At 71.2% G+C, this 113,506-nt stretch carries 99 protein-coding genes and 1 pseudogene (2 of these 100 cut by a window edge); 42 read left to right on the top strand and 58 right to left on the bottom strand.

Annotated features, from left to right (window positions below; genetic code table 11):
- The 10 genes from OHA58_RS29380 to tkt all read right to left on the bottom strand — a co-directional run.
- A protein-coding gene (locus OHA58_RS29380; RefSeq protein WP_405482522.1) for an ABC transporter substrate-binding protein crosses the window boundary here: on the bottom strand, positions 1-876 show its 5' portion. The gene continues 819 nt to the left of window position 1, outside the view; the window shows 876 of its 1,695 coding nt (coding positions 1-876); its start codon is at positions 874-876; its stop codon lies off the left edge, out of view.
- Between the two features lie 31 nt (positions 877-907).
- Complete coding sequence (locus OHA58_RS29375; protein ID WP_405482520.1) at positions 908-1,768, bottom strand: ROK family protein; 861 nt, start codon at positions 1,766-1,768, stop codon at positions 908-910.
- Positions 1,769-1,962: 194 nt separating this feature from the next.
- Positions 1,963-3,654 (bottom strand): carbohydrate binding domain-containing protein, encoded by a 1,692-nt coding sequence (locus OHA58_RS29370; RefSeq protein ID WP_405482519.1) that lies wholly within the window; start codon positions 3,652-3,654, stop codon positions 1,963-1,965.
- A gap of 112 nt (positions 3,655-3,766) precedes the next feature.
- Complete coding sequence (locus tag OHA58_RS29365) at positions 3,767-4,366, bottom strand: histidine phosphatase family protein (RefSeq protein ID WP_405482518.1); 600 nt, start codon at positions 4,364-4,366, stop codon at positions 3,767-3,769.
- A 20-nt stretch (positions 4,367-4,386) separates the two neighbouring features.
- Positions 4,387-5,262 carry a phosphogluconate dehydrogenase (NAD(+)-dependent, decarboxylating) gene (gene gnd, locus OHA58_RS29360; protein WP_405485245.1) on the bottom strand — a complete coding sequence of 292 codons (876 nt, stop codon included), beginning with the start codon at positions 5,260-5,262 and terminating at the stop codon, positions 4,387-4,389.
- 17 nt (positions 5,263-5,279) lie between these two features.
- Entirely contained in the window at positions 5,280-6,926 is a 1,647-nt protein-coding gene (gene pgi, locus OHA58_RS29355; RefSeq protein ID WP_405482517.1) for a glucose-6-phosphate isomerase, read from the bottom strand.
- Positions 6,919-7,854, bottom strand: coding sequence for a glucose-6-phosphate dehydrogenase assembly protein OpcA (gene opcA / locus OHA58_RS29350; RefSeq protein ID WP_405482516.1), 936 nt, complete (start codon positions 7,852-7,854; stop codon positions 6,919-6,921). Before opcA ends, pgi begins: the two co-directional genes overlap by 8 nt.
- On the bottom strand, positions 7,851-9,383 hold the full coding sequence (gene zwf / locus OHA58_RS29345; RefSeq protein WP_405482514.1) for a glucose-6-phosphate dehydrogenase: 1,533 nt from the start codon (positions 9,381-9,383) through the stop codon (positions 7,851-7,853). The genes opcA and zwf overlap by 4 nt, the downstream gene beginning before the upstream one ends.
- On the bottom strand, positions 9,380-10,516 hold the full coding sequence (tal, locus tag OHA58_RS29340) for a transaldolase (RefSeq protein WP_405482513.1): 1,137 nt from the start codon (positions 10,514-10,516) through the stop codon (positions 9,380-9,382). The genes zwf and tal overlap by 4 nt, the downstream gene beginning before the upstream one ends.
- Positions 10,517-10,554: 38 nt before the next feature.
- A complete protein-coding gene (tkt, locus tag OHA58_RS29335; protein ID WP_405482511.1) occupies positions 10,555-12,639 on the bottom strand; it encodes a transketolase in 2,085 nt (694 codons plus the stop codon).
- Positions 12,640-12,832: 193 nt separating this feature from the next.
- Between tkt and OHA58_RS29330 the strand changes: the two genes are divergently transcribed.
- Entirely contained in the window at positions 12,833-13,747 is a 915-nt protein-coding gene (locus OHA58_RS29330; RefSeq protein ID WP_405482509.1) for a helix-turn-helix domain-containing protein, read from the top strand.
- A 247-nt stretch (positions 13,748-13,994) separates the two neighbouring features.
- Positions 13,995-14,387 (top strand): YchJ family protein, encoded by a 393-nt coding sequence (locus tag OHA58_RS29325; protein ID WP_405482507.1) that lies wholly within the window; start codon positions 13,995-13,997, stop codon positions 14,385-14,387.
- Positions 14,388-14,402: 15 nt separating this feature from the next.
- Here the strand turns inward: OHA58_RS29325 and OHA58_RS29320 are convergent, their stop codons facing one another.
- Positions 14,403-15,104, bottom strand: coding sequence for a FadR/GntR family transcriptional regulator (locus OHA58_RS29320; protein WP_405482505.1), 702 nt, complete (start codon positions 15,102-15,104; stop codon positions 14,403-14,405).
- Between the two features lie 139 nt (positions 15,105-15,243).
- On the opposite strand from OHA58_RS29320, the gene OHA58_RS29315 reads away from it, so the two are divergent.
- The 4 genes from OHA58_RS29315 (at position 15,244) to OHA58_RS29300 (ending at position 19,190) form a co-directional block, all read left to right on the top strand.
- Complete coding sequence (locus tag OHA58_RS29315; RefSeq protein ID WP_405482504.1) at positions 15,244-15,795, top strand: gluconokinase; 552 nt, start codon at positions 15,244-15,246, stop codon at positions 15,793-15,795.
- Between the two features lie 34 nt (positions 15,796-15,829).
- Positions 15,830-17,227: a gluconate:H+ symporter gene (locus OHA58_RS29310; RefSeq protein WP_405482502.1), complete on the top strand. Its 1,398-nt coding sequence runs from the start codon at positions 15,830-15,832 to the stop codon at positions 17,225-17,227.
- Between the two features lie 63 nt (positions 17,228-17,290).
- Positions 17,291-18,064, top strand: a complete 774-nt coding sequence (locus OHA58_RS29305) for an SDR family oxidoreductase (RefSeq protein WP_405482500.1) — start codon at positions 17,291-17,293, stop codon at positions 18,062-18,064.
- Positions 18,065-18,158: 94 nt separating this feature from the next.
- A complete protein-coding gene (locus tag OHA58_RS29300; RefSeq protein ID WP_405485243.1) occupies positions 18,159-19,190 on the top strand; it encodes an L-idonate 5-dehydrogenase in 1,032 nt (343 codons plus the stop codon).
- Between the two features lie 10 nt (positions 19,191-19,200).
- On the opposite strand, the gene OHA58_RS29295 is transcribed toward OHA58_RS29300, so the two are convergent.
- The 5 genes from OHA58_RS29295 to OHA58_RS29275 form a co-directional block, all read right to left on the bottom strand.
- Positions 19,201-19,806: a cytochrome b/b6 domain-containing protein gene (locus OHA58_RS29295; RefSeq protein WP_405482499.1), complete on the bottom strand. Its 606-nt coding sequence runs from the start codon at positions 19,804-19,806 to the stop codon at positions 19,201-19,203.
- The gene (locus tag OHA58_RS29290; protein WP_405485241.1) at positions 19,790-20,455 is read right to left on the bottom strand and encodes a molybdopterin-dependent oxidoreductase; all 666 of its coding nucleotides are present in this window, start codon (positions 20,453-20,455) and stop codon (positions 19,790-19,792) included. The genes OHA58_RS29295 and OHA58_RS29290 overlap by 17 nt, the downstream gene beginning before the upstream one ends.
- 141 nt (positions 20,456-20,596) lie before the next feature.
- Positions 20,597-22,159 carry an APC family permease gene (locus OHA58_RS29285; protein ID WP_405482497.1) on the bottom strand — a complete coding sequence of 521 codons (1,563 nt, stop codon included), beginning with the start codon at positions 22,157-22,159 and terminating at the stop codon, positions 20,597-20,599.
- A 90-nt stretch (positions 22,160-22,249) separates the two neighbouring features.
- Entirely contained in the window at positions 22,250-23,209 is a 960-nt protein-coding gene (locus OHA58_RS29280) for a hypothetical protein (RefSeq protein WP_405482496.1), read from the bottom strand.
- Positions 23,210-23,444: 235 nt separating this feature from the next.
- Complete coding sequence (locus OHA58_RS29275) at positions 23,445-25,112, bottom strand: FAD-binding dehydrogenase (RefSeq protein ID WP_405482495.1); 1,668 nt, start codon at positions 25,110-25,112, stop codon at positions 23,445-23,447.
- A gap of 186 nt (positions 25,113-25,298) precedes the next feature.
- Here OHA58_RS29275 and OHA58_RS29270 point away from each other — a divergent pair, with 186 nt between their 5' ends.
- The 4 genes from OHA58_RS29270 (at position 25,299) to OHA58_RS29255 (ending at position 27,629) form a co-directional block, all read left to right on the top strand.
- Complete coding sequence (locus tag OHA58_RS29270; RefSeq protein ID WP_405485239.1) at positions 25,299-26,189, top strand: DMT family transporter; 891 nt, start codon at positions 25,299-25,301, stop codon at positions 26,187-26,189.
- Positions 26,190-26,226: 37 nt separating this feature from the next.
- On the top strand, positions 26,227-26,805 hold the full coding sequence (locus OHA58_RS29265; protein ID WP_405482494.1) for an NUDIX hydrolase: 579 nt from the start codon (positions 26,227-26,229) through the stop codon (positions 26,803-26,805).
- 78 nt (positions 26,806-26,883) lie between these two features.
- Complete coding sequence (locus OHA58_RS29260; RefSeq protein WP_405482493.1) at positions 26,884-27,276, top strand: YidH family protein; 393 nt, start codon at positions 26,884-26,886, stop codon at positions 27,274-27,276.
- The gene (locus OHA58_RS29255) at positions 27,273-27,629 is read left to right on the top strand and encodes a DUF202 domain-containing protein (RefSeq protein WP_405482492.1); all 357 of its coding nucleotides are present in this window, start codon (positions 27,273-27,275) and stop codon (positions 27,627-27,629) included. Before OHA58_RS29260 ends, OHA58_RS29255 begins: the two co-directional genes overlap by 4 nt.
- A 55-nt stretch (positions 27,630-27,684) precedes the next feature.
- On the opposite strand, the gene OHA58_RS29250 is transcribed toward OHA58_RS29255, so the two are convergent.
- Positions 27,685-28,620, bottom strand: coding sequence for an NADP-dependent oxidoreductase (locus tag OHA58_RS29250; protein WP_405482491.1), 936 nt, complete (start codon positions 28,618-28,620; stop codon positions 27,685-27,687).
- 86 nt (positions 28,621-28,706) lie between these two features.
- Here OHA58_RS29250 and OHA58_RS29245 point away from each other — a divergent pair, with 86 nt between their 5' ends.
- Positions 28,707-29,003 (top strand): hypothetical protein, encoded by a 297-nt coding sequence (locus tag OHA58_RS29245; RefSeq protein ID WP_405482489.1) that lies wholly within the window; start codon positions 28,707-28,709, stop codon positions 29,001-29,003.
- A 101-nt stretch (positions 29,004-29,104) separates the two neighbouring features.
- Here OHA58_RS29245 and OHA58_RS29240 read toward each other — a convergent pair whose 3' ends face one another.
- Genes OHA58_RS29240 through OHA58_RS29230 form a run of 3 tightly spaced genes read right to left on the bottom strand, consistent with a single transcriptional unit; the run spans position 29,105 to position 32,156 of the window.
- Positions 29,105-29,698 carry a TetR/AcrR family transcriptional regulator gene (locus OHA58_RS29240; protein WP_405485237.1) on the bottom strand — a complete coding sequence of 198 codons (594 nt, stop codon included), beginning with the start codon at positions 29,696-29,698 and terminating at the stop codon, positions 29,105-29,107.
- Between the two features lie 26 nt (positions 29,699-29,724).
- Complete coding sequence (locus OHA58_RS29235; RefSeq protein ID WP_405482488.1) at positions 29,725-31,392, bottom strand: class I adenylate-forming enzyme family protein; 1,668 nt, start codon at positions 31,390-31,392, stop codon at positions 29,725-29,727.
- Positions 31,389-32,156, bottom strand: coding sequence for an SDR family oxidoreductase (locus tag OHA58_RS29230; RefSeq protein ID WP_405482487.1), 768 nt, complete (start codon positions 32,154-32,156; stop codon positions 31,389-31,391). The genes OHA58_RS29235 and OHA58_RS29230 overlap by 4 nt, the downstream gene beginning before the upstream one ends.
- Positions 32,157-32,305: 149 nt before the next feature.
- Between OHA58_RS29230 and OHA58_RS29225 the strand changes: the two genes are divergently transcribed.
- Both OHA58_RS29225 and OHA58_RS29220 read left to right on the top strand, forming a co-directional pair.
- Positions 32,306-33,556: an exo-beta-N-acetylmuramidase NamZ domain-containing protein gene (locus OHA58_RS29225; RefSeq protein ID WP_405482486.1), complete on the top strand. Its 1,251-nt coding sequence runs from the start codon at positions 32,306-32,308 to the stop codon at positions 33,554-33,556.
- Positions 33,557-33,712: 156 nt separating this feature from the next.
- Complete coding sequence (locus OHA58_RS29220) at positions 33,713-34,966, top strand: MFS transporter (RefSeq protein WP_405485235.1); 1,254 nt, start codon at positions 33,713-33,715, stop codon at positions 34,964-34,966.
- Positions 34,967-35,010: 44 nt separating this feature from the next.
- Here OHA58_RS29220 and OHA58_RS29215 read toward each other — a convergent pair whose 3' ends face one another.
- Complete coding sequence (locus OHA58_RS29215) at positions 35,011-37,866, bottom strand: penicillin acylase family protein (protein ID WP_405482484.1); 2,856 nt, start codon at positions 37,864-37,866, stop codon at positions 35,011-35,013.
- A 257-nt stretch (positions 37,867-38,123) separates the two neighbouring features.
- Here OHA58_RS29215 and OHA58_RS29210 point away from each other — a divergent pair, with 257 nt between their 5' ends.
- On the top strand, positions 38,124-38,726 hold the full coding sequence (locus tag OHA58_RS29210) for a hypothetical protein (protein WP_405482483.1): 603 nt from the start codon (positions 38,124-38,126) through the stop codon (positions 38,724-38,726).
- Positions 38,727-38,820: 94 nt separating this feature from the next.
- Here the strand turns inward: OHA58_RS29210 and OHA58_RS29205 are convergent, their stop codons facing one another.
- From OHA58_RS29205 to OHA58_RS29195, 3 genes are all read right to left on the bottom strand, one after another.
- Positions 38,821-39,333, bottom strand: a complete 513-nt coding sequence (locus OHA58_RS29205) for a hypothetical protein (RefSeq protein WP_405482482.1) — start codon at positions 39,331-39,333, stop codon at positions 38,821-38,823.
- A 111-nt stretch (positions 39,334-39,444) separates the two neighbouring features.
- On the bottom strand, positions 39,445-40,299 hold the full coding sequence (locus OHA58_RS29200; protein WP_405482480.1) for an ABC transporter permease: 855 nt from the start codon (positions 40,297-40,299) through the stop codon (positions 39,445-39,447).
- The gene (locus tag OHA58_RS29195) at positions 40,296-41,234 is read right to left on the bottom strand and encodes an ABC transporter ATP-binding protein (protein WP_405482478.1); all 939 of its coding nucleotides are present in this window, start codon (positions 41,232-41,234) and stop codon (positions 40,296-40,298) included. Before OHA58_RS29195 ends, OHA58_RS29200 begins: the two co-directional genes overlap by 4 nt.
- Before the next feature lie 133 nt (positions 41,235-41,367).
- On the opposite strand from OHA58_RS29195, the gene OHA58_RS29190 reads away from it, so the two are divergent.
- Positions 41,368-42,579, top strand: a complete 1,212-nt coding sequence (locus OHA58_RS29190) for a sensor histidine kinase (RefSeq protein WP_405482477.1) — start codon at positions 41,368-41,370, stop codon at positions 42,577-42,579.
- Complete coding sequence (locus OHA58_RS29185; protein ID WP_405482475.1) at positions 42,576-43,238, top strand: response regulator; 663 nt, start codon at positions 42,576-42,578, stop codon at positions 43,236-43,238. The genes OHA58_RS29190 and OHA58_RS29185 overlap by 4 nt, the downstream gene beginning before the upstream one ends.
- Positions 43,239-43,249: 11 nt before the next feature.
- On the opposite strand, the gene soxR is transcribed toward OHA58_RS29185, so the two are convergent.
- A complete protein-coding gene (soxR, locus tag OHA58_RS29180) occupies positions 43,250-43,717 on the bottom strand; it encodes a redox-sensitive transcriptional activator SoxR (RefSeq protein WP_405482473.1) in 468 nt (155 codons plus the stop codon).
- Between the two features lie 125 nt (positions 43,718-43,842).
- On the opposite strand from soxR, the gene OHA58_RS29175 reads away from it, so the two are divergent.
- Positions 43,843-44,304, top strand: coding sequence for a MaoC family dehydratase (locus OHA58_RS29175; RefSeq protein ID WP_405482472.1), 462 nt, complete (start codon positions 43,843-43,845; stop codon positions 44,302-44,304).
- A gap of 12 nt (positions 44,305-44,316) precedes the next feature.
- On the opposite strand, the gene OHA58_RS29170 is transcribed toward OHA58_RS29175, so the two are convergent.
- From OHA58_RS29170 to OHA58_RS29160, 3 genes are all read right to left on the bottom strand, one after another.
- A complete protein-coding gene (locus OHA58_RS29170; RefSeq protein WP_405482470.1) occupies positions 44,317-44,955 on the bottom strand; it encodes a TetR/AcrR family transcriptional regulator in 639 nt (212 codons plus the stop codon).
- Positions 44,956-45,029: 74 nt separating this feature from the next.
- Positions 45,030-45,320 (bottom strand): YiaA/YiaB family inner membrane protein, encoded by a 291-nt coding sequence (locus OHA58_RS29165; RefSeq protein WP_266668801.1) that lies wholly within the window; start codon positions 45,318-45,320, stop codon positions 45,030-45,032.
- Positions 45,321-45,447: 127 nt separating this feature from the next.
- Positions 45,448-46,599, bottom strand: a complete 1,152-nt coding sequence (locus tag OHA58_RS29160) for an acyl-CoA dehydrogenase family protein (protein ID WP_405482469.1) — start codon at positions 46,597-46,599, stop codon at positions 45,448-45,450.
- Between the two features lie 79 nt (positions 46,600-46,678).
- On the opposite strand from OHA58_RS29160, the gene OHA58_RS29155 reads away from it, so the two are divergent.
- The 3 genes from OHA58_RS29155 to OHA58_RS29145 all read left to right on the top strand — a co-directional run bounded on the left by OHA58_RS29155 (position 46,679) and on the right by OHA58_RS29145 (position 49,277).
- Entirely contained in the window at positions 46,679-47,326 is a 648-nt protein-coding gene (locus tag OHA58_RS29155; RefSeq protein ID WP_405482468.1) for a TetR/AcrR family transcriptional regulator, read from the top strand.
- Positions 47,327-47,369: 43 nt separating this feature from the next.
- Positions 47,370-48,080, top strand: a complete 711-nt coding sequence (locus tag OHA58_RS29150; protein ID WP_405482467.1) for an ArsR/SmtB family transcription factor — start codon at positions 47,370-47,372, stop codon at positions 48,078-48,080.
- 141 nt (positions 48,081-48,221) lie between these two features.
- Positions 48,222-49,277 (top strand): urea transporter, encoded by a 1,056-nt coding sequence (locus OHA58_RS29145; RefSeq protein WP_405482466.1) that lies wholly within the window; start codon positions 48,222-48,224, stop codon positions 49,275-49,277.
- Here OHA58_RS29145 and OHA58_RS29140 read toward each other — a convergent pair.
- The 3 genes from OHA58_RS29140 to OHA58_RS29130 form a co-directional block, all read right to left on the bottom strand.
- A complete protein-coding gene (locus OHA58_RS29140) occupies positions 49,243-50,571 on the bottom strand; it encodes an MFS transporter (protein ID WP_405482464.1) in 1,329 nt (442 codons plus the stop codon). The genes OHA58_RS29145 and OHA58_RS29140 overlap by 35 nt on opposite strands.
- 196 nt (positions 50,572-50,767) lie before the next feature.
- Positions 50,768-51,850 carry a Zn-dependent alcohol dehydrogenase gene (locus OHA58_RS29135; protein ID WP_405482462.1) on the bottom strand — a complete coding sequence of 361 codons (1,083 nt, stop codon included), beginning with the start codon at positions 51,848-51,850 and terminating at the stop codon, positions 50,768-50,770.
- A 32-nt stretch (positions 51,851-51,882) separates the two neighbouring features.
- Positions 51,883-53,271 carry an aldehyde dehydrogenase family protein gene (locus OHA58_RS29130; protein WP_405482461.1) on the bottom strand — a complete coding sequence of 463 codons (1,389 nt, stop codon included), beginning with the start codon at positions 53,269-53,271 and terminating at the stop codon, positions 51,883-51,885.
- Positions 53,272-53,554: 283 nt separating this feature from the next.
- Between OHA58_RS29130 and OHA58_RS29125 the strand changes: the two genes are divergently transcribed.
- From OHA58_RS29125 to OHA58_RS29115, 3 genes are all read left to right on the top strand, one after another.
- Positions 53,555-56,089, top strand: coding sequence for a S8 family serine peptidase (locus OHA58_RS29125; protein ID WP_405482459.1), 2,535 nt, complete (start codon positions 53,555-53,557; stop codon positions 56,087-56,089).
- On the top strand, positions 56,089-59,019 hold the full coding sequence (locus tag OHA58_RS29120) for an FG-GAP-like repeat-containing protein (protein WP_405482458.1): 2,931 nt from the start codon (positions 56,089-56,091) through the stop codon (positions 59,017-59,019). The genes OHA58_RS29125 and OHA58_RS29120 overlap by 1 nt, the downstream gene beginning before the upstream one ends.
- Positions 59,020-59,308: 289 nt before the next feature.
- Positions 59,309-62,578, top strand: a complete 3,270-nt coding sequence (locus tag OHA58_RS29115) for an ATP-binding protein (RefSeq protein WP_405482457.1) — start codon at positions 59,309-59,311, stop codon at positions 62,576-62,578.
- 6 nt (positions 62,579-62,584) lie between these two features.
- On the opposite strand, the gene OHA58_RS29110 is transcribed toward OHA58_RS29115, so the two are convergent.
- The 3 genes from OHA58_RS29110 to OHA58_RS29100 form a co-directional block, all read right to left on the bottom strand.
- The gene (locus tag OHA58_RS29110; RefSeq protein ID WP_405482456.1) at positions 62,585-63,853 is read right to left on the bottom strand and encodes an MFS transporter; all 1,269 of its coding nucleotides are present in this window, start codon (positions 63,851-63,853) and stop codon (positions 62,585-62,587) included.
- A 5-nt stretch (positions 63,854-63,858) separates the two neighbouring features.
- Positions 63,859-65,316: a CitMHS family transporter gene (locus OHA58_RS29105; RefSeq protein WP_405482454.1), complete on the bottom strand. Its 1,458-nt coding sequence runs from the start codon at positions 65,314-65,316 to the stop codon at positions 63,859-63,861.
- A gap of 198 nt (positions 65,317-65,514) precedes the next feature.
- Positions 65,515-66,129, bottom strand: coding sequence for a TetR family transcriptional regulator (locus OHA58_RS29100; protein WP_405482452.1), 615 nt, complete (start codon positions 66,127-66,129; stop codon positions 65,515-65,517).
- 204 nt (positions 66,130-66,333) lie between these two features.
- Here OHA58_RS29100 and hmgA point away from each other — a divergent pair, with 204 nt between their 5' ends.
- From hmgA to OHA58_RS29085, 3 genes are read left to right on the top strand one after another with little or no spacing between them, the layout of a single operon-like run.
- Positions 66,334-67,650: a homogentisate 1,2-dioxygenase gene (gene hmgA, locus OHA58_RS29095; protein WP_405482451.1), complete on the top strand. Its 1,317-nt coding sequence runs from the start codon at positions 66,334-66,336 to the stop codon at positions 67,648-67,650.
- A 40-nt stretch (positions 67,651-67,690) separates the two neighbouring features.
- Positions 67,691-68,440, top strand: a complete 750-nt coding sequence (locus tag OHA58_RS29090; protein ID WP_405482449.1) for a GntR family transcriptional regulator — start codon at positions 67,691-67,693, stop codon at positions 68,438-68,440.
- A 12-nt stretch (positions 68,441-68,452) separates the two neighbouring features.
- The gene (locus OHA58_RS29085; protein WP_405482448.1) at positions 68,453-69,673 is read left to right on the top strand and encodes a type ISP restriction/modification enzyme; all 1,221 of its coding nucleotides are present in this window, start codon (positions 68,453-68,455) and stop codon (positions 69,671-69,673) included.
- A 21-nt stretch (positions 69,674-69,694) separates the two neighbouring features.
- On the opposite strand, the gene OHA58_RS29080 is transcribed toward OHA58_RS29085, so the two are convergent.
- On the bottom strand, positions 69,695-70,405 hold the full coding sequence (locus tag OHA58_RS29080) for a TetR/AcrR family transcriptional regulator (protein WP_405482446.1): 711 nt from the start codon (positions 70,403-70,405) through the stop codon (positions 69,695-69,697).
- 63 nt (positions 70,406-70,468) lie between these two features.
- Between OHA58_RS29080 and OHA58_RS29075 the strand changes: the two genes are divergently transcribed.
- Complete coding sequence (locus tag OHA58_RS29075; protein ID WP_405482444.1) at positions 70,469-71,419, top strand: ATP-binding cassette domain-containing protein; 951 nt, start codon at positions 70,469-70,471, stop codon at positions 71,417-71,419.
- A gap of 43 nt (positions 71,420-71,462) precedes the next feature.
- Positions 71,463-72,248 (top strand): ABC transporter permease, encoded by a 786-nt coding sequence (locus OHA58_RS29070; protein ID WP_405482443.1) that lies wholly within the window; start codon positions 71,463-71,465, stop codon positions 72,246-72,248.
- A 17-nt stretch (positions 72,249-72,265) separates the two neighbouring features.
- Here the strand turns inward: OHA58_RS29070 and OHA58_RS29065 are convergent, their stop codons facing one another.
- Positions 72,266-73,993 (bottom strand): amidohydrolase, encoded by a 1,728-nt coding sequence (locus tag OHA58_RS29065; RefSeq protein ID WP_405482442.1) that lies wholly within the window; start codon positions 73,991-73,993, stop codon positions 72,266-72,268.
- A gap of 515 nt (positions 73,994-74,508) precedes the next feature.
- Entirely contained in the window at positions 74,509-74,781 is a 273-nt protein-coding gene (locus tag OHA58_RS29060) for a hypothetical protein (RefSeq protein WP_405482440.1), read from the bottom strand.
- Positions 74,782-75,122: 341 nt separating this feature from the next.
- On the opposite strand from OHA58_RS29060, the gene OHA58_RS29055 reads away from it, so the two are divergent.
- Positions 75,123-76,667, top strand: coding sequence for a serine/threonine-protein kinase (locus OHA58_RS29055; protein ID WP_405485233.1), 1,545 nt, complete (start codon positions 75,123-75,125; stop codon positions 76,665-76,667).
- Positions 76,668-76,699: 32 nt separating this feature from the next.
- On the opposite strand, the gene OHA58_RS29050 is transcribed toward OHA58_RS29055, so the two are convergent.
- Positions 76,700-77,509, bottom strand: a complete 810-nt coding sequence (locus OHA58_RS29050; protein ID WP_405482438.1) for an SGNH/GDSL hydrolase family protein — start codon at positions 77,507-77,509, stop codon at positions 76,700-76,702.
- 441 nt (positions 77,510-77,950) lie between these two features.
- On the opposite strand from OHA58_RS29050, the gene OHA58_RS29045 reads away from it, so the two are divergent.
- From OHA58_RS29045 to OHA58_RS29020, 6 genes are all read left to right on the top strand, one after another.
- Positions 77,951-78,289 carry a hypothetical protein gene (locus OHA58_RS29045; RefSeq protein ID WP_405482437.1) on the top strand — a complete coding sequence of 113 codons (339 nt, stop codon included), beginning with the start codon at positions 77,951-77,953 and terminating at the stop codon, positions 78,287-78,289.
- Between the two features lies 1 nt (position 78,290).
- Positions 78,291-79,385, top strand: coding sequence for a GNAT family N-acetyltransferase (locus OHA58_RS29040; protein ID WP_405482436.1), 1,095 nt, complete (start codon positions 78,291-78,293; stop codon positions 79,383-79,385).
- 374 nt (positions 79,386-79,759) lie between these two features.
- Positions 79,760-80,560, top strand: coding sequence for a glycosyltransferase family 2 protein (locus tag OHA58_RS29035; protein ID WP_405482435.1), 801 nt, complete (start codon positions 79,760-79,762; stop codon positions 80,558-80,560).
- Positions 80,557-81,570, top strand: coding sequence for a glycosyltransferase family 2 protein (locus OHA58_RS29030; RefSeq protein WP_405482433.1), 1,014 nt, complete (start codon positions 80,557-80,559; stop codon positions 81,568-81,570). The genes OHA58_RS29035 and OHA58_RS29030 overlap by 4 nt, the downstream gene beginning before the upstream one ends.
- Positions 81,567-82,367 carry a polysaccharide deacetylase family protein gene (locus OHA58_RS29025; protein WP_405482432.1) on the top strand — a complete coding sequence of 267 codons (801 nt, stop codon included), beginning with the start codon at positions 81,567-81,569 and terminating at the stop codon, positions 82,365-82,367. Before OHA58_RS29030 ends, OHA58_RS29025 begins: the two co-directional genes overlap by 4 nt.
- Positions 82,360-86,271, top strand: a complete 3,912-nt coding sequence (locus OHA58_RS29020; RefSeq protein WP_405482430.1) for a lipopolysaccharide biosynthesis protein — start codon at positions 82,360-82,362, stop codon at positions 86,269-86,271. The genes OHA58_RS29025 and OHA58_RS29020 overlap by 8 nt, the downstream gene beginning before the upstream one ends.
- A gap of 79 nt (positions 86,272-86,350) precedes the next feature.
- Here the strand turns inward: OHA58_RS29020 and OHA58_RS29015 are convergent, their stop codons facing one another.
- Entirely contained in the window at positions 86,351-87,775 is a 1,425-nt protein-coding gene (locus OHA58_RS29015) for a GH39 family glycosyl hydrolase (protein ID WP_405482429.1), read from the bottom strand.
- A gap of 154 nt (positions 87,776-87,929) precedes the next feature.
- Here OHA58_RS29015 and OHA58_RS29010 point away from each other — a divergent pair, with 154 nt between their 5' ends.
- Positions 87,930-89,024 (top strand): DUF5925 domain-containing protein, encoded by a 1,095-nt coding sequence (locus OHA58_RS29010; protein WP_405482428.1) that lies wholly within the window; start codon positions 87,930-87,932, stop codon positions 89,022-89,024.
- Between the two features lie 36 nt (positions 89,025-89,060).
- Here the strand turns inward: OHA58_RS29010 and OHA58_RS29005 are convergent, their stop codons facing one another.
- Positions 89,061-89,441 (bottom strand): GntR family transcriptional regulator, encoded by a 381-nt coding sequence (locus OHA58_RS29005; protein WP_405482426.1) that lies wholly within the window; start codon positions 89,439-89,441, stop codon positions 89,061-89,063.
- Positions 89,442-89,511: 70 nt separating this feature from the next.
- Here OHA58_RS29005 and OHA58_RS29000 point away from each other — a divergent pair, with 70 nt between their 5' ends.
- Together OHA58_RS29000 and OHA58_RS28995 are read left to right on the top strand one after the other, a co-directional pair.
- The gene (locus OHA58_RS29000; protein ID WP_405482425.1) at positions 89,512-90,432 is read left to right on the top strand and encodes a GNAT family N-acetyltransferase; all 921 of its coding nucleotides are present in this window, start codon (positions 89,512-89,514) and stop codon (positions 90,430-90,432) included.
- The gene (locus OHA58_RS28995; protein ID WP_405482423.1) at positions 90,413-90,913 is read left to right on the top strand and encodes a DUF402 domain-containing protein; all 501 of its coding nucleotides are present in this window, start codon (positions 90,413-90,415) and stop codon (positions 90,911-90,913) included. The genes OHA58_RS29000 and OHA58_RS28995 overlap by 20 nt, the downstream gene beginning before the upstream one ends.
- Here OHA58_RS28995 and OHA58_RS28990 read toward each other — a convergent pair.
- Positions 90,910-91,545, bottom strand: coding sequence for a class I SAM-dependent methyltransferase (locus OHA58_RS28990; RefSeq protein ID WP_405482421.1), 636 nt, complete (start codon positions 91,543-91,545; stop codon positions 90,910-90,912). The two genes, OHA58_RS28995 and OHA58_RS28990, sit on opposite strands and share 4 nt — an antisense overlap.
- A gap of 110 nt (positions 91,546-91,655) precedes the next feature.
- Here OHA58_RS28990 and OHA58_RS28985 point away from each other — a divergent pair, with 110 nt between their 5' ends.
- Positions 91,656-91,799, top strand: coding sequence for a hypothetical protein (locus OHA58_RS28985; protein WP_165914448.1), 144 nt, complete (start codon positions 91,656-91,658; stop codon positions 91,797-91,799).
- 88 nt (positions 91,800-91,887) lie between these two features.
- Here the strand turns inward: OHA58_RS28985 and OHA58_RS28980 are convergent, their stop codons facing one another.
- Together OHA58_RS28980 and OHA58_RS28975 are read right to left on the bottom strand one after the other, a co-directional pair.
- Positions 91,888-92,463 (bottom strand): GNAT family N-acetyltransferase, encoded by a 576-nt coding sequence (locus OHA58_RS28980; protein WP_405482419.1) that lies wholly within the window; start codon positions 92,461-92,463, stop codon positions 91,888-91,890.
- Between the two features lie 130 nt (positions 92,464-92,593).
- The gene (locus tag OHA58_RS28975; RefSeq protein WP_405482418.1) at positions 92,594-92,962 is read right to left on the bottom strand and encodes a VOC family protein; all 369 of its coding nucleotides are present in this window, start codon (positions 92,960-92,962) and stop codon (positions 92,594-92,596) included.
- 763 nt (positions 92,963-93,725) lie between these two features.
- Here OHA58_RS28975 and OHA58_RS28970 point away from each other — a divergent pair.
- Positions 93,726-94,715, top strand: a complete 990-nt coding sequence (locus tag OHA58_RS28970; protein WP_405482417.1) for a lytic polysaccharide monooxygenase — start codon at positions 93,726-93,728, stop codon at positions 94,713-94,715.
- Positions 94,716-94,791: 76 nt separating this feature from the next.
- Here the strand turns inward: OHA58_RS28970 and OHA58_RS28965 are convergent, their stop codons facing one another.
- Positions 94,792-95,664, bottom strand: coding sequence for an esterase/lipase family protein (locus OHA58_RS28965; RefSeq protein ID WP_405482415.1), 873 nt, complete (start codon positions 95,662-95,664; stop codon positions 94,792-94,794).
- 172 nt (positions 95,665-95,836) lie between these two features.
- Entirely contained in the window at positions 95,837-96,283 is a 447-nt protein-coding gene (locus OHA58_RS28960; protein ID WP_405482414.1) for a MarR family winged helix-turn-helix transcriptional regulator, read from the bottom strand.
- Between the two features lie 104 nt (positions 96,284-96,387).
- Between OHA58_RS28960 and OHA58_RS28955 the strand changes: the two genes are divergently transcribed.
- Positions 96,388-96,762, top strand: coding sequence for a cupin domain-containing protein (locus OHA58_RS28955; protein WP_405482413.1), 375 nt, complete (start codon positions 96,388-96,390; stop codon positions 96,760-96,762).
- Positions 96,763-96,766: 4 nt separating this feature from the next.
- On the opposite strand, the gene OHA58_RS28950 is transcribed toward OHA58_RS28955, so the two are convergent.
- Positions 96,767-97,741 carry a DNA polymerase thumb domain-containing protein gene (locus OHA58_RS28950; RefSeq protein ID WP_405482412.1) on the bottom strand — a complete coding sequence of 325 codons (975 nt, stop codon included), beginning with the start codon at positions 97,739-97,741 and terminating at the stop codon, positions 96,767-96,769.
- Complete coding sequence (locus tag OHA58_RS28945) at positions 97,738-101,268, bottom strand: DNA polymerase III subunit alpha (protein WP_405482411.1); 3,531 nt, start codon at positions 101,266-101,268, stop codon at positions 97,738-97,740. Before OHA58_RS28945 ends, OHA58_RS28950 begins: the two co-directional genes overlap by 4 nt.
- Before the next feature lie 306 nt (positions 101,269-101,574).
- On the opposite strand from OHA58_RS28945, the pseudogene OHA58_RS28940 reads away from it, so the two are divergent.
- Positions 101,575-101,688, top strand: a pseudogene (locus OHA58_RS28940) (DUF3533 domain-containing protein); the annotation flags it as partial.
- Between the two features lie 87 nt (positions 101,689-101,775).
- Here the strand turns inward: OHA58_RS28940 and OHA58_RS28935 are convergent.
- The 11 genes from OHA58_RS28935 to OHA58_RS28885 all read right to left on the bottom strand — a co-directional run.
- Positions 101,776-102,858 (bottom strand): S1 family peptidase, encoded by a 1,083-nt coding sequence (locus OHA58_RS28935; RefSeq protein ID WP_405482410.1) that lies wholly within the window; start codon positions 102,856-102,858, stop codon positions 101,776-101,778.
- 237 nt (positions 102,859-103,095) lie between these two features.
- Positions 103,096-103,929 carry a slipin family protein gene (locus tag OHA58_RS28930; RefSeq protein WP_383003554.1) on the bottom strand — a complete coding sequence of 278 codons (834 nt, stop codon included), beginning with the start codon at positions 103,927-103,929 and terminating at the stop codon, positions 103,096-103,098.
- Between the two features lie 187 nt (positions 103,930-104,116).
- Entirely contained in the window at positions 104,117-105,022 is a 906-nt protein-coding gene (locus OHA58_RS28925; protein WP_405482408.1) for a S1 family peptidase, read from the bottom strand.
- 255 nt (positions 105,023-105,277) lie between these two features.
- Entirely contained in the window at positions 105,278-106,066 is a 789-nt protein-coding gene (locus tag OHA58_RS28920; protein ID WP_405482407.1) for a DUF1684 domain-containing protein, read from the bottom strand.
- Positions 106,063-107,394, bottom strand: coding sequence for an NtaA/DmoA family FMN-dependent monooxygenase (locus OHA58_RS28915; RefSeq protein ID WP_405482406.1), 1,332 nt, complete (start codon positions 107,392-107,394; stop codon positions 106,063-106,065). Before OHA58_RS28915 ends, OHA58_RS28920 begins: the two co-directional genes overlap by 4 nt.
- Complete coding sequence (locus tag OHA58_RS28910; RefSeq protein WP_405482404.1) at positions 107,391-108,479, bottom strand: LLM class flavin-dependent oxidoreductase; 1,089 nt, start codon at positions 108,477-108,479, stop codon at positions 107,391-107,393. The genes OHA58_RS28915 and OHA58_RS28910 overlap by 4 nt, the downstream gene beginning before the upstream one ends.
- Before the next feature lie 47 nt (positions 108,480-108,526).
- A complete protein-coding gene (locus OHA58_RS28905; RefSeq protein ID WP_405482403.1) occupies positions 108,527-109,498 on the bottom strand; it encodes an ABC transporter substrate-binding protein in 972 nt (323 codons plus the stop codon).
- Between the two features lie 58 nt (positions 109,499-109,556).
- The gene (locus OHA58_RS28900; protein ID WP_405482402.1) at positions 109,557-110,336 is read right to left on the bottom strand and encodes an amino acid ABC transporter ATP-binding protein; all 780 of its coding nucleotides are present in this window, start codon (positions 110,334-110,336) and stop codon (positions 109,557-109,559) included.
- Positions 110,333-111,229 (bottom strand): amino acid ABC transporter permease, encoded by an 897-nt coding sequence (locus OHA58_RS28895; RefSeq protein WP_405482401.1) that lies wholly within the window; start codon positions 111,227-111,229, stop codon positions 110,333-110,335. Before OHA58_RS28895 ends, OHA58_RS28900 begins: the two co-directional genes overlap by 4 nt.
- Before the next feature lie 46 nt (positions 111,230-111,275).
- A complete protein-coding gene (locus OHA58_RS28890; protein WP_405482399.1) occupies positions 111,276-113,033 on the bottom strand; it encodes an FAD/NAD(P)-binding protein in 1,758 nt (585 codons plus the stop codon).
- Positions 113,030-113,506: the 3' portion of an amino acid ABC transporter permease gene (locus OHA58_RS28885; protein WP_405482397.1), read on the bottom strand. 390 nt of this gene lie beyond the right edge of the window; only the last 477 of its 867 coding nucleotides appear in the window; the start codon falls outside the window, past its right edge; the stop codon is at positions 113,030-113,032. The genes OHA58_RS28890 and OHA58_RS28885 overlap by 4 nt, the downstream gene beginning before the upstream one ends.

Genomic DNA, 113,506 nt, shown 5'->3' with positions numbered 1-113,506 from the left:
GACGGGCGGCGACCAGGTGTGGTTGTCGGCCGACTTGTCCAGGTAGAACTGCTTGATGCCCGGGATGAACTGGCTGCCCCACTGCGCCTTGCCGTTGGCGAGGTCGAGGTTGGCGGGACCGTTGTCCAGGTAGGCCGGGTACTCCACCTTCTGGATGTACGGCTTGCCCTGCTGCCAGTAGTCGGGGTTGGCGGTGTACTGGATGTTGTTCGGCGAGCAGGGGTTGACCTCGAACGGGCCGGTGCCAACGGGCTTCTTGTCGACCCAGGTGTCGGGGTGGGCGGCGGCCGCGCCGGTGCCGAAGACGTGCTCGGGCACGATGGCGACCTGGTGGGCGAACGCGTAGAAGTAGGGCTGCGCCGCCTTCTCGAACTTCAGGGTGACCTGGTCTCCGGAGGCGGTCGCCGACTGGAGTCCGGCCGTGGTCCACAGGGCGTACAGGTCGGTGGACTTGACGCGCTTCATGAGGTTGAAGGTGAAGGCGACGTCCTTGGCGGTGAACGCCTTGCCGTCGTTCCACTTCACTCCGGAGCGGACGCGGAAGTCGATCTGCGTCTTGTCGGCGTTCCACTTGTAGCTCTTGGCGAGCATCGGCGTCTCGGCCGCGTCCTTGAGCGTGTTGACGTAGATCAGGGGTTCGTAGACGAAGCCGATGGACGTGTTGTAGACGGCCGGGTTGAACGGATTGAAGTTGCAGGTCCAGGTCTGCCCCGCCGTGTTGGCGATGGTGACCGTGCCGCCCTTCTTCTTCGGGCCGCTGCCCTGTGTGGCGTTGTTGCCGTCGGAGTCGCCTTTGTGCTTGGTCTCCGAACAGGCCGTCGCCGTCACGGCGAGCGCGCCGATGACCGCTGCGGCGAGGATGCGCGTGGGCCTCATGTCCTGCCAGTCCCTTCGTGGGCCGGGTGCGTCAGGTTCCGGTGCGCGCGGCCTCGACGGCCAGCGCGAGTGCCCCGAGCAGGGGCGCGTCGTACGGGTGCGCTGCGGGTACGAGCTGCGGCGGGTAGGGCACGGCCGCGTCCAGGGCGGTGCGTAGCGGTGCGTGCAGAACGGCCCAGGAGCGGACCATGCCGCCGCCGACGACGATCCGCTCGGGATCGACGGCGATGGCGAGGTTGACGAGGTGGAAGGCCAGCTCGTCGATGAACTCACCAATGTGGTGGGCGAGTTCGGTGGACCCGTTCGCCTGCGCGGCCCGGCTGAGGGCCTTGCCGCTGACGACGTCCTCCAGCGGGATCCGGTCGCCCGGGCCGCGTCCGACGTCGGCGACCGTGCGCAGGTTGTAGCCGATCTCGCCGGACGCGCCGTGCCGTCCGGTCAGGACCGTGCCGCCGGCCACGATCGCGACGGCGAGGCCGGTGCCGAGGTTGACGTACAGGCCGGGGTCGCAGTCCTTGAGCGCCCCCGCGTCGTACTCGTAGCGGGCCGCGGCCTTGACGTCGGTGGCCAGGCGCAGCTCCGACTCCGGGAATTCCAGGGCGAGTTCACGCCCGAGGGCGAGCTCTTCCCAGCCGGGGATGTTCGGTGCGAGGGCGACGCCGTCGGTGCCGGGGATGCCGATCGTGGAGACTCCGACGGCGACCGGTTCGAGGTCGGCGAGGAGCGTGCGCGCGGCGTCGACGGCCCGCTTGAGGCCGGCTTCGGCGCCCAGTTCGGCGCTGGTCTCGACGGTCAGGTCGTGCAGTCGGGTGCCCTGGGTGTCGGCGACGGTCAGCGCGGTCTTCGTGCCGCCGAAGTCGAGTGCCAGGACGACGGGTGGGGTCACGTCCACATGGAGCTCCTCACGCGGGAGGGAGGCGCCAGTAAAGTTACGTAACTAAACGAGGTTGCCCGGGACTGTACGCGCGATGGGTCGCCTGCGTAAGTCCCCTCGCCCGCAAGGACGTTGACGATCTTTCGGGGCTTCGGGGGAACGGCAAAGCCCCCGGGAGAACCCGGGGGCCCGTCCGGTGCGTACGCGCGTGCTCAGCCGGTGAACCCGGCGGTGATCTTCGTGAACTGCCAGTTGTCCTGGCTGATGCCGGAGCAGTTCTCCGCCACTCCCCCGCCCGCGCACGGCCGGTCTCGGTTGACCGACCAGAAGGCGAGGCGCGCGATGTGGTGGCTGTTGGACCAGTCCTTGACCTGCGTCCAGATCGCCGGCGTCGTGGTCTCCTGCTGGTCGCTGAGGCCGTTCATGCCGGAGATGCCGATGTGCGCGTACGCCGTCGTGTCGTCCCAGCCGAAGACGGACTTGAGCTTGGTCTTGAGGCCCTCGGCGGCGTTCACGGTGCTGCCGTACATGTCGGAGCCGCCGCCGAAGTCGAACGGCATGATCGTGAAGACGTCGATGTCCGCGTTCAGGGCCTTGGACTGCTCGATGAGGCGGTTGCCGTAGTACGTCGGTCCGGTCGTCGAGGTGCCGAAGGTGAGGATCGTGCGCAGGCCCGGGTTGTTGGCCTTGACGATCTTCAGGGCGCCCAGGATGCGGTCCTGGACGGCTTCGTTCTCGAACTCGTCGGAGTTCTCGATGTCGACGTCGATGGCCTTGAGCCCGTAAGCGTCGATGACCTTCTGGTAGGCGCCCGCGAGGGCCTCGGGGGTCGAGCAGTTGGGGCCGAGCTTGTTGCCGCTCCAGCCGCCGATCGAGGGGACGATGTCGCCGCCCGCGGAGCGGATGGCGTTGATCGCGGTCTGGTCCTGGCCGCCGGTGAGGGCGCGCTGGCCGTCCCAGGCGGGGTTGCAGCCGCCGGAGGAGAGGACGAACGCCATCGTGAACCACTTGACGCCGGTCGCGTTCATCACCGTGGCCGGGCTGGGCGGGTCACCCCAGCCGGTGTAGAAGTACGGGGCCGCCTGCTTGAAGCCGGTGCCGCCCCCGGAGCCCTGATCCGTGGTCACGGAGACCGAGTTGGAGGCGGCCGAGGCGTTGCCGGCCGCGTCATGGGCCTTGACCGTGAAGGCGTACGCGGTGCTCGGGGAGAGGCCGCTGACGGTGGCGCTCGTGCCGGAGACCGTCAGGAGCTTGTTGCTGCCGCCGCTGTAGATGTCGTAGCCGGTGACGCCGACGTTGTCGCTCGCCCCGGTCCAGGACAGGGAGACGCTCGTCGAGGTCTTGCCGGTGGACTTCAGCGCCGTCGGAGCGGTGGGCGCCTGGGTGTCGCCGCCTCCGCCGCCGGGCCCGTCGAGGCTGATGTCGTCGGCGTAGTAGGTGCCTTGCGCGTACCAGCCCTGGGTGTAGACGGTGGCGCTGGTCTGGGAGGCGCCGGTCGTGAACTGCACGGTGAGCTGGCTGTACGCGGTCGGGGACTGCGTCCAGGTCGAGGCACCGCCGTCCACGCCGAGGTAGACGTAGTTGCCGCGCACCCAGCCCGAGAGGGTGTACGCGGTGTTCGGCTGGACGGAGACGGTCTGGCTGCACTTCGCGTTGTCGCTGGAACTGGCCGCCCCCGACAGGGCTTTGGTGCCGCCGTGGACCGGGCTGGACACGACCGAGCCGAGCCCGCCGGAGCAGGTCCACGGGCTCGTGCTGCCGCTTTCGAAGCCCGCGTTGGACAGCACGTTCGCCGCCTGTGCGGTGGTGGGGAGGGCGACCGCGCCGGCCACGGCGAGTGCGGCGGATCCGATGAGGGCGAGAAGGCGGGGCCTTGCGGAGCGTCTCTTGCGTCTGGAGAACACATGAACTCCCGGTGGGGGCAAGGGGATTGGACCGGACACCAGCGGCGCGCGAGGCGCGACCACCAAGTTGGTATGGACCAATCCCCTTGTCAAGACCCCGCGTTCACTCGGCTCACTCGTGTCCCGGCGCCCGCACGTTCCACTCCGCAATCACCGGTCGCCCGTGCTCCGTCGAAAGGCGGCTCACCGTCCCGGTCGCCAGCTGGAACAGCCGGCCGTCCGCCGGGGCGAGGCCCAGGCGACGGGCCGTGAGAACACGCAGGACGTGGGCGTGGGCCACGAGGACCACATCGCCCTCCGCGAGCGCGGGGGCCACGCGGGCCAGGACGCGGTCGGCCCGCTCCCCCACGGCCTCCGGGGACTCGCCCGGCCCGCCCTCAGGTCCCTGCGGGACGCCCTGGGTCCACAGGTCCCAGTCAGGGCGGGTGCGGTGGATCTCGCGGGTGGTGACGCCTTCGTAGGCGCCGTAGTGCCACTCGTGGAGATCCGGCTCGGGCCTGGCCCCGCTCAGGCCCGCGAGGTCGGCGGTGCGGACCGCGCGGCCGAGCGGGCTGGTGAGGACGAGGGCGTACGGACGTCCGGCGAGGAGCGGGGCGAGGGACTTGGCCTGTTCCTCGCCGGCTTGCGTGAGGGGCTTGTCCGTCCAGCTGGTGTGCTGTCCGGACAGGCTCCACTCCGTTTCGCCGTGGCGTACCAGCAGGAGGTCGCCCATGGCTGTCGTCTCCCTCTGACTTACTTCTTCTCGACGGCGTGGCCGCCGAACTGGTTGCGCAGCGCGGCGATCATCTTCATCTGCGGCGAGTCGTCCTGGCGCGAGGCGAACCGCGCGAAGAGGGACGCGGTGATCGCGGGCAGCGGCACCGCGTTGTCGATGGCCGCCTCGACGGTCCAGCGGCCCTCACCGGAGTCGGCGGCGAAGCCGCGCAGCTTCTCCAGGTGCTCGTCGTCGTCCAGCGCGTTGACCGCCAGGTCGAGCAGCCAGGAACGGATGACCGTGCCCTCCTGCCAGGAGCGGAAGACCTCACGCACATCGGTGACGGAGTCGACCTTCTCCAGCAGCTCCCAGCCCTCGGCGTAAGCCTGCATCATGGCGTACTCGATGCCGTTGTGAACCATCTTGGAGAAGTGCCCGGCGCCGACCTTGCCGGCGTGGACGTAGCCGAAGTCGCCTTCGGGCTTGAGGGCGTCGAAGACGGGCTGGACGCGGGCGATGTGCTCCTTGTCGCCGCCGACCATGAGGGCGTAGCCGTTCTCCAGGCCCCAGACGCCGCCGGAGACGCCGGCGTCGACGAAGCCGATGCCCTTGGTGGCGAGCTCGGCGGCGTGCTTCTCGTCGTCGGTCCAGCGGGAGTTGCCGCCGTCCACGACGATGTCGCCGGGCGAGAGAAGCTCCTTCAGCTCGTCGATCGTCGACTGGGTGGCGGCGCCCGCGGGGACCATCACCCAGACCACGCGCGGGCCTTCGAGCTGCTCGACGAGCTCGGCGAGGCTGCTGACGTCGGCGAGGTCGGGGTTGCGGTCGTATCCGATGACGGTGTGGCCCGCGCGGCGTATGCGCTCGCGCATGTTGCCGCCCATCTTGCCGAGGCCGATGAGTCCGAGCTGTATCGCGGTCATGTCTGTCTTCACTTCTTCCGGAGCGTGCGGTAGGTGGCGACGAGCGCCTGGGTGGAGGCATCGAGGCCGGGGACGTCGGCGCCCTGGGTGAGGGCGGGTTCGACGCGCTTGGCGAGGACCTTGCCGAGTTCGACGCCCCACTGGTCGAAGGAGTCGATGTTCCAGACGGCGCCCTGGACGAACACCTTGTGCTCGTAGAGGGCGATGAGCTGGCCCAGGACGGAGGGGGTGAGTTCCTTCGCCAGGATGGTGGTCGTGGGGTGGTTGCCCTTGAAGGTGCGGTGGGGCACCTGCGCCTCGGCGACGCCCTCGGCGCGGACCTCGTCGGCGGTCTTGCCGAAGGCGAGGGCCTGACCCTGCGCGAACAGGTTCGCCATCAACAGGTCGTGCTGGTCGGCCAGTTGAGCGGAGAGCTCGCCGACCGGGCGGGCGAAGCCGATCAGGTCGGCCGGGATGAGCTTCGTTCCCTGGTGGATGAGCTGGTAGTAGGCGTGCTGCCCGTTGGTGCCGGGGGTGCCCCAGACGACGGGTCCCGTCTGCCAGTCCACCGGGCGTCCCTCGCGGTCCACGGACTTGCCGTTGGACTCCATGTCGAGCTGCTGGAGGTACGCCGTGAACTTGGACAGGTAGTGCGAGTACGGCAGGACCGCGTGCGACTGGGCGCCGTGGAAGTTGCCGTACCAGATGCCCAACAGGCCCATCAGGAGCGGGGCGTTGGACTCGGCGGGGGCGGTGCGGAAGTGCTCGTCGACGAGGTGGAACCCGTCGAGCATCTCCCGGAAGGCGTCCGGGCCGATCGCGATCATCAGCGAGAGGCCGATGGCCGAGTCGTACGAGTAACGGCCGCCGACCCAGTCCCAGAACTCGAACATGTTGGCCGTGTCGATGCCGAAGTCGGAGACCTTCTCGGCGTTCGTCGACAGGGCGACAAAGTGCTTCGCGACCGCGGAGTCGTCGCCGAGCGCCTTGAGCAGCCAGCTGCGTGCCGCCGTGGCGTTGGTGATCGTCTCGATGGTCGTGAACGTCTTCGAGGCGATGATGAACAGCGTCTCGGCCGGGTCGAGGTCACGGACGGCCTCGTGCAGGTCCGCACCGTCCACGTTCGACACGAAACGGACCGTCAGACCGCGGTCGGTGAAGGACCGCAGGGCCTCGTACGCCATCGCGGGACCGAGGTCGGAGCCGCCGATGCCGATGTTCACGACGTTCTTGATCCGCTTGCCGGTGTGGCCCGTCCACTCCCCCGAACGGACCTTGTCCGCGAAGGCAGCCATCTTGTCCAGCACGGCATGCACCTGCGGGACGACATCGACACCGTCGACCTCGATCACCGCGTCACGCGGGGCCCGCAGCGCTGTGTGCAGCACGGCCCGGTCCTCCGTCGTGTTGATCTTCTCGCCGCGGAACATGGCGTCGCGCTGCCCGAACACGTCGGTGGCGGTGGCCAGTTCCTGGAGCAGGGCGAGCGTCTCGTCCGTGATCAGGTGCTTGGAGTAGTCGATGTGCAGGTCGCCGACCTGGACGGTGTAGCGCCCTGCGCGCTCCGGGTCGGTGGCGAACAGGTCCCGCAGATGGACCTGGCGCTGCTTCGCGCGGTGGTCCGACAGGGCCGTCCACTGGGGGCGGACCGTGAGGTGCGGGGTGGTGTCAGGCATGTTGAACGCGCTCCTTGGTGCCGTCGCCGCGCAGGGCGACCGCGTACATCTCGTCCGCGTCGAGGCGGCGGAGTTCTTCGGCGATCAGCTCGGAGGTGGTGCGGACCTTGAGGGCCAGGGTGCGCTGCGGCTGGCCGGGCAGGGTGAGCTGCGCGAGGGGGCCCTCGGGGCGGTCGATGCGGATCTCGCCGCCGGCCGTGCCGAGGCGGACGGCGGTGACGACCGGGCCCGCGGTGGTGACGCGCTCGACGGGCACGCCGAGGCGGGCGCCCAGCCAGCGGGCGAGCAGCTCGGCGCTGGGGTTCTCGGCCTCGCTCTCGACGGCCGCCGAGATGATCTCGGCGCCGGCCTGGTCGAGGGCGGCGGCGAGCATGGAGCGCCACGGGGTGAGGCGGGTCCAGGCCAGATCGGTGTCGCCGGGGGCGTACGAGGCGGCGCGGGCGGCCAGCGCGGACAGCGGGTCCTCGACGGCGTACGTGTCGGTGATGCGGCGCTGGGCGAGCGCACCCAGGGGGTCCTTGGCGGGAACCTCGGGGGCGTCGACGGGCCACCAGACGACGACGGGCGCGTCCGGGAGCAGCAGCGGCAGGACGACGGAGTCGGCGTGCTGGCCGACCTCGCCGTACAGGCGCAGCAGGACGGTCTCGCCGGTGCCGGCGTCCGCGCCGACCCTGACCTCGGCGTCGAGGCGGTTGCCCTGGCGGTCGCGGGGCGAGCGGGCGTGCCGCTTGATCACGACGAGGGTGCGCGAGGGGTGCTCTCGGGAGGCCTCCTCGGCGGCCTTGATGGAGTCGTAGGCGTTCTCCTCGTCGGTCACGATGACCATCGTGAGGACCATGCCCACGGCCGGGGTGCCAATCGCCCTGCGGCCCTGCACCAAAGCCTTGTTGACCTTGCTTGCCGTCGTGTCGGTGAGGTCGATCTTCATGGCCTGCGCCAGCTCCGTCCGTCTCGTGCGAGCATCTCGTCCGCTTCCTTCGGGCCCCAGCTTCCCGAGGCGTACTGCGCGGGCCGGCCATGGGTGTCCCAGTGGCCCTCGATCGGGTCGAGGATCTTCCAGGACTCCTCCACCTCCTCCGTGCGGGGGAAGAGGTTGGCGTCGCCGAGCAGGACGTCCAGGATGAGCCGTTCGTACGCCTCCGGGCTGGACTCGGTGAAGGACTCGCCGTAGGCGAAGTCCATCGACACGTCCCGGATCTCCATCGACGTACCCGGGACCTTCGAGCCGAAGCGTACGGTCATGCCCTCGTCGGGCTGGACGCGGATGACCACGGCGTTCTGGCCGAGTTCCTCCGTGGCGGTGGAGTCGAACGGGGAGTGGGGGGCGCGCTGGAAGACGACGGCGATCTCGGTGACGCGGCGGCCGAGGCGCTTGCCGGTGCGCAGATAGAAGGGGACGCCCGCCCAGCGGCGGTTGTCGACCTCCAGCTTGATGGCCGCGTAGGTGTCGGTCTTCGACTTGGGGTCGATGCCGTCTTCCTGGAGGTAGCCGGGGACCTTCTCTCCGCCCTGCCAGCCGGGCGCGTACTGGGCGCGGACGGTGTGCTCGCCGAGATTCTCGGGCAGCCGAACCGACTTGAGGACCTTGAGCTTCTCGGTGAGGAGCGACTCGGCGTCGAAGGAGGCCGGCTCCTCCATGGCGGTGAGGGCCATGAGCTGGAGGAGGTGGTTCTGGATGACGTCGCGGGCGGCGCCGATGCCGTCGTAGTAGCCGGCGCGGCCGCCGATGCCGATGTCCTCGGCCATCGTGATCTGCACGTGGTCGACGTAACTCCGGTTCCAGATGGGTTCGTACATCTGGTTGGCGAAGCGGAGGGCCAGGATGTTCTGGACGGTCTCCTTGCCGAGGTAGTGGTCGATGCGGAAGACCTGGTCGGGGGCGAAGACGTCGTGCACGATCGCGTTGAGTTCGCGGGCGCTGGCGAGGTCGTGGCCGAACGGCTTCTCGATGACGGCGCGGCGCCAGGAGCCCTTGGGGCCGTCCGCGAGGCCGTGCTTCTTGAGCTGCTGCACGACCTGCGGGAAGAACTTCGGCGGCACGGAGAGGTAGAAGGCGTAGTTGCCGCTCGTGCCGCGCTTCTCGTCGAGGTCGTCGACGGCCTCGCGCAGCTGCTTGAACGCCGTGTCGTCGTCGAAGTCGCCGGGGATGAAGCGCATGCCCTCGACGAGCTGCTGCCAGACCTCCTCGCGGAACTCCGTGCGGGAGTGCTCGCGCACCGCGTCGTGGACGACCTGGGCGAAGTCCTGGTCCTCCCACTCGCGGCGGGCGAAGCCGACGAGCGAGAAGCCCGGCGGCAGCAGTCCGCGGTTGGCGAGGTCGTAGACGGCCGGCATCAGCTTCTTGCGGGAGAGGTCGCCGGTGACGCCGAAGATGACGAGCCCGGAGGGGCCCGCGATGCGCGGCAGGCGGCGGTCGCGGGGGTCCCTCAGCGGGTTCTGCCAAGCGGTGGTGCTCACTTGGCCTGCGCCTCCTTGCCGGCGAGGCGGTTCGCGACGGTGCCGAGCAGGTCGTTCCACGCGACGTCGAACTTGGCGACGCCCTCGTCCTCGAGCTGCTGGACGACCTCGTCGTAGGAGATGCCGAGCGCGTCGACGGCCTTGAGGTCGGCGCGGGCCTGCTCGTAGCCGCCCGTCACCGTGTCACCGGTGATCTCGCCGTGGTCGGCGGTGGCCTTCAGGGTGCCCTCCGGCATCGTGTTGACCGTGCCGGGGGCGACGAGCTCGTCGACGTACAGGGTGTCCTTGTACGCGGGGTCCTTGACGCCGGTGGAGGCCCACAGCGGGCGCTGCTTGTTGGCGCCGGCGGTCTCCAGCTTCGTGGCGCGCCCGGAGGCGAAGACCTCTTCGTACGCCTCGTAGGCGAGGCGGGCGTTGGCGAGGGCGGCCCTGCCCTTGAGGGACTTGGCTTCGTCGGTGCCGACCTGGTCGAGGCGCTTGTCGATCTCGGCGTCGACGCGCGAGACGAAGAAGGAGGCGACGGAGTGGATGCCGGCCAGGTCGATGCCCGCGGCCTGCGCCTTCTCCAGGCCCGCGAGGTAGGCGTCCATGACGGCCTTGTAGCGGTCGAGGGAGAAGATCAGCGTGACGTTGACGCTGATGCCGAGGCCGATGACCTCGGTGATGGCCGGGAGGCCCGCCTTCGTCGCCGGGATCTTGATCATGACGTTCGGGCGGTCGACCAGCCAGGACAGCTGCTTGGCCTCGGCGACGGTGGCCTCGGTGTTGTGGGCCAGGCGCGGGTCGACCTCGATGGAGACGCGGCCGTCGCGGCCCTGCGTCGCGTCGTACACGGGGCGCAGGATGTCGGCGGCGGCGCGGACGTCGGCGGTGGTCATCATGCGGACCGCCTCGTCGACGGTGACGCCGCGGGTGGCGAGGTCGGCGAGCTGCTCCTCGTAGCCCTCGCCGGAGCCGATGGCCGCCTGGAAGATCGAGGGGTTCGTCGTGACGCCCACGACGTGGCTGTTCTCGATCAGTTCGGCGAGGTTGCCGGACTCGATGCGCTTGCGGGACAGGTCGTCCAGCCAGATGGAAACGCCTTCGCCGGCAAGGGACTTGAGGGGCGTGACGGTAGAGTCGGCGTTGCTCATGTTCTTCATCTTCTTTCGGGTGTACGGGTGCGTACGGGTCAGGCGCGGGCGGCGGTGAGGGACTCGCGCGCCTGGGCGGCGATGTTGTCGGCGGTGAAGCCGTACTCGGCGAAGAGCGTGGCGGCGTCGGCGGAGGCGCCGAAGTGCTCCAGGGAGACGATGCGTCCGGCGTCGCCGACGTAGCGGTACCAGGTCAGTCCGATGCCGGCCTCGACGGCGACGCGCGCCTTCACGGACGACGGCAGGACGCTGTCCTTGTAGTCCTGCGACTGCTCCTCGAACCACTCGACGGACGGCATCGACACGACGCGCGTGCCGATCCCCTCGGCCTCCAGCTGCTCGCGGGCGGCCACGGCGAGGTGCACCTCGGAGCCGGTCGCGATCAGGATGAGGTCGGGCGTCTCGGTGGAGGCCTCGCGCAGGACGTAACCGCCCTTCGCCGCCCGCTCGTCGAGCTCGTACGTGGGCACGCCCTGGCGGGTCAGCGCGAGGCCGTGCGGGGCGGGCTTGGTCGTGCCGCGGCGCAGGATCTCGCGCCAGGCGACAGCGGTCTCGTTGGCGTCGGCCGGGCGGACGATGTTCAGGCCCGGGATGGCGCGCAGGGAGGCGAGGTGCTCGACGGGCTGGTGCGTGGGGCCGTCCTCGCCCAGGCCGATGGAGTCGTGGGTCCACACGTACGTGACGGGGAGCTGCATCAGCGCGGAGAGGCGGACGGCGTTGCGCATGTAGTCCGAGAAGACGAGGAACGTGCCGCCGTAGATGCGGGTGTTGCCGTGCAGCGCGATGCCGTTCATCTCGGCGGCCATCGAGTGCTCGCGGATGCCGAAGTGGATCGTGCGGCCGTACGGGTCGGCCTCCGGCAGCGGGTTGCCCTTGGGCAGGAACGAACTGGCCTTGTCGATGGTCGTGTTGTTCGAGCCCGCGAGGTCGGCGGAGCCGCCCCACAGCTCGGGGATGACCGGGCCGAGCGCCTGGAGGACCTTGCCGGACGCGGCGCGCGTCGCGACCTTCGTGCCCTCGTCGAAGGACGGGAGTGCCTGCTCCCAGCCCTCGGGGAGGCGGCCGGCGACGACGCGGTCGAGGAGGGCGGAGCGCTCGGGCTCGGCCGTGCGCCACTCGCCGAGCAGCTTGTCCCACTCGGCGTGCGCGTCGGCGCCGCGGTCGAGGGCCCCGCGGGTGTGGGCGATGACGTCGTCGGCGACCTCGAAGGTCTGCTCCGGGTCGAAGCCGAGGACGCGCTTGGTGGCGGCGATCTCCTCGGCGCCGAGGGCGGAGCCGTGGGACGCCTCGGTGTTCTGCGCGTTCGGGGCGGGCCAGGCGATGATCGTGCGCATCGCGATGATGGACGGGCGGCCGGTCTCGGCCTTCGCCGCGGCCAGGGCCTCGTACAGCGCCTGCACGTCGGTGTCGCCGTCGGCCTTGGGCTCGATGCGCTGGACGTGCCAGCCGTAGGCCTCGTACCGCTTCAGGACGTCCTCGGAGAACGCGGTGGCGGTGTCGCCCTCGATGGAGATGTGGTTGTCGTCGTAGACGAAGACGAGGTTGCCGAGCTTCTGGTGGCCGGCGAGGGAGGAGGCCTCGGCGGAGATGCCCTCCTCCAGGTCGCCGTCGGAGACGATCGCCCAGATGGTGTGGTCGAAGGGGGACTCGCCCTCGGGTGCCTCGGGGTCGAAGAGGCCGCGCTCGTAGCGGGCGGCCATCGCCATGCCGACGGCGTTGGCGACGCCCTGGCCGAGGGGCCCGGTCGTCGTCTCGACACCGGCGGTGTGGCCGTACTCGGGGTGGCCGGGGGTCTTCGAGCCGTGGGTGCGGAACGCCTTCAGGTCGTCCAGTTCCAGCTCGTAGCCGGAGAGGAAGAGCTGGGTGTAGAGGGTGAGGCTGGTGTGGCCCGGGGAGAGGACGAAGCGGTCTCGGCCGGTCCACTCGGGGTCGGCCGGGTCGTGGCGCATGACCTTCTGGAAGAGGGTGTACGCGGCGGGGGCCAGGCTCATCGCCGTACCCGGGTGGCCGTTGCCGACCCGCTGCACGGCGTCGGCCGCGAGCAGGCGCGCGGTGTCGACGGCACGCCGGTCGAGGTCGCTCCACTCGAAGGGGCCGAGGGCGTCCGGTGTCTGCGTGCTCATCTGTACGACTTCCTTCGCATCCGTTGTGCATCCGAGGTACCGAAAGGCACCACCCGACCGGGGCTAAAGCCCTGGTCGAGCTACCTACGAATCTAAAGGTCATACTTTTGGCGCGGCAGGTGCCCCCGTGCCAGCGTTCGGTGAAAATGGGACACCTACAAGAGGCCGAGCCGGTTTGAGCCAAGGAAAGTGGATGACGGAGCAGGGCAGCGCACATCCGAGCGCACATATGGGAGCGGCGGAGCACATCCGTACGTATCCCTTCGACCCGAGCGCCAGCGTGTCCGGGGTCGGGATACAGATCGGCCCGATGGGCACGGAGGGTCCCTGGGCGGGCGGCGTCGGCCTGTCGCGCCGCGTGCACCGGATCGACTTCCACGTCCTGCTCTTCTTCCGCGAGGGCCCGGTCCACCACATGATCGACTTCACGGAGTACGAGGTCGGCGCGGGCGACATCCTGTGGATCCGGCCCGGCCAGGTGCACGGCTTCTCGACGAGCGAGCGTTACGTCGGCACGGCGCTCACCATGCAGCCCGGCTTCCTGCCGCGCGCGATCGTCGAGGCGACGGGCCTGTACCGCTACGACCGGCCGCCCATCCTCCACCCCGACGAGGCCCAACGCGCCGCCCTGGACGCCTCGCTGGAGCAACTGAAGCGCGAATACCTGGACACGGCGACGCTCCCGCTCAGCCTGCACACCTCCGTGCTGCGGCACTCGCTCACGGCCTTCATGCTGCGCGTGGCACATGTGTCGGCGCAGGCGGCTGCGGACGAGTGCAGGCCGCAGCCGGACACGACGTTCAGCCGCTTCCGCACGGCGGTCGAGCAGGCCTTCACCACGAACCACAGCGTGAGCGCGTACGCCGACGAGCTCGGGTACTCGCGGCGCACCCTCGTCCGCGCGGTGCGGGCGGCGACCGGCCAGACCCCTAAGGCATTCATCGACCGCCGGGTGATCCTGGAGGCGAAGCGGCTGCTCGCCCACACGGACCTTCCGGTGGGCCGGATCGGGGTGGCGGTCGGCATCGGCGACTCGGCGAACTTCTCGAAGTTCTTCGTGCAGCACACCGGGGTGACACCGGCCGGGTTCCGGGCGGAACAGGTCTGATGCACCGGGGGGCACTCGAGGACCGGGTTCACCATGCACTGCCCCCGCGCCCCGGCGTCGCTTCACAGATTCCCCCCGGACGCGTGAACCGAATGCAGACAGCCGACACGGTGAGTGAACTCCCCTTGGTCAGGGGGCAATTCGGGCATCGCGCCCGGCTTGCGCTGTCGCCTGCCGGGGTGGTGAAGGCCGACGGGCAAGCGCGGGGGGCCAGGTGATCGGCGGCGGAGCTGGTTGAATCGTCCGCATGTCACGCCCCGCCCTCACCTGCCCCTGCGGGCTCCCCTCCGCGTACGACGCCTGCTGCGGCCGGTATCACTCCGGACGGGCGAACGCGCCGACCGCCGAGGCCCTGATGCGCTCCCGCTACTGCGCCTTCGCCGTCAAGGACGCCGCGTATCTGCTGCGGACCTGGCACCCGGCCACCCGGCCCCCGGCCGTCACCTTCGAGCCGGGCATGAAGTGGACCGGGCTGGAGATCCTGGGGACGACCGAGGGTTCGGCCTTCCACAGCACCGGCACCGTGACCTTCCGGGCCCGCTACACCGACGGCGGGCGGCCCGGCTCGCTGCACGAGCGCAGCAGGTTCATACGGCTCGACGGCGCATGGGTTTACGTCGACGGCGACTTCATCGAATAGTGCGCGCCTGCGCGCTCAGGGCGCGAGGATGTCGAGTTCCTCCAGGGCGCCCACCGCGATCTCGCGCGTGAGCGCCTCCGCGCGGGCCGCGTCCCCCTCGCGGACGGCCTCGGCGACGTGCACATGGAGTGACACGGCCGCCGGGTCCGGGTCCTCGAACATCACCTGGTGGTGCGTGCGGCCCGCGAGGACCTCCGCGACCACGTCACCGAGCCGGGCGAACATCTCGTTGCCCGACGCGTTCAGGACGACCCGGTGGAACTCGATGTCGTGGACGAGGTACGCCTCCAGCTGATGGCCGCGTGACGTGGCGACCATGCCGAGCGCGCACTCGGTGAGCGCCGCGCACTGCTCGGCCGTGGCGTGTGTCGCGGCGAGTCCGGCCGCGACCGGCTCGACCGCGGAACGCAGCACCGTGAGGGAGCGCAGCTGCCGCGGCCGGTCCGCGCCGGCCAGACGCCAGCGGATGACCTGCGGGTCGTAGACGTTCCACTCCTCCGTGGGCCGGACGGTCACGCCGACCCGGCGCCGGGACTCCACGAGGTGCATCGACTCGAGCACCCGTACGGCCTCCCGCATGACCGAACGTGACACCTCGTACCGCTGGGCCAGCTCGTCCGTGCGCAGCACGCTGCCCGGCGGGTACTCCCCGGCGGTGATGGCGGGGCCGAGGTTCTCCAGTACGTGGGCGTGCAGCCCCCGGCCCTGTGTGGTCATGACGTCAGCGTACGAGGCGGGCCGACGGAATAAAAAGTCAGACTTTTATGTCACAGACTCTTGAATTCGTCAGACCATTTAGGTTTCAGTGACGTGACACAGCGATGTCGATGAAGACAGCGAAGACAGCGAGGACGCGATGAAGACACGACGCACCCCCCACGTCGTCGTAGTCATGGGCGTGGCAGGAACCGGCAAGACCACGATCGGCCCCCTGCTCGCAGACAGGCTCGGCGTCCCGTACGCCGAGGGCGACGACTTCCACCCGCCGGCGAACATCGCCAAGATGTCGGCCGGCACCCCCCTGACCGACGACGACCGGTGGCCGTGGCTCGACGCCATCGGCGAGTGGGCGCACGGACGGGCGGGACTCGGCGGCGTCGTCAGCAGCTCCGCCCTCAAGCGGAGCTATCGCGACCGGCTCAGGGCCGAGGCCCCAGGAGTCGTGTTCGTCCACCTCACGGGTGACCGCGCCCTGATCGAGGACCGGATGTCGCACCGCCAGGGGCACTTCATGCCCACGGCCCTGCTGGACTCGCAGTTCGCCACGCTCCAGCCGCTCGCGGCGGACGAGGCGGGCGTCGACGTCGATGTGTCGGGCAGCCCCGAGGAGATCACGGAGCGGGCCGTCGCGGCCCTCGACGACCTCGAAGGCCAGTCCCCGTCCCCTCAGCGCCCGACGCTGAAGTAGCCCCAGAAGTCCCCACCCACACCAAGGAAAAACCGTGACCAGTCTCAGCGTCGAGACGCTGGCAGCGGATGCCGTCGAACCGATCACCTCGGCGGGCCACGCCCAGCTGGGGATCGCCGTCCTCGCGGGCATCGCTGTCATCGTTCTGCTCATCACGAAGTTCCGGGTCCACGCCTTCCTGGCGCTGACCATCGGTTCTCTGGCCCTGGGAGCCTTCGCCGGCGCCCCCCTCGACAAGACCATCGTCAGCTTCACCACGGGCCTTGGTTCCACGGTGGCCGGTGTGGGTGTGCTGATCGCGCTCGGCGCGATCCTGGGCAAGCTGCTCGCCGACTCGGGCGGCGCCGACCAGATCGTCGACACGATCCTCGCCAAGGCGGGCGGGCGCGCCATGCCGTGGGCGATGGTCCTGATCGCCTCGGTGATCGGTCTGCCGCTGTTCTTCGAGGTCGGCATCGTGCTGCTGATCCCGGTCGTCCTGATGGTCGCCAAGCGCGGCAACTACTCGCTGATGCGCATCGGCATCCCGGCCCTCGCCGGCCTGTCGGTCATGCACGGCCTGATCCCGCCGCACCCCGGCCCGCTCGTCGCGATCGACGCCGTCGGTGCCAACCTCGGCGTCACGCTCGCCCTGGGTGTCCTCGTCGCCATCCCGACGGTGATCATCGCGGGTCCGCTGTTCTCGAAGGTCGCCGCCCGCTGGGTGGACGTCCAGGCCCCGGACAAGATGACCCCGGCGCGGGCCACCGACGACCTGGAGAAGCGTCCCAGCTTCCGCGCGGCCGTCGTCACGATCCTGCTCCCCGTCGTCCTGATGCTCGCCAAGGCGCTCGTCGACATCGTCGTGGACAAGCCCGAGCACACCGTGCAGCGCGTCTTCGACGTCATCGGTTCGCCGCTGATCGCCCTGCTCGCCGCCGTGATCGTCGGCATGTTCACGCTGGGCCGCGCGGCCGGGTTCACCAAGGACCGGCTGTCCTCCACCGTCGAGAAGTCGCTCGCCCCGATCGCGGGCGTCCTCCTCATCGTCGGCGCGGGCGGCGGCTTCAAGCAGACCCTCATCGACTCCGGCGTGGGCCAGATGGTCCTCGACATCTCCAAGGACTGGGCGATCCCGGCCCTGCTGCTCGCCTGGCTGATCGCGGTCGTCATACGCCTCGCCACGGGCTCCGCCACCGTCGCGACCATCTCGGCGGCAGGACTCGTGGCGCCGCTCGCGGCCGACATGTCGACCTCGCACACGGCCCTGCTGGTCCTCGCGATCGGCGCCGGCTCGCTCTTCTTCAGCCACGTGAACGACGCGGGCTTCTGGCTGGTGAAGGAGTACTTCGGCCTGGACGTCGGGCAGACCATCAAGACCTGGTCCGTCATGGAGACGATCATCTCGGTCGTCGCCGGTGGCCTGGTCCTGCTGCTGTCACTGGTCATCTAGCGACCTCAGTCGTCCAACGGCCTCATGATCTGGCTCCCTTCGGAGCGACTGGAGTACTGAGCGATGACCCACCCCCTCTTCGACATCAGCGGCCGCACGGCCCTGGTGACCGGTTCCAGCCGCGGGATCGGGTTCGCCCTGGCCCGCGGCCTCCTGGAGGCCGGCGCGACCGTCGTCCTCAACGGACGCGACGAGTCCGCCCTCGCGGACGCGGCCGAACGGCTGTCGGGGCAGACAGGAAACAGCCCGGTCCACACCGCGGCGTTCGACGTCACGGACGGACCGTCCGTCGCCGCCGGGGTCGCCGGGGTCGAGGAGCGGGTGGGTCCGCTCGACATCCTCGTCAACAACGCGGGCATGCAGCTGCGCGCCCCGCTCCTGGAGTTCACCGACGCCGACTGGCACCGGGTCCTGAACACCAATCTGACGAGCGCGTTCCTGGTGGGCCGTGAGGCGGCCCGCGGCATGGTGGAACGCGGTCACGGAAAGATCATCAACATCTGCTCGCTGCAGAGCGAGGTCGTGCGGCCCGGCATCGCGCCCTACGCCGCCACCAAGGGCGCCCTGAAGATGCTCACCAAGGGCATGTGCGCCGACTGGGGCCCTTCCGGGGTCCAGGTCAACGGGCTCGGCCCCGGCTACATCGAGACCGAGCTGACCGAACCGCTCGTCCGCGACGAGGAGTTCAGCGCCTGGGTCCGCCGCAGGACCCCGGCCGGCCGCTGGGGCCGCACCGACGACCTTGTCGGCGGCACCCTGTTCCTGGCCTCACCCGCGTCCGACTTCGTCAGCGGGCAGATCCTCTACGTCGACGGCGGCATGACGAGCGTTCTCTAAGAGTCCTGATGCTGTGGGACACCTGATGCTGTGGGACACCTGATGCTGTGGGACACCTGATGCTGTGGGACACCTGATGGCTGGAGGAGACCTGATGCTGGGCTGCGTGATCCACGGCGCGGGAGATCTGCGCGTCGACGAACTCCCCTCCCCCGAACCCGGACCGGGCCAGGCGCTCGTCGCCGTCCGCTACGGCGGGGTGTGCGGGTCGGACCTGCACTACTGGCGCCACGGCGGCGTCGGCGACTTCCGGCTCCAGGAACCCATGCTGCTCGGCCACGAGGTCGTGGGCACGGTCCTGTCGTACGGGGACGGTGCCACCGGTCCCGCGCCCGGCACGGCCGTCGCCGTGCACCCTGCCACCCCCTGCGGGACCTGCCCCGAGTGCGTGGACGGGCGGCGCAACGTGTGCCGTGACACCCGCTACCTGGGCAGCGCGGCCCGCACCCCGCACGTCCAGGGCGGCTTCGCCGCGCGGATCGCCGTCCCCGCCGGTCAGTTGAGGGCCGTGCCCGACGGGCTTCCGCTCGACCGGGCCGCCCTCGCCGAGCCCCTCGCGGTGGCGCTGCACGCGGTGCGCCGGGCGGGCCCGGTCGCGGGCAAGCACGTCCTGGTCACCGGCGCGGGCCCGATCGGCTGCCTCGTCGTCGCCGCGGCCAGGGCCGCCGGAGCGGCACATGTGACCGCCACCGACCTCCTCCCCGAAGCCCTCCGTTACGCGCGGCTCGCCGGCGCCGACACCCTCGTACGCGCCGACGACCCGGCCGACAAGGGCTGGCCCGACGAGGCCGACACGGCTGTCGAGGCGTCCGGCGTGGCCGCCGGGCTCGACAGCTGTCTGCGCCATGTGCGACGCGGCGGTGTGGTCGTCCAGCTGGGGATGCTGCCGCCGGGGCAGAGCCCGTTCGCGGGGAACCTCGTGGTCAGCCGGGAGATCGAGCTGCGCGGGGCGTTCCGCTTCGACACGGAGTTCGACGACGCGCTGCGCCTGCTCGCCGAGCAGCCGGGGCTCGCGGAGCTGATCAGTGCGGTGGTCCCGGTGGCGGCCGCGGAGTCGGCGTTCGCGCTGGCCGCGGACCGCGCGCGGGCGTGCAAGGTCCTCCTGGACTTCGGCGCGGGCGCGTAATACGGGGCCGTCACGGCAGCCACTCGCCGTGCTCGCGCTCGGCCCACTCCCTCCCCACGAACCCGGTCCGCATCCCGAGCCGCGCCTCGGGGTCCGCCCACGCCTTCGCGATGTGCCCGGCGACCACGATGCCGAGGGCGAGGGACAGCCAGTCGTGCACGAAGGTGCTGCCGGTGCGCCAGGTCAGCGGCGCGAGGTTGGTGAACCACATGAGCAGGCCCGTGCCGAGCATCACCAGGACCGCTCCCGCGAGCCAGCCCGCGTACAGCTTCTGGCCCGCGTTGAACTTGCCCGCGGGCCTCGGGCCCGAGCGGCGCAGGGCGGAGCGCAGCCAGGTGCGGTCGTGCGGGACGAAGCGGTTCAGGCTGCGCAGGTCGGCGCGGAAGGCGCGGGACGCGAGGCCGGCGAGGTAGGGCGCGGGCAGCAGGAGACCGGACCACTCGTGGAGCCTGACCACGAGTTCGCGGCGGCCGACGAGCTCCGCGAACTGGGGTACGTACAGGCAGGCGGCCGTCAGGATGCACAGGCCCATGAGGGCCGCCATGGACCAGTGGACCCAGGTCTCGGAGCGGGTGAAGCGCCTTACGCGCGCCGGGAGTTCAGTGGGTGGGTTCATCGTCGCGTCCGTTCGAGCGGCCGACCCACGCGTCCACGTCGTAGCCGCGCTTCTCCCAGTAGCCGGGTTCGACGCGGTCGGTGACGGTGATGCCGGACAGCCATTTCGCCGACTTGTAGAAGTACATGGGGCCGACGTAGAGCCGGACGGGCCCGCCGTGGGTGTGGCCGAGGGGCTTGTCCTGCATGCGCAGCGCGACGAGCACGTCGGCGCGGCGGGCCTGCGGCAGTGTGAGGCTCTCGCTGTACGTGCCGTCGAAGCAGGTCAGCCGCAGTGCCTTGGCGGAGGGCCGGACCCCGGCCGCGTCGAGGATGCTGGAGAGGCGTACGCCCTCGAAGGGGGTTTCCGGCACGCGCCACCCCGTGACGCACTGGACGTCGCGCACGAGCCGGGTCTGCGGGAGCGCCCGCAGCGCGGGGAGCGTGTAGGTGGCGGGCCGGTCGACGAGGCCGTCGACGGTGAGGCGGTAGTCGGCGGCCGATCTGTGCGGGACGGAGGAGGCGACGGAGTAGTAGCGGAAGCCGCCGCCGTTCGGCAGGAGGTCCGTCAGGCCGGTGGGGTCCTTGTCCGCGGCGCTGCCGAGGAAGGATTCGAGGCCGCGCTGGAGGGTGGGCGCGGTGGCGACGCCGAGGGCGCCGAGTCCGAGCATGCCGAGGACGAGGCGGCGGCCTACGGGCGAGCCACGCTCCTCGTCCCGTTCGGGCGGTACGGGTTCTTCCGGGTTCACACACTGATTCGAGCACCCGTGGCCCCCGGGGGCCAGGGGCCACGGGTGTTCGTCAGCGTTCTGTCACTTCTCTGCGGGCACGCCGGCCGCCTTCTCCAGCTGGAACGCCTCGTTGCCGAGGCCGATCCTGGCGTGTGCCTCGGGGTTCCGCCCGCGCAGGACGACGCCGTGGACGAGGCCGATGACGGCGGCCAGCGCGATGATGCCGGGCAGCACCCAGTTGAGGGCGGAGCCGGGGCCCGAGCCGACGAGGACGTCGAAGTCCTTGACCGTGTAGAACGCGATGACGAGCAGCGCGATCCCGGCGATCCCCGAGGCGATCAGGCGCCAGATCTGGGCGCCCGCGGCGCCACGCCTGACGAAGAAGACGATCACGGCCAGCGAGGCGGCGGCCATCAGCAGGATGATGCCGAGCGCGCCGACGTTGCCGCCCCAGGTGAAGAGCTTGAGCACGGGCGCCGTGGGGTCGCCCGCCTTGCCGTCGTCGGTGACCGCGAAGGCCACGACGACGATCAGGGAGAGGGCGGTCTGGAGCAGGGAGCCGGTGCCGGGCGCGCCGCTGGAGCTGTTGGTGCGGCCGAAGGTGGCGGGCAGCAGGCCCTCGCGGCCCATGGCGAAGGCGTAGCGCGAGACGACGTTGTGGAAGCTGAGGAGCGCCGCGAACATGCCGGTGACGAACAGGACATGGACGATGTCCGTGAACGTGCCGCCGAGCCTGCTCTCCGTCAGGAAGAACATCAGGCCCGCGCTCTGCTTCTGCGCGGTCGGGATGATCGCGGAGGGTCCGGCGGCGACGGTGAGCGCCCATGAGCTGATGGCGAAGAAGACGGCGACGAAGCCGACCGCCATGAACATCACGCGCGGCACGAGGATGTGCGGGCGGCTGGTCTCCTCCGCGTACACGGGCGCCTGCTCGAAGCCGGTGAAGGCCGCGATGCAGAAGCACAGGGCGGTGCCTACGCCCGCGCCGGTGAGGGTGTCCGGGTTGAAGGCGTGCAGCGACAGGCCCTCCTTGGCCGGGTCGCCGATCGCCGCGATGTCGAAGATGACGACGAGCGCGACCTCGACGAGCAGGAGTACGCCGAGCACGCGCGCGTTCACGTCGATCTTCAGCAGGGCGAGCGCGCCGACGGCGAGCACGGCGACCAGCGCCGGGATCCACCAGGCGATGCTGAGGTCGAGGTAGGTGGCGAGGAGGTTGGACACCTCGAAGCCGAACATCCCGTAGATGCCGACCTGGAGGACGCTGTAGGCGACGAGCGCGACCAGGGCGGCGCCCGCGCCGGCGGTCGGGCCGAGGCCGCGGGATATGTACGCGTAGAAGGCACCGGCGTTGTGGACGTGCCGGCTCATCTCGGCGTAGCCGACGCTGAACAGGGCGAGGACGACGCCCAGGATGAGGAAGAGCAGCGGCTGCCCGACGACGCCCATCACGGCGAACGTGGTGGGCATGACGCCGGCGACCACCATGAGCGGGCCCGTCGCGGCCAGCACGGACAGGAGCAGGCCTGCCGTGCCGAGGCGGCCGGCACGCAGGGCGCTGTCCTGCCCCTTGAAGGTGCTGATCCCCGCATCGGACTCGGGGGGTCGTGCCGTGTCGCTCGTGCTCGAACTGCCCGTCGTCATGGCGGGGTTGTCCCTTCCCTGTGGATGAGCGCTGCTGGTGCGGTGTCTGGGGATGTCTGAGGATGTCCGGGGATGTCTGGGGGCGTCGTCCTAGGCTGTGCCGAGCGCGGCACTGCGCGCGGCACGGAACGCTTCGTGCGGATCGCGGTCCGGGTACGACCAGGGGGCGGCGGTGGCGTGCCGGCCGATGCGGTGGAACAGCGCGGCGGCCTCCGCGGGCCTGCCCTCGCAGGACTTGGCGTGGGCGAGGAAGTTCAGGTCGGCGCGGCCGCGCGGATGGGCGGGGCGCTCCGGAGTGCCCCATTCGAGCCACCAGTCGAAGGCGGTCTTCATCACCAGGCGGGCGCGGCGGCCCGTCCAGTGTCCGGATGCCTTGGGGTCGGGCGGTTCGCTGCCGGCGGCGGCGAGGACCCGGTAGCGCTCGGCGTGCGCGACCACGGGGAGGACGGCGAGCGGTGAGCCGGGGCCCGCCTGTTCGGCGGCCCAGGACGCGAAGTCGTACACCTCGTGGAGGGGGTCCTGGCCCGCGTCGGGGCGGCGTTCGGCGAGTCTGGCGACCATCAGGTGGTGGGCGTGGTGGTGCTCGGCATGGCGGTGGCGGATCTCGTCGAAGAGGCGGACGACGTCCTCCTCGCGGCCCATGTCCCGTTCCAGGAGCAGGAGTCCGAGCCAGGGCGTGGGGTCGGCGGGCACGAGGGCCGCTGCGTCGCGGCAGGCGTCGCGGGCCTTCTCGGGGCGCGTCCTGCCGGTCCGGGCGCGCTGCACGGCGGCGAGGGCGAGCAGGACAGCCGCGTCGGCGGATTCGGGTTCGGCGAGCCGCCAGTCCCTGACCCAGGCGGTGGTCGTCGGTTCCTCGGCGAGGACGACGATGCGGTGGCCGCGGCGGTCCCAGTCGTCGCCGGTGGCCGAGATCAGTTCCCTGACCTCGGTCCAGCGCCCCTGAGCGAGCGCCGCGCGGGCGGCGACGAGGTCGCTGTCGTCGAGCGCGGAGTCGAACGGGGGAGCGGCCCGCTTGCGGGCACGCCCGAATGGCGGCGGGGGTGGGGGCACCGCAGGAAATCCTCTACGACGCGGCTTGCTTGAGGTGATCACGCACAGCAAAGCGGTACCGGGCGCTCCGAGTCAAGGGCGAACCAAGGGATGACCTTCACCAACTCGTTTCAAAATCCTCCGAGTTCACCCTCGCGCTCCGCCAATTCCCGCTCTCACCTGGGCAGTTGAACTGATGACACGAGACAGCACCCCGAACCGAGAAGAAGGGTCCGGGGTGCTGTCAAGGCGAGATTCAGCCGGTCGCGGCGGCCGCGGCGCGGCCCGCCGTGCGGCCCGAGAAGAGGCAGCCGCCGAGGAAGGTCCCTTCGAGGGAGCGGTAGCCGTGCACTCCCCCGCCGCCGAACCCGGCCGCCTCTCCCGCCGCGTACACGCCCGGCAGCGGTTCGCCGCCCTCGGTCAGGACGCGCGAGGACAGGTCGGTCTCCAGGCCGCCGAGGGACTTGCGGGTGAGGATGTTGAGGCGCACCGCGACCAGCGGGCCCGCCTTCGGGTCGAGGATGCGGTGCGGCGCCGCGGTGCGGATGAGACGGTCGCCGAGGAACTTGCGGGTGCCGCGGATGGCGGTCACCTGGAGGTCCTTGGTGAAGGGGTTGGCGATCTCGCGGTCGCGGGCGACGAGGGTGCTGCGCAGCGCGGCCTCGTCGATCAGCGGACCCGACGACTTCTCGGCGAGGGCGTTCATCCCGCGCACCAGGGCGGGGATGTCCTTCTCGATGACGAAGTCGGCGCCGTGGTCCATGAACGCCTTGACGGGCGCCGGTACGTCGGCGCGGGCCCGGTCGATGACTCCGCGCACGGACTTCCCGGTCAGGTCGGGGTTCTGCTCGGAGCCGCTGAGGGTGAACTCCTTGCCGATGATGCGCTGGTTGAGCACGAACCACGTGTAGCCGTACCCGGTCTTCATGATGTGGTCGAGGGTTCCGAGGGTGTCGAAGCCGGGGAAGAGCGGCACGGGCAGGCGCTCGCCGCGTGCGTCGAGCCAGAGCGAGGACGGGCCCGGCAGGATGCGAATGCCGTGCTTGTCCCAGATGGGGTTCCAGTTCTCGATGCCCTCGGTGTAGTGCCACATGCGGTCGCGGTTGATGAGGTGCGCGCCCGCGTTCTCCGTGATCCCGAGCATCAGGCCGTCGACGTGCGCGGGCACGCCGGAGAGCATCTTCTCGGGCGGGGTGCCGAGGCGCTCGGGCCAGTTCGCGCGGACGAGGTCGTGGTTTCCGCCGATGCCGCCGGAGGTGACGATCACGGCCTGCGCCTTGAGCTCGAAGGAGCCCGTGACCGTACGGCTGCTGCCCTGGCCGCGCTCGATGGACGACGGTTCGAGGATCTCGCCGGTGACGGTGTCGACGGCGCCGGCGCTGCGGGACAGGCCCGTCACCCGGTGCCGGAACTTCAGCTCGACCAGACCGCGCGCCACACCCTCCCTGACCCGGCGCTCGAAGGGCGCGACGAGGCCGGGTCCTGTCCCCCAGGTGATGTGGAAGCGCGGCACCGAGTTCCCGTGCCCGTTCGCGTCGTAGCCGCCGCGCTCCGCCCAGCCGACCACGGGGAAGAACCGGACGCCCTGCGCATGCAGCCAGGACCGCTTCTCACCCGCGGCGAAGTCGACGTACGCCTCGGCCCACTTGCGCGGCCAGTGGTCCTCGGCGCGGTCGAAGCCGGCGGTGCCCATCCAGTCCTGGAGCGCGAGCGCGTGGCTGTCCTTGATCCGCAGGCGGCGCTGCTCGGGCGAGTCGACGAAGAAGAGGCCACCGAAGGACCAGTGCGCCTGGCCGCCGATGGACTGCTCCGGTTCCTGGTCCAGGAGGATCACCTTGCGGCCCGCGTCCACGAGTTCCGCCACCGCGGCGAGCCCGGCGAGGCCCGCCCCGATCACGATCACGTCCGCGTCGTACGTCGTCATTGGGGTCCGTCCCTCTCGAAAGTTACCGGTGGGTCAGATCTTGGGCACGGGGGTGGGCGGCGTCAACCTCGCCGACCGGGTCACTCGCGGGGCAGCCCCTGCCGCGGGGCGCTATCGTCGGCCTTACACCCGTGCAACGACCCGCCCATGGCCGATCTTGATACCTGCATTCTCGAGGTGCGCAGCGTGTCGGTTCTCGTACTCGTCCTCGCCGTCTCCGCGGCCTTTTGCCTAGGCATCGGATTCGTGCTCCAGCAGAACGCGGCGCAGCACGCCCCGCTGAACGACTTCCTGTCGCCGCGCCTGCTCCTCGACCTCGTACGGGTGCCCCGCTGGCTGTTCGGCATAGGTTTCATGGTGTGCGGCATGGTGCTCGGCGCGATCGCGCTGGGCAACGGGGAGATCTCGCTCGTCGAACCGCTGCTCGCGACCAACCTCCTGTTCGCGCTCGCCCTCTCGCGCCACCAGACCCGCCAGCCCCTGGGCAAACAGGGCTGGGCGGGTCTGGCCCTGCTCGCGGGCGGGGTGACGGCCTTCATCGTGGCGGGCGAGCCACGCAGCGGCGACGCGGTCACCGACCCGCTGCGGCGCTGGCTGATCATCGGCGTGATGGTGGGCGGCGCGCTGCTGCTCACCGCGTACGCGAAGAAATCACGGATGAGCTCGGCCCCGGTCCTGCTGGGCGTGGCGGCCGGGCTCCTCTACGGGGTGCAGGACGCGCTGACGCGGATGAGCGGGCAGCTGTTCTCGTCGGGCGGCTGGAGCGAGTTGTTCACCAGCTGGCAGCCGTACGGGGTCCTGGCGCTCGGCGTCACGGGCCTGATCCTGGTGCAGAGCGCCTTCGAGATGGCGCCGCTGCGGATGTCGCTGCCCGCGCTGACGGCCGCGCAGCCGCTCGCGGGCATCGCGTGCGGCGTCGGCTTCATGGGCGACCAATTGCGCACGGATGCCGGGGCGCTCGCCTGGCAGGCGACCGGGCTCACGGCGATCGTGGCGGGGATCGTGCTGCTCGGGATGCATCCGGCGATGCCGACCACGGGCCCTCGGGAGGGGGACCGGGCAGGGGTCGGGGTCTGAACCGCCGGGGGTCTGCCGGGTCTGGTCTCATGGGCGCATGACCCCTCCCACCGATCCCACGCACGCCGCTGACGCCCCGGATCCGGCGGCGGAAGTCCTCGACATCGTCGACGAGCACGACCGGGTGGTCGGGCAGGCCCCGCGCGGCGAGGCCTACGCCCGCGGACTGCGCCACCGGTGCGTGTTCATCCAGGCCAGGGACGGCGCCGGCCGGATCTTCGTGCACCGCCGCACGCCGACAAAGCTGGTGTTCCCGTCCCTGTACGACATGTTCGTCGGCGGCGTCGTGGGCACCGGGGAGTCCTACGACGACGCGGCGCTGCGCGAGGCGGAGGAGGAGCTCGGCGTCTTCGGGCTGCCCCGCCCCGAGCCCCTGTTCAAGTTCCTGTACGACGGCGGGGCGGGCCGGACCTGGTGGTCCTACCTGTACGAGGTGCGCTGCGAGCTGCCCGTGAACCCGCAGGCCGAGGAGGTGGCCTGGCACGACTTCCTCACCGACGAGGAGCTGGAGCGGCGGCTTCCCGAGTGGCCGTGGGTGCCGGACGGGCTCGACGCGTACGAGCGGCTGCGGGCCTACCGCGCAGGGGCCGCGGGCCTGCCGCGGCCGCCCGGATAAGACCGACCGGCGAATGGGGGTGGGTGAAGGAGCCCCGCGACGCCGCCCCCCATTCGCCGGTCGGTCTAAGGTCGCCCCGTGATCGAATTTGTGCGCAGTGTCCGCCTCTGGTTCGCGCCCGAGCGGGTGCGGGACGACGGCGATACGCCCGACTACCGCTTCTCGCTGGCCAACGAGCGCACGTTCCTGGCCTGGCTGCGCACGGCGCTCGCGCTGATCGGCGGCGGGTTCGCCGTGGACCAGTTCCTGCCGGACCTGCGCTGGGCCTGGCGGGCCGGTCTCGCGCTCGCGCTGCTCGCGGCGGGCGCTCTGTGCGCCCTGCGGGCCGTCAGCCACTGGGTGCGCTGCGAGCAGGCGATGCGGCGGGGCGAGGACCTGCCCGTCTCGCGGTTCCCGGCGCTGCTGAGCGTGGTCGTGGCGCTGGTGGCCGTTGCGATGGTGGTGGTCGTGCTGGCCGGGTGGGCGGGGTGAGCGGCCCGTCGGAGCCTGCCTGCGACGGACAAGGCGGCGCAGCGGCGGCCGGGCGCGATCCGGGGCTCCAGCCCGCGCGGACGCGGCTCGCCTGGCGGCGGACGACGCTCTCGTGCACCGTGGCGGCGATCCTCGCGGCCAGGGCGGCGCTGCACGGCGGCACGGACACCCTCGGTGTGCTGGGCGCGGCCCTGTGTTTCCTGGCGTGGCTGGGGTTCCTGGCGGTGGCGCACCGCCGTATCCGCGATCTGGCGCTGCACGAGACCAGTCCGCCCGTGATGACCGCCCGCGCGGCCGTGGTGGCGGTGGCCTGTTCGGTGGCGCTGGCCGCGTTCGCGGCACTGGTGGTGTGACACCCCGACGCGGTGGGCGGCCGTTCCCGGGCAGACGGCCGGTCAGTCGGTCAGGTCAGTCGGTCCACGGCACGGTGACCACGATCTTGCCCCTGGTGCGGCCCTCGGCGCTCAGCCGCTGGGCGTCGGCGGCCCGCTCCAGTGGGAACGTCTCGTCGACGTGTACCGTGACCACGTCCTGTTCCGCGAGGTCCGCGAGGCGCGCGAGGTCGGCGGCGTCGGGGCGCACGAAGACGTAGCGGCCGCCCAGGTCGACGACCGAGGCGTCCGCGATGGATGCGAGCCGGCCGCCCGGCGCGAGCAGGTCCGCGGACACCTTCAGGGCCTCCCCGCCCACCGTGTCGAACACGGCGTCCACGCCCTCCGGCGCGAGGGCCCGCACGCGTTCGGCGAGGCCTTCCCCGTACGTGACCGGTTCGGCGCCCAGCTCCCGCACGAAGTCGTGGTTGCGCTCGCTCGCCGTGCCGATGACGCGGGCGCCGAGATGGCGGCTCAGCTGGACCGCGATCGAGCCGACGCCGCCGGCCGCCGCGTGGGCGAGCACCACGTCGCCCTCCTGCACGGCGAGGGCGCCGGTCAGGACCTGGTAAGCGGTGAGCCCGGCGAGCGGCAGCCCGGCGGCCTCCTCGTAGGTGAGGTTCCGGGGCTTGCGGGCCAGGGTGCGCACGGGCGCGGCGACGTACTCGGCGAAGGTCCCGCGGGAGAGGAAGTCCTCGCGTACGTAGCCGATCACCTCGTCGCCGGTGACGAACTCGGTGACGGATGCGCCGGGTTGGACCACGACGCCGGACACGTCCCAGCCGGGGATCACCGGGAAGACGGCGTCGAGCGCCGGGTCGAGGTAGCCCTCGCGGGCCTTCCAGTCGACGGGGTTCACCGCCGCGGCCCTGACCTTCACCAGGACGGAGTCGGGCCCGACCTTGGGGTCGCGCACCTCGCCGTACTCGAGTACCTCGGGACCGCCGTAGCCGCTGTAGCTGATCGCCTTCATCCGACGTACTCCTCGCGAAGGTCACAGGAATAGGCACAAGGGTTTCATATCGGAATGATCCGGGCATTTCCGGCTAGCCTGAATCCATGACCACTCTCCACCGGGAACACCCCGTCCACGAGCACACCCACGGCGAGGGCTGCGGCCACACGGCGGTGCCGCACGGCGACCACGTCGACTACGCGCACGAGGGGCATCTGCACGCGGAGCACAACGGCCACTGGGACGAGTGCGAGCCCGGCGCCCACACCACGCACCAGGGCCACGAGCACCAGCACGGCCAGGACTGCGGGCACCAGGCCGTCACCCACGGCGATCACGTCGACTACGTCCACGACGGTCACCGGCACGCGCAGCACGACGGCCACTGGGACGACCACTGACGGTCCGCCGGCGGTGACGCGGTGGCCGTGTGGCAGCGAAGGGCCCCCGCACTCGGCGTGAGTGCCGGGGCCCTTGGCCGTGTGTCCGGGCCTGAGCGGCGTCAGGGACGCAGTGCGCGCAGCAGCAGGTCCGCCAGGTGGTCCGCGACCTCCTGCGGGGCCAGCGGGCCGCCCGGGCGGTACCAGGTGGAGAGGTGGTGCACCGACCCGAAGTGGTAGTCGACCACCAGGTCGGCGGGCGTGGCCGTGGAGAACACGCCGGCCTGCTGGCCCTCCTCGATGAGGGCCCTGAACCGCTCGTGGTAGCGCCGCCGCTCCGCCCGTACCTGCTTGTTCTTGTCCGGGCTGAGGTGGTGCATGGAGCGGAAGAAGATCGACGCGTCGTCGAGGTTCTCGATGGTCGTGACCACCACGTCGGCCGCCGCGTCGCGCAGCCGCTGCTCCACGGGCGCGTCGGCGTTCGCGAACGCGTCGAGGCGCTCCTGCTGCAGGCGGAGCACGCGCGCGTACACCTCGTGCAGCAGGTCGTCCTTCGAGCCGAAGTAGTGGTAGAGCGCGCCCTTGGTGACGCCGGCCGCCTCGACGATCTCCTGCACCGAGGTGCGGTCGTAGCCGCGCTCGGCGAAGAGCCGGGTGGCGGCGGCGAGCAGCCTCTGAGGGACGGGCGTACCGTCTCCGTCCGACGTCCTGGGCACTGCCGCCACCTGCCTTTCTCCTGCGATCAGCTGTTCTGTGTACGGGAACGCAGTTCCCGCCGGAGGATCTTCCCACTTGTCGTCTTCGGCAGCTCGGGCAGGATCTCCACCTCACGCGGGTACTTGTACGCGGCGAGCCGCTCCTTGCAGTAGGCGGACAGGTCGTCCGGGCCCACCGCGGCGCCGGGGCGCAGGCTCACGTACGCCCTGACCGTCTCCCCGCGGTAGGGGTCGGGGACACCCACGACGGCGGCCTCGCGCACGGCCTCGTGCGTGTAGAGGACGTCCTCCACCTCGCGGGGCCAGACCTTGAAGCCGGAGGCGTTGATCATGTCCTTCTTGCGGTCGACGACGTAGAGCCAGCCGTTGGCGTCCATGAAGCCGATGTCCCCGGTGCGCAGTTCGCCGTCCGGGAAGGACTCGGCGGTGGCGTCGGGGCGCTTCCAGTAGCCGGGCACGACCTGGGGGCCGCGGACGGCTATCTCGCCCTGCTCGCCGAAGGGCACCTCCTGGCCGAGGTCGTCCACAATCCGGACGATGCTCTCGGGTCCCGGGACGCCGACGGCAAGGGTGCCGGAGACGGGGTCGACGGGGGCTTCCTTGCCGGGCGGCACGGAGGCGCAGGGAGCGGTGCACTCGGTGAGGCCGTAGCCGTTGTGGATGTAGGGGCCGAAGCCGGCCCGGAACTTCTCCACGAGGGCGGGCGGCACCGGCGCGCCGCCGGACGAGATCGACTGGAAGGAGGCGAAGTGCTCGCGGGTCGCGGCCGGGTGCGCGGCGAGCGCCATGAACGCGGTCGAGGGGCCCACGGTGTAGGCGGGCCGGTGCTCGGCGAACGCGTCCAGGACGACACCGGCCTCGAAGCGGTACGCGAGGACGAGGGTGCCCGTGTTCGCGAAGGAGGAGACCAGCTCGCAGACCATGCCCGTGATGTGGAAGAGCGGCGCGAGCCCGAAGTACGTGCCGCCTTCGGGGATGCCGAGTCCGGTGCGCTGGCGCTCGGCGTTGTACGTGATGTTGCGGTGCAGGTTCGTGGCGCCCTTGGGAGTGCCGCTGGTGCCGGAGGTGTAGCTGATGAGCGCGATGTCGTCCGGGCCCGGGTCGCGGCCTTCGGGCGCCGGGTGGCCCGCGCGGGCGACCGTCAGGAGGTCGTCGGCGTCCTCGGCCTGCGGCTCGACGCGCTCGAACTTGAGGACCCGTTCGTCGCCCCGCGTCTGGAGGTCCAGCTCGCAGGCGGTGAGCACGATCCGTACGGGAGAGTCCGCGGCGGTCTCGCGCAGATACGCCTCCCAGGCCCGGTCCGAGCAGATCAGGGCGGTCACGTCGGCGTCGTGCAGGACGTGGGTGACCTCGCCCGACTTGTACATCGGGTTGACCGGGACGACGGTGGCGCCCGCCTTGTAGGCGGCGAGCAGGCCGATCACGAAGTGCGGGGAGTTCTGCAGCATGAGGGCGGCGCGGTCGCCGCGCTCGAGGCCGCGCGCGGCGAGGTGCCCGGCGACGGAGTCGCTGAGCTCGTCGAGCTCGCGATAGCTGAGGCGGCCGTCGAAGTAGGCGACGGCGGTGCGGTCGGGGGCGGTGCGGACCGCGGCGCGGAAGGCGTGCAGCACGGAGTCCGCCGGGGTGACGGGGGCGCGCTGGGCCTCGGAGAGCTGTCCGAGCCAGGGCCTGGCCGCGTAGATCGAGGTGCTCACTGCTGTGCGGCCTCCCACTTCTGCTGGATGTGGTTCATGTTCGTCAGCCAGCGGTCGGGCGTCGCGGCCCTGGCGGCGTAGTACCCGGCGACCTCGGGGTGCGGGAGGATCAGGAAGCGGTCCTCCGCCATGCCGGCGAAGAGCGCGTCGGCGACGTCCTCGGGCTCGATCGCGGTCGGTGCGAGGACGAGGTCCCCGGCCGATCCGGAGGCGGTGAGCATGTCCGTACGCACGCCCTGCGGGCAGATCGCGTGGACCTTGAGCCCGCGGTGGCGGTAGGTGAGGGAGAGCCACTCGGCGAAGGCGTACGCGCCGTGCTTGGTGACGCTGTAGGGCGCGGCGCCGACCATCGTGAGCAGTCCGGCCGCGGAGACGGTGGACACGAAGCGGCCGCTGCCGCGCTCCAGCCAGCCGGGCAGCAGGGCCTTCGCGGCACGGACGTGGGCCATCACGTTGACGTCCCAGGCGTCGGCCCAGATCTGCTCGTCGGCGTCCTCGGTGCCGCCGGAGGCGAGTCCCGCGTTGGCGCAGTAGACGTCCACGGTGCCGCCCAGGGCGTCCAGCGCCTCGGGCACGATCTCGGACGCGTCGCCCGGCACCGCCGTGGCGCCGATCTCGTCCGCGACCGCCTTGGCCTTCCCCGCGTCCAGGTCGTTCACGACGACGCGCGCTCCCGAAGCGGCGAAGCGGCGGGCGAGTGCGGCTCCGATGCCGCCTCCCGCGCCGGTGACGACGACCCCCGTGCCGTGCAGGCTGTCCACCATCGGTCTCCCTTGACTCGACTTTCCGTCACAGACTAAGCAGTCGGTCAGCTCAACGGAAGGGGTGTCGGCGGTCGGCTTCGTTCCCCGGGGGCGCGGCGCACGCTAGCGTGCGTGCACATGCCACCTTCCGCGATCACGGAGGTCACCACATGAACGTGTCCAGACGGAGCCTGCTCGCCGCCACCACCGCCTCGGCGGTGGCCGCCACGGCGGGCGCGGCGTCCCCCGCGCTCGCCGCGGAGAAGGACGGCGGCCGGCTCCGCACCGGTTTCGAGCGGCTCGCGGCCGACGGATACCGGATCCTCGCCGGGCAGAAGGTCGGCTTCGTGACCAACCCGACCGGCGTCACGCGCGGCGTCTTGCACATCGTCGACGTGATGCACGCCGACGAACGCGTGAAGCTGACCGCGGTGTTCGGGCCCGAGCACGGCTTCCGCGGCACGGCGCAGGCGGGCGGCTCGGAGGGGCGCTACGACGACCCGGCGACCGGGCTGCCCGTCTACGACACCTACTTGAAGAGCGGGCAGGCGCTGGCGGACGTCTTCACCGCGTCCGGTGTCGACACGGTCGTCTTCGACATCCAGGACGCGGGCGCCCGCTTCTACACGTACATCTGGACGCTCTACGACTGCATGGAGGCCGCGCAGCTCGCGGGCAAGAAGCTCGTGGTGCTCGACCGCCCCAACCCGGTGACCGGCCGGAACGCCTACGGGCCCGTCCTCCACAAGGAGTTCGCGACGTTCGTCGGCCGGCGCGAGATCTCCCAGGCCCACGGGATGACGGTCACGGAGCTGGCGCGCCTGTTCAACGGCGAGTACCTGGCGAAGCCCGTCGAGCTGGAGACGGTCCGGATGACGGGCTGGAAGCGGCGCGACTTCTACGACGCGTCGGGGCTGCCGTGGGTGCCGCCGAGCCCGAACATGCCGACCCCCGACACCGCGCTCGTCTACTCGGGCACCTGCCTGTTCGAGGGTACGAACCTCTCCGAGGGCCGCGGCACGACCCGCCCCTTCGAACTGCTCGGCGCCGAGGGCCTCGACGGACGCTGGGCGGCCGCCGCCAATGAACTGCACCTGCCCGGCGTGGACTTCCGCGAGGCGTACTTCGCCCCGACCTTCTCCAAGTTCCAGGGCAAGACGATCGGCGGCGTGCAGATCCACGTCAGGGACCGGGCCGCGTACGACCCCGTACGCACCGGCATCGCGCTCCTGGTGACGGCGAAGAAGTCCTGGGGCGGCTTCGCCTGGCGCTCGGACAACTGGATCGACAAGCTCACGGGGTCCACCCAGGTGCGGACGATGATCGACGCCGGGGCGTCCACGGACGAGGTGGTCGCGGCCTGGCAGGGCGAGCTGGCGGCGTTCCGGGCGGTGCGCGGCCGGTACCTGGCGTACAAGTAGGGCCCGGCACGCGACGTCTCGCGATACGGGACGACCCGTTTCGCGTATTGACTGCCATGTACACGCACAACCACAGTGCAGTACGTGCTCAAAGACGACTCCACCAGGCAGAACACGGTCACCGGCGCGGATTCTGACGGGGAAAGACCCGAGAGCCTGCGCCGCGTGGCCGTCGCCAGTTTCATCGGGACCGCGATCGAGTTCTACGACTTCTATGTCTACGGAACGGCCGCCGCCCTCGTCCTCAACGAGGCGTTCTTCCCGAACCTCTCCTCCCTCAACGCGACCCTCGCGTCGTTCTCGACCTACGCCGTGGCCTTCGCGGCCCGCCCCATCGGCTCGCTCCTGTTCGGCCACTTCGGCGACCGCGTCGGCCGCAAGTCCGTCCTCGTCGCCTCGCTGCTCCTGATGGGCCTGTCGACGGCGTGCGTCGGCCTGCTGCCCGGATACGGCACCTTGGGCGTGTGGGCGCCGCTGCTGCTCGTGCTGCTGCGCTTCCTCCAGGGCGTGGGCCTCGGCGGCGAGTGGGGCGGGGCGGCACTGCTCGCCGTGGAACACGCGCCGCGCGGCAAGCGCGGTCTCTTCGCGGCGTTCCCCCAACTCGGCCCGTCCGTGGGCTTCTTCGCGGCGACCGGCATCTTCTGGATCCTGTCGACGACGCTCGACGACGAGGCGTTCCACTCGTGGGGCTGGCGCGTGCCGTTCCTGCTCTCCTTCCTGCTGGTCGCCGTCGGCCTCTTCGTGCGGCTGAAGATCAGTGAGACGCCGGTGTTCGCCAAGGTGATGAAGGAGCAGGAGGCGAGCAAGGCGCCTGCGCTGGAGGTCTTCAAGCGGCACCCCCGCGAGATCCTGCTCGGCGCGGGCGGCATGGTCGTCGCGTACGGGCTCTTCTACACCGCGACCACGTACTGCCTCGCCTACGGCACGACGACCCTCGGCGTCCCGCGCAACACGATGCTCGCGGTCTCGCTCGTCGCCTGCCTCTTCCTCGCCGCGGGCACCTGGCTGGCCGCGACCCGCTCCGACGCGGGCGGGCGCCGCCGGCTCGTACTGGCCGGTGCCGGGCTCGCGGTGGTCTGGGGCCTGGTCCTCTTCCCGCTCATGGACACCGAGCAGCCCGTGCTGATCGCGCTCGCCCTGGGCGGCGCGCTGTTCTGCATGGGGGTCGTGTACGGGCCGATGGGCGCGTACCTGCCCGAGCTGTTCGGGGTGCGCGTGCGCTACTCCGGGGCGTCCTTCGCGTACAACCTGGGCGGGGTGCTCGGCGGGGCGGTGGCGCCGCTCGTGGCGACGCGGCTCCAGGGCGAGTTCGGCTCGTCCTCGGTGGGCTGGTACGTCAGCGCGATGGCCGTCGTCTCCCTGCTCTGCGTCCTCGCCCTGCCGGAGACGCGGGAGCGCGAACTGGGCTGACCCCCATGGGGCACGCGTGTGCGTGCCCCATGGAAGCGGCCGAACTACGGCCGGTGCGACGGGAATTCGACGACCTGCTGGTACGTCGGACGGTTCTGCCACTGGATCCCGCGGTGCGTGATGCCACCGAGCGCCCGGTGGATGATCGTGTCCGAGCACCACTGGTCACCGGCCTTGCACGCGTCGTCGCCTGGGTAGACCTTGGCGGCAGGCTTGGCGACTGCCTGCACGAGCGTGGCGAGCAGGGCGTCGCGGCAGGCGTCGAGCTTGCCGCCGCCGCAGTAGGCGGCGCCGAGCTTGCCCTTCACCGGCTGCCCGAGGACCGTGCGCAGGTCCTTGTCCACATAGCCCCACCAGCCGTACTGGAACGCCGATCCCGCGTGCGCGCCGGTCGGGCCGTGGCCGGCGGACGGCGACTCGTCGATGGTCAGCTCGCCGGTGAGCGCCCCGTACAGGTCGCTGCCGAGGCCGGGCTCGAACTCGGCCTTCACCAGGAGCGGCCACCAGGCGTCCATGATGCGTACGGCGTCCGGGTGCGCGTAGGTGTGCGAGCCGGCCGACGTCTGGTTGCGCTGGGCGCCCCCCTTGCGCCAGGCCTCCAGCTGCTGCACGGCCTTGTTCAGGGCGGGGTCGTCGACGGGCCTGCTGCGGATGACCTTGAGGATCTCGGGCAGCACCTGCTCGCCCCGCAGATCCGTGAGGGCGGCCTCCTCCATGACCTGGGTGAGCGAGGCTCTGGTGACGCCGCCCTCGGCGACGAGCCGCTTCACACGCCCGTCGAGCAGATCGGCGCGGTGCACGGCCCCGAGGCTGAAGTTGGCGGCGCCGAACCCCTTGGCCTGCTTGTTGTTCCAGGAGACGTAGTAGTCCTGGTCGACGGAGTTCGGGTGCTGGGACGGCGGCGCGTACGCGGCCGTGTTGTCCGTCGGGTCGAAGTCCCGCCACTCGTAGGCCTTTTCGGCCTTCACCGGGAAGGAGGCGTCGACACCGTCCGCGCGCACCGGGTTGGCGCCGCTGTTGTAGTACGCGATGTCGCGCGAGTCGGCGTAGAACCAGTTGAAGGCGTAGCTGATGTGCTGCGCGGCCTTCTCGAAGGTCGCCGCGTCCTTCACGTACGACGGGTCGTTCAGCATCTGGAAGCCGATGATGGAGTCGGCCTCGTGCCAGTACGTCGAGCGCAGTGAGGTGTACGCGACGGGCTTGCCGCCGACCGTCGCACGGTGCGTGACGATGCCGTACTTCGTACGGAAGACCTGCATCCGGTAGGAGCCTGCCGCCGTGGAGTCGGCGAGGGTCGGCTTCCAGGCGTTCTTCTTCTCCAGCCTCTCCATGGGGGTGCAGGTGCCGCGGTACAGGTAGTTCGTGGACTGCCGGGTGGGCGTCGCGCCGCCCGGCTCGCACAGCTCCACGGCGTACGAGTCCGTGATGTCCTGGCCCGCCGAGGTCGCCGACCAGGCGTAGTCCTGGCCGCGGCCGAGCTGGATGTACATGCCGACGCCCGCGAACGAGACGCCGCGCGCGCTGATGCCCGGGCCCTGGAGCTCCTGCATCATCAGGAGCTGCGGGGCGAAGTACCCGGTCTGCGGGCCGAACACGGCGACCGGATGGCCGGACGCCGTGTGCTTGCCGGAGACGAGCAGGGCGTTGGACATGCCCTTCTTCGAGTCGGAGTTCCTGAACGTGTCCGCGGGCAGCACGCCCTTGTCGTACATGCCCTGGAGCGGCTTGAGCTTCGCCGGTGCCTTGACGGGGGTCTTGCGCCCCGCCTCGGCCGGCTTGGCCGAGCCCTCGCGGTCGAAGACGAGGGGTTCGCTCTCGACAGTGCCCTTGTCGGGCAGCGCCTCGCCGCGCGGTTTCCCGGGCTTGGCGCCGTAGGGGAAGCTCGTGCCGTCGTGGATCGTCGTCACGGCCTCGGGGTCGTCGCGTCCGCGGAAGGACTCCCAGACCTTGGTGCCCCGCTCGACGCCGTACTTCTGCTGCGCCGACAGGAGCGAGAGGGCCTGGCCGACCTCTCCCCCGCCGCCGCCTCCGAAGAGGCCGCCGACGACGGAGGCGAGCGCGATCATGTCGGTCACCTTGAACGGCTGGATCTCGCCCACGTTCGTGATCGCGTCGATCTTGCCGGTCAGGACGTACTCGCCGGGGAAGTAGCGGCCGTTCTTCGACTTCTCGCGATAGGCGTTGAGCCCGTCGATGTAGGCCTGCGCGTCGTCCATGGCCTGCTTGCCACGGGCGCCCTGGGTGGTCCTGATGTACTCGACCTGCTTCTCCAGGTCCTGCTCGGTGTACGGGGCCTGCGGCCAGAACTCCTGCTCGAGTCCCTGGTTGGCGAGGGCGCCGCCCGCGAACGACGTGAGCTCGCCGCGGCCGATGTGCCGGAACAGGTCGATCAGCCAGAGCCGGTCCTGACCTGCGGCGTAGCCGGCGCCGAACTCTGTTCCGTAGCGCGTGGAACCTTTGACATGGGGTACACCGTTCTTCTTGTCACGGGTGATCGTCACATCGTCGCGGGGGCGCGTGACGGAACCGACCTGACCATCGGGGACCCCGAAGGAGGAGTCGTTGAAGAACTGGGTGAGGGTGTCGTCCGTCAGGGACGGGTACCCGGCGGCGAGCGCGTCGTAGGGGCCGAGTTGATCGTCGGCGTGGGCGGGCTGGGTGCCGAAGAGACGGTGGCCGAGGATCTCGGCCAGCGTGGCGCTGCCGTTCGCGCCGGGCGGCAGGATGTCCGCGCACCGGCCCGCGCAGTAGTCGGGCGCCGGTGCCGGCTCCGCGGCCGACGCCTCGCCGGCCGGGGACAGCAGCCCCGCCGTGAGGACGAACACCGCGGCGGCGGCCGTGCGCTGGAGAGTTCCACGGAGGCTTCTGTGCTGGGTGGTTCGTGTGATGCGCCGTCGCATGCCTGATCCTCCCGACGATGGTGCGCCGGAGGTTACCGGCGGTAGGCAGCCGACTGGAGATGAACATGCGTCACCTTTTCGGAATCGCCACACGCGACCCCCTGGGGCGAGCGGGCCCCAGGAGGTGCCGCTGATGGAGTCCATCGGAAATCGGATGGAACGGCGTGGATCCGAATCGAGTGTCGATACGTCTATTCGGCGACGTCCGTTCGACGACGACGCCGAAGTACATGTACGTGTGACGGAGGTGCAGGGCGATGGCCGGATTCCGGAGTCTGGCGAGACAGGCGCGCGACCCGCGCAATGATCTGGCACTGCGGCGGTACTCGCTGCGCAAGTGCCTGGAGCGGTTTGCCCCTTACGGGCACCGGGCGACCTGGGACCACCTGTGCTCGCGGGCCGGGTTCGACCCCGAGGACCGGTCCCCCGAGCCGGCGCGGCTGACGGCCGCGGTCGACGAGCTCGAGGAGGCGCGGGCGGTCTGGCTCGCGTACGAGACGCAGTTCGCGGAGCGCCGCCGCAAGGAGAAGCACGACGGGCTGCGCAGACCGGGCACGGTCGACGACTGGCACCGGCTGACCTGGGGCGGCTTCGGCGTCGCCTGGTGCGACGACCCGATGGTGCATCCCTCCGAGCCTCTCGCGGAGGTTCTGAACCGGCTGATCGCGGCCCTGGAGCGCGAGCCCGGCACGGCCTGTCCCGTCTGCACCGGCACGGCACTGCGCTGGATGCACGACCTGGCGCACGAACCGTCGTCAGGACCGGTCTGCACCCACTGCGGCATCGTGGTGCCGCGCCCCGTCCTCACCCCCGCGTCCCTGGCCGGAGCCTGGCGGGCACGGGTCCTTGTCTCGGCGTGAGCGCATCGGCACGAGCACGACTGCACGAGCACGGCTGTGTGAGCACGACGGGGGGTGCCGCCCATGAGCCGCACCCCCGGTCCGCTCCCCTGCCTCAGCCCTTCGGTGTGATCACGTCCGTCTGGATGGCCAGTTTGAACTCGGCGAGGATCAGCGGCGTACGGATCAGCGCGTCACCAGCGCCGCGCACCGAGATCTTCAGGCCGACCGGGGTTCCCGGGTGCACGAACATCTGCCAGGTGTACGACCGGTACTGACCGCCGCCGGTCGGCGCGGAGTCCGTCGTGGCGGTCGAGTCGTAGCCGGTCGAACCGGCGAGCGGGTCGCGCACGAAGCGCGCCCTGAACTCGCGCGGTCCGGAGTCCGGCGCCCAGAAGACCAGCGCGGACAGGGTGCCCCACCCGTCGTGACTCGGCCGGATCAGACCCGAGTGGGTGTCCGGGTACGTGGACCCCTTCGGCGGGTCGTGCATCTTCCAGGGGTCGTACGACTCCTCGCCCGCCGCGTAGGGGAAGCGGACGAGGTGATAGCCGTCGCGGTCATAGGTGATCTTCTGCGGGCCCGAGCGTGCGGCCTCGTACTTCAGCGAGCAGATGGCGAGTCCCATACGCGTCTCCCCGTCCCCGTGATCCGTCCTGCCGTCCTGCTGTCATTCATCCCCAACTCCCGTGCGGGTGAAGACATCTGGACGCCCGGATCCGGTTGCGGGTGGATACGGTCACACGTCGCGGCGCCGTACGACGACCAGCGCCAGGACGAGCGCGACCAGCGGCCAGAGCGCGTACACGGTCCAACTCTGGCCGACCGTGGCCCCGTTGTACGCCTCGGTCGGCGTTCCGTAGATCGTGGCCAGGCGCGCCCACGCGTTGCGCACCATCGCGTGGGCGAAGCTGACGGACAGCGGCTTGCGGGACGAGAAGAACACCGGCAGCAGGAGCAGGACGAAGGCGCCCGCGACCACGGTGGTGGCGCTGTGCCGGATCAGGACGCCCAGGCCGAGGCCGACGAGCGCGCACACCGGGGCGAGCAGCGCGGACGCCGCAAGCGCCCGCAGTGCGTCGGGGTCGCTGATCGGGATCGCGGCGTCCCGCCCGCCGAGGATGGCCTGAGCGACGAAGAACGCGCAGAGAGCCACGAGCAACCCGATCACGGTCCACATGACGACCTGCACGACGGCCTTGGCGAGGACCACCGCGCCGCGGGCGGGGACGGCCACGGTGGTGGTGCGGATGAGGCCGCTGCCGTACTCGCTGACCGCGGCGATCGCGCCGACGGCCACGGCGGCGAGCATCACCGTCAGATACCCCTCCGCCGGAAAGGAATCGCCCAGCGAGAACGGGTGCTCCCGCTGCGTGAGGGCGCTGTAGGACGGGAAGTTATTGTAGTCGGCGAGGGCCCGGGCCGCGGCCATGCCGGTCACGACCAGCGCGACCAGGACGATCACCCAGGGCGTGGAGCGCAGCGACCGTACTTTGATCCATTCGGCGGCGACGAGGTCGAGGAAGCGGGCGGGCGGTTCGTCCACCGCTGCGGCGATCGTGGGGGTGGTGGTGCGGGGCGTCGTGCTCGTCATCGGGCCTGACCCGCCTTTCCTGCGTCTCCCGACAGGTACTCGACGCTGCCGGCGGTGAGTTCCATGAACGCCTCCTCCAGCGAGGCCGTGCGGTTGGTCAGCTCGTGCAGCATGATCCGGTGCTCGAAGGCGAGCGCTCCGATGCGCTCGGCGGGCAGCCCGGTCACGGCGATCCTGGCCGCGTCCGGCGGGCCGTGCGGCTCGACGGACGCGCCGGCCGCCGTGAGGACGGCCGTCAGCTCGCCGGCCTGCGGCGTCGCGACCAGCACGCTGAAGCGGGTGCTGCGGGCAGCGAACTCCCGTACGGACTCGGCGGCGATGAGACGGCCCTGCCCGATCACGACGAGCTGGTCCGCGGTGCTCTCCATCTCCGTCATCAGATGGCTGGAGAGGAAAACGGTGCGTCCCTCGGCGGCCAGGCGGCGGAAGAGCCCGCGTACCCAGAGCACTCCCTCCGGGTCCATGCCGTTGATCGGCTCGTCGAACATCAGCACAGGAGGGTCGCCGAGCAGGGCCGCCGCGATGCCGAGCCGCTGCTTCATGCCGAGTGAGTACCCGCCGATGCGGCGCCCGGCCGCCTCGGTCAGGCCCACCTCGTCGAGCACCTCGGCCACGCGGCGGGCCGGGATGCGGTTGCTGCGGGCCAGGGCGCCCAGGTGCGCGGTGGCGCTGCGCCCGCCGTGGACCTGCTGGGCGTCGAGCAGCGCGCCGACGTGGCGCAGGCCGCGCGGGTGGGTGCGGAAGGGGACGCCGCCGACGGTGGACGTGCCGGCGGTGGGCGCGTCCAGGCCGAGGACCATCCGCATGGTGGTCGTCTTGCCCGCGCCGTTGGGGCCGAGGAAGCCGGTGACCTGCCCCGGCCGCACGGTGAAGGAGAGATGGTCGACGGCGGTCTTGTCGCCGTACCGCTTGGTGAGTTCGCTGACTTCGATCACGAGGGCAACGGTGCCGGTGCGGGTGAGGTGCGCGCATCGGCCCGTCGGTGGCCCCCGGCGGGCGCGGTATGCACCCGTGGGATGCAGCCCGGGGGCTCATGCCGGGGGCGGGTCGCGCACCTACGATCCCTGTGTGGACGCCACCTCGATACCCCCGCCGCCCCAGCGCGCCTACGGGACGCACCGTACGGTCCTCACCTGGATCGGCGCGGTCCTGTACCCGTTCATGGCGCTGCTCCCCGCGGTCAGCGCCGACCCGTGGGCGCCCGGCATCCTCCCGGCCTGCGGCTCGGCACTCGCGACGGTCCTGCTCGTCGGCCTGATCCGGCGCAGGCCCATGACGGCCCTGGTCATGATGCTGCTCGTCAGCGCTCTTCTGCCGGCGGTGGCCAAGTACCACGGTCCTGTGTGGTTCGTGCCGTTCGTCGCGGTCGACATCACGCTCGGGTACGTCGTCGCGACCCGCACCCTGCGGGCGCCGGCCGTCGCGGTCTCCCTGACGTTCCTCACGCAGTTCCTGACGATCCTCGGCTTCACGCACGGCCCCGACCTCCTCGTGATCGGGACGATCGCCCTCCTGGCGCTGGTCACCACCTGCGTCGCGGGCCTCCTAGGCCGCGAGCGCCGCCAATACGCGACCGAGCTGCGGTCGCACGAGGTCGCCGAGGCGATCACGGCCGAACGGCTGCGGATCGCCCGCGAGTTGCACGACCAGGTCGCGCACAGCATCGGCATCATCGCGATCCAGGCCGGCGTCGGCAGCCGGGTCATCGAAACGCAGCCACTGGAGGCGCGGGCCGCCCTGAGCGCCATCGAGGCAACGAGCAGAGAGACCCTGTCGGGGCTGCGGCGCACGCTCGTCGCGCTCCGCAGGTCGGGCCCTTCGGCGGAGTCGGAGGCGGCGCCGTACGGCCCCGCGCCGGGCCTCGGCGACCTGGAGCGCCTGGCCGCCACGACCGTGGACGCGGGCGTCGAGGTCAACCTGCGGTGGAGCGGGCAGCGGCGTCAACTGCCGCCCGACATCGACCTGTCGGCGTACCGCATCGTGCAGGAGGCGCTGACGAACGTGGTGCGGCACTCGGGCGCCGGGCGGTGCCGGGTTGGCGTCGCCTTCGGGGAGGATGAGCTGTCTGTGGAGATCGTCGACGAGGGGCGTGGGATGCGGGGCGCGGGGACGGACGCGGGGTTCGGGATCACCGGGATGCGGGAGCGGGTGGCGCTGCTGCACGGGGAGTTCAGTGCGGGGCCGCGGCCCAAGGGGGGCTTCCGGGTGGCGGCGCGGCTGCCACTGCCGGAGCCGACGGCGACGGACGACGCCGCTGCGGCCGGGGCGGACGCCCGATGACCGTGCGCGTGGTGCTCGCCGACGACCAGCCGCTCGTACGCTCCGGGCTGCGCGTCCTCATCGCCGACACCCCCGATCTGGAGGTCGTCGGGGAGGCCGCGAACGGCGAGGAGGCGGTCCGGCTGGCGCAGGAGGTCAGCCCCGACGTGATCGTGATGGACATCCGGATGCCCGGCATGAACGGGATCGAGGCCACGAGCCTGGTCACGTCGGGCCCGGGGGCGACCCGTGTGCTGGTGCTGACCACCTTCGACGAGGACGACTACGTCTACGGCGCGCTGCGCGCCGGCGCGAGCGGTTTCGCGGTCAAGGACATGGCGCTCGACGACATCCTCGCCGCGATCCGGGTCGTCGCCGCCGGGGACGCGCTGATCGCGCCGGGCATCACGCGCCGCCTCATCGCGGACTTCGTGGGGCGCCCCGAGCCGTCGCCCGCCCGCGCGCCGCGCCCGGTCGAGGGCATCACGGAGCGGGAACGCGAGGTGCTGACGCTGGTGGGGCTCGGCCGGTCGAACAGCGAGATCGCCGACGAGCTCTACATCACCGTGGCCACGACCAAGTCGCACGTGGCGCGCCTGTTCACCAAACTGGGCGCCCGGGACCGGGTCCAACTCGTCATCATCGCCTATGAGTTGGGGCTGGTCTCCGCGCCCCGCTGAGCGGCGACCCCTCAGGCGCCTTGCCGGTTCTCCTTCATCAGGCGGGACCCGGTGAGGCGTTCGCCGAACACGTCGTCCGGGTTCGAGAGCACACAGTTCTCCAGGGACAGACAGCCGCAGCCGATGCAGTCGGTCAGATGGTCGCGCAGGCGGCCCAGCTGGGTGATGCGCTGGTCCAGTTCGGAGCGCCAGGCCTCGGAGAGGTGCGCCCAGTCCTCACGGGTCGGGGTGCGCTCCTCGGGCAGCTCGGACAGCGCGTCACGGATCGTGGCGAGCGGGATGCCGACGCGCTGCGCGGCGCGGATGAACGCGACCCTGCGCAGGGTGTCGCGCTGGTAGCGGCGCTGGTTGCCCGTCGTGCGGCGGCTGTTGATCAGACCCTTGGCCTCGTAGAAGTGCAGGGCCGAGACGGCGGCTCCGCTGCGCGCCGACAGCTGACCGACGGTGAGTTCGTGGATCTTCACTGGAATCTGGGGCACCGTGCCGAGCCTACTGGTCGGACCCTGCCGTCGTTGACAGAGGTCGCCCGCCCTAGCATGCTGAGCAAGCGCTTAGACATCCGCCTTAGACATCCGCACATGGTGCATACATGGGAGGCCAGGACATGGCAGAGCCGAGGGTTTTCGCGACGGTCGACGAGCTGCGCGCAGCGGTGGACGAGCAGCTGGGGTACAGCGACTGGGTCGAGATCGAGCAGAAGCGGATCGACCAGTTCGCGGACGCCACGGGTGACCACCAGTGGATCCACGTCGACCCCGAGCGCGCCAAGGACGGGCCGTTCGGCACGACGATCGCGCACGGTTATCTGACCCTGTCGCTACTCCCCCTCTTCGGGCCGCAGCTGATCAAGGTCGACGGCATGAAGATGGGCGTGAACTACGGGACGAACAAGGTCCGCTTCCCCGCCCCCGTGCCGGTCGGCTCCCGGCTGCGTGCCACAGCGAAGATCACCGGCGTCGACGACGTGCCCGGTGGCGTTCAGGTCTCGGTCGCCTTCACCGTGGAGCGCGAGGGCGGCGACAAGCCGGTGTGCGTCGCCGAGTCGGTGTCCCGCTACTACCTCTGAGCCCTTCGGGGCTCAGGAGGCCTGGGCCCCCACCATCCGCAGGACGAGGTCGGCGTACAGCGCGCCGACCTCGTCGGGCGTGCGCCGGCCCTCCGTGTTGAACCAGCGCGCCACGTCGATGCAGAGCGACAGTACGGCCAGCGTGGTGCCGGGGACGTCGGGGACGTCGAACTCCCCCGCTTTCACGCCGTCGTTGATGATCTCGCGCACGGTGGTGTCGCTCTCGCGGCGCAGGGCCACGATCTCGGGACGATGCTCCTCGCCGAGCGAGTCCAGCTCGTACTGCACGACGCGCGCCGTCAGATGGCGTGCCGCGTGCCAGCGGACGAAGGACCGTACGGCCTCGGAGAGCCGCTCGGAGGCGGTGCCCTCCGCGGCGGCCGCCTCCTTGAGGATCTCCAGGGCCTTCTCGTGACCGATGCGGCTGATGCGGAGGAGCAGGTCCTCCTTGGTCCGGTAGTGGATGTAGAGCGCGGCCGGGCTCATGCCGGCCCGGCTCGCGATGTCCCTGGTGGTGGTCGCGTGGTAGCCGCGCTCCGCGAACGCCTCGACGGCGGCGATCAGCAGCCGCCTGGCCGCGTCAGGGGTCACCTCGGCCCAGGACATGTCGTCCGTGGCAGCCTCGTTCTGGCCGTGCCGCTCCGCGCTCATCGCTCGCTCACATCCTCCCGTGGACAGGACGAACACCATACCCCTAGAGGTGAGCGAGCGCTTAGTTCCGTACGTCAGGCGACGGGCTTGAAGGGGTCGTGCTCGGCGAGGATCTTGTCGATGCGGGCCTGGTCGATACGGCTGACGACCTGATCGACCTCCTGACGGTCCCGGATGACCTTGGCGAGCGTGAACGCGGAGGTCGTCAGATAGAGGACGGCGATGGCGAGGAAGCCGCGGACCCAGCCGCTGGCGTCGATGCGGTAGACCCCGACGGCGGTCGCCACGAGCGCGAGCGCGAAGGAGGCGACGGCCTGTCCGTAGAAGGCGTTGGTGGTCCTGTGCTTGACCGGTGTGTCACTCATGGGCGACAGCATGGAGCGGACGGGGGCGCACCCCCATCCGCTCACGTACTCAGAAACGTACTCAGAAGCCGGACCCGGAAGCCGGACCCGGAAGTCTGACTTGACAGCCGGACTCGACAGCCCGGTCTCAGAAGGCCGATACGCCCGTGAGCGCGCGGCCGATGATGAGTTTCTGGATCTGGCTGGTGCCCTCGTAGAGGGTCATGACGCGGGCGTCGCGCAGGAGTTTGCCGACCGGGTACTCGTCGATGTAGCCGTAGCCGCCGAAGACCTGGAGGGCGTTGTTCGCGCAGCGCACCGCGGCCTCGGAGGCGAAGAGCTTGGCCTTGGAGGCGGCCGTCGCGAAGTCCTCGCCCCGGTCGATGAGATCGGCGACGCGCCAGGTCAGCAGGCGCGCGGCGTCCACGTCGACGGCGATGTCGCTGATCAGCTCCTGCACCAGCTGGTACGAGGCGATGGACTTGCCGAACTGCTCGCGCTCCGCCGCGTATCCCACGGCGGCGTCGAGCGCGGCCTGCGCGATGCCGACGCAGCCCGCGGCCACGGACATGCGCCCCTTGGCGAGCGCCGACATGGCGATGGAGAAGCCCTTGCCCTCCGGGCCGAGCATCGCGGAGGCGGGGACGCGGACGTCCTCGAGGACCAGCTCCGCGGTGGCCTGGCCACGCAGGCCGAGCTTGCCGTGGATGGTGCGGCGGGTGAGGCCGGGGGTGTCCGTGGGGACGAGGAAGGCGGTGACGCCCTTGTGTCCCGGGGCGTCGGTGGAGCGGGCGAAGAGGAGGACGACATCGGCCCAGGTGCCGTTCGTGATGAACATCTTGGAGCCGTTGATCACGTACTCGTCGCCCTCACGGACGGCCCGGGTCGTGAGGCTGCCGGCGTCGGAACCGGTGCCGGGCTCGGTGAGCCCGAAGCAGCCGAGGGCCTCACCGGCCGTGAGCCGCGGCAGCCACTCCCGCTTCTGCTCCTCGGTCCCGTACGACTGGACGGTCTTGGTGACCAGGCCGAGCGAGACGGAGACGATGCCGCGCACGGACGAGTCGCCGCGCCCTAGCTCCTCCGTGACCAGGCAGTACGCGAGGTGGTCGCCGCCCGAGCCGCCGTACTCCTCGTCGATGGTCAGGCCCAGGAAGCCGACGTCGCCGAGCTTCTTGACGATGCCGCGGTCGACCTCCTCGGCGCGGTCCCAGCCGACGACATTCGGGGTGATCTCGCGCGCCACGAAGTCCCTGGCGAGCTGCCTTACGGCCGCCTGCTCCTCGCTGAGCTCCAGATTCATGGACCACACCTCAGGCATAAGTGAATGAGCACTAAATTAGCACTGCTAGTTTTTGGCTGGCAGCCCTACTATGTGCCGCATGGCCCGACCGCGCAAGCCCCTCCTGAGCAGAGACCGCATCGTCACGGCGGCGCTCTCTCTCGTCGACGCCGAGGGCCTCGCGGCCGTCTCGACACGGCGGCTCGCCGCCGAGCTGGGCGTGAGCGGTCCCTCGCTCTACAACCACTTCCGCACCAAGGACCAGATCCTGGAGGCGGTCGCCGACTCGGTGAGCGCGCAGGTCGACCTGTCGATGTTCGACCCCGCGGACGGGCGCGACTGGCGCACCTCCCTGCACGACTGGGCGGTGTCCTACCGGGCGGCTCTCCTCGAGCACCCGAACATCGTTCCCGTGCTCGCCCAGGGGCCGGGCCGCAGGCCCGCCGGGCTCCGGCTCGCCGACGCCGTGTTCGGCTCGATGGTGGACGCGGGCTGGCCGCCGGCGCAGGCCACGTCGATCGGCGCACTCATGCGGTACTTCGTGACGGGCTCCGCGCTCGGCTCGTTCGCCGGGGGCTTCGTCGACGACGAGACGGCGTACGACCCCGCCGACTACCCCCACCTCGGCCAGGCGCACCTGCTCGCCGACCGCCAGGAGCTGATCGACGAGCGGGCCTTCGAGACGGGCCTGCGGGCGCTCCTCGACGGGCTCGCGCAGCAGTACGAGCAGGTCGCGGTGCTGCACTGACGTTTCGGCGGTCACCGAACCGTGCCGGGCGCATGCTTGACCCATGAAGTCCAGGGAACCCGGCGCACCGCGCCTCGCCGCGCTCGCCGCACTGATGGCCGACGAGACCCGCGCGGCCTGTCTGCTCGCGCTGCTCGACGGGCGGGCATGGACCGCCGGTGAGCTCGCGCGGCACTCGGGCGTGGCCGCGTCGACAGCGAGCGAGCATCTGGGCAAGCTCGTCGCGGGGGGCCTGCTCGCCGAGGAGCGGCAGGGGCGGCACCGCTACGTGCGGCTCGCCGACGCGCGCGTGGCCCAGCTCGTCGAGGAACTCGCGGGGTACGCGGCGCCGGACGGCGGGGAGCGGCCGCAGACCCTGCGGGCGGTGAGCGCGCGGGACGCGATGGCACGCGGGCGTACCTGCTACGACCATCTCGCGGGCCGCCTCGGCATCGCCCTCACGGACGCGCTGGTCCGGCGCGGGGATCTGCGCACGGACACGGGGTTCGCGCTGACCGCACAAGGGGTGGACCTGTTCGGGGCGTTGGGGATCGGGCTCGAGCGGTCAGGGCGGCGACCCATGGCGCGGGCGTGCCTGGACTGGACCGAGCGCCGGCCGCATCTCGCGGGGACGGCGGGCGCGGCGCTGTGCAGCCACGCGTTCGACGCGGGCTGGGTCGTGCGGATCGGGTCCGAACGGGCCGTGAAGGTCACGCCGGACGGGGAGCGGGCGTTCGGGGACGCCCTGGGGATCGAGGCGGAGGCGCTGCGCTAGCGGCGCCGGGGATCGAGGCAGCTGCGCCGGCCGGGAGGGGGCTTCCTGCCGTGATAGGCCCCTTCTTCCGGACTTCAGATGATGTCGGTAAAGTGCATCCGTTCTGCTCGGTGAAACAGGGACGTAACACGGGAGCACGGGATGCTGCAGGCCAAGAATGGCCCAACTCCTGCCAAATCACCCCTCAATTGGGGCGCGGGTTGTAGGCAGTTCGGCGTTCAGGTCCTGCGCGGGCAGGCTCAGGTCGTCTTTCTGTCCAGCGTCCCGGCCGGACTGCTCCTCGCCGTGGCGCTGTTCGCGGCGGGATGGGAGTACGGGCTCTACGCGATCGCGGGAACGACGCTCGGAACGGTCACCTCGCGGCTGCTGGGCGCGGACCGCGAGCGCGTCTCGACCGGGCTCGAAGGCTTCAACGCCTGTCTGACGGCGCTGTGTTTCGCGGTGTTCCTGGGCGCCGGCCATCTGTCGACCGCGCTCCTCGCGGCGGCCGGCTGCGTCGTCGTCACCGTCGTCACCGCGGCCGTCGTCAATCTGCTCGGCGTGTGGAACCTGCCGTCGCTGACGCTCCCCTACTGCCTCCTCGCGAGCGCGATGACCACCGCGGCACCGGGGTTCGAGCGGATCTGGCACCACGGCGACGGCCTCGCCACCCTCACGAGCGCGGCGACGGGCCCGACCTTGCTCGGCTTCTCCGACCTGTGGCACGGGTTCTTCACCGGCTTCGCCGAGGTCTTCTTCATGCCGCAGTGGTACGTCGGCGCGCTGGTGCTCGCCGCGCTCCTCGTCGCGAGCCGCCGGGCCGCGGCCGTGGCGTGCGTGGGCAGCCTCGTCGGGATCTTCTCCGCGTGGGCGCTCGGCGCTCCCGCCGCGCAGATCGCCGATGGGACCATGGGCTACAACGCGATCCTCGTGGCGCCGGCCCTGTGCGGGGTGTTCCTGGAGGCGGGCCCGCGCACTCTGGGGTACGCCGTGGTGGGCGCGTTCACGGCGACGGCCGCGACGTCGGCCATGGCCGCGGTGTTCGCGCCGTCCGGCGGGCACACGTTCACCTGGCCGTTCGTCCTGACTACGTTCGCCTTCCTGGCGGCGGCCCGCTCCTTCCCCGGACTGCGCACATCGGCCCCGGCACCCGCGGTGCCGGAGCCGATGTCTGCGGGCGCGCTCAGCGCGCAGCCGCCCGCCCCGCAAGCACCTTGATGGAGATCAGGGCGATCACACCGAGCCCGATGATGTAGGCGGAGACGGCCATCGACGTGCCGGTCGCCTCCAGGAGCAGCACCATCACGAACGGCGCGAGTCCACCGCCGAACACGGCCGCGATCTGGTAGCCGAGCGAGGCGCCGGTGTAGCGCATCTCGGCGGTGAACAGCTCGGCGAACAGCGCGGCCTGCGGCCCGTACATGATGCTCAGGAAGCAGCTGGTGACGAAGGTGCCGACGGCCAGCCAGAGCAGTGAGCCCGTGTCGATGAGCAGGAACATCGGCACGGCCCACACGACGAGGCCCGCCGCGCCGAGCGCGTAGATCCGCAGCCGTCCGATGCGGTCGGACAGGGCCGCCGACGCGGGGATCAGGGCGAGTTGGGTGAGGCTGATGCAGAGCGAGACGGTGAGGACGGCCTCGCGCTTCATGCCGAGTTCACGGGTCGTGTAGTCGAGGACTCCCGTGATGATGATGTAGAACGTCGCGGTGTTCACGGCGAAGGAGCCGCCCGCGAGGAAGACCGTGCCGAGGTGTTCGCGCAGGATCCTGCGCAGCGGGGAACGGGAGCGGTCCGCCTCCGCCTTCGCCAGTTCCGCCTCGGCCGCCTTGAACTCGGGGGTCTCCTCGACCTTCGCGTGGATGTACCAGGCAAGGGCCAGGACGAGCAGGCCCACCAGGAACGGGAGCCGCCAGCCCCACGCGGTGAAGGCGCTGTCGCTGGTGAGGGCACCGGCGACGAGGAAGACGGTGTTGGCGGTCACCACGCCGATGGGGACGCCGAGTTGCACGAGGCTGCCGTAGAGGCCGCGCTTGCCCTCGGGGGCGTACTCGGTGGCCATCAGCATCGCGCCGCCCCACTGGGCGCCGACGGCGAGGCCCTGCACGACCCGAAGGAGGACGAGGAGGATCGGCGCGGCCACGCCGATCGTGTCGTACGTGGGGAGCAGGCCGATGCCCGTGGTGGCGAGGCCCATCAGGGTCAGGGCGAGGACCAGCATGGGCTTGCGGCCGCGCTTGTCGCCGAGCTGGCCGGCGATGACCCCGCCGAGCGGGCGGGCCAGGAAGCCGACGGCGAAGGTCGCGAAGGCGGCGAGCACGCCCGCCGACGAGCTGCCGGAGGGGAAGTAGAGGTCGCCGAGCACGAGGGCGGCCGCGATGCCGAAGACGAAGTAGTCGTACCACTCGACGGCCGAGGCGAGCGCGGCGGCGGTGGCGACCTTTCGTCGGGCACGGGTCTCGGCTTCGGAGGAAGCGGTGGCTGCGGGGCGAGCGGATGGTGCCGTGTCCATGCGTGCACACTCCGGTGACTGCGGGGAGGGGACGGTCCGCGGCGCCGCGGTCCCGGGAACATACTGACCGGACGGTACGTCGGTCAACGGGTTGCGCATCAGTAGTTTTTGCCTGCGTATGGGAAAGCGCCTGCCGTGTGCGGGCAGCCCTTTGACCCCGGCCGCGCGAGGGCGGCCGGGGTCATGGGGCGCGGGTCTAGAAGACGACCAGCGCCCGTCCGCCCTTGCCCGCGACCATGTTGTCGAAGGCGGCGGGGATCCCGTCGAGGGCGATGTGTTCGGTGACGAGCGCGCTCAGGTCGAGGCGGCCCGCGCGGATGTGCTCGGCGAGGACCGGGAGGTCCTTCGCCGGGTCGGAGTTGCCGTAGACGCAGCCGGACAGCGTGCGGCCGAAGTGGAAGATCTCCAGGGCGTTGAAGGTGACCTGCTGGTCCTTGCCGCCGATGCCGACGACCGTGGTGCGACCGCCGCGCCGCGTGGACTCCCACGCGGTACGGATGGTCACGGCGCGGCCCACGCACTCGACCGCGACGTCCACACCCTGCTTGCCGGTGAGGCCGCGGATCTCGCGTGCGGTGGTATCGGAGGCCACGACGTAGTCGGTGGCGCCGGCCTTGCGGGCCAGCTCCTCCTTCTCCGGGGAGACGTCCACCGCGATGATCTTCGAGGCGCCGGCGATGCGGGCCGCCTGGAGCGTGGCGAGGCCGACCCCGCCGACGCCGAAGACGGCGACCGTCTCGCCCTCGCGGACCCGCGCCGAGTGGTGCACGGCGCCGTATCCGGTCAGGACGGCGCAGCCGAGGAGGGCCGCGTCGGTGAGGGGGACGCCCTCGGGGGCGCGCAGGACGCAGTTGGCGGCGACCACGGTCTCCTCGGCGAACGCGGCGACGTTCAGGCCGGGGTGGAGGTCGCTGCCGTCGTCGGCGCGGTGGGCATACACGGAGCCGGCGCCGGTGAGGGCGTCGGCGCACAGCCACACCTCGCCGAGCGAGCAGGCGTGGCACTTTCCGCACGCGGGCGCCCAGTTGAGGACGACGCCGTCGCCGGGTGCGACATGGGTGACGCCCTCGCCGACGGAGACGACGGTGCCGGCGCCCTCGTGGCCGAGCACGGCGGGGACGGGCACGCGCATCGTGCCGTTGGTCAGGGACAGGTCGGAGTGACAGACCCCGGCGGCGGTGAGCCTGACCCGGACCTGGCCGGGGCCGGGCTCGGGCAGGTCGATCTCCGTGATCTCCAGGGGAGAGCCGACGGCGGGGAGTACAGCGGCACGGACCATGAGGCGCGGAGCTCCTAGAACTGGAGGGCTGGCTAGAACTGGAGAGACTTGGTCTGGAGGTACTCGGACAGGCCGTGGGCTCCCAGCTCGCGGCCGACGCCGGACTGCTTGTAACCGCCGAAGGGGGCAAGGGGGTTGAAGCGGCCGCCGTTGATGTCGACCTGCCCGGTGTCCATGCGGCGCGCGAACGCGACCGCCTCGGCCTCGTCGGCCGCCCAGACCGCCCCCGCGAGGCCGTACACGGTGCCGTTGGCGATGCGCAGGGCGTCGTCCTCGTCCTCGTAGCGGATGATCGAGACGACCGGGCCGAAGATCTCCTCCTGGGCGATGGTCATCTCGGGGGTGACGTCGGCGAAGACGGTCGGGCTGACGAAGTAGCCCTGCTCGCGCGGGGCTTCGGGGCCGCCGGCGACGAGGCGGGCGCCCTCGGCGACGCCCTTCTCGATGTAGCCGCGCACGCGCGTGTGCTGCTTGGCGTTGACGAGCGGGCCGATGCGGTCGCCGTACTTGGCGGCGGCCTCGGCGGCGAGCGCGACGGCCTCGTCGTACTGGGACGTGTGGACGAGCATGCGGGTCCAGGCGCTGCACGTCTGGCCGGAGTTGCCCATGACGTTGGCGATGCCGACACCGACGGCCTTGGCGAGGTCGGCGCTCGGCAGGATGACGTTGGCGGACTTGCCGCCCAGTTCGAGGGCGACGCGCTTGACGGCCGCGCCCGCGGTGGCGCCGATCTGCTTTCCGACGGCGGTGGAGCCGGTGAAGGAGACCAGGTCGACGCCCGGGTGCGCGGCGAGCGCCTGGCCCGCGACCGTACCGAGGCCGGTGACGAGGTTGAACACGCCCGCGGGCAGGCCCGCTTCGTGGACGGCCTCGGCGAAGAGCTGGGCGGTCAGCGGGGTGTCCTCGGCGGGCTTGAGCACGACGGTGCAGCCCGCCGCGAGCGCGGGGGCGACCTTCGCGACGATCTGGTGGAGCGGGTAGTTCCAGGGCGTGATCGCGCCGACGACGCCGACCGGCTCGGCATAGACGGTGGAGTTGCCGACCTTCTCCTCGAAGGCGTACGAGGCGGCGAGTTCGGCGTACGAGCCGGCCACCAGGATCGGCACACCGGCGTGCACCATCTGCGAGAACTGCAGGGGCGCGCCGAGTTCGGCCGTGACCGTCTCGGCGATCTCGTCCTTGCGGGCGACGAGGACGTCACGCAGGGCGGCGATCCTCGCGGCGCGCTCGGCGGGCGGGGTCGCGGCCCAGGCGGGGAACGCCTCGTGGGCGGCGAACACGGCGGCGTCGACGTCCTCGGCGATGCCCGCCGGGACATGGGCGATGACCTGCTCGTCGGCCGGGTTGACCACCGCGATCGTGTCCGTGCCCGCGGCGGCCCGCCACTCGCCGCCGATGTACATCCCGTCGTGGGCCTTCATGGCTGTTCCTCCCGGGGTGCCGCGTCCACGGCACGGTCGTCCGTTACGGCGTAGTCGTCCGCGGCCCAAACTAGCGCCGTTAGTTTTTGGGCGCCAGGGGCCACTTCCATGGCTCCCGTCACGGTGCCACGCCCAGCGCGCGAAGTCCGCCTCGTCCAGGCCGGTAATGCGCCAGTAACGGCCCGCTCCTAGCGTCCCGGACCAGCCCGCCCCGCCCCCGTACCTCCCCCGTGGGTACGGGGGCGGGCGGGCTCCCCCGTACCAGTCCTGGAGGAGCGCTCCTATGCACCTGCCCCGATCCCCCCGGCGCAGATCTGCCGCGTGGGCCGCGGCCGCGATCACGGCGGCGGCCGTCCTGATCGGCCCGGCCCCCGCCTTCGCGCAGTCCGACACCACCACGAGCAGCACCGCCCAGGTCGACCCGTCCGTTCTCGACACCGTCGGGAAGGGCAAGGAGTCGACCTTCTTCGTCGTTCTCAAGAAGCAGGCGGACCTGTCCGCCGCCAAGGGCAAGCGCGGTCACGCCGCGAAGGCGAAGTCGGCGTTCGCCGCGCTGCGCGCCGAGGCCAAGAACAGCCAGCAGCCCCTCCAGTCCTTCCTGGACAAGGAGAAGGTCGGCTACCAGTCGTTCTGGATCGCCAACGCGCTCAAGGTGACCGGAGACGAGCGGCTCGTCGAGGACCTGGCGAAGCGCGCCGACGTGGCGAGCATCGTCAAGGAGCACCGGTACAAGCTGGACGCCACGGAGAGCCGGGTCTCCGACGCGGCCGGCGACAGCGACCCGGTCACCCCCGAGTGGGGCGTCAAGGACATCAAGGCCGACCAGGTCTGGGACCAGTACGACGACCGGGGCGAGGGCATCGTCATCGCCAACGTCGACTCGGGCGTCCAGTACGACCACCCGGCGCTGAAGGCCAACTACCGCGGCAACAACGGCGACGGTTCCTTCACGCACGACTACAACTGGTACGACCCGACCGGCCAGTGCCCCACCTCGGCGCCCTGCGACAACAACGGCCACGGCACCCACACGATGGGCACCATGGCCGGCGCGGGCGGCGTCGGGGTCGCGCCCGGCGCGAAGTGGATCGCCGCCAAGGGCTGCGAGTCCAGCTCCTGTTCGGACTCCTCGCTGCTCGCGGCGGGCCAGTGGATCCTCGCCCCGACCGACCACAACGGCCAGAACCCGCGCCCCGACCTCGCCCCCGACATCGTGAACAACTCCTGGGGCGGCGGCGACACGACGTTCTACCAGGACATCGTCGAGGCGTGGAACGCGGCCGGGATCTTCGAGGCGTTCGCCTCCGGCAACGACGGTGACGGCGTGACCTGCTCGACCGGCCACGCACCGGGCTCGCAGGCACCGGCGTACGGTGTCGGCGCGTACGACGTGAACGGGAAGATAGCGGACTTCTCCGGCTTCGGGCCGTCCCGGCTCGACGGCTCGATGAAGCCGAACATCTCGGCCCCGGGCGTCAACGTCCGCTCCACCTGGCCCGGCAACACCTACAAGGCGATCTCCGGTACGTCGATGGCGACCCCGCACGTCGCGGGCGCCGTGGCCCTGCTCTGGTCGTCGGCCCCCTCCCTCATCGGCAACATCGACGAGACCCGCAAGATCCTCAACGAGGGCGCCGTCGACGTCGACGACACACACTGCGGCGGCACCGCCGGCGCGAACAACGTGTGGGGCGAGGGCAAGCTCGACATCTTCGCCTCCGTCGACAAGGCCCCGCACACGGCGGCCGTCGTCACCGGCAAGGTCACCGACAAGGCGACGGGCTCCGCGCTGTCCGGCGTCACCGTGAAGGCCTCGGGGGCCACCTCGACCCGCACCGTGACGACCGCGGCCGACGGCTCCTACCGGCTGACACTCCCGGCGGGCACGTACGACTTCGCCCTCGGTGGCTACGGCTACGCGGACGGCGCCAGGTCGGGCGTCACCGTCACCACCGGCGAGCAGGCCACCGAGGACTTCGCCTTGAACGCGGTCGCCTCGCACGCCGTGTCCGGCACCGTCCTCGACGTCACCGGCAAGCCGCTCGCCAAGGCCACCGTCCAGGTCGCGGGCACGCCCGTCGCCTCCGTCACCACGGACGCCACCGGCCACTTCACCCTGCCGAAGGTCGCCGAGGGCTCGTACACGCTGACCGCCACACCCGCCGCGCCCGTCCTGTGCAACGGCACGTACAACGGCAAGCTGACCGTGGACGGCGACGAGACGCTCACCGCCCGGGTGCCTGCCCGCTCCGACAGCGCCGGCAACAGCTGCACCCCCGCCACGTACTCCTGGATCGCCGGCAGCAGCAAGGTCGCGATCAGCGGAGACGAGGACGCCAAGACGATCGCGCTGCCCTTCCCGGTGAAGCTGTACGGCGTCGCCTACTCCAGCGCGAGCGTCACCACGAACGGCCTGATCAACTTCATGGAGCCGCGGCTCGGCGACTACGAGAACGTCGCACTCCCGTCGGCGGACAAGCCGAACGGCACCGTCGCCGCGTTCTGGGACGACCTGACCCTGGACAAGAAGTCGAGCGTGCAGACCTCCACCACCGGTACGGCCGGCAGCCGGAAGTTCGCCGTCGTCTGGAACAACGCCGCCTTCGCGGACGGCAGTTCGGGCCGCGTCACCTTCGAGGCCGTCTTCGACGAGGCCACCGGCGCCGTCACCCTCCAGTACCTCGCCGTGCCGGGCGGCGGCGCGAGCGCCACCGTCGGCATCGAGAACCAGGCCGGCACCGACGCCCTCCAGTACTCCTTCAACGAGCCGGTCCTCAAGGACATGGCCGCCATCCGCATCGCGCAGGGGACCAAGTGATGAGAAGCAACTCCCGGCGGGCGCTGCGGCTCGCCTCCGCGCTGGTCGCGGCCGGTCTGGCGCTGAGCGCCGCGCCGCCCGCCCTCGCGGCCGACGACGACGGTTCCCTGCTGACGCTGACGGACAGCCAGGCCGAGAAGCTCGCGGACCACGCCCAGCTCAACCCCTACGCGGACGCCGACCGCGAGACGGTCGACCCGCAGGGCGCGGCCAAGGACTCCGGCGCCTCCGGTACGGACGGGCAGGGCTCCGGCTCCCACCTCGACGAAGGCACCGGCACCGACGGCGCCGTCACCATCTCCCCCAAGTCCGTGCTGGAAGGCGTGCGCGGCCTCGCCGCCACCGTCCCCGCCGGGGGCAAGGGCGGCGACTACTTCACCCTGCACAGCCTCGGCAGCGTCCAGCGCAGCAAGGCCGACGGCACCGCCCTGTGGCGCCGCGACAACGCCTCCCTGTACGCGGACTGGGGCGTCAAGAACTCCCGGCCCTGGCAGACCGAGCCGTACCCGGCGCGCATCGTCATGGGCTACAACGCGGTCAGCCCGTTCACACCGGCCTCCGACCAGGGGTACGTGACCGGCGATCTGACCGGCGACGGCGTGGACGACGTGGTGTTCTCGGCGAGCGTCGGCGTGAACCCGTACCGCCCCTTCACCTCGCCCGGCTCGACGCTGGCCAACGGCACCTTCGTCACGGTCCTCGACGGGAAGACCGGCAAGACGCTGTGGTCGAAGCTGTATGCGTACGCCTACAACGTGAAGCTGGTCGGCAAGACGCTCGTCGTCACGGACGCGCCGTACTACAACCTCAACTCCCCAGCCGCCGCGACCGCCACGGTCTCCGGCATCCGCTTCTCGTACGCCGACGGGGCGCTGAAGCCCACCGACACGTGGACGTACGACACAGGAGTGCGCGCCGGTACCGCGTGGGGCGCCCTGGAGGACCTCGGCGGCGGCCTGGTCGCCGCGTCGTACAACCAGCGCAGGACCGCCACGACGGCCGGGCGCGGGCGCACCCTCGTGCTCGACACCGCCGACGGCACGGTCAAGTGGCAGACGGACAGCGCTCTTTACTCGCGCCAGCTGCACCTGGACACCGCGCGCGGCCGGCTCGTGGCCCTGGAGCAGTCCGACCCGAACGTCGGCATGAAGTACGAGATCGACTCCTACTCCCTGGCCGACGGCAAGCGGACCACCCTCGACACGCGGATCAACGCGCTGCCCACCGACATGACGATCGGTGACCTGCGCGGCGACCGGAAGCCCGAGTACGTGGTCAGCGAGTCCACGCTCGACCCGTACCTGTACATCAACTCCAACACCGTCCGCGTCGTGGACGGCGCGGACCCCGCCTCCCTGCTGTGGTCCTCCACCGTCAAGCGAGCCGCCGACAACGGCCACGACGGGCCGAGCGCCTGGAGCCTCGACGTCGTCGACGGCAGCCTCGTGACGGCCGCCCAGGACGACACCGGCATGAACTCGGCGGAGAACCCCGGGGGCGGGCAGTACGCCGCGCTCACCGTGTTCTCCGGCAGCGGTGACCTGCGCTGGCGGGAGAAAGGCGTCGGCGCCTCGCCGATGTTCGCCCAGGTCTACCGCGACGCCGACGGTCAGCACGTCCGCACGGTCGACCAGAACCAGAACCTGCGCACCTACGGGTTCGGCAACGGCAAGCAGCAGGGCGTGCTGCCCTTCCAGGGCGATCTGTCGTCCTCGGCCTCGGCCGACCTCGACGGCGACAAGAAGAACGACCTGGTCGTCGGCGGCAAGTCCAATGGCGTGTGGGCCTACTCGGGTCCCTCGCTGACCGCGGGCAAGCCGAAGCTCCTGTGGAAGGCCACCGTGCCGGGGCAGGTGCACCGGATCGAGAAGGGCGACGTCAACGGCGACGGCGTCGACGACTTCGCGGTGGCCGCGGACACGGCGGTCGCGGTCCTCGACGGCCGCACCGGCAAGGTTCTCGAACGCATCGACGGCGACGGTCAGTTCGTCCGCTCCGTGACGGTCGCCGACCTCGACGGCGACCACCGAGACGACGTCCTCGTGCCGACGGACAAGCTGCGGGCGTACCGCGGCAGCGACGGCTCGGCGCTGTGGACGTACGCGGCGCCGGACAGCGCGGGCGACGTCGTGTTCGGCGACCCCGCGGTGGGCGAGGGCCGGGTGTACGCGCAGTACAGCAGCAAGGACTCCCTCGAGAAGGCGACGCCCGCGGTCGACGGTGTCGCCCTCGACGCCGCGAAGGGCACGGTGCGCTGGACCGCCTCCCCGAAGGCCCCCGCCGAGAGCGTCGACGGCAAGCTGTACGGGGCCGTCCTGAGCCGGGGCGTCTTCACCTCGCCCAAGATCCCCTACGCCGACGGACACGCGGTCGTCTACACCTGGATGGGCGTGACCTCCACGACCGCGTCGGGCACCCCGGACGCGAACAGCCTGCGCAACATCGTCGAGATCCGCGACAGCCGCACGGGTGAGGTCCTCCACCACGGCCTGGCCGGCGGCGCCTGGACGCTCGGGGACTACTTCACCGGGCCGGAGGGGCTGATCCTCGCGGGGACCGTTTCGTTCAGCACCTACGCGGCCGGCGGCCAGGACTACTCGATCTACACCCTGCCGACAGTGGAGACGGGCGGGTTCCTCACCGGTCCCGGCGGTCGTCGCCTGCTCGTCGGCGGCACCCAGGCGGGCGCGTACCTGTGGGACCCGGCCGTGCTGACCGCGGGGCACAACTACCCGGACGGCATCGGCAAGATCACCCTCCTCGGCGCCCGGGAGTACTTCTCCGGCGACCTGGACGGTGACGGTGTCGACGAACTCGTGAACCTCGGCTTCGACGAGACGGGCTTCGACCGGACGACCGAACTGCTCGGCGGCCGGTACCTCCAGCAGTTCACCGCCATCTCGCAGATGACGGTGAACACGCTCTCCTGACGGGCAGCGACTAGGGCCTTTCGTTTGGATCAGGCCGGATCAGGGAGCGGGGTCATGGGGGTCCCCCCTGCTCGAGCGCAGCCGAGAGCTTGGGGGAGCGTGCAGCTGCAAGGCGGAGGAGGGAGTCGACGCGGAGCGTCGGCGAGTGACGACAACGCCGCAGATGTGCGTGCCAGACCCCGCGAGCCCGGCATGATCCAAACGAAAGGCCCTAGTTCCTCCAGGCCCCCCGGGCGTCGGCTCGGGGGGCCTGTGGCGTGCCCGGAGGGGGGAGTTAAAGTGCGCCCTTATGGGCGCGGAAGAGACGAACCACGGCACGCAGCCCGCTCCCCCACTGCTGCGCCTGCACCTTTTCGGCGGGTTCCGGGTGACTCGCGACGGCGGTCCCGCGCTCGCCGAGCGCTGGCCGCGCCCCAGCGCCCGCGCCCTGGTCAAACTCCTCGCGGTCTCCCCCGGCCACAGCCTGCACCGCGAGCAGGCCATGGACATCTGCTGGCCCGACGCCGACCAGTCCTCCGCGCTCGGCAGCCTGCGCGTCGCCCTGCACGCCGCACGGCGCGCCCTCGAACCGGAGCTCGCACCACGCACCGCCTCCGCGTACCTCACCGCCGACGGAGCGCTCCTGCGGCTCGACCCGCACGCGGTGTGGATCGACGCCGACCACGCCGAGCACCTGGCGGACAAAGCCCTCGAATCAGGCTCTTCCTCCCAACTGGCCGCCGCCCTGGACGCGTTCACCGGCGAGCTGCTGCCCGAGGACCGGTACGCGCCCTGGGCCGAGGCCCGGCGCGAACAGCTCGCCGTGGTGTCCGAGCGCGTACGGATCTCGCTCGCCGATGCCCTGCTCGACGAAGGCGCCCCCGAGGAGGCGGCCGCGGTCGCCCGGCGCGCCCTGGACGAGAACCCCGCCGACGAGCGCGCCCATCAGATCCTGATCGGCGCCTATCTGCGCCAGGGCCTGCGCCGCCAGGCCGTCCGCCAGTTCCACGCCTGCCGGGAGTCCCTGGACGCCGAACTCGGCGTGCGGCCGGGGCCCGAGACTGAGCGGCTCCATCTGCTCGCCCTCGACAGCGGCAGCTCCGCGGCTCCGGTGGCCCGGCCCGCGGGCGGCTTCGCCCCGCCGGCCGCCCTTCGCGGCCCGGCACCCACACCCCTGCGCGGGCGCGAGGCGGCGCTCGGCCTGCTCCTCGCGCCCGACGCGCCACCCGTCCAACTCGTCGGCGGCGAGGCGGGACTCGGCAAGACGCGCCTGGTGACCGAGGCCGCGCGGCGGGCCGCGAGCGAGGGCGCGGCGGTGCTGTGGGGCGCGGGGCACGACGCGGAGGGGCACACGCCGTTCGGGGCGTTCGTCGAGGCGCTCGACGGATGGCTCGCGGACCGGCCGCCCGCCGAACGGGCCCGCGCCGGCGCCGAGTACCCCGAACTGGCCTCGCTGCTCCCGTCGCTCGGCCAGGCCGGCGGGGGCGCGGAACGCAGCCCCGAGGAGGAGCGGGAGCGGCTGTTCCGCGCGGCGGCCGGGCTGCTCGGCGACCTCGCGGGAACGGCGCCCGTGCTGGTCGTCCTCGACGATCTGCACGCGGCCGACACGGGCTCGTTCCAGCTCCTCGGGCATCTGGCGCGGCGGGCCAGGACGGCCCGCGGCCCCCTGCGCTTCGTGGTGACGTACCGCGCGGAGGAGCTGACCGAGAACGATCCGCGCCGCGCGGGTCTCGACTCACTCGTACGCCAACGGCTCGCGCGCCACGTGGACCTGGGCCGCCTGGGCCGCGACGACTGCCTGACGCTCGCCGCCGACGCGCTGGGCCTGCCGACCGGCGCCGACGTGCCTGGCCGGGTGTGGGACCTGTCGCTCGGCAACCCGTTGTTCGCCCTCGAACTGGCGCGGGCGTTCGGCGACGGACGCCGGGGCCTCGGCGCGAACGGGAGCGACGCGGAGCCTCAAACACCTTCGGGAGTACGGCAGTTGGTGGCCGCACGGCTCGCCGGGCTCGGGCCCGCCGCCCGACGCGTCGTGGAGGCCGTGGCGGTGGCCGGCGGGGACGCGGCGCTCGCCGAGGTGCTCGACGTCGCGAGCGCGGGGCTGCACCCGCTGCTCTCCGTGGCCGAGGCGACGTCCGGCGCCGACGCGGCCGTCGCGGCCTCGGTCCTCGCCGAACGGGACGTCGTCGCCGACGGGCGCACCGTGTCCGGTCTCACCTTCCGCCACCCCCTCGTCCGCCTCACCTGTTACGAGCGCCTCTCGGCCGCCCGCCGCCGCCTCCTCCACTCGGCGTACGCGGAGGCCGTGCTGCGGCGCAGGCCCGACGCCGTGGACACGCTCGCCGCGCATCTGACCCGCGCCGACGACCCGCGCGCCACCGGCTATCTCCGGCAGGCCGCCGAGCGGGCCGCCGCCCTGTGCGCGAACGACACCGCGGACCACTACTACGCCCAGCTCACCGACCGCCTCGACGCGTTCGCCGCCGAGTCGGCGCGGGCCAGGATCGACCGGGCGGCCGTGCTGCGCCGCATGGCGCGGTACCAGGACGCGGCACGGGTGCTGCGCGAGGCCCTCGACGACCTGGCGCGCCGCGGCGACGCGGACGGGCGCGTCCTGGCCTCGGCCCGGCTCGCCGAAGTCCTCGCGAAGACCCGCTCCACGGAGGAGGGGCTCGCCCTCCTCGACGCGGCGCCGCCCGCCGCGGGAACCGCGCCGGAGGCGGCCACCGCACACCATCTCGCGCGCTCCCTCCTGTACTTCGTCACCGGGCGCTACCCGGAGGCCGTCACCGCGGGAGAAGCGGCGCACGCGGCGGCGCTACGCGTGACGGGTCCCGAGCAGCGCGGTCTGCTCGCGCGTTCGCTCGCCACGCAGGCCACGTCGCTGGCCCTCGCCGGGCGCTTCGCGCAGGCCAGGCCCGTCGCCGACCGTGCGCTGCCGCACGCGGAGGCGTACGGGGATCCGCAGTTGCTCGGCTCGGTCCTGTCCGTCCTGCGGGAGCACGCGCGCCGGTCGGGGCGGCTGCGGGAGGCCGTGACGACGGGCGAGCGCGCCCTCGCGCTGGCCGAGCGCTCCGGCGACCCGACGGCGGCGGCCTTCGAGCGGGCCAATCTCGCCGAACTCCATCTGCTCCTGGAGGAGTACGACGCGGCGCACGACCTCGCGCAGGACGCGGTACGCGAGTCGGAGCCGCAAACGGGCTGGTGCGCGCCGTATGCGCTGGCCGCGCTGGCGCGGGTACGGATGAGGTCGGGTGACGCGGAGTCCTGCGCCGCCCTCCTGGACCGCGCGGGCCGGACCGCCGACGCGCAGGGCGACCGGCAGGCCCAGCAGGAAGTACGGCTGGCCCGGGCCGAGTTGGGCGTGCGCCGGGGCCGTCCCGAGGAGGCGCTGACCCTGCTGGCGGGCACGACGGACGCGGGCCACCTCCCGGCCTGGGCCCACCTGGAGGCGGGCCGCCCGTCCCAGGCGGCAACGCTCGCCGAGGCCGAAGCGACCCGAGCCCAACAGGCAGGCGAACGCCTGGCGGAGGCGGAGGCCAGGGCCATATTCGGCCGGGCCCAGGCCGCGCTGAGCTAGGCCCTTTCAGCCCCTCCGGCGTTTGAGGAGCGGGGTCCGGGGCGGAGCCCCGGTTCGGGAAGGGGCGGGCTTGGGGAAGAGACCCCGCCCGGAGGACCCCCCACCCCCGCTCCGCACCCCAACCCCCGCCGCCCCCACAAGAAGTACGCCCAGCATCAAGAACGGCGCCGCGACACCAGCGACCCCCGCCACGAGCCCGGCGGCGGCCGGCGCCGCCACCTGCCCCAGCCGGTTACCGGTGAGCCGCAGCGCAAGCGCCGTGGACCGGGCATCATCAGGCGCCGCCTGAACGACCGTCGTCATGGACAGCGGCTGCCCGACACCCAGGCAGAACCCGAGCACGGCAAGCATCAGCGCGAGCGCCCACACCGGCACAGGCAGCGCGATCCCCGCGCACATGACCCCGGCGACCAGGCAGGTGGTCGCGAGAAGTGCCGCCCGTCCGAGGACACGCAGCATCGGCGTCATGACCAGCCGGCAGGCAATGGTGGCGGCCGCCCGCAGGCTCAGCAGCAGACCGACGACGGACGGCGCGATCCCCCGGTGCTCGCCGACGACCGGCAGATACGCCGTGAGGATGTCCGTCGCGGACAGCACGGCGAGCGAGATGAAGATGCCGCCGGGCACACCCCGGGTACGCAGGATCCGGCCGACCGGCACACGTGGCCCGGCCGGAGCGGCCGCGCCCGTCGTCGTACGGGGGTGCTCGATGCGCCACAGCGAGGTGAAGGAGACCGCGGCGACGGCGGCCGCGACGAGCAGCGCGAGCGCGCTCGTGGCCCCCAGATCGGGCCCGCCGATGAGCGCGCCCGCGGCGATCGGCCCGACGAGCTGGCCGAGGGAGGCGCCGATGGTGAAGTGACCGAAGTTGCGGTCCTGTTCGGCCGGAGCCGACTGCCGGGCGACGATCGACTGCGCGCCGATCACGAACGACAGATGGCCGAGCCCCATCACCCCGCTCCACGCGGCCATCGCGGCGAGCGAGTCGGCCGTGCCGCTGAGCGCGCAGCCGCCGGCGATGAGGACCACGCCGACGGGCAGCAGGGGCGCGCACCGGCCGTGGTCGGTGCGGCGGCCCAGCGGCACGGCCGCGAACAGCGGAAGGAGCGCGTAAACGCCCGCGATCACACCGATCGCGCGCTCGTCCGCGCCGAGCGCGAGAGCCCGGTAGGAGACGGCGGGCCGCGCCATCGACACCGCCCCCTGCGCGAAGCTGAAGGCGATGACGAGACGGAGCAGCCAGCTTCTCCTGCCGGGCTCTGCAGAGAGACTCATCGGGGTCAGAGGATCCCGAAGAGGAATCCGGCGCCGAGTATCACCAGCGCGGTGAGCGCGGCCCATTTGACCGTGAATTTCGTGTGGTCGCCGAACTCGACCTTGGCCATGCCCACGAGGACGAACACGGCGGGGACGAGCGGGCTGGACATGTGCAGCGGCTGGCCGATGAGGGAGGCGCGGGCGATCTCCAGGGTGGAGACGCCGTGCGCGTTCCCGGCCTCGGCGAGGACGGGCAGGATGCCGAAGTAGAAGCCGTCGTTCGACATGAAGTACGTGAACGGGATCGACAGGACGCCGGTGACGAGGGCCATGTGCGGGCCCATCCAGTCGGGGATTCCGCCGACGACCCACTTGGCCATGTGGTCGACCATGCCGGTGCCCTGCAGGACGCCGGTGAAGACAGCGGCGGCGAAGACCATGCCCGAGACGTTCAGGACGTTCTCGGCGTGGGCGGCGATGCGGGCCCTCTGGTCGGGCATGTGCGGGAAGTTCACCGTGAGGGCGAGCGCGGCACCCAGGATGAACAGGACCGGGATCGGCAGCCACTCCATGATCATCGCGGTGAGCAGCGTGACCGTCATGAGCGCGTTGAACCAGTAGAGCTTGGGGCGCAGGGTGGCGCGGTTCGGGTCGAGGGCCGAGAAGGTCTCGCCGTCCTCGTTCTCGTACGAGGGAGCGGCGGAGCCGGAACCCGTACCGGCGGCGCCGCCGGAGGACTTCTTGCCGGAGCCGGAGCCGGAGCCGGAACCGGAACCGGAAGCCTTACCGCCGGAGGCACCGGCGCCCACGAGCACCTTCTCGTCGGAGCTCTCCGTGCCGGTCTCGGTGACCTCGTCGAGGGAGAGGTAGCCAAGGCGCTTGCGCTCGCGGCGGCCGAGGACGTAGGCGAGGGCGAAGACGAAGAGCAGGCCGACGGCGAGCGCCGGGATCATCGGCACGAAGATGTCGCCGGCGTCGAGCTTCAGCGCGGTCGCGGCGCGGGCGGTGGGGCCGCCCCAGGGCAGCGTGTTCATGACGCCGTTGGCGGTCGCGGCGACGCCCGTCATCACGATCAGGCTCATCTTGAGGCGCTTGTACAGCGGGTACATCGCCGAGACGGTGATCATGAAGGTGGTGGATCCGTCGCCGTCGAGCGAGACGATCGCCGCGAGGACGGCGGTGCCGACGACGATGCGGACCGGATCGGCCTTGGCGAAGCGCAGGATGCCGCGCACGATCGGGTCGAAGAGGCCTACGTCGATCATCAGACCGAAGTAGACGATGGCAAACATCAGCATCGCCGCGGTGGGCGCGAGGTCACCGATGCCCGCGACGACGTAGTCGCCGAGCTTGGCTCCCTTGCCCACGAAGACGCAGAACAGAGCCGGGATGAGCACGAGCGCCGCGATCGGCGACACCTTCTTCATCATGATCAGCACCAGGAAGGTGGCAATCATGCCGAAGCCGAGGATGGTCAACATGTGGATACCTAACGTTCGCCCTTGAACTTCCACCGGGGCCTTGCGGTCAGCGAGACGTTAGGGCGCGGACATCAGCGTTAACAAGATGTTGACGTGCGAGCAATAAGCGCAAAACTCCAGGTCACGGGGTTGGATGGCGATCAGGGCGGCCAGTGAGGACGTTCAGGGCTCCGATTCCCGCCCCGGCCGGGCCCCGGATCAGTCCAGCACCCGCGCCAGATACGCCCGCAGTAGCTCCCGCGTCTGCGCGATGACGTTCTCGTCGCCCGCCGGGTCGAGCCGGAACGCGAGGCGGACCAGGGCGTCCGCCGATTCGACGGCGACCAGGAACGTGCGCCGCAGGGTGTCGTCGGGCGTGCGGTAGAGGTGGGCGGCGAGCAGCTCGGTGAGGCGGTCGGTGAGGCGGTGGTTGGGGCCGGCGTCGGCGCCGACGGGGATCTGGTTGCCGAAGTCGACGAGGGAGAAGCCGGGAGCGGTGCGCTTCATGGCGAGGTACTCGTCGAGGACGGCGTCCATCGCGGCACGCCAGTCGGCCGCGGGGATCCTCGCGATCCGCTCGGCGATCCGCTCGGCGTAGCGCTCCAGGTTGCGCTCGGCGAGGGCGTCGACGAGGGCGCGCTTGTTGCCGAAGAAGCGGTAGACGGAGCCGATGGGCACTCCGGCGCGGACCGCCACGGCCCGGGTGCTGAGCTGCTCGTAGCCGCCTTCGTCGAGCAGCTGCGCGCAGGAGTCGAGTATCCGGCTCAGGCGTTCGGCGCTGCGCTGCTGGACGGGGGCGCGGCGCAGGGAGGCGGTGCGGGGTACGGGGTCCACGGCTTCACCCGCCCCCGGTTCCGGCGCTCACGAGTACCCCGCGGTGCGCGGCGGTGTGCAGGGCCACCCGCGTCCACGGCAGTCCCGGCGTCGTCCACGGCATGCCCCGGAGAGTAGAGGACCGTTCAGCTTCGTGGGGTGTTCTTGCGCGAGGAAAAAGGGAATCCTACGGTAGAGCATAGGAATCATGGACGAGGGAGCGACATGCGTGACGCGAGGAAGACCGCCGAGGGGCTTGCCTACCTCTCGGGCTTCGGCAACGAGCACAGCTCGGAGGCGGTGCCCGGCGCTCTGCCCCACGGACGCAACTCGCCGCAGCGCGCCCCGCTCGGTCTGTACGCGGAGCAGCTGAGCGGCGCCGCGTTCACCGAGCCGAGGGCGCACAACCGGCGTTCGTGGCTTTACCGGATCCGCCCCTCGGCCGCGCACCCGGCGTTCGTACGGGCGGACAACGGCGCGCTGCGCACCGCCCCCTTCACCGAGTCGGTCCCCGACCCGAACCGGCTGCGCTGGAACCCGCTGCCCGAGCCGGCCCCCGGCACGGACTTCCTGGCGGGCCTGTGGACCCTCGGCGGGAACGGCGACGCGACCCAGCGCACCGGCATGGCCGTGCACCTCTACCACGCCAACTCCTCCATGACGGACCGGGTGTTCAGCGACGCGGACGGCGAGCTCCTGATCGTCCCCGAGCGCGGCGGCCTGCTGCTGCGCACCGAGTTCGGCCTGCTGCACGTGGATCCGGGCCACGTCGCGCTGATCCCGCGCGGGGTCCGTTTCCGCGTCGAACTCCTCGACGGCGATGCCCGCGGCTACGTCTGCGAGAACTACGGCTCCCCCTTCCGGCTGCCCGACCTGGGCCCGATCGGCGCCAACGGCCTGGCGAACGCCCGGGACTTCATGGTCCCCGTCGCCGCGTACGAGGACACCGAAGGGCCGGTGGAGGTGGTGAACAAGTTCTGCGGAAACCTCTGGCACGCCACGTACGACCACTCGCCGCTCGATGTCGTCGCCTGGCACGGCAACCATGTCCCGTACGTCTACGACCTGCGCCGTTTCAATGTCATCGGGTCGGTCAGCTACGACCACCCGGATCCGTCGATCTTCACGGTCCTCACCTCGCCGAGCGACACCCCCGGGCTCGCGGGCGTGGACTTCGTCGTGTTCGCGCCGCGCTGGCTGGTCGGCGAGGACACGTTCCGGCCGCCGTACTTCCACCGGAACGTGATGAGCGAGTACATGGGCCTGATCGAGGGTGCGTACGACGCCAAGGCTGAAGGCTTCGTTCCGGGCGGTGGTTCGCTGCACAACATGATGTCGGCGCACGGCCCGGACCGTGAGACGTTCGACAAGGCGTCGGCGGCCGAGCTCAGGCCGCAGAAGGTCGACGACGGGCTCGCCTTCATGTTCGAGACCCGGTGGCCGGTGACCGCGACCGCCCAGGCGGCGCAGGCCGATCACCTCCAGCGCGGCTACGACGACGTGTGGAGCGGACTCGAACGGCACTTCAGGCCGTCGCACTGAGCCGTTGCACTGAACGCGCCCGACCGATACGGATAGCCCCGTGACCTCTTTCGCCCCGGACTCGATCGTCCTGAACCGCAAGCTGCCGCTCTGGTATCAGGTGTCGCAGTCCCTGCGCGCCTCCATACTGGGGCGCTCCCCCGACGACCCGCTGCGCCTGCCCACCGAGGAACAGCTCGCGGGGCACTACGGGGTGAGTGTCCTGACCATGCGGCAGGCGCTCAAGGAGCTGGAGGAGGAGGGGCTGATCACCCGGCACCGCAGGCGCGGCACCTTCATCGAGCCGGCCGCGCGGCGGGGAGCGCCCGTGCGTCTGCTCGGCTCGGTCGACGCCATCGTGGCCCAGCAGTCCGGCATGACGACCGAACTGCTTGACCACGGCACGGTGCCGGTGCCCGGCGCGGTCGCCGAGTACTTTCCGGGGGCCGAGAGCGTGGCGACGTACCACCGGCTGCGCTGCGACGAGAAGACCGGTGAGCCGACGAACCACGCCCGGAACTACATCAGGGCCGAACTCGCCGACCGCGTCGACCTGGACGACCTGGTGCGCTGGCCGATGACGAAGGTCCTGCGCGACGTCGTCGGCGTGCGCATCAGCCGGATCACCGACACCGTCGAGGCCCGCCTCGCGGACCCGGAGACGGCCCGGCTGCTCCAAGTCCCGCTGCTCAGCCCGATCCTGCACTACACGGGAATCACCTACGACGAGGACGGCCGGCCGCTGGACGTCGCCGTCATCCACTACCGCGGTGACCGGTTCTCGTTCACGGTCACTCTCGACGCGCACTGACCGCGTCGTACGATGCCGGGCGTGACGCCCGACAGCCCGGAAAGCCTTGTTGACGCGCCGCTGCTCGCGGACCTCATGCCGTGGTCTGTCGCGCCCCTGCGCCTCGGACGCGCCTGGCCGCTGGCGCCGGACCCGGCTTCCCTGAAGGCCCGTTGGTCCGCGTTCGTGAAGGCCGAAGAGGCGGAGCGCGAGTCGCTGCTCGAACCGAGCCGGGCGCGCACCCTGCGCACGGCCGTCGCCCAGCTCCCCGGCCGGCGCACCCCGACGGACGATCTGACCCACGCCGAGGGCCCTTGCCCCGAACCCGTCCGGGTGCTGCACGCCCCCTTCGACGAGCAGTGGCTGATACCGGACCACCGGCTGATCGACGCGGCCCGCCCCGAGCTGTGGCGGGTGGCGGACGAGAGCCAGCTGTTCCTCGTCGAGCAGGGGTTCGTGCCCGGGGCGGGCGGACCCGCGGTGCTCGCCTGCGCGATCCTGCCCGAGGGCCGCTCCCCCGCGGGACGCCCCGGCCGTATCCGCCCGCTGTACCGGCGCCCCGGAGGCCGCGAACCGAATGTGACGCCCGGCCTGCTCACCGAGCTCTCCGGCCGGTACGGGCACGAGGTCGGGGCGCGTGACCTGCTCGCCTGGACCCTCGCCGCGGCGCGGCCCTCCCCCCAGGGCCCGCGGGTCCCGCTCCCGGACGACGCCGGGCTCTGGGCCTTCGGCACAGCGCTCGGCGAGCGGATCCTGTGGCTCCTTCGCCGCGGCGGCGAGGGCGACCGCCCCAAACTCCCCGGGGGCCGCCGCCCGTACGTGCGCGCCCCGCTCCCGGACCGCCCCACCGAGCTGCTCTACGACCGCGAGGAGGAGGCCCTGCTCATCGGCGACGGCCGCATCTCCCCGGTCCCCGCCGAGGCCTGGGACTTCCACGTGAGCGGGGTGCGGGTGATCGAGCAGTGGTTCGCGCGCAGGACCACGGCCGCCGAGCCGGGGACACTGACCGGGATCCGGCCCGGCAGCTGGCCGCAGCCGTGGACGTCGGAGCTGCTTGAGATCGTCACGGTACTGGCGCTGCTGGCCGAACTGCGCACGCAGCAGGAGGTGTTGACGGCGGGCGCCGCCTCGCTCATCACCGCGACGGACCTGATCGGGGCGCGCATCCTGCCGCCGGCGCCGGCCACGCGCAGGCCGGCCTCGGTCCTCGACCATCACGAGGAGGGCCCGGGCGGCCAGTTCGCGCTGCTCTGAAGCTCGGTGTTCCCGCCGGACTCAGGAGGGCACGAACCCGTCGAGCGTGCGCCCGAGGGCCCGCTCGAAGGCCGCCTCCATGTCGACGGGCCCGGTGCTCTGGGCGAACGCCGCGGCCAGGTGCGGATAGTCGCCGGTCGAGATCCGGCTCACCAGGTAGGCGGTCCGGGCGGCGAACTCCTGCTCCTGTGACCAGGGCAGCGAACGGGTCCGCTCGGCGGAGGCGATCTCGTTGGCGACGTAGAACGTCACGACGCCGGTGAGGGACGCGACGAGTTCCATCTTCGTCCCGGCCGGCAGGTCGACCGGTTCGAGGCAGGTCATGCAGTACTCCAGGTACCGCAGCGCGTTCGGGCTGAAGCCGTAGACCGGTGACATGAGCCGGGGCATCCACGGGTGCCGGATCATCAGGGCGCGGGCCTGCCGGGCGAGGGCGAGCAGGTCGGCGCGCCAGTCTCCGGTCGGCTCGGACAGGTCGTACTCGGCGCTCACCGCGTCGACCATCAGCTCGTAGAGGTCATCCTTCCTCGGCACGTAGTTGTAGAGCGACATCGTGCCGAGGCCCAGCTCCCCGGCGATCCGCCGCATCGACACGGCGTCGATCCCGTCCGCGTCCGCGACGCGCACGGCGGCGGCCGCGATGTCACCCCTGCCGTAGGCGGGTTTCGGGCCACGTCCCGCGCGCTCGGGGCGCGCCCAGATCACTTCGGGTTCGGCCGCTCGGCCCGTCATCGATCATCACCTCGCCCACCATCGTAGTTACGTACACCGTACGTAGTGCGCTACGGTGGCCCCATGACTTCTACGTACGCCGTACTTAGTGAAGGTCTGGAGAAGCGTTACGGCTCCGGGGACCAGGTGGTCCACGCCCTGCGGGGCCTCGATCTCGCCGTCGAGGAGGGCACGGTCTGCGGGCTGCTCGGGCCGAACGGCGCGGGCAAGACGACGGCCGTCCGGGTGCTCACCACCCTGCTGCGGCCCGACGCGGGGTCCGCGCGTGTCGCGGGCCACGACGTCCTGACCGAGGCGCCGGCCGTACGCCGCCGGATCGGCGTCACCGGGCAGTACGCGTCGGTCGACGGCGACCTCACCGGGCGCGAGAACCTGCGCCTGTTCGCCCGTCTCCTGCGCCTGCCGCGCACCCGCGCCGACGAACTGCTCGACCGCTTCGGCCTCACCGCGGCGGCCGACCGCACGGCCCGTACGTACTCCGGCGGCATGCGCCGCCGCCTCGACCTCGCGGCGAGCCTGCTCACGCGGCCCGCCGTGCTCTTCCTCGACGAGCCCACGACGGGCCTCGACCCGCACAGCAGGAACGGCATCTGGGACGCGGTCCGCGAGCTGACCGGCCAGGGCACGACCGTGCTGCTGACCACGCAGTACCTGGAGGAGGCCGACCAGCTGGCCGACTCCGTGGTCCTGATCGACGGGGGCCGCGCCGCCCACCGCGGAACCCCCGCCGAACTCAAGGCGCAGACCGGCAGTTACGCGGAGGTGGTGGTCGCCGAGGACGCGGCCCTGCACGCCGCCGCCGTCGTCCTCGACCAGCTCACCGGCGCCGAGCCGACCCTCGACGCGGACCGCAGGGCGGTCGGCGTCGTCACCCTCGACCAGACCCTCACCCTCCCCCGCATCGTCCGCGAACTGGACGCGTCGGGCGTCCCGATCGTCGACGCGACCCTGCGCCCGCCGACCCTGGACGAGGCGTTCCTGCGGCTCACCGGCGGCCGGGAGCTCGTCGCATGACCGCACCGCCCACCGGCCCCAACTCCCCTTCGGAGGCGACCTGATGACCACCGCGCTCCTGTACGACGGCACGGCGATGCTCGGCCGGCACCTCCAGCGGATCCGGCACGCGCCCGCCATCCTCGTGATGACGCAGACGATGCCGATCGTCTTCCTGCTCTTCTTCGGATACGTCTTCGGCAGCGCCCTGGCGATGCCCGGCGCGGACTACCGCGCCTTCCTGGTGCCGGGCATGCTCGTCGCGACCGCCGCGAACGGGATCATGACCGGGATGTTCACGGCGGCCCAGGACTCGCACCGGGGCGTCATGGACCGCTTCCGTACGCTGCCGATGACCCGTGCGGCCGTCCCGCTGGGGCAGGCGGCGGCCGACGTCGTGACGACGGCGGCCGGTCTCGTGCCGCTGCTCCTCGTCGGGCTCGCGATGGGCTGGCGGATCGAGGGCGGCGCGCTCGAAGCGGCGGGAGCCTTCGGCCTGTTGCTGCTGTTCCGCTTCGCCACGACGTGGGTCGGCATCCTGCTCGGGCTTCTCTCGCGCAGCGAGGAGGCGGCGGGCCAGCTCGGCGGCGCGACCTTCATGCTTCCGCTGCTGTCGAACGCGTACATCCCGACGGCGGGCTTCCCCGGCTGGGTGCGCGTGCTCGCCGAGTGGAACCCGATCAGCGCGGTCGCCACGGCCGTACGCGACCTGTTCGGCAACGCCCCCGTGCCCAGCGGCTCCTCGTGGCCGGTGGCGCACCCGGTGGCCGGCTCGCTCGCCTGGTGCGCGGTGCTGCTCGCGGTGTGCGTGCCGCTCGCCGTCCGCCGGTACACGACCGGCGGACGCTGAGCGAACTGCGGGCCGGTCTACTTCTGCGGAGCCAGCTCGGGTCCCAGGGAGGAGAACTTCTCCTTCGAGACGACCCTCTGGGGCGGCCAGGTGATGTTCTTCGGGGGCCACTTCTGGCCCGTCTTCGCCAGGAACCACTGCGGGGGCTCGTACATGGGCGGCTCATAGCCGTCCGGCAGGGCCGTCTTCCACTCAAGGCCCTTGGTGCGCTCCGCGAACTCGTCCTTGATCGCCTTCAGCCTGGCCGGCTGGGTGAGCAGGTCGACGGCCGTCGCGGCCAGGTACTTCGCGGCGGCGACGACGGCGGCCTGGCCGGGTGCCGCCGCCGCGCAGGCCGCCGTCGACCAGGTGTGCATCTTGGTGCCGATGGGGGCGAGCGCGGCGCCCATCGAGACGGTCGGCACGTTCCAGCTGATGTCGGCGACATCGGTCGAACCGCCGCCCATGAACACGGGGTTGGGCGCGGTCAGCTCGCCGATCTTGTCGTGCATGCCCTGCTGGGGCAGGCCGAGCGACTCCTGGAGTTCCTTCGCGAGCCGGTGCGCGTCCGCGCCGAACTCCGGCGGGCCGATCTGCCGCATGTTCTCGTGGAGGAGCTCCGCGAACGACTTCGACGGGAGCTGGTTCCAGCAGGCCGAGGTGACGCGGTGGCGCACCGTGGTCTGCGAGGCCTTGGCCGCCGCCTCGGAGACGGCGATCACCTTGTCGAGCAGGACCTGTACGCGGGCGGGGCTGCCCTCGCGCACGTAGTACGAGATCTCCGCTATCTCCGGAGTCACGTTCGGGATGTCGCCGCCGTTGTTGATCACCCAGTGCAGGCGGCCGGACGGGGCGAGGTTCTCCTCGCGGAGGAACTCCGACATGGTCGCCATCATCACGGCGGCGTCCAGGGCCGACTTGTTGCCGAGCGGGGTGCCGCCATGGCCCGCGACGCCGAGGAACGTGAAGGTGACGGCGGTCATCGCGGTCGTGCTGCCCCAGCCGGTCGCGTTGGCCGTCGAGGGGTGCCAGTCGAGGAACGCGTCGAGCCCCTCGTAGACGCCCTTGCTCACGGCGTACGTCTTGCCGATCAGGGTCTCCTCGGCGGTGGAGCCGAAGAACTTCACGGTGACGGGCAGCTTGTGCTTCTGGGCGGCCTGCGCGACGGCCGCGGCAGCGGCGGCGGCCGCCGTGCCGAGCGCGCTGTGCCCACAGCCGTGGCCAGGCCCGTAGCTGGGCGCGAAGGGGTCGTGGATGTACTCGCGCGGGTCGTGGTGGCCCACGCCCTTGTTCTGCGAGAGGCCGGGCAGCGCGTCGTACTCGCCGCTGAATCCGAGGGCGGGGCCGCCCTTGCCGTATGTGTAGGTGGCGGTGAACGCGGTGGGGAACCCGGCGGTGCCGAACTCGACGTCGAAGCCCGCCTTCTCCAGGAACGCGGCCTCGGCGAGGGAGGACTTCCACTCGCGCAGGGAGAGCTCTGCGTTCTCCCAGATCTCGGCGTTCAGGCCGGTGATGCGGGCCTCGTTGGACGCGATCCAGCCCAGGGCCGCGGTCTTGGCGGGGCTGTCCTCGGCGAGCCCTTCGGGGGCGGTGTAGCCGGCCGGGGTGACGTCGGCGGAGGCGGCCATCGCCGGGTCGGCCTCGGCTGTCATGACGGCGCCGGTGACACCGGCGGCCCCGAGCAGCTGCATGATCCGGCGCCTGCTCAGGGCGGGGCCGCTCATGGCCGGGACGTCGTGCTCGTGCTGGTCGTGCAGGTCACACACGCGCGTACCTCCGGGGGTGAGGTTTCCGTGTACAGGCCAAACGATCAGGATCAGGCGCAACATTGGCCCCGGAACATTGCCCCGTCAACATCCGTGCATGACAAAGCTGTTACGCACCGGACATGAATGACTGCGCGCGGCGACGCCTGCGGGGGGCGTCAACAGGCCCCGGAATGGCGGAAAACCGACCGTGCGGAGGGCACGCGTCGGAGGCGAAAGGAGAGGTACGGCGGCGCAGAGGTGACGGGATGTACGGCGGCGCACCGGGAGCGGGGAGGGTGCGGCTCACATGCCGTGTCGGTGCGTGTCAGCGCGTGTCGGCGCCGTTTCAGTGCCGGGCGGTCCGATGGGGAGAGCGGTGCCGGGGCGGCAGGAGATTTCTGTCCCGCGCCAGGCGAGCACACCTGGGTGACGCCGCGTGCCGTGGGGATGACGGTCGCGGAGATCGCGGCGCCGTGCCGGTACGGCATGGTCGCCTGAGCGCGGGATCGGGCTGTGCCGGTGACGACCGCCTGTCAGCGGCGGCCGCCGAACAGCGAGCGGCGCAGTCGCCGCAGTGGTGCGAAGAGCGAGACCCGGCTCACTCGCGCGCCCCTGCTGCTGCGCTCGTGCGCGACGTCACGCGAGGTGAGCTCACGCATCAGCAACGTCGCCTCGGCCGCCTCGCGCTGCGGGACGGCGGGACCGCCCAGCACCGAGAGATGGCGGTCGAGACGCGAGCTGGTCGCGCTGCTCCCGCAGGTGATCGCAGGCACACGTGGCCTGCTGCGCACTGTTATCTGTTCCATGTCACTCCCCACCCGTACGAGGGCACCCGGCCCGGGCAGGTTAACCCTATCGCCCCGTCGCGACACTCGTGTATCCCGGTCGCAGGATTCACCTCCCCTATAAGGAGGTTGACGATTACTCACCGAATCCAACTGATTCCAGGGCGAGTTGGACATGGCGGGCAGGAACGGGCACGTCCGGAACGTGGGCGATCTCACGGACACTGGGCTAGCTTTGTGGAGAATCGCACCGCTACGGATGGGGGTCGCCCGTGAGCGAGAATCCGGGCCGTCGAGAGACCGGTGAAGCGCGTGTGATCGCGGGGCGCTACCGGCTGCTGAGCCCCCTGGGCGAGGGCGGCATGGGCACCGTCTGGCGCGCCCGCGACGAGGTCCTGGGCCGTGAGGTCGCCGTCAAGGAGGTGCGCGCCCCGGCCGGGCTCCCGACGAGCGAGGTCGACCGGATGTACGCGCGCCTGGAGCGGGAGGCCTGGGCAGCGGCCCGTATCTCGCACCGGAACGTGGTCACCGTGTACGACGTGGCGACCGAGGAGGGCCGCCCCTGGATCGTGATGGAACTGGTGCGCGGGCTCTCCCTGTCCGACCTCCTGGACGCCGAGGGACCGCTGCCCCCGCGGCGCGCGGCGCACATCGGGGCGGAGGTGGTCTCCGCGCTGCGTGCCGCGCACGAGGCGGGCGTCCTGCACCGGGACGTGAAGCCGGGCAACGTACTCATCGCGAACGACGGACGCATCGTCCTGACGGACTTCGGCATCGCCATGGTCGAGGGCAGTTCGGCGCTCACGATGACCGGCGAGGTGGTCGGATCGCCCGAATTCCTGGCTCCCGAAAGGGCGTTGGGGCGCACGCCCGGCCCCGAGTCCGATCTGTGGTCGCTCGGGGTCCTGCTGTACGCGGCCGTCGAGGGGCAGTCGCCGTTCCGGCAGGAGACGCCGCTGAGCACGCTGCGGGCGGTCGTGGACGAGGAACTGCCGCCCGCCCACCGCGCGGGCCCGCTGGCGCCCGTCATCGAGGGGCTGCTGCGCAAGGATCCGGCCGAGCGGACGCCGGCGGCCGACGCCGAGCGCGATCTGCGGCTGGTGGGCGCGGGTGGCACGCCCCGCGCCGGTACGGTCCTGGCGTCCCCGGAGTCGGCGCCGACGCAGACGTCGTGGCAGGGAACGCCGCCGACTCCTGTCCCTGCCGGATTCACCTCGGGGCAAGGCGCGACGCCCTCCCCCGATCCGGCCACGACGCATCCGGAACGCCCCCGCCGCTCCGTCGCCGTCCTGCTGGCCGGTGTCGTGGCGCTGCTCCTGGCGCTCGGCGGTCTCACGTACACGCTGATGAACCAGGGCGAGGGGAGCGACAACTCCGGGGACAACAACGCAAGTTCCGGCGGAAGCACCTCCAGTGCCTCGCGCAGCCCGTCGGACGATGATTCGAAGGGTGGCGGTGGCGGATCGCCGAGCGCGGACGACACCGGCAAGGGCGGCAGCGGAGAGCACTCGACGCCGCCGCAGCAGTCCGTGCGCGTCAGCGTCTCGGCGGTGCGCGGGAGTTACAGCGGTACCTGCCCACCGCCGGGAGGGGAGGCTCCGGCCTTCAGGGCGACCTTTACGGTGGGCCGCGTGCCCGTCGACGTCCAGTACCGCTGGGTGACGGAGAGCGGCGAGTCGAGCGACCCGGGGTGGAAGACGCTCAGCTTCGCGTCCGGCGGCCCGAAGACCAGGTCGGTCGACCATGTCGAGACGGGCTACACGGACGGGGCCACGCTCCACAACCAGGTGAGTGTGGAGGTGCGCGACCCCGTCCGTGCCACGTCGAACTCGGTGGCGTACGCGGTGACGTGCAAGACGGAGTCCCCTACGGGCGGGACCTCCCCCTCGCCGTCATCGTCGTACTAGGCGAGCGGACGTACAGGGCGGTACTCGAAGGGCTATGCGGCCGCGCTGAACACGGGGAGGTAGCCGCCGGACTGGCCGGCCGCGGTGGGGTGGTAGGACTCGCTGGGGTTGAGCCAGTTGACGCTGTGCAGCCAGGCGCTGCCCGAGCAGATCTCGTGACCGGTGAAGGTCGAGGTCACGTTGCCGAACGCGAAGCCGTGGTCGGCGGCCTGCTTGGCGGTGGTGGAGTTGATCAGGTCGGCCGCGCTGTTGATCGCGGCGCGCTCGGTCTCGGTCAGGCCCGCGACGCAGGAGCCGTTGAGCTGGTAGAAGCGCGGGTAGCCGAGGACGACGACATGGGCGGCCGGTGCCCTCGCGGTGATCGCGGAGTACACCGAGTCGAGCTGGCCGGGCAGGGTGTTCTGGACGTACGCCTTGGCCTCGTTGACGCGGGCGACACAGGTCGACTCGGACTGCAGGACACAGGTGGTCATGACGTCCGCGAAGCCCGCGTCGTTGCCGCCGATCGACAGCGAGACGAGGCCGGTTGACGAGCTGAGCGGGCCCAGCTGTCCGGAGAGTACATCGCCCGTACGGGCGCCCGAGCAGGCGGTGAAGCTGAAGCTCGAGGGTGAGTGGGCGGCCGCCCAGAGTGCGGGATAGGCCTTCGTGCTGCGCTTGCAGGAGCCGCTGGAGCTGTCGTAGCTGCCGGCACCCACGCCGGACGAGTACGAGTCGCCGAGGGCCACATAGCCCGTGGCCGCTGCCTGTTCGGACGCCTGGGCCGCTGTCGCACCGGTGAGGGCGACGCCGGCCGCGAAGAGGATTGAGGTCACGTACGCCGTAATCCGGGAACGTCTCATGAAAACCTCCTTTAGCAGGATCTCTGCCACAACTGTGGTAGCACGCCCCACAGTTCACGGGAAGTGTCCATGTCAACCTTTTCTCGCACGCCCCACGAGAGTTCGCCCGGTGTTCGATTGCAGGTACATGTCAGGCTTATGACATACCCTCAACTTCCTTGCGCTACGCCCGTAGACCGGTCAATCCCAACCGCACCTGCATGAACGTGAGTTCCCCCGTGGCACAGCAGGTCTCCGGGGAGCGTGCGTATGACATCTGCACACTCCCTCCGCACCTTGACTGGGGCCCCGGGACTGCGCGACATTGAAGCCCGGCATCCGGCGCTTCGGGGGGCAAAGTCGCCAATGCAGACCATCGGCATCAAGCCACCGTCATCAGACAGAGCACCGTCACCTGCGCAGTGGGGACGTAGTAGGGACGTATCACCCCTGGTAGCAGGGGTGGCCGCTGCCGTCGCAGGGGTCGGCGCGGTGCTGGCGCTCGCGGACATCTCGTCGCCGCTGCGCGGCCCGTTGACGCTCTTCTTCCTGCTCGCGGCGCCGGGCGCCGCGATCGGTTCGGCGCTGCGTGGACTCGATCCGTGGGGCCGCTGGATCTCCGCCGTCGCGGGAGCGGTCGCGCTCGACCTGCTCGTGGCCGAGGCGATGCTCGCCACGCACCGCTGGTCGGTGACCGGCGGGGTCGTCACGATCGCGGTGATCAGCGTCGTCGGCCTCCTCGCACCCATGGTCCCCGCGCGGCGGCTGCTCGGCCGCGCACCGGGAAGGCGGGACTCCTGACGTGGACATCACCCTGCACCGGCCCGGTGAGCTGACCGCCGCCGACCGGGCCGCCTGGACTGCCATGCAGTCCAAAGCGCATCTGCACGGCACGCCCGAGCTGGCGAACCCTTTCCTCTCGCCCGAGTTCACCCTCGCGATGGGCCGCTGCCGGCGCGGGGTGCGGATCGCCGTCGTGCGCGAGGACGGCGAACCAGCGGCGTTCTTCCCGTTCCAGAGAACCGTGACCGGCGTCGGCAGAGCCGTCGGCCTCGGCGTCTCCGACAGTCAGGGCCTGGTGCACAGACCCGGCTTCGAGTGGAACGCCCGTGACCTGCTGCGGGCCTGCGGGCTCTCGGTATGGGAGTTCGACCACCTGGCGGGAGGCCAGGAGCCGTTCGAGGCGGAGGCCTCCGGCAGCTTCCCTTCCCCGGTCATGGACGTCGACCAGGGGTACGAGACGTATCTGCGCCTGCTGCGCGAGCGGTCGCCGAAGTTCACCAGGACGACGCTGGCCAAGGACCGCAAGCTGGGCCGCGACGCCGGCGAGGTGCGCTACGTGCACGACGAGCGCGACCCGCGGGCCCTGGCGACGCTGATGGAGTGGAAGTCGGCCCAGTACCGCAGGACCGGCCGCAGCGACCGCTTCGCGCACGCCTGGATCACCCGCCTCGCGCAGCAGCTCTTCCACACCTCTTCGGAGCCGTTCGCCGGGATCCTGTCGGTCCTGTACGCGGGCGGGCAGCCGGTCGCCGCGCACTTCGGACTCCGCTCGGAACGCGTGCTCGCCTGCTGGTTCCCGGCCTACGACCCGGCGTTCGCGAAATTCTCACCCGGACTGATCCTGCATCTGCGCATGGCCGAGGCGGCCGCCGCCGACGGCATCGCCTATCTGGATCTCGGGCGCGGCCAGAAGGAATACAAGGACTCCCTCAAGACACGGGAACTGACCGTGCACGAGGGTTGGGTGACGCGCCGTCATCCGGTCGCTCTCGGACACCGGGCGCGCCGCGCTCCGGTCCGGGCGCTGCGTAACACCGTGCTGTCCAGGCCGGAGTTCTTCGAGCCGGCCGACAAACTCCTGAAACGGATGGGGAAAATCCGTTCGGGGAGTTAATGGCGAGAGTCAGGTAAAGGTCAAAACAACAAAAACGTGAGGCCTCGTTGCAGGTCTTGCCATACAGTCTCAATCATCAATACCGTCGTACATCTACCCGCATCGAACCATCACGCAATGCGATCTAGGGGAGGGCTCAAGATCGCGGTGGTCAGGCGCGGGGCGCGGTAGGGGGGTGCCGTGCTCGGTGACCGAATTTCCGCCGAGTCGCGTGCCGCGTGGCCGATTTTGTCGATCGGTCAGTATTGCCAGCTCACCCGGCCTGTACAGAGCTGAATTTGTCATGGCCGTAAGTGAGAACCCCCCTTTCGAACCGGATAAACAACCGGACCGCCCAGGGGCGGGCGGTCCACCGGACGAGAGGGACCAGACTCATGAGTTCTTTTGTGCGTCCTGCGATACCCAGCCAGTACAGGGCGATCTCGACCCATCTCGCGATTGCGCCGCCGGTGAGCGTCGTGATCCCCGCCATGAATGAGGCGGAAAATCTTCCGTACGTCTTCAAGACACTTCCCGACTGGATCCACGAAGTGGTTCTAGTGGACGGGAATTCCACCGACAACACGGTGGAAGTCGCCCGCGAACTGTGGCCCGACGTGGTCGTCGTCCCGCAGCGCGGCAAGGGCAAGGGCGACGCCCTGATCACCGGCTTCGCGGCGTGCACAGGGGACATCATCGTGATGGTCGACGCGGACGGTTCCGCGGACGGCCAGGAGATCGTCTCCTACGTCTCCGCCCTCGTCTCGGGCGCCGATTTCGCCAAGGGCTCCCGCTTCGCCAACGGCGGCGGCACCGACGACATGACGCCGATCCGCAAGCTCGGCAACTGGGCGCTGTGCACGGTCGTCAACAAGAAGTTCGGCGCCCGCTACACCGACCTCTGCTACGGCTACAACGCGTTCTGGAGGCGCTGCCTGGACCAGATCGACCTCGACTGCACCGGCTTCGAGGTCGAGACCCTGATGAACATCCGGGTCGTCAAGGCCGGCCTCAAGGTCCAGGAGATCCCGAGCCACGAGTACCTGCGGATCCACGGCACGAGCAATCTGCGGGCCGTGCGGGACGGGCTCCGGGTCCTCAAGGTGATCCTCAAGGAGAGCTCGACCCGGCGCGCCCAGCGCCGCCGCCGGACGCAGGCGACCATGCTCAACACGGGCCGGGGAGAGGTGTCTTGAGCGCTCACGCCCCGCACGGCGGCGTGTCCGTCGTGATCTGCGTCTACACCGAGGACCGCTGGGAGGACATCCTCGCGGCGGTGTCCTCGGTGCGGGCGCAGTCGCTGCCGGCGCTCGAGACGCTGCTGGTGGTCGACCACAATCCGGCTCTCCTGGAGCGTCTCGGCAAGGAGTTCAAGGAGTCCGAAGACGTCCGTGTGCTCGCCAACGCGGGCCCCCGCGGCCTGTCCGCGGGACGCAACACGGGCATCACCGTCTCGCGCGGCGGGATCATCGCGTTCCTCGACGACGACGCGGTCGCGGAGCGGGACTGGCTGCGTCACTTCGCCGCCGGTTACGACGATCCCCTGGTCATGGCGGTGGGCGGCCGCACGGAACCCGTCTGGGCCTCGGGCCGCCGCCCCGCGTGGTTCCCCGAGGAGTTCGACTGGGTCGTCGGCTGTACGTACAAGGGGCTGCCGCGCGGGAAGGTGCGGGTGCGCAACGTGCTCGGCGGGAACGCCTCGTTCCGGCGGTCCGCGTTCGACGCGGCGGGCGGCTTCGCGACGGGCATCGGCCGCGACGGCGACAAACGGCCGCTCGGCTGCGAGGAGACGGAGCTGTGCATCCGGCTCACCCGCGCCAGGCCGGACGCGGTGCTCCTGATCGACGACCGCGCGGTGATCCACCACCGGGTCCCCGCGGGCCGCGAGCGCTTCGCCTACTTCCGCACCCGGGCGTACGCCGAGGGGCTTTCCAAGGCGCTGGTCGCGCAGAGCGTGGGAGCGGACAAGGGCCTCGAGTCCGAGCGGCGCTACGCCACGCGGGTCCTGCCGGCCGGAGTGGCGCGCGGGGTGCGGGACTTCGTCCTGGCGCGGCCGGGGGGCGCGGGGCGGGCCGGGGCGATCGTGGCCGGAGTCCTCACGACGGCCGGCGGGTACGCGCTCGGCAGTTTCCGGGCGCGCAGGACGGGCGCGACGTTCTCGGTCGTGGAGATCGGGGCCGCCGAGGGGGGTGGTGGGCCGTCATGAGCACGCCCGTGCCCATCCTCATGTACCACTCGGTGGCGCGTGAGCCGAACGACGCGACGCGTGAGCTGTCGGTGACGCCCGAGGCGTTCGCCGAACAGCTCGCGGCCGTCGCCGACCTCGGCCTCACTCCCCTGACGACCGCCGAACTCGCCGCGATCTGGCGCTCCCCGGGGCGCGCCCTGCCCGAGCGGCCCGTCCTCATCACCTTCGACGACGGCTACGAGGGCGTGCACCGCCACGCGCTCCCCGTCCTCGCCAAGCACGGCTTCCCGTCGACGCTGTTCGTGTCGACGGGCTGGCTGCGCGGGGCGTACGACACCGGGGGCGGGCTCGACACGATGCTCGGCTGGGACGAGGTGCGCTCGCTCGCCGGTGCCGGGACGGAGATCGGCGGGCACAGCCACACGCATCCACAGCTCGACCAGCTCGACGACGACGCGCTCGGGTTCGAGCTGCTGCGCTGCAAGGAGATCGTCGCCGACGAACTCGGCGCGGTGCCGGTGTCGTTCGCGTATCCGTACGGCTACTCCAGCCGGCGGGTGCGCGCCGCCGTGCGCGGGGCCGGGTTCGCCCAGTCCCTGGCAGTCGGCAACGGCCTGGCCCGGCGGCGTCAGGGCCCGTACGCCCTCCAGCGCGTCACCGTGCGCCGCGCCACCGGTATCGAGGAGTTCACGCGGCTCGTGGAGGGCCGCGCGATCGCCCGAAACTTCGCCAGGGACCGTGCCCTCACCAAGGGGTACGCCCTCGTCCGCAGAGCCCGACAGGTCCGCCGGAAGGCAATCCGAACCCGTGTCTGACACGACCACCGCCCAGGCCGCCACGACCACACCGACGACCGAGCCCCAGCAGCCGGCCGGCCGCAAACTGCGGCTGCCCGGCATGGGCAAGGGCGGCAAGGGCAACAAGGACGGCATGGGGTCGGGGGGCGGGAACCAGCTGTTCCGCAACGCCTATGCCCTGATGCTCAACACCGGCATCTCCGGAGTGCTCGGCGTCGGCTTCTGGCTCGCCGCCGCCCGCTACTACTCGGCGGACTCCGTGGGCCAGGGCTCGGCGGCCATCGCGGCGATGAAGTTCCTCGCGGGGCTGACCGCGGTGACTCTGACGGGCGCGCTGGCCCGCTTCATCCCGATCGCGGGGCGGCGCACCGGCAGTTTCATCTTCCGTACGTACGCGGGGAGTTCGCTCGCCGTCGCGTGCGCGGCGGTGGTCTTCCTGCTGACGCTGGACGTCTGGGGGCCGTCGTACCGGTTCCTGCACGGCCCGGTCAACGGGCTCGGGTTCATCGCCGCCGTGGTCGCCTGGTCGCTGCTCACGCTCCAGGACGGCGTGCTGACCGGGCTGCGCAGCGCGCTGTGGGTGCCGGTCGGCAACACCGTCTTCTCCACGGTCAAGCTGGGCCTGCTGATCGCGTTCGCCGTGGCGATCCCCACGACCGGCGTCTTCGTGTCGTGGGTCGTGGCCATCGCGACGTCCGTGATCCCGCTGGGCTGGCTGGTGTTCCGGCGCCTGGTGCCGCGGCACGTCCAGCTCACGGCGCACCGGACGAACCCGCCGAAGCTGCGCGAGGTGGGCCGCTTCCTGGCGGGCGACTACACGGGCTCCCTGTTCTCGCTCGCCGTCGTCTATCTCGTCCCGGTCCTGATCGCCTCGCAGGTCAGTTCCGCCGACAACGCGTACTTCTACATCACCACCACCATCGGCGGCACCGTCAACCTGCTCGCCATCAACATGGGCGCCTCACTGACGGTGGAGGGCTCGCACGACCCCGCGCAGCTCGCGGCGAACACCCGGGCCGCGCTGCGCCGGATGGCGCGGATCATGCTGCCGATCTGCGGGCTGCTGTTCCTCGCGGCGCCGCTGGTGCTGCACGTCTTCGGTGACGACTACGCGCACGCGGCGACGCCGCTGCTGCGCTGGTTCGCGGTCGGCGCGGCCCTGCGCGTGGTCATGGAGACGTACTTCGCGGTGCTGCGCGCGCAGAGCCGGACGGCCGGACTCGCCTGGTTGCAGGGCCTGTTGTGCGTCCTGGTCCTCGGTCTGACGCTGCTCCTCCTGCCCCGGATGGGCCTGACGGGCGCGGGCGTCGCGGAGATCTCCAGCCTGGCCGTGATCGTGGCGCTCGCCGCGCCGAAGCTGTACCGCATCGTGCGGACCGCTCCCCCGGCGCCGGCCGTCGTGGCGGCCCCGGACGGCGATCTGGCCGACCTCGGCACTCCGGACGTGACCACGGGGGCCAGGCGGCAGGGTCCCGGGCAGGCGCTGCGCGGCACGCTCGACTCCGACACACTGCACCTCGCGGTGCAGCTCAATCTTGACCATCAGGAGCGGCGCCCCGACGTGCGGCCGGGGCCCGCTGCACCCGCGCACGGGACGCCGGCGGCGGGGGGCGGGGAGGACGACATGGGGCACCGGCCGACCTGGGCGCTGAAGTCCCCACCGCCACCGGCGCCGAGACCGCCGGCCGAGCCGGACCCGAAGTCGGAGCCGGCCTCTGCCACATCCGAAACTTCTGCCACGTCGGAGGCTTCTGACACCTCAGGCATCGCTGGCACCTCAGGCATCCCTGGCACCTCAGGCATCGCCGGCACCTCTGACACGTCAGGCACCTTTGACACCGCAGTTCTCGCCCCGCCTGCCACGCCCGCACCCACACCCGCACCCCGGACCCTGCGGGACCGGCTCGCGCTGCTGAGCCCGCGCGTCGTCGTCCTGGCGCTGCTGCTCGTCGCCGCGCTCGGGCTCTACTGGGGACCCGTGCTGGGCCTGGGCGACGGCGATCTCGACGCGATGGGCGGGCTCGGGCTCATCTCGGTGCTGCCGCCCGCGACGCTGCTCGGCGCGGCGCTCCTGATCGGCGTGTTCGCGTCCCTCCTGTGGCTCGAACGCCCGCACAAATGGCTGCTGTTGCTGACGCTGCTCGCCACGGTCGTCTCGCTGCACGCCCTGCCCGCCGTGATCGAGGCCGAGCCGCGGTTCGCGACGGCATGGCAGCACCTGGGCTTCATGGAGTACATCGACAGGACCGGCTCGGCGGTGCCCGACCTGGACGCGCGCTGGAGCTGGCCGGGGTTCTTCGCCGCCGCGACGTTCGTCGCCAAGGCGTGCGGCGTCACGGACATGACCGAGGTCATCCGCTGGTGGCCGCTCGCCATGCAACTGCTCTACCTGGCGCCGATGTTCCTTCTGACGCGCTCGATGCGGGCGAGCTGGCGCGCCCGGTGGACCGGGCTGTGGATCTTCGTGCTCAGCGGCTGGGTCGGCCAGGACTACTTCTCCCCGCAGGGCTTCACGTACCTCCTCTACCTGGCCTTCGTCGCCATCCTGCTGGTGTGGTTCCGGGCGCCGCGGGTGCTGTGGACCAAGCGGCGGCCCGGCGAGCTGGAGGTCGAGCCCACCGACCGGCGCCAGCGGGCGGTGCTGCTGCTCGTCCTGATCGGCCTGTTCGCGGCGACGGTCCCGGCCCACCAGCTCACCCCGTTCGTGATGCTCGGGGTCCTCGCGGTCCTGGTGCTCGTGGGCCGCTCCGAGCTGCGCGGTCTGCCGATCCTGTTCGCGGTCCTGGTCGCCGTCTGGGTCTCGTTCCTCGCGGAACCGTACTGGTCGGGCCACTTCGACGAGCTGTTCGGCGGGCTCGGCGGCGTCGGCGGCAATGTCTCGTCGTCGGTCTCCGGGCGGATCCAGGGCGGCAGTTCGGCCCACAAACTCGTCCTCTACGCGCGCGTGCTGCTCGCCGGCGGTGTGACGGCGTTCGCGTGCTGGGGCTGGTGGCGGCGGCGCGACGCCAAGTACCGGGAGCGCTCCCTCCTCGTCCTCACGTTCGTCCCGTTCCTGGGTTTCGGCATGCAGTCGTACGGAGGCGAGATGGCGCTGCGCGTCTTCATGTTCGCGCTGCCGGGCGCCGCGCTGCTCGCCGGGCTCGCGCTGTTCCCGCGCACCGGGATCACCGCGAAGGAGCGCGACCGCGACCGGGTGAGCCTCGCGCCGCTCGCCGCGCTGCTGGCCGGCCTGATCCTGATGGGCGGCTTCCTCGTGGCGCGCTGGGGCAACGAGCCGTTCGAGCGGATCAGGCCGGGCGAGGTCGCGGCGATGGACTACGTCTACGCGCACGACGACCCGACGGTCCGCCTGCTGTGGATGAGCAACGACACCGTCGACAACGTCACGCCCGCGATGCCGTGGGGCACGCGTGACATGGAGAAGGTGCAGTACGTTCCCACGCTCGCGCCCGTCGACCCTGTCCTCGTCTCCAGCCTGGTGAAGGCGCTCAAGGACGCGGGCCCGAACTCGTACCTCATGATCAACAAGAGTCAGGTCGTCTATCTGCAGATGGACGTCGGCTACTCGAAGACCTGGGAGACGCGGCTCATCCGCAACCTCGACGACCGCCAGGAGCTGTCGAAGGTCCTCGTCAACGACGACGTCACGATGTACACGCTGCGCAAGCGGCCGAGCGGTGAGGTCCCGAAGGCCGAGCCGGGGCCGATCGGCCCGCAGATCACCTGGACCCCGTGGTCCGTGGTGGGCGGGCTCGCGGCCGTCGCCCTGGTGCTGCTGCTCGGGGCGCGCGAGATCGTGCGGGTGGCGGTGCGGCCGGGTGTGCGGCAACTGCGCTGGCTGCAGAGCAGCTTCTGGTTCTCGCTGCCGCTGCTCGCGGTGCTGCTCGCGTCCATCGTCCAGAGGTTCCTGACGATGGCGTAGGCCCTGCGGGTCTCAACCAGGCCCCGCGGGTCTCAAGTAGGCCCTGCGGGTCTCAAGAGCAGTCGGTGGCTCGGGCGGACTACTTCCGCTCGAGCCACTTCACTTCGTAGGCACCCATCTCGAACCGCTTCCCGTCGACCTTCGCGCTGATCTTCCGGTTCAGGGTGTTCACCACGACGACCGTCCTGTCGTCGGCGAGCACCCGCACGTTCGGAACGTCGTCCGCGGCAACCGGCACCGTCTCGTACTCGGTGCCGGGCGGAAACGCCTTGTGGAAGCGGGAGATCAGGTCGTACATGGGTAGTTTCGCGCCGCCGTCGCCCGACTGCGTGGGCGTCCACAGGCAGCCGGCGCACGTCGTGCCGGTCTTCTCCTCCGGGTTCCAGTAGAAGCCGGAGGACGCGCCGCCCTTGGCCATCGCGACGAGGCCGGACGCCTGGACGGCGACGCGGTGCGGCTCGCTCCAGCCCTTGCGGTCGTCGTTCCGGTCGCCGGGCTCCACGTAGTACTCGGCCCACCACAGGGGCAGGTCACGGGTCTGTTGCTCCACCCACTTGCCGACGGCGGTGAGCTTGTCCGTGGCCTTGAACTCGTCGGGCAGCAGCTCGTCGTCGACGGTGTAGCTCGAGCCGTCGACGACGACGAAGTCGGCGCCCGCCTTGTTCTTGTTCCAGTAGGCGAAGGCATCGAGGACACGCTGGTCCATGCTGCCCCAGGGCCCCTTCACGTCCGCCGACGCGTTCTCGGTCTGGCGCGGGTCGACGCTGTCCATCACCAGGTAGGGCCCGCCGACCATGATGTCCTTGTCGACCTTCTTGAGGGCCTTGTAGACGAGGTTGTACAGCTCCGTGTAACCCTCGTAGTCCCAGCGCTGCTTCCCGTTGTTCCAGAAGCCCTTGAACTCGTTCCAGACGATGAAGTGGCGCACGTCCGGGTAGCGCTTGGCGACCGTCGCGGCGAGCGCGGCGAAGTCCTTGAAGTGCGCGCGGTCCGGCGCGGTCTCCAGGGACTGCCGGCTCCAGTCCGTGTTGTCGACCCCCGCCTTGCCGCCCTTCATCCAGTCCGGGGAACAGCACAGGGTGACGACGGGGGTGCCGCCCGACTTCCTGATGAAGTCGATCCGGCGGTCCATCTCCTCGAAGTCGTAACGGCCCTTGACCGGCTCCGGGTTCCCGGCGCCCCAGCCCATGATGTGCTGGATCTGCGGAACCCCCTGGCCGGAGAGCATGTCCTCGACCCGCCGCGTCGCGCCGTCGTCTCCCTCGTCCGCGCTGTACTGGGTGTGCGTGAAGCCCCACCCGACCGCCGGCCCGAGCTGCGCGGGCGGATCGGACGGGGAGCCGTGCACCTTGTCACCCGCGCTCGTGGTGCCCCTGTCGTCGGCCCGGTCGTTCGGCAGCGTGCTGATCACCGTCAGCACCAGGGCCAGAGCGGCCACCCCCACGCCGAGCAGAGCGGTGAGCCGCCACCGCCCTGCCCCCGAATTCCACCCATGACGTCCCATCAAGGGCAAGAGTAACTACGGTCCTTCGCGGAGGGACAGACTCCACTGCGACAGCGTTGTAACGGGGCGCGGGAGCGGGCCGCCGTGCGGGCAAGCGTGTGACGCGCTGCGGAAATCCCGTGCGGGAGCGCCGTGCGTGGCAGATCATGGCGGCATGTCTGCGAACCCACACGACGCGCTGCCGATCCGGCTCAACGTCGACGACAGCGACTCTCCGGCCGACGTCGTCGACGCGCTGTTCCTCGGCCGTTTCGCGACGGGCGAGCAGCCGCACTCGCACGCGGCGAACATCGACCGGGTGCGGTCGGGGGCCACCCTCCTGCCGCCCGACGCAGTGGTCCTGCGCTCCGCGCGCGACGACGACCGCAGCGCGACGCTCGCCGAGGGCGACGGCTGGACCGTCCTCGTCTCCCGCTGGAACAGGGGCGCCGACGTCACGGTGACGGCGACCACCGCGGAGCTCGCCGAGAAGGTGCTCGGGCAGGCCACGGACGGCGCCGCCGACGAGCCCGAACCCCAGCCGGAGAACGTGACAATGGGGTTCTGGTACGTCTCGCCCCGGCGCGGGCCGCACCGCACCACCCGGCAGATCTCGGCCGGTACGTGGGACGAGGTGCGGGAGAACTACACGGCGCCGGTGGCCGGGGCCATGGACCAGCTGATGAAGACGACCCCGCAGGACATCGCGGGCCGGCTGCTCCTGCTGCACGGGCCGCCCGGCACGGGCAAGACGTCCGCGCTGCGCACGCTGGCCCGGTCGTGGCGTGACTGGTGTCAGGTGGACTGCGTACTGGACCCGGAGCGGCTGTTCTCCGACGTCGGCTACCTCATGGACATCGCGATCGGCGAGGACGACGGCACGGCGAAGGGCCGCTGGCGCCTCCTCCTCCTGGAGGACTGCGACGAGCTCATCCGCGGCGAGGCCAAGCACACGGCGGGGCAGGCGCTCTCACGCCTGCTCAACCTGACGGACGGCCTGCTCGGGCAGGGGCGGAACGTGCTGGTCGGCGTCACGACGAACGAGGACCTGGAGCGTCTCCACCCGGCGGTCGTGCGCCCCGGCCGCTGCCTGGCCCGTATCGAGGTGGGCCCCCTCACCCACCGCGAGTCGGTGGACTGGCTCGGCAGCAAGAAGGGCGTGGGCCGCGAGGGCGCGACGCTCGCCGAGTTGTACGCGCTGCGCCGCGGCACCAGCCCGGCGTCGGTCCCGGACCAGCGCGATTCGGCGGACGCGGGGCTGTACCTGTAGGGGCTCAGGACCTGGGTGCCCGGGGCTGCCGTCCGGTCACCCCTTGTCCCCGTACGACGCCCGCAGCGCGTCCCGTACGGCGGCGAGCGCCTGCGACTCGGAGAGGCCGAGGCGGTTGGCCCGTTCCGCGAACGCGGCGGCCGCCGCCGAGGCCTCCCGGGCCGAGGCATCACCCGCGGCGGCGACGAACGTGCCGTTGCGGCCGCGCGTCTCGATCACGCCGTCCGACTCGAGCGCCCGATACGCCTTGGCCACCGTGTTCGCGGCCAGGCCGAGCGTCTCGGCGAGCCCGCGTACCGTCGGCAGCTTGTAGCCGACGGGCAGGGTCCCGGAGAGGGCCTGTCCGGCGATCTGGGCCCGTACCTGTTCGTAGGGCGCCGTCGCCGCGCCCGCATCGATATCGATCTTCAAGGTCACGGGCCGATTGTCCCGCACCGCGGAAAAATGGGAGGCACCCCGGAGCGCCCCGCGCGTAGCGTGCGGCCGTATGACTGTGATCGTCCGGGCCCTGCGGCCCGAGGACGCGGCTGCGTTCGCCCGGGTTCGCCGCGCCGCACTGCCCGCCATGCTCGCCACCGCCGAGTCGGTCGCCTTCGATCTGGCGCACGCCCATCCGGACGCCCGGTACCGGCCGCTGGTCGCCGAGGCCGACGGCGAGGTCGTCGGCACCGCGCAGGTCGGGATCGCGTACGACAGTCCGGACCCGGGGCAGGGCTATGTGAACGTCTATGTGGACCCCGGGCGCACGGGGCGCGGGGCCGGGTCCCTGATCGTGCGGGCGGCGGAGGAGTATCTCGCCGGTGAGGGCGCCGTCGCCGTCTACTCGTGGGTGCTCGACACCCCGCGGGACCGGGCGTTCGCCGCGCGCCGCGGCTACCGGGCGAGCCGGCCGGCCCACTTCCTCCGCCTCGACCTGGCGCACGGCACGCTGCCGCCGCTCGCCGCGCCGCCGGCCGGAGTGACGCTGCGGACCGGCGCGGACTTCGCGGACGACCCGCGTCCGCTGTTCGACCTGGACGCGGAGACGGTGAGCGACGAACCGAGCGATGTGGCCACGGAGTTCACGGACTACGAGCACTGGCTCGACGAGACCTGGCACCATCCGCTGACCGACCACGAACTGACGTCGGTGGCCGTGGCCGAGGGCCGGCCCGTGGCGTTCAGCCTGGCCCGCACCGACGACGAGACCCGCTACACGTCGGGCATGACCGGCACCGCGCGGGAGTTCCGCGGCCGCGGCCTTGCCAAGCTCGCCAAGAACGACTCCCTGCACCGCGCCCGCGAGGCCGGCGTCACGGAGGCGTTCACGGGCAACGACGCGGGGAACGGACCGATGCTCGCGATCAACAAATGGTTCGGCTACGAGATCTGTGCCACGGAGGTACGCCATGTCCGCACCCTCACCTGAACCGGCCGGGTCCCTCGACGTGGTCCTCCTCAAGGCGGGCCGGCTCAAGATCCGTTACCCCGCGGACGTCGTCCGCGACGACGGCACGCGCGTGACCGTCACCGCCGCCTGGGCCTCCCCCGGGGTCAGGGACTTCGGGTTCGTGCGCTTCGGGCCGGGCGACGTCTTCACCGAGCACTACTGGCGGGACCGGTGGTACGCGGTCAAGGAGGTGCGCACCGGCGGCGGCACGCTCAAGGGCTGGTACTGCGACGTGACCCGGCCGGCGGTCCGCGAGGGCGGCGAACTCGTCGTGGAGGATCTCGACCTCGACCTGTGGGTCTCGGCGGACGGCAGCGACGTACTGCGGCTCGACGAGGACGAGTTCGCGGAGAGCGGGCTCGCGGAGCGCGACCCGCACGCGGCGGCGGCCGCGCTTCGCGCCCTCGACGACCTCGAACTCCTCGCGCGCACCGAGGGGTTCGGCCGGCTGCTCGCCTAGGGCCGTACGGTCGCGACCACCGCGTACCGGTCGTCCTCGACCTGTCTTCCCCACAGCAGCGCGTCGCCGGAGAGTGGTTCGTGCCGGACGTGGGTGGCGAGCGGGGCGAGGGCGCCGGTGAGCCGGGCCGCCGGGACGCCGACGGGGCTGAGCGTTCCCCACACGCCCTCCACCAGGATCAGCCGCCCGCCGGGCCGCAGCAGGGAGAGCCAGTGCGCGAGGGCGCCGTCGAGGTCGGGCAGTGTCCACGCGACGTGCCGCACAAGGACGGCGTCGAAGGTCTCGCCCGCGACGGGCGGCGCCGCGGCGTCCCCGACGAGCACCCGGGCGGCGCGGCCGGCGAGCTTGGCGCGCGCGAGGTCGAGCATGGCGGGCGACAGGTCGACCGCGGTCACGCTGTGTCCCTGGTCGGTGGCGAGCAGCGACATGCTGCCCGTGCCGCAGCCCAGGTCGAGCAGGTCGCAGGGGTGGTCCGGCAGCCAGTCCCGCAGGCGCACGGCCCAGGCCCCGCGCACGCCTGGATCACGCAGACCATGGTCGGGTTCGTCGTCGAAGGCCGCGGCCTCGGCGTCCCAGTCGACCCGCTCGAGGGGCGCCATGTCCCGATTCGTGGTGTCCTCGCTCATCGTCATGCCCAGATCGTGACACCTGCCACTGACAATCGCGCTTCGATGCGTCACCCTCCGGGGAACACGTCTACAGCGGTACCGCAGTGGAACCGGGGTAGGCACAGGAGGCAGTCATGCGCCGTGTGACCATCAACAAGCCCGTGGCGAAGACCAGCACCACCCGTCGGCAGCAGCAGGAAGACGCCGCCGCCGAGCGCCGCCACGACCGTCCGGAAGTGCGCAAGGACATCCGGCGCACGTGGTGGCCCGACGAGTGAGCGGGCCGGGTAGCCGGCCGCCCGGCCCAGGGCGGCCGCAGCCCCTCTGCGGCTCCGACTCTGGAACACCGCGGCCTCACGCCCCGCGTCATCCCTCGCTGCGGAAGTCCAGCATGTAGAAGACCTTGTCGTAACGGCGTTCGCCGACGGCGACGAAATCCGGCAGCCTGCCGTATTCGGTGAAGCCCAACGACCTGTAGAGGCTCAGGGCATTGCTGTTGTCGCCACGTGCGTCCAGAGTCAGAACCTCGATTCCTGCCTCCCGGGCGCCCGCGACCAAGGCAGCCGCCAGGGCCCGACCGACACCGCGCCCTTGGGCCGCGGCGCTCACCGCGATCTTCTCCAGGTCGGCGTGCGGGCGATGCGTGGGCCTCGCATAGCGCTGCCAGTAGCCCAGCCCGACCAGTTGACGGCCGATGTACGCGGCGCACAGGGCGGCGTTGCCGGCATGCACCCCCGAGGTGACGTGGTCGAGGAGTCCGGCCACCTCGTCTCGCGACGGAGGATCGACCCACCCGAGTGCGGCACCTCCACGGACCAGGTCCGCCAGGATCCGGTGCGCCGACTCTACGAACCGGGCGCCGAGATCCGGATCGGACATCACTTCCGTGATGTCAAGAACGACGGGCTCTCGGGTCCCGCTGTCGGTGATGGCCGTATTCATGACCAGCAGCCTAACCAGCGAGGTCACGGACGCCCTCGCAGCCTCCGGTCCTGACGAACATCGAGGCCACTGCCGACAATTGATCTTTACCGCAGGTAGCCCACGATCAGCGCATGTCCCCGGAACAGCGTCACCGGGCCGGGATCGGCTGAGTGAGGTTCACCGGGTTGCCGTCGGGGTCCTGGATGTGGGCAACGCGCTGTCCCCACGGCATGTCGTTGGGGCCGCCGCGGACCGAGCCGCCCAGCGCCTCCACCCGGCCGAGCGTCTCGTCGACGTCGTCGACACCGATGCTGAGCAGGATCCGCGACGCCGCCCCGGTCCCCGGGTTCGCCTTGGCCACCAGCCCGAGGTCGGTGTCGCCGATGCGCAAGCCGAGGTAGAAGGCCGGGCCTTCCGCCGGTACCCGGAAGATCTCCTCAGCGCCGAACAATTTCGTATAGAAGCCGAGCAGAACGTCCTGGTCGGCAGTCACGATCACTGGCTGGATGGTGGACATGGCACTCCTGTCGAGAACGGTCGTGTCGCTGGGCAGACCGTTCGAGGACGGTGAACTCATCGGCAAAACCACCCCGCCGGACGATCTACAACACAGACTGCCGCCCACGACCAGCACGAGTACCCCGAAACGAGGTCACGCCACCCCGCTGACCAGCCACTTCAAGATGGCGGAGCTTCACTGAGGCCGCGCAGGTCGCCCGCAGCCGCCAAGTCCGCAGCAGGGTGCCGCTGTTGATCACGACAGCGGCTATCTCGGCACCGGACTTCTCATGTGCCTCGACTGGCTGTCTACTGAGGTTCAGCGTCGACCGCCGCTGTTCGCGCCTGTTGGTGTCAGCTGCTGACGTCAGGAACCGGGGCGCTCGACGAGTTCGGGCTACTTGCACGCCGGATCATCTCCACAACGTGCACTTGCCTCCGGCCCGCACCCGGCCGAGGCTGTATCGGCGCCCCTCGTCAGGCAGGTTGGCCCATGGGTGGAGCGTCTCCAGGGAGCCAAACGGGGAGCCAAACACCGCGACACCTACTGGATTCCAGTGGACTGTGACGGACTGGTTCCCCCACAGCACGCAGGTCATCCGGCTCTCTGCAAACGCCCAGCCTGAGCCCCCGATTAGCCCTCCCTTAACCGCACCATAAAGATCGCCATCGCCTGCCCTCAGCAGGCGATTCCGCGGTTTTCAGGGGCTAGCTTTCTCACCGCCGGGGCCGTCGTCGCGGCCCGTCCCCCCACCCTGAACCGCCGTTGAGGAGTTCCACTCATGACAGTTCGCCGCAAGGCCGCCGCGTTCGCCGTCGCAGGTGCCGTCCCGTTCGCCCTGACCGCGCTGGCCGCCGCGCCCGCGTCGGCGCACGGCTCGATGACGGACCCGGTCAGCCGCGTCTCCGCCTGCTACGCGGAGGGCCCGGAGAGCCCGCAGTCCGCGGCGTGCAAGGCCGCCGTCGCGGCCAGTGGCGCGCAGGCCTTCTACGACTGGAACGCGGTCAACATCGCGAACGCCGCGGGCAAGTCGAAGGAGATCATCCCCGACGGCAAGCTGTGCAGCGCGGGCAACGACAAGTACAAGGGGCTCGATCTTCCGCGCGCCGACTGGCCGTCGAGCCCGATGTCGGCGGGCAGCCACACGTTCCACTACAAGGGAACGGCCCCGCACAAGGGCTCGTTCGAGCTGTACATCACCAAGGACTCGTACGACCCGACCAAGCCGCTGAAGTGGTCGGACCTGGAGGCGCAGCCCTTCGTCAAGGTCACCGACCCGAAGATGGAGAACGGCGACTACGTCTTCGACGGTGACGTCCCGGCGCGGTCGGGCCGCCACCTCATCTACTCGATCTGGCAGCGCTCCGACTCCCCCGAGGCCTTCTACACCTGCTCCGACGTGGTGTTCGGCAAGGACAGCGGGGCCGGTGCGGCCGCTCCCACCGCCTCCGCGCCCTCCGACCAGGAGATCGCGGACGGCGCCGGCAAGTCGTCCGTGGAGCACCACCACGGTGACGCCGGGGGCAGCGCCGAGCCGCAGGCCGAGGAGTCCGCGGCGCCGGCCGCCGATGCCTCGACGGGCGGCAACGGGCCCGAGGCGAAGGGCGGTGCCACGAAGCCTCTCGCCGACGAGAACCTCGCCGAGACCGGCGGCGACAGCACCACCCCGTACATCGCGATGGGCGGCGCCGCGGTCCTGGCGGTCGGTGCCGCGACGATGTTCGCGTCGGTGCGGCGCCGCTCCGTGGCGGGCGGGCGCCACGGCCGCTGACGCCCACAGCCGGGCCGCCGTCTCCCTGCCCACTCCTGGGGACGGCGGCCCTTTTGCCTTTCTCGCTGCTCCGGGTTCAACTCACCGCCGAGGCGCAGGTGGTGGGGGTGGCGTGGGCCGGGTCGAGGGCGTTCGCGACCTCGTGGAAGGCGACGCGGTCGATGGTGCCGATGGCGACGTGTTCGGACAGGTCGACTGCGCACAGGTCCTGGAGCTTGACGTTGTGGACGTCGGGGCCGCTCAGGAACTGGGTGCCGTACGGCGTGACGACCTCGTCATACTTGGTCGCGATGACGGTGTAGTGGACGCCGGGGACGGTGTCCCCGCCCTGGTTGAGCTTGGTGATGAACGGGGAGCCCGCCATCTGGTCGGCGAGGCCGGGGGTGGCGAGGGTCAGCAGGTCACCGGCCCCGGGGAAGTACGGCAGGAGATTGGTCAGGCCGTTCAGGGTGGTGCCGTGGTTGTCGGGTGCGATGCCGACGAGGGAGTTCACCTTCGCGGCGCCGCCGAGGAACTTGAGGTAGTAGCGGGGCATCATGCCGCCCTGCGAGTGACCGACGAGGTCGGCCTTGGGGGCGCCGGTGGCGGCGAGCACCTTGTCGACGAAGGTGTCGAGCTGGCCCGCCGACTTGTCAATGGGGCCGAGGCCGTTGAACAGCGGGACGCCGGGCAGCTGTCCGTAGTCGAGCGAGAAGACGCAGTAGCCCCGGTTCACGAGGTAGGGGGCGAGGACGAGCCAGTTGTCGACGGAGTTCCCGAAGGTGCCGTGGACGAGGACGACGGGGCGCGGGTGGGCGGCGGAGGGCTTGCAGTTGTAGTTGTTCCAGCCGCTGCTGGGGGCTGTGGCGGTGTCGGCGTGGGCGGCGGCGGGGACCGCGCCTGCCGCGGCCGTGAGCAGCAGGGCCGCGGTCAGGGATCTGACCGCACGTTTCCAGTTCCGGGGCAGCATCGTGTGATCTCCTTGCGGCTCAAGGGAGTTGCGATGTGGGGTGCGTGCCCTGTGATCCGGATCACGAGGATGCTGTACTGCCAGTAAATTACGCGCCAGTAGTAAAAGAGTGAAGTTACGCGTCAGTAAAAACTCTCCGTGTCGGCTGGACGCCTGCGTTGCTGATGCGATGTCACCAGGCGGGCCTGATGGGCCCGTCGGGTGCGACGGCGGTCAGCTGGTCGAGCAGCGCACGGGCCTTGCGCTCGCCGAGCCGCTCGACCCACGGCCGCACCGCGTCGGCGGCGGACTCCTCGGCGGCCCGCGCGCACGCCCAGCCGCGTTCGGTCATGACGACGAGCCGGGCGCGGGCGTCGTCCGGGTGGGGCCGGCGCTCGGCGTAGCCCTTGCGCACCAGCTCGTCGACGAGCTGGCTCGCGGCCTGCTTGGTGACCCCCAGATGCGCGGCGAGGTCGGTGGCGGTCGCGCCGCCCCGGGAGAGCCGCGCGAAGGCGAATCCGTGCGCGGGCCGCAGCCCCTCGAAGCCTCGGGCGACGACCCCTTCGTGGATGCGTTGCGTCAGCTCGCCGGCGGCGGAGAGCAGGGCGGCGGAGAGGGCCATGGCCTCGGAGTTCTGCACGGAGTCATTCAAACACCCTTGACGATTTGGTCAAGCTGCCTGACTATGTAGTCAAGTTGCTTGACCAAATGACCCGTTCGACCATTCCGCCCAAGGGAGTCGCCATGCCAGTCATCCGCGCATCCGAGGCCGCCGTCCACGAGATGCACGGCGTCCGTTTCGTCTCGTACGCCAAGCCCGCCACCGGCAGCAAGGAGCTGTGCGCCTGGCGGGCCGAGATCCCGGCGGGCACCCCGGGCGTCGCCCACACGGTGTCCCGCGAGGAGATCCTGCACGTGCTCAGTGGCAGCCTGCGCTTCACGATCGACGGGCGCACGGACACGCTCGCCGCGGGCGACACCGCGGTCGTCAATCCGGGCGCGACCCTCACCGTCGAGAACCCGGGCGACCTGCCCGCCACCATGTGGGTCACGACGTCCGTGGGCCTGGAGGCCGTGCTGGCGGACGGCACGCGCGTCACGCCGCCCTGGGCTCAGTAGGGGCTCACGCCGCGAGCCGGCCGGGCACGATCGCCCCAGGTCCGAACCGCGCCCGGGCCCGGTCGGCCACCGCCTCCAGCGCCCGCGCCTTCTCGTCCGCGGGGTCGAAGGTCAGCTGGTGGGCGGAACCCTCCACCGGGCGGAGCCCCTCCGCCCGCAGCCCGAGCGCCCGCACCCTGGCCCGCTGCAGGCCGAGCGCCTCGTACATCCGGTACGCGGCCGTGGACAGCGCGGTCGTGTGCGCGGTGGGCTCGGGGAGCGTACGGCTGCGGGTCGTCGTGGACCGGTCGGCATAGCGCACGGTGAGGGTCAGCGAGCGGCACACCTGCTTCCCGTCGCGGAGCCGGGCGCCCAGCTCGTCGGCGAGGGAGAGCAGGGCGCGGCGGTGCCGGTACGGGTCGAGTTCGTCGCGCGGGAAGGGGCGTTCGGCGGCGGTGGACCGCGTGGCGGCGTTGGGGGTGACCCGGGTGCGGTCGACACCGCGCGCCTTCTCGTGCAGTTCACGGCCGATGCGGGCGGTGGTGAGCCGTTGCAGGGTGCCCTGCGGGGCGGCGGCCACCCGGTCGAGGGTGTCGAGCCCGTACTCGCACAGGGTGCGGGCGGTGGCGGCGCCGACGCCGGGCAGCGCGGCGACCGGCTGCCCGGCGAGGAACTCCGCCACGGCGCCGGGGTCCCCCGGCACCACCCTGGTCACCCCGGGCGAGGCCGTCCGCGCCGCCATCCGCGCCAGCATCGGGCCGGGGCCCGCGCCGATCACGCACTCCACCCCGTACAGGGCGAGCGCCCGGACCCGGATCACCGCGGCGAGTTCGACAGCGTCCCGCCCGAAGTAGCGCACCGCCCCGCCCAGGTCCACGAGGGCGGCGTCGGGCGGCAGCGCCTCGACCGTCGGGCTGAACTCGCCCAGCAGAGCGATCAGTTGGGGCAGCGCCGCCTCGTACATGGGCGGCAGCAGGAACCGTACGTACAGAGTGGTCATCCCGCGCTCCCGGGGCTCTGGTGCCACAGTTTGCGCGGTGGCCCCGACTGGCCGTCGCCCGCCGGGCGCAGGTCCGCCCAGGGGTGCATCTCGTATCCGGTGGCCATGCGGATGCGGCGGCCGTCGACCGGGTCGTCCCCGTCGGACGGCGGCTGTTCGGGCGGCTCCGCCAGGCGCAGCGCCACCGCGTCGAGGCCGCCTTCCCTGCGGATCTCCACCAGGTCGGCGAGGTTCCAGGCGGCCGCGCCCACCACGCTGAGGCTGCGCGGGCCGCGGCGCTGGACCGTGCCGCGGACGAGGAGCAGCCACGAGTGGAAGACGGTGTGCGCGCACGCGGCGTGCGCGTCGTCGAAGAAGGCCAGGTCGACCAGGCCCGTGCCGTCGTCCAGGGTCGTGAAGATGACGCGCTTGCCGGAGCGGATCGGCGGGGTCTGCGTGGCGACCTTGGCGCCCGCGACCAGTACGACCCTGCCGTGCTCGGCCTCGCGCAGGCGTCGCGCCGTCAGCACCCCCAGCTCCTCGAGGAACTTCTCGTGGTCGCCCATGAGATGGCGGGAGGCGTCCATCCCGAGTACCCCGAGTTCGGCGCTGAGCCGCTCGGCGTCGCCGAGGTCGGGCAGGCCGGCCGGCGCGGTCCCGCGGCCGCCGGACAGGGGCAGTTGGGCGCCGCGGGCACCCCGGGACCCGCGCGTTCCCCGGTGCAGTTCCGTCAGGTGCAGTTGCAGGTCACGCCGGTTGGCGCCGAACGCGTCGAGCCCGCCGACCTGGGCGAGGCGCTGCGCGAGCGGCCGGCTGGGCCTCGCCCGCTCCCAGAAGTCGAGCAGCGAGGAGTACGGCTGCCCCTCCTCGATGCGGGCCGCCTCGGCCTCGCTGATGCCGTGCACGTCGGAGAGCGCGAGCCGCACGCCCCACTTCTCCTCTTTGTGACCGCCATCCTTGTGACTGCCATCCTTGTGACCGCCACTCTTGTGGTCGCCGCCCCCTTTATCAGACACCAGTTCGATACGGTGAGCGACCGCGGACTTGTTCACGTCCAGCGGAAGGACCGGCACCCCGCGCCGCCGCGCGTCCGCGAGGATCAGCCGCTTCGGGTACATCCCGGGGTCGTGCGTGAGCAACCCCGCGTAGAACGCGGCCGGGTGATGGGCCTTCAGCCACGCCGACTGATAGGTCGGCACCGCGAAGGCGACGGCGTGCGCCTTGCAGAACCCGTACGACCCGAAGGCCTCGACGATCTCCCAGGTGCGGGCGATGGTCTCGGCGTCATATCCGTGCGCCGCCGCCTGCTGTGCGAACCAGAACCGGATGCGCCCCTGCGAATCGGGGTCGGACAGCCCCCTCCTGACCCGGTCGGCCTCGTCGCGGCCGCATCCCGTCATGATGTTCACGATCTCGATGATCTGCTCGTGGAAGACGACGACCCCGTACGTCTCCTTCAGGGGTCCCTCCAGGTCGCGGTGCGGATAGCGGACCGGCGCGCGCCCGTGCCGCGCCTCGATGAACGGCCGCACCATGTCGGCGGCGACGGGACCCGGGCGGAACAGCGAGATGTCCACCACGAGGTCGTGGAAGGTGGCCGGCTGGAGCCGTCCCACCAGGTCCCGCTGGCCCGGCGACTCGATCTGGAAACAGCCCAGCGTCTCGGCGGACTTGATGAGCCGGTACGTCTCCGGGTCACCGGGCGCCACCGCGTCCAGGTCCACCGTGGAGCCGGTCGCCCGCTCGGTCTCCGCGACCGCGTGCGCCATCGCCGACTGCATCCGCACCCCGAGGACGTCGAGCTTGAGCAGGCCGAGGTCCTCGACGTCCTCCTTGTCGAACTGCGACATGGGGAAGCCCTCGCCGCTGGTCGGCATGACGGGCGTACGGGCGAGCAGCGAGGCGTCCGAGAGCAGCACCCCGCACGGGTGCATGGCGATACCGCGCGGCAGCGCGTCGAGCGCCTCGACCAGCTCCCACATGCGTCCGTACCTGTCCCCGCCCCGCCTGGACTCCCCTGCCAGTTCCCGCAGTTCGGGCAGTTCCTCCAGCGCGGCCCGCGCGTCGCGGGCCCTGATGTGCGGGAAGGACTTGGCGATCCGGTCGATGTCGGCCGGGTCCATGGACAGGGCGGCGCCCACATCGCGTACGGCATGGCGGACGCGGTACGTCTCCGGCATCGAGACGGTCGCGACGCGCTCGGCGCCGAACCGGCCGATGATCGCCCGGTAGACCTCCAGGCGCCGGGCCGACTCCACATCGATGTCGATGTCGGGCAGGACGGAGCGGCGCTTGGACAGGAACCGCTCCATGAGGAGGCCGTGTTCGACCGGGTCCGCGTGCGCGATGCCGAGCAGATGGTTGACCAGGGACCCGGCGCCGGAGCCGCGCGCGGCGACCCGGATGCCCATGTCCCGTACGTCGTCGACGACTTGGGACACCGTCAGGAAGTACGTGGCGAAGTCGTGGTACGCGATGATGTCCAGCTCGCGGTGCATCCGCTCCCAGTACTCCCGTTTCCGGTCGTACCCGAGGCGCAGCATCCCCGCCGCCGCCCGCGACGCGAGAACCCGCTGCGCGGTGCGGCGACCGGCGCCGACGAGCCGCGGTTCGGGGAAGTGCACGGAGCCGATGCCGAGGTCGTCCTCGGGATCGACGCGGCATTCCGCCGCCGCGGCGTTGGTCTGTTCGAGCAGCCGGTACGCGGCGTCGCGGCGGAAGCCCGCCGCCTCCACCACCCGTTCGGCCGTCATCAGCATGGCGTCGGCGTCCTTCAGCCAGCGCTCTCCGCTGTCGAGTTCCTTGCGGGGGTCGACCGGGACGAGGCGGCGCGCGGCGTCGAGGACGTCGGCGACCGGACCGAGGCCCGGGTCGGCGTACCGGACGTCGTTGGTGAGGACGGGGCGGATGCCCTGTTCGGCGGCGAAGCCGACGGTGCGGGCGGCCAGGCGCAGGGATCCGGGGCCCGTGCCCTCGCGCCCGTGGTGGACGGCTTCGAGGCGCAGGGCGTCGCCGTAGATCTCCCGCCAGGGGACGAGGAGGTGCGCGGCCCGGTCGGGGCGGCCCGCGGCGAGCGCGCGGCCGACGTCGGACGTGGGTCCGAGCAGCACGGTCAGGCCGTCGCCGTGGTTGTCCTCCCAGGTCAGCCGGGTATCGCCGGTGGCGTGGGCGGCGGTGACCAGACGGCACAGGGAGGCCCAGCCCCTCGCTCCGTCGCGGGCGAGGAAGGTCACGCGCGGGGTCGACTCGTCGATGAAGGCACCACCGCGCACGGGCTGCCTGCGCCGCTCGGCCGGGGCGCGGCCCGGCGCGGCGGATCCGGCCGGCGGGGGGCCGCTCACCGCGAGGTCCGTCCCGAAGACCGGCCGCACCCCTGCCTTGACGCAGGCCTTGGCGAACCTGACCGAGCCCGAGAGGGTGTCCCGGTCGGTGAGGGCGAGCGCGTCCATGCCCCGCTCGGAGGCACGCCCGGCCAGCCGCTCCGGGTGCGAGGCCCCGTATCTGAGGGAGAACCCGGAAACGGTGTGCAAATGCGTGAACCCTGGCACACGCACCTCCTGCACACCTCGAACCGACCTGCTCTCGCCTCCCCACCACCACCATAGACCAAGTATCGAACGTGTGTGCGACATCTGAGCCAGGTCGCTGCCCCAGGCACCCGTTCAGCCCCACCCCGCCTGCGTACGGACCGGGCTCCCCGGACCGTGAGGGGATGACCCAGACAGCCGACACCCCGCCCGGGCCCCCACCCGGGCCCCCGCGCGGGTCCTTCCCCGACGAGGTGAAGAGCGCCGTCACACCGCGGGCCGCGCTGCTCGTCATCGGCGCAATCGCCCCCCAGCTGCTCTTCATCACTTCTGCCGATGCTGCCGCCCTTCTGGAAGGCGATCGGCCCGGCCCTGCCGCCGGGCGCGGGCACCTGGGTGGCCCGCTCCATCGCCTGCTTCAAGGGCGACGCGGTCACCGGGGCGCCCCGGACACAAACGTGAGGGCCGGCCCGTCGATGACGGGCCGGCCCCTGTGTCGCACTGTCTCGCTGACTCGCTGTCGTTACGTCAGCCGATCTCGGCGCCGAACGTGGACAGCGCCTCCGTCACCGGCTGGAAGAAGGTCTCCCCGCCGGAGGAGCAGTCGCCGCTGCCGCCCGAGGTGAGGCCGATCGCGGCGTCGCCCGAGAAGAGCGAGCCGCCGCTGTCGCCGGGCTCGGCGCAGACGTCGGTCTGGATGAGTCCGTTGACGATGTCGCCGTTGCCGTAGTTCACGGTGGCGTCCAGGCCGGTGACGGTGCCGTCGTGGACCTGGGTCGTGGAGCCGCTGCGGGTCACCTTCATGCCGACGGTCGCGTCGCCCGCCTTGGTGATCGGCTGCGTGGAGCCGTTGTAGAGGTCGACCTCGCTCGGGTGCTCGACGTCGGAGGTGTACTTGACCAGGCCGAAGTCGTTGTCCGGGAAGCTGGACTGCTCGTTCGTGCCGATCTCCTGGCCGTTGGAGTCCGACCAGGTCGAGATCGCCTCGGTGCAGTGGCCGGCCGTGATGAAGTACGGCTGGCCGCCCTTGACCACGTTGAAGCCGAGGGAGCACCGGCCACCGCTGCCGGTGATGGCGTCACCGCCCGCGATGAGGGGCTTGAACTCCCCCTTGGTGCGCTTGAGTTCGGCCTTGGAGCCGAGGCCGTCGACGACCTTGCTGAGCTTGCTCCACGCGGCGGTGTCGACCGTGCGGTCGGCGGTGACGACGACCTTGTTGGTGGCCGGGTCGACCGCCCACGAGGTGCCGGGGATCGTCGCGTCCTGCTTCAGGGTGGTGCGGGCGCTCTTGAGTTCGGCCAGGGAGTTCTCGACGACTCTGGCCTTGGCTCCGGCCGCCTGCGCGATGTCCGCCGCGTCCTTGTTCAGGACGTTCACGACGAGGTGCTTGGCCTTCGCGTCGTAGTACGTGCCCGCCGAGTCCGCGCCGAGGTCCTTGGTCAGGGACGAGGCGAGATTTCCGGCCTTCGCGATCGACAGGGTCTGCGGGGCCACATCAGGGGTGTCCGTGCTCGCGTTCGCAGTCTGGAAGGTGACTCCCGCGGCGACCAGGGCGGCGATGCCCGCTCCTACCGCGGCGGCACGCCGCTTGGGTATGCGTCGGTGCTTCAACTCTCGTCCTCCTGTGGGGGGTCGGAACCGACCGCTGTGGGGTGAGCCGGTCCCGTAGGTTGACGCGCCCACTATCCCGACGGCCACAGGGGACACACAAGGTCGACTTCAGGACGCGCGTGCGACTGACGCTATGCGCTCCCCCGGCCGCGTGCACCCCCGTCACACGCCTGTCGCACCACGTCGGTTCCCACTGCAAACACTCCGCGCAGAGGGGTGGTCCGCAAAGGGTGAGGTCTAGTCCTGTCCTGATTCCGATGTCACCGGGCCGGGAATCGGCGGTTGTTCGGCGCCCGGCTGCCGCACCGCGTCCCCCGGGGTCGCCCGCTCCAGGAAGCGCAGGAGCTCCACCGGGAAGGGCAGTACGAGGGTCGAGTTCTTCTCGGCGGCGACGGCCACCACGGTCTGCAGGAGCCGGAGTTGGAGCGCCGCGGGCTGTTCGGACATCTCCGCGGCGGCCTCGGCGAGCTTCCTGGAGGCCTGGAGTTCGGCGTCGGCGTTGATGATCCGGGCGCGCCGCTCGCGCTCCGCCTCGGCCTGCCGCGACATCGAGCGCTTCATGGTCTCGGGCAGCGACACGTCCTTGATCTCGACGCGGTCGATCTGCACTCCCCAGCCGACGGCCGGGCTGTCGATCATCAACTCGAGGCCCTGGTTGAGCTGTTCGCGGTTCGAGAGGAGGTCGTCGAGGTCGCTCTTGCCGATGATGGACCGCAGTGACGTCTGAGCCATCTGGGAGACGGCGAACCGGTAGTCCTCCACCTGCACGACGGCCTCGGACGCATCGATCACCTTGAAGTAGATGACGGCGTCGACCCGCACCGTGACGTTGTCCCGGGTGATGCCGTCCTGCGCGGGCACCGGCATCGTGACGATCTGCATGTTGACCTTACGGAGCCGGTCCACGAACGGCACGATCATCGTGAACCCCGGACCGCGCACATCCGGTCGCAGCCGCCCCAGCCGGAAGACCACTCCCCGCTCGTACTGTTTGACGACGCGCGCCGCCGCCGTCGCGTAGATCACTAGGGCGGACGCGGCGGCGGCTCCCGCCAGCAGCTCCTCGACCATGGAGGCCTCCAGGGTTCGGACCCAGGCACTCAGGCAGGCTTTTCGAAGGTGACGCTTTCGAAGGCTTCTCCTTCGAAGGTAACTCCGGAACGCGCACAAGGGCGAGCCCCCGCACGGCAGTTGCCGTACGGGGGCTCCCTGCTGCTGGCTGCAGGTCAGGCTGTATCCGTCAGCCGACGGATACGGATCAGTAGACGCTCACTCCGTACGCACTCAGCGCCTCGGTGACCGGCTGGAAGAAGGTCGTACCGCCGGACGTGCAGTTGCCGCTGCCGCCGGAGGTCAGGCCGTACGCGGTGGAGCCGCCGTAGAGCGGGCCGCCGGAGTCGCCGGGCTCGGCGCAGACCGTGGTCTGGATGAGGCCGGAGACGATGTCGCCGCCGCCGTAGTTCACGGTGGCGTTGAGCGCGGTGACGCGGCCGCTGTGGATACCGGTGGTCGAGCCGCGCCGGGTGACCGTGGTCCCCACGGACGGCGTGGCCGCACCGGTGATGTCCTGGCTGCCGACCGTTCCGGGCGGGGTCCCCGTGGTGCTGTACCTGACGATGCCGTAGTCGTTGCCCGGGAAGCTGGATCCCGCGGTCGAACCGAGCGTCGTGGAGTGCGACGAGTTCGACCACCAGGTGCCCGCGCCGTCGGTGCAGTGACCCGCGGTCAGGAAGTAGTAGGTGCTGCCCGAGCGGACGTTGAAGCCGAGCGAGCAGCGCCAGCTACTCGCATAGATGGCGTCGCCGCCGGAGACCAGCTTCTTGAACGTGCCGGGGGTGCGCTCGATCTTCAGGGCGCCCGCGTTGCTGCCGGCCGCCTTCTGGATCCTGGCGATCTCGGCCTGGGAGACCGTGCTGTCGGCGGTGACGACGACCTGCTTGGTCTTCTGGTCGACCGCCCAGGCGGTGCCGGGTACATCGGACTTCAGGACGGACGTGCCGGCCTGGGTGAGCTGGGTCGCGCTGAAGGTGTGCGCGACGGGCGCGTCCGACGCGCTGGCCGTGGGGACGGCGAGTGCGCCGATGGCGACGAGTCCGGAGGCCACGGAGATCATCCGGGCGCGTCTCGCTATGCCACTGCGGGGGGTGGTGCGCTTGATCCTCACTGGTCGTTCCTCCCGAGGGAAGTCGGGGGCCCGCGTGGGGTCGGGGCCCGTGAGGCGCAGCCAGCGGCCCCTCGTTCGGATTCCGGATTCCGGAATGTTCCGAAGATGCGGTGCCCCTGACAAGCGCTGCTCGGGAGTATTCGGCGTTTCAACTGACCGGCACAAGGGCGCCTTTCGGCCGTCCGTCCGGTACACGTCCAGATGCCCCGACGGCTGCTGCGGTGGTTCGCAGGCCGCCGGGGCTCGGCTCCCCTGTCAGACGGAGGTACGGGCGACGAGGTTCCGTTCGCCGGCCTCGATCTTGACCGGCAGGGTGTTGCCGGGCGGCGGGAAGGGGCAGACGAAGTGGTCCGCGAAGGCGCAGGGCGGCAGCACCGCGCGATTGAAGTCCACGCGCGTACGGCCTTCGGCGTCGGGCGCGGCGGGCCGCAGGAAGCGGAATCGGAAGGTCCCGCCGCCGCTGGTGGCGTCGGCGAACACGGCCCAGAGCGAGCCGTCCGCCTGCACGGCGACCTGGAGCGTGAGGTCCTGTCCTTCGAGCGTGAAGGCCAGTTCACCGCCGAGGCCGAGGCCGCGCGTCTTGCCGTCGGCGTTCTCGACGCGGACCGTGCGGCTGGTCTCGTACGGCGTGAAGCGGCCCTCGACCGTCCAGCGGGGGTCGTGGGCGGTGGTCTCGATGCCGCGGAAGGCGCGCCGCGGCCCCGACTGCGGGTCGAAGTCGCGTACGGCCCACAGTCCTTCGCGCACGATCGCGACGAGGCGGCGCTCGCCGAGGCCGACCTGCGCGTCGGCCGTGAGCCGCACCTCACCGGTGAGCGGCTGTCCGTCGCGGGTGAGTCCGTGCTCGGGTGCGGCGGTCAGGACGACCTGGTCGCCGTCGGCCCGCCACTTCCCGGGAATGGCCGGAAGTGTGCCTTCCGGATAGTCGTCGAGCCAGTGGGTGCCGGTGAGGGCGAGTGGCCCGTAGGGCTCGGAGACGGATGCGGTCCGCTGTTCGTGCCACTGCTGCCAGGCGCCGGCTGCGCCGGTCGCGTCGTCGGTCATGCGGTCAGGCCTTCCTCGCGTGCGGGGCGTACGGGTTCTTTCAGCCCCAGATGGGAGCGCAGCGTCGTACCGGTGTATTCCGTGCGGTACGCCCCGCGTTCCTGGAGCAGGGGCACCACCTGGTCGACGAATTCGTCCAGGCCGCCCGGGGTGAGGTGCGGTACGAGGATGAAGCCGTCGGCCGCGTCGCTCTGCACGAACTCGTCGAGCTCGGCGGCGACGGCCTGCGGGGTGCCGATGAACGACTGGCGTGTGGTGGTCTCGATGACGGTCTGCCGGATGGACAGGCCCTTGGCGCGCGACAGGGCCCGCCACTGCTCGGCGACGGCACGGGGGTCGCCGCGCTTGGTGCGGCCCTGCGAGAGCCCGGAGTCGACGACCGGATCGATGTCCGGCAGCGGCCCGTCGGGGTCGTACGAGGAGAGGTCGACGCCCCAGATCTGCTCCAGGGTGAGGAGCGCGTTCTGCGGGGACACCTGCCGGCGCCGGATCCCGGCGGCCCGCTCCTGGGCCTCGGCCGCGGTGTCGCCGAGGACGACGGTGACACCCGGCATGATCTTCAGGTCCTCGGCGCTGCGCCCGTACTTCGCGAGCCGGCCCTTCACATCGGCGTAGAACGCGCGGCCCGCCTCCAGGGTGCCGTGCCGCGTGAAGATCACGTCGGCCGCCGACGCCGCGAACTCGCGCCCCTCGGGAGAGTCCCCGGCCTGAATGACGACCGGGTGCCCCTGCGGGGAGCGCGGCAGGGTGAACTCACCCTCGATGTCGAAGTGTTGACCGGTGTGCGCGAAGGGGCGCTGCTGCCCCTCGGGCGTCCAGGAGTCCCACAGTTCGCGGGCCGTGGCGACGAACTCGGCGGCGCGCGTGTACCGGTCCGCCCGGTCGAGGTAGCCGCCGCGGCGGAAGTTCTCGCCGGTGAAGGCGTCGGAGGAGGTGACGACGTTCCAGGCGGCGCGGCCCCCGCTGAGGTGGTCGAGCGTGGCGAACCTGCGGGCGGTCTCGTAGGGCTCGTTGAACGTCGCGTTGACGGTCGCGGCGAGGCCGAGGCGCTCGGTGACGGCCGCGAGGGCGTTCAGGACGGTGAGGGACTCCGGCCGCCCGACGACGTCGAGGTCGTGGACGCGCCCCTTGTGCTCGCGCAGCCGCAGCCCCTCCGCGAGGAAGAAGAAGTCGAACAGGCCGCGCTCGGCGGTGCGGGCGAGGTGCTCGAACGACGAGAAGTCGATCTGGGAGCGGGAGCGCGGATCGGTCCAGACGGTGGTGTTGTTGACCCCCGGGAAGTGGGCGGCGAGGTGAACGGTCTTACGCTGCTTGGCAGTTGAGGTCATGACGGGTCCCCCGCGAGCGCGGCGTACTGGTTGGCGGGCCGGGCGAGCCCCAGGTGCTCCCTGAAGGTGCTGCCCGGATAGAACGTGCGGAACAGGCCGCGGTGCTGGAGCAGCGGCACCGTGCCGTTGACGAGCCGCTCCAGGTCACGGCGCGGCTCGACCGGCGTGAGGTGGAAGCCGTCCACGGCGCCGGCGCGGTGCCAGGCGGTGACGAGGTCGGCGAGGTCGACCGGGCCGCCCCGGTAGAGCGGGCCGAGGTCGCTCGGCAGCGGCCCTCCCCCGCCGTGGCCGGGCACGGCCGCGTGCTCCCCGCCGCCGAGGTCGATGCGCAGCGCGGCCAGGACGCGCAGGGCGTCGGGGTCGCGGCCGTACTCTGCGGCGCGGCGGCGCAGTCCGGCGCGGACGGCGGCGGCCTGCGCCGGGCCCGCCGCGTTCACCAGGGCGACGTCGGCGTGGCGGGCGGCGACGTCGTACGCGTGCTGCGCCGTGGTGTCGACGACCGTGACGGGGTGGCCCTGCGGCGGCCGCGGCACGATGGAGGGGCCGCGTACGGAGAACGTGGCGCCCTGGAAGTCGACGTAGTGCAGCTTCTCCCGGTCGATGAAACGTCCGGTCGCCACGTCGCGGATCTCCGCGTCGTCCTCCCAGCTGTCCCACAACCGGGTTGCCACGTCGGCGACTTCACCGGCCTCGCCCCACAGCTCCGCGGCGGGCGCGGCGGCCCTGCGGCCGAAGAGGCGGGCCTCCTCCTCGGTGGCGGACACCTCGGGCCGCCAGCCGGCGCGGCCCCGGCTCACCCAGTCGAGGGTGGCGACGGCGGCCTGCACATGGAAGGGCTCGGTGTGCGTGGTGGTGACGGTGGGGACGAGGCCGATGCGGGCGGTCGCCGGGGCGACCCGGGACAGCACGGCGAGCGCGTCGGGCCCGGGCCGGCCGAAGGAGTCCCCGAGGGTGACGAAGTCCAGGGCGCCGCGTTCCGCGAGGCGCGTGAGCGTGAGATACGGATCGGCGGCATAGTTGTCGGGCTCGGGCTGGTCGACGGCCGCCGCGAGATGCAGCAGGCCGCGCCCGGTTGACGTAGTCATGAGCAGGTCCTTGGACGAGGAACGGAAGAACGGGGCCGGCGGGCGGGCTACGGTTTGGGCAGGCCGGGCGGGTTGATCTCCGACTTCTCGACCGCCTCGGTCGACAGGCCCCAGCGCTTCAGGACGCGCCCGTACGACCCGTCCTTGATCACGTGGTCGAGGGCGGCGGCGTACGCGTCGACGAGTCCGCTGTCCTTCTTCGTCGTGGCGGCGATCTTGCCCTGGATCTTGTCCCCGGCGCCGGAGAGCGTGCCGATGATCTGCGACTGCCCGGCGGACTCCACGTGGTAGGCGGCGCTGGGGCTCGGGCCGAGGTAGGCGTCGATGCGGCCCGACTGGAGAGCGAGGTAGTAGTCGGTGTCCTTCTGGAAGTACTTGATGGTGACCGGCTTCAGGCCCGCCTTCTCGTCCTGCTTGCTCCAGTCGACGAGGATCTTCTCCTGGTTGGTGCCGGAGGAGACGGCGATGGTCTTCCCGGCCACGTCCTTGGGTTCCTTGACCCGCCAGCTCGTGCCCTTCTTCGCCTCGAACGCGATGTTGTCGAGCCGGTAGGTCGCGAAGTCGTACTTCTCCTTGCGCTCCTCCGTGACCGTGACGTTCGAGAAGACGGCGTCGAACTTGCCGCTGTCGAGGCCGACGAAGAGGTTCTCCCAGGACACCGGGGAGAACTCGATCTTCAGGCCGAGTGTGTCGGCGACGAGGGTCGCGAGGTCGATCTCGGAGCCGATGCGGGTCTTGTCGTCGGTGGCGAAGAAGCCGAGTGGCGGCGAGGCGTCGGCGCTGCCGCCGAGCCTGAGCGTGCCGCGCTTGCGCACCGCGGCCGGCAGCTTGGCCGCGATCGCGTCGACCTTCTCGGCGCGGATGCGGTGCTGGTCGGGCCCGATGTTGATGCCGCCCACCTTCTCGGAACCGCCCTTGCCGGTGCCGGTCGCGGCATCGCTGTCACCCCCGCAGGCGGAGAGCAGGGGCGCGGCCACGAGCGCGGCGACGGACAGGGCGAGGGTGCGGCGGGACAACATGTGCGAACTCCTGTGTGAGAAAGGTGAGTTGGAAGAGAGGGGCAAAGGGGCGCGAGGGTCAGAGGACCTTGGAGAGGAACGCCTTCGTGCGGTCGTGGCGCGGTGCGTCCAGTACGTCGCCGGGGGCACCCTGTTCGACGATGCGGCCGTCGTCCATGAAGACGACGGTGTCGGCGACCTCGCGGGCGAAGCCGATCTCGTGGGTGACGACGATCATCGTGGTGCCCTGGAGCGCCAGGTCCTTGATGACGTCGAGGACCTCGCCGACGAGCTCGGGGTCGAGCGCCGACGTCGGCTCGTCGAAGAGCAGCAGCTTCGGTTCGAGGGCCAGCGCGCGGGCGATGGCGACGCGCTGCTGCTGCCCGCCGGAGAGCTGCTTCGGGTAGGCGTCGGCCTTGTCGGCGAGACCCACCCGGTCGAGCAGCTTGCGGGCGCTGTCGAGCGCCTCCTTGCGGGGGCGCTTGAGGGCGGAGACCGGGGCCTCGACGATGTTCTCCAGGACCGTGAGGTGCGGGAACAGGTTGAAGTTCTGGAAGACGAAGCCGATCTGGGTGCGCTGCTTGAGGACTTCACGCTCACGCAGCTCGTAGAGCTTGTCTCCGGAGCGGCGGTAGCCGACGAGGGAGCCGTCGACGCTGATCCAGCCGCTGTCGACCTTCTCCAGGTGGTTGATGGTGCGCAGGAGCGTGGACTTGCCGGAGCCCGACGGGCCCAGGACGACTGTGACCTCGCCGGTGCGCACCTCCAGATCGATGCCGCGCAGCACTTCCAGCGTGCCGAAGCTCTTGTGGACGGCCTTGATGTCGACCATGGTCCGGTCGGCGCCCGCGTCGCTCATCGGGTGGTTCCCTTCGAGAAGTGTCGTTCTACGTAGTGCTGGAGGACGGAGAGCGCGCTGGTCAGGAGCACGTACCAGACGGTGGCGACCATCAGGAGCGGGACCACGCGCCCGTTGCGGCCGTAGATGACCTGGACCTGGTAGAAGAGCTCGCCGATCGCCATGACGGAGACGATCGAGGTGCCCTTGAAGAGGGAGATCACCTCGTTGGCCGCGTTGGGCAGGATCGAGCGCATGGCCTGCGGCAGGACGATGCGGCGGATCTGCCGCAGCCGGGGGATGCCGAGCGCGGCCGCGGCCTCCAACTGGCCGCTGTCGACGGCCAGTACGCCGCCGCGCACGATCTCGGCGGCGTACGCGGCCTGGTGCAGCGCGAGCCCGAGGACGGCCGCGCTCATCGCGCCGACCAGGCCCATCGTGTCGAAGGAGAAGAAGCCGGGCCCGAAGGGGATGCCGAACTGCAACTCCTTGTACAGATAAGCCAGGTTGAACCAGAAGAGCAGCTGGACGATCAGCGGGATCGAGCGGAACGCCCAGATATAGCCGAAGGCGACGACCTGGAGGAACCGGCTGGCGGACAGACGCATGAAGGCCAGGACGATGCCGAGCGCGAACCCGAGCGCCGTTCCGTAGAACGTCAGCTGAAGGGTGACCCACACCGCCTTGAGGATCACATCGGCGGTGAAGTAGTCGGCGAACACCCCCCATTCCCAGCCGGTGTTGGTGATGAATCCGTGCGCGAACTGGGCGAGCAGCACGGCGGTCGCGACGATGGCGGCCCAGCGCCAGGGGTGGCGGACGGGCACCACCTTCAGCGCGCCGTAGTCGACGGCGCCGCCGGCTGTCGTGGCTGATGTCGTTTTGTCGATGGGTGGATCGCTGGTCAGGGACATGAGGGTTCCTCAAGAGGACGGAAAGGTACGGGGCGGGGGCCGGGGCTCAGGCTGCGGCGCGACAGGAGAGGTCGCGCAGGAACGCCAGGACCGCGCGGGCGGTGGCGTCGTTCTGCCGGAACGAGGGGCTGTTCGTACGCGGCCGCGTGAACGCCCCGGCGCCGCGCGCGTTCGTGTGCGGGCCGAGCGCGAAGCGGCGCGGGTGTGCCGTGCCGTCGCGGTGCAGGACGCGCCCGTCCTCGGGGTCGACCGCGAGGAGCCCGGCCGGGGTCGCCCGTGCCCCGTCCTCGTACAGCTCGCGCAGGAGCTGGTCTCGGGTGCGGGCGAGCGTGGGGTGCGGCAGGCGGGCCTCGACGAGGGCGCGGGCCTCGATGACGGAGCCGGGCACGGTGGCGCTCGTGGCGCGGAAGACGCCGTCCTCGGCGGTGACCCGCATGTCCGCGCCGGCGAACTTCACGACGCCGGCCCGGGAGAGCGCGAGCAGTTGCCGCAGCCTCGGTCCGGGCGGCCCGGAGGCGAGGTAGCTGAAGAAGCCGTGCCACCAGGACCCGATGTCGCCGAGCCGCACGACCTGCCCGTACACGGAGAGCAGACCGAGGAACACGGCGAGGTCGGGGCTGTGCGCGGGGTCGTGGCGGCGTGCGAGGTCCGCGGTGATGTAGCCGCGCAGCCCGTCCTGGAGTTCCTCGTACGAGCTGTGGCGTACGCCGTCCAGCGGGTGGTCGAGGGCCGTGAGGTCGAGGCGGTCCGCCGGGTCGGGCACGGCGGAGGCCACGAGGGCCTGGAGTTCGGCGCTCAGCGGTTCGGCGGCGGCGTACTTCTCCTCGAAGTCGGCCCAGGCGACGGCGGTGCGCTCGGGGTGGGCGGTGAACAGGCGGTGGTAGTGGGCGAAGCCGAGTTCCTTGTCGATGAGGGGCCACACGTCGCGGCGGAAGTCGTAGCCCTCAGGGCGGGCGAGGAGTTCGTCGATCTCGGCGGGGCCGAGGAAGCGGGGCAGCGGCGGGCGCTCGCCGGTCCAGTCGTAGCCGATCTTGGAGTGGTAGGGGATGCCGCGCCGCGAACCGACGTGCAGGACCGGCTCGCGCCCCGAGGGGAGGTACGTGTCCCCCTCGTACCGTCCGCCGCGGCCCTCCGTCAGGAGCACCATCAGGTCGACGAAGGCCAGGCCGAAGCCGCGGACGAGGACGTCCTCGCCGGGTGCGAGCGCGGACAGGTCGCTGTCCGCGGTGAAGTCGGGCGGCAGGTGGACGAGTCCGTGCTCGCGCGCGTACGCGCTCAACTCCCGCTGCTCTTCGTCGAGTTCGGCGTCCAGGTGACCCTGGGCGAGGATGACGGTGTCGGCGAGGAGGGGGCGGGCGCGCCCGTCGAGCCACACCTGCTGGCGGCCCTCGCGGGGGCCGCTGACGCGCAGGGCGCGGCGCGGGTGGTGGCGGACGGTGACGCCCGGCGGGAGCGCGGCCACGGACTGCTCGTACACCCAGCGCAGATAGGCGCCCTGGAGCAGCCGGTCGGCGAACGTGCGGCCGTCGAGGTCCGCCCACTCGTGCAGGGCGGGCCCGGGGAGTACCGGACCGTCGAGTTCGACCGTGTCGTCGGTGAACATCGTGACGTCCTGGGACTGCGAGTTCATCCAGAGCAGCGGGGACTGCGCCTGCCGCCAGACCCGTCCGCCGCCCGGCGGGAAGGGGTCGACGAGATGGATGTCGAGTTCGAGCCCGGCGTACTCGGGTGCGTTGGCGGCGATCCGCTCCAGGATGCCGGTCCCCCGCGGACCGGCTCCCACGATCACCAGTGAGGGCCTCATCGGGTGCGCTCCGAACCGCGCGCGTAGTGCCGCTCGACGTAGAACTGGCCGGCGCTCAGGAGCGAGGTGACCACGACATACCAGATGGTGGCGACCAGGAGCATCGGGATGACCTGGTAGGTGCGGTGGTAGACGAGCTGCACCGAGTAGAGCAGGTCCTGGACGGCGATGACACTGACGATCGAGGTGCCCTTGAGGGTGCCGATCAGCATGTTCCCGGCCGGCGGCACGATGGAGCGCATGGCCTGCGGCAGGATGATCCGCCGCCAGCGCCGCAGCCGGCTCAGCCCGAGCGCCTGCGCGGCCTCGATCTGCCCGCGGTCGACGGAGAGGATGCCGCCGCGCACCACCTCGGCGGCGTACGCGGCCTCGTGCAGCGTGAGGCCGATGATGGCGACGGTGATCGGCCCGAACAGGTCGACGGTCTTGATCCCGAGGATGTGCGGGTACAGCGCTCCGATGTTGAACCAGAA

The sequence above is a fragment of the Streptomyces sp. NBC_00009 genome (assembly GCF_045040855.1).
Lineage (GTDB): Bacteria > Actinomycetota > Actinomycetes > Streptomycetales > Streptomycetaceae > Streptomyces > Streptomyces aureus.
The sequence above is the reverse complement of the archived record's forward strand: the minus strand, read 5'-3'. Positions and strand labels throughout refer to the sequence as shown.

What these genes read in the sequence shown, in the direction of transcription:
- OHA58_RS28895 (WP_405482401.1), bottom strand. Translation starts at nt 111,229, where the DNA reads ATGTCCCTGACCAGCGATCCACCCATCGACAAAACGACATCAGCCACG.
- pgi (WP_405482517.1), bottom strand. Translation starts at nt 6,926, where the DNA reads ATGCCTGACACCACCCCGCACCTCACGGTCCGCCCCCAGTGGACGGCC.
- OHA58_RS29035 (WP_405482435.1), top strand. Translation starts at nt 79,760, where the DNA reads ATGAGTTCTTTTGTGCGTCCTGCGATACCCAGCCAGTACAGGGCGATC.
- OHA58_RS29150 (WP_405482467.1), top strand. Translation starts at nt 47,370, where the DNA reads ATGAAGTCCAGGGAACCCGGCGCACCGCGCCTCGCCGCGCTCGCCGCA.
- OHA58_RS29115 (WP_405482457.1), top strand. Translation starts at nt 59,309, where the DNA reads ATGGGCGCGGAAGAGACGAACCACGGCACGCAGCCCGCTCCCCCACTG.
- OHA58_RS29290 (WP_405485241.1), bottom strand. Translation starts at nt 20,455, where the DNA reads ATGCTCGGACTCGGCGCCCTCGGCGTCGCCACCGCGCCCACCCTCCAG.
- OHA58_RS29175 (WP_405482472.1), top strand. Translation starts at nt 43,843, where the DNA reads ATGGCAGAGCCGAGGGTTTTCGCGACGGTCGACGAGCTGCGCGCAGCG.
- OHA58_RS28910 (WP_405482404.1), bottom strand. Translation starts at nt 108,479, where the DNA reads ATGACTACGTCAACCGGGCGCGGCCTGCTGCATCTCGCGGCGGCCGTC.
- OHA58_RS29050 (WP_405482438.1), bottom strand. Translation starts at nt 77,509, where the DNA reads ATGAGACGTTCCCGGATTACGGCGTACGTGACCTCAATCCTCTTCGCG.
- OHA58_RS29105 (WP_405482454.1), bottom strand. Translation starts at nt 65,316, where the DNA reads ATGTTGACCATCCTCGGCTTCGGCATGATTGCCACCTTCCTGGTGCTG.
- OHA58_RS28980 (WP_405482419.1), bottom strand. Translation starts at nt 92,463, where the DNA reads ATGAATACGGCCATCACCGACAGCGGGACCCGAGAGCCCGTCGTTCTT.
- OHA58_RS28965 (WP_405482415.1), bottom strand. Translation starts at nt 95,664, where the DNA reads ATGCTGCCCCGGAACTGGAAACGTGCGGTCAGATCCCTGACCGCGGCC.
- tkt (WP_405482511.1), bottom strand. Translation starts at nt 12,639, where the DNA reads ATGAGCACGCAGACACCGGACGCCCTCGGCCCCTTCGAGTGGAGCGAC.
- OHA58_RS28950 (WP_405482412.1), bottom strand. Translation starts at nt 97,741, where the DNA reads ATGACCACTCTGTACGTACGGTTCCTGCTGCCGCCCATGTACGAGGCG.
- OHA58_RS28955 (WP_405482413.1), top strand. Translation starts at nt 96,388, where the DNA reads ATGCCAGTCATCCGCGCATCCGAGGCCGCCGTCCACGAGATGCACGGC.
- OHA58_RS29365 (WP_405482518.1), bottom strand. Translation starts at nt 4,366, where the DNA reads ATGGGCGACCTCCTGCTGGTACGCCACGGCGAAACGGAGTGGAGCCTG.
- OHA58_RS29145 (WP_405482466.1), top strand. Translation starts at nt 48,222, where the DNA reads ATGCTGCAGGCCAAGAATGGCCCAACTCCTGCCAAATCACCCCTCAAT.
- OHA58_RS29165 (WP_266668801.1), bottom strand. Translation starts at nt 45,320, where the DNA reads ATGAGTGACACACCGGTCAAGCACAGGACCACCAACGCCTTCTACGGA.
- opcA (WP_405482516.1), bottom strand. Translation starts at nt 7,854, where the DNA reads ATGAAGATCGACCTCACCGACACGACGGCAAGCAAGGTCAACAAGGCT.
- hmgA (WP_405482451.1), top strand. Translation starts at nt 66,334, where the DNA reads ATGCGTGACGCGAGGAAGACCGCCGAGGGGCTTGCCTACCTCTCGGGC.
- OHA58_RS29000 (WP_405482425.1), top strand. Translation starts at nt 89,512, where the DNA reads ATGACTGTGATCGTCCGGGCCCTGCGGCCCGAGGACGCGGCTGCGTTC.
- OHA58_RS29305 (WP_405482500.1), top strand. Translation starts at nt 17,291, where the DNA reads ATGACCCACCCCCTCTTCGACATCAGCGGCCGCACGGCCCTGGTGACC.
- OHA58_RS29015 (WP_405482429.1), bottom strand. Translation starts at nt 87,775, where the DNA reads ATGGGACGTCATGGGTGGAATTCGGGGGCAGGGCGGTGGCGGCTCACC.
- OHA58_RS28915 (WP_405482406.1), bottom strand. Translation starts at nt 107,394, where the DNA reads ATGACCTCAACTGCCAAGCAGCGTAAGACCGTTCACCTCGCCGCCCAC.
- OHA58_RS29160 (WP_405482469.1), bottom strand. Translation starts at nt 46,599, where the DNA reads ATGAATCTGGAGCTCAGCGAGGAGCAGGCGGCCGTAAGGCAGCTCGCC.
- OHA58_RS29215 (WP_405482484.1), bottom strand. Translation starts at nt 37,866, where the DNA reads ATGCGACGGCGCATCACACGAACCACCCAGCACAGAAGCCTCCGTGGA.
- OHA58_RS29010 (WP_405482428.1), top strand. Translation starts at nt 87,930, where the DNA reads ATGTCTGCGAACCCACACGACGCGCTGCCGATCCGGCTCAACGTCGAC.
- OHA58_RS29025 (WP_405482432.1), top strand. Translation starts at nt 81,567, where the DNA reads ATGAGCACGCCCGTGCCCATCCTCATGTACCACTCGGTGGCGCGTGAG.
- OHA58_RS29265 (WP_405482494.1), top strand. Translation starts at nt 26,227, where the DNA reads ATGACCCCTCCCACCGATCCCACGCACGCCGCTGACGCCCCGGATCCG.
- OHA58_RS28970 (WP_405482417.1), top strand. Translation starts at nt 93,726, where the DNA reads ATGACAGTTCGCCGCAAGGCCGCCGCGTTCGCCGTCGCAGGTGCCGTC.
- OHA58_RS28930 (WP_383003554.1), bottom strand. Translation starts at nt 103,929, where the DNA reads ATGGTCGAGGAGCTGCTGGCGGGAGCCGCCGCCGCGTCCGCCCTAGTG.
- OHA58_RS29300 (WP_405485243.1), top strand. Translation starts at nt 18,159, where the DNA reads ATGCTGGGCTGCGTGATCCACGGCGCGGGAGATCTGCGCGTCGACGAA.
- OHA58_RS28975 (WP_405482418.1), bottom strand. Translation starts at nt 92,962, where the DNA reads ATGTCCACCATCCAGCCAGTGATCGTGACTGCCGACCAGGACGTTCTG.
- OHA58_RS29055 (WP_405485233.1), top strand. Translation starts at nt 75,123, where the DNA reads ATGGGCACCGTCTGGCGCGCCCGCGACGAGGTCCTGGGCCGTGAGGTC.
- OHA58_RS29325 (WP_405482507.1), top strand. Translation starts at nt 13,995, where the DNA reads ATGTCACGCCCCGCCCTCACCTGCCCCTGCGGGCTCCCCTCCGCGTAC.
- OHA58_RS29200 (WP_405482480.1), bottom strand. Translation starts at nt 40,299, where the DNA reads ATGACGAGCACGACGCCCCGCACCACCACCCCCACGATCGCCGCAGCG.
- OHA58_RS29110 (WP_405482456.1), bottom strand. Translation starts at nt 63,853, where the DNA reads ATGAGTCTCTCTGCAGAGCCCGGCAGGAGAAGCTGGCTGCTCCGTCTC.
- tal (WP_405482513.1), bottom strand. Translation starts at nt 10,516, where the DNA reads ATGAGCAACGCCGACTCTACCGTCACGCCCCTCAAGTCCCTTGCCGGC.
- OHA58_RS29080 (WP_405482446.1), bottom strand. Translation starts at nt 70,405, where the DNA reads ATGACGGGCCGAGCGGCCGAACCCGAAGTGATCTGGGCGCGCCCCGAG.
- OHA58_RS28905 (WP_405482403.1), bottom strand. Translation starts at nt 109,498, where the DNA reads ATGTTGTCCCGCCGCACCCTCGCCCTGTCCGTCGCCGCGCTCGTGGCC.
- OHA58_RS29140 (WP_405482464.1), bottom strand. Translation starts at nt 50,571, where the DNA reads ATGGACACGGCACCATCCGCTCGCCCCGCAGCCACCGCTTCCTCCGAA.
- OHA58_RS29275 (WP_405482495.1), bottom strand. Translation starts at nt 25,112, where the DNA reads ATGACGACGTACGACGCGGACGTGATCGTGATCGGGGCGGGCCTCGCC.
- OHA58_RS29250 (WP_405482491.1), bottom strand. Translation starts at nt 28,620, where the DNA reads ATGAAGGCGATCAGCTACAGCGGCTACGGCGGTCCCGAGGTACTCGAG.
- OHA58_RS29330 (WP_405482509.1), top strand. Translation starts at nt 12,833, where the DNA reads ATGACGGAGCAGGGCAGCGCACATCCGAGCGCACATATGGGAGCGGCG.
- OHA58_RS28920 (WP_405482407.1), bottom strand. Translation starts at nt 106,066, where the DNA reads ATGACCGACGACGCGACCGGCGCAGCCGGCGCCTGGCAGCAGTGGCAC.
- OHA58_RS29070 (WP_405482443.1), top strand. Translation starts at nt 71,463, where the DNA reads ATGACCACCGCGCTCCTGTACGACGGCACGGCGATGCTCGGCCGGCAC.
- OHA58_RS28890 (WP_405482399.1), bottom strand. Translation starts at nt 113,033, where the DNA reads ATGAGGCCCTCACTGGTGATCGTGGGAGCCGGTCCGCGGGGGACCGGC.
- OHA58_RS28985 (WP_165914448.1), top strand. Translation starts at nt 91,656, where the DNA reads ATGCGCCGTGTGACCATCAACAAGCCCGTGGCGAAGACCAGCACCACC.
- OHA58_RS29125 (WP_405482459.1), top strand. Translation starts at nt 53,555, where the DNA reads ATGCACCTGCCCCGATCCCCCCGGCGCAGATCTGCCGCGTGGGCCGCG.
- OHA58_RS29320 (WP_405482505.1), bottom strand. Translation starts at nt 15,104, where the DNA reads ATGACCACACAGGGCCGGGGGCTGCACGCCCACGTACTGGAGAACCTC.
- OHA58_RS29295 (WP_405482499.1), bottom strand. Translation starts at nt 19,806, where the DNA reads ATGAACCCACCCACTGAACTCCCGGCGCGCGTAAGGCGCTTCACCCGC.
- OHA58_RS29285 (WP_405482497.1), bottom strand. Translation starts at nt 22,159, where the DNA reads ATGACGACGGGCAGTTCGAGCACGAGCGACACGGCACGACCCCCCGAG.
- OHA58_RS29245 (WP_405482489.1), top strand. Translation starts at nt 28,707, where the DNA reads ATGACCACTCTCCACCGGGAACACCCCGTCCACGAGCACACCCACGGC.
- OHA58_RS29205 (WP_405482482.1), bottom strand. Translation starts at nt 39,333, where the DNA reads ATGGGACTCGCCATCTGCTCGCTGAAGTACGAGGCCGCACGCTCGGGC.
- OHA58_RS29210 (WP_405482483.1), top strand. Translation starts at nt 38,124, where the DNA reads ATGGCCGGATTCCGGAGTCTGGCGAGACAGGCGCGCGACCCGCGCAAT.
- OHA58_RS29230 (WP_405482487.1), bottom strand. Translation starts at nt 32,156, where the DNA reads ATGGTGGACAGCCTGCACGGCACGGGGGTCGTCGTCACCGGCGCGGGA.
- OHA58_RS29315 (WP_405482504.1), top strand. Translation starts at nt 15,244, where the DNA reads ATGAAGACACGACGCACCCCCCACGTCGTCGTAGTCATGGGCGTGGCA.
- OHA58_RS29060 (WP_405482440.1), bottom strand. Translation starts at nt 74,781, where the DNA reads ATGGAACAGATAACAGTGCGCAGCAGGCCACGTGTGCCTGCGATCACC.
- OHA58_RS29155 (WP_405482468.1), top strand. Translation starts at nt 46,679, where the DNA reads ATGGCCCGACCGCGCAAGCCCCTCCTGAGCAGAGACCGCATCGTCACG.
- OHA58_RS29120 (WP_405482458.1), top strand. Translation starts at nt 56,089, where the DNA reads ATGAGAAGCAACTCCCGGCGGGCGCTGCGGCTCGCCTCCGCGCTGGTC.
- OHA58_RS28900 (WP_405482402.1), bottom strand. Translation starts at nt 110,336, where the DNA reads ATGAGCGACGCGGGCGCCGACCGGACCATGGTCGACATCAAGGCCGTC.
- OHA58_RS29170 (WP_405482470.1), bottom strand. Translation starts at nt 44,955, where the DNA reads ATGAGCGCGGAGCGGCACGGCCAGAACGAGGCTGCCACGGACGACATG.
- OHA58_RS29185 (WP_405482475.1), top strand. Translation starts at nt 42,576, where the DNA reads ATGACCGTGCGCGTGGTGCTCGCCGACGACCAGCCGCTCGTACGCTCC.
- OHA58_RS28995 (WP_405482423.1), top strand. Translation starts at nt 90,413, where the DNA reads ATGTCCGCACCCTCACCTGAACCGGCCGGGTCCCTCGACGTGGTCCTC.
- OHA58_RS29130 (WP_405482461.1), bottom strand. Translation starts at nt 53,271, where the DNA reads ATGAAGGCCCACGACGGGATGTACATCGGCGGCGAGTGGCGGGCCGCC.
- OHA58_RS29085 (WP_405482448.1), top strand. Translation starts at nt 68,453, where the DNA reads ATGCCGGGCGTGACGCCCGACAGCCCGGAAAGCCTTGTTGACGCGCCG.
- OHA58_RS29075 (WP_405482444.1), top strand. Translation starts at nt 70,469, where the DNA reads ATGACTTCTACGTACGCCGTACTTAGTGAAGGTCTGGAGAAGCGTTAC.
- OHA58_RS28990 (WP_405482421.1), bottom strand. Translation starts at nt 91,545, where the DNA reads ATGACGATGAGCGAGGACACCACGAATCGGGACATGGCGCCCCTCGAG.
- OHA58_RS29135 (WP_405482462.1), bottom strand. Translation starts at nt 51,850, where the DNA reads ATGGTCCGTGCCGCTGTACTCCCCGCCGTCGGCTCTCCCCTGGAGATC.
- OHA58_RS29225 (WP_405482486.1), top strand. Translation starts at nt 32,306, where the DNA reads ATGAACGTGTCCAGACGGAGCCTGCTCGCCGCCACCACCGCCTCGGCG.